The following is a 115343-nucleotide window of genomic DNA, read 5'->3' as shown; positions in this document are numbered from 1 at the left end:
CTTCTGATGGTTTTACATTATAGTGAAGATACTCCATTGCTTTGTAGCTAAAGAAGCCAGTTACATCATAAATATTACCAAACTCGTTACCTGGGTTTGCAGCTCCTGCATTTTGACTGAAAGCAAGTCCGATATCTAACTTAGACTTACCTTTTGCATATTTAAGAAGTAAAAGATCATGGAAACGCCCTTGCATTGCCCAGTCTAAACCTCCTAGGATTCTCTGATCATCATACGATAATGTTTGACGACCTATTTTTGTAGCCCATGATTCTCCCATTTTTAATGAGAACCATGCTTCGGCAATTTGTAAGTTATTATTGATGTCATCATCTAAGATCTGTCTTGTGTCTCCCCAGACTCTTACATCTTGTACGCTCAAGTGTGCTTTAAATTTATCGGCTGTATATCCAAATTTAAGTCTTGACCTTTGTTGTATTACCGCTGCTTCGTCAACTCCGTCAGGAACTAGACTATGAAAACCATGTCTGTATTCAAAACGTGGACGGATATCTGCATCAATACTTAGTTCTTGGGCTTTCCCTTTTAATGCCATTACCATAAATAGTAAAATGACAATACGTAATTTGTTTCTCATCTGTTAACTGTTTTTTTTTGCATAAGTACTTTAGCTGTCTTATGCTAAAATTTCAAAATCGTTTAATTAATTCTATTAGCTGTAGTATTGTTAATACGTATTTCTGACACAAATCTAAGTATTAATACTTAAGTATTGGGTGTTTTTTATGTAAAAATACGTAGGTAAAATTTAGAACCTTTTAACTTTACTTAGATGTTTTTGAATTATTCCTATATTTGATTAAAAATACGTATTATTTAAAATTTAGAAAGGTAAGAGTCGATGACAAAAATAGTTTTAGTAGATGATCATTTTATGGTTAGAGATGGTATTCGGGCAATTCTTGAGGATGAAAGCCAGTATAGCGTCATTGGTGAGGCTGTAAATGGGTTAGAGGCAATATCTCTTGCGCAATCTCTGAATCCAGATATTATTATTTGTGATATCAGAATGCCAGAAATGTCAGGTATAGAAACTGTTCAGAAAATGAAAGAAATGGGGTTAGAGGTAAAGACAATTATGTTGTCTATGCATGATTCTGATGAGTATATATTACAATCTATTAATGCTGGTGCTGATGGGTATCTTTTAAAAGGAGCTAGTAAAGAAGAATTTCTTAAAGCACTTTCTATGGTAAATAGAGGAGAGAAGTATTTTAGTGGAGATGTTTCTTCTATATTAGTTCGAAAGATACAAGGAGGTGTTGAGGTAGATCGTACCAAAGATCTAGGGACTGAGATAAATGTGGCACTAGATACTCCCAAACAAGTTCCTAGTAATCCTTTTGATTTGACCAAAAGAGAAAGTCAAATACTGCATCTTGCTATTTCGGGTATGACCAACAAGGATATTGCTACAGAGCTCAATATTAGTAAGAGAACGACCGAGGTTCATCGATTTAATCTTATGAAAAAAATGGGAGTTAAGAATGTTCTAGAGTTAAGTAATAAAGCTAGAAAATTTGGTATGATTTCCTAGCTCTATTCTATATAATTTTTTGAAAATTACTTTATATTAATTATTGGCAATTGTTTCGTATTGACCAGTGATTTTATTGAAACTTTTTGTTAGGTTGTTTGTAATACCAAATACTTCTTCTATAGAAAATGTTCCATTCATGACACCTCTTTTATTAGTGTTCAGTTTTTCCCATAGTGACATAACAGACCCTAATTCTTCTTCAATTTCTGTGCTATTGTAGCTGCTAATTAATAAGTTTCCGATAACGCTATCAAACTCGTTAATTACATCAGTCATAATTTTTTTGTACTCCGTAGAATTATTAGGAAACATAGTATTGGCTGTATAGTATAAACAGAGTCTTTGTGACAACATACGTTGTTTTCCTGATATATTAATAATGTTTACAAGATCTTGATTTTTGTTTTTAAAGAATTGATTATTGTAGTTAGAGCTTACTTCAATACTTAAAACCAGTTCATGACATGCTTTTAGTAAAGTGGTATTAAGTCTAATAATGTCTTTAGAGTTTATGTAATTAGGGGTCGATTCTATTAGTGGTTTAAATTGATTCCATAATTTCTTGACACCTTTAATAGAGAGCTTTACTGCCGTGCTTGATGCGTTTTCGGTTAATATTTCTAATTGTTTTTCAAAAATGAACTTACTCGAGCTTAATTCTCTTTTGATTTCATCGTTATTGACTCCTTTACTAAGTAGTAAATAGGCTTTAGACATTTTTTGCGATAGCATTCGCTGTTTTCCTGAAATATTTATTGCCTTGTTGTAGGTAATAGATCCGTATTTGGATTGAGAAATACTTTTCGAGGTTACTAGTAAAGATGCTAATAAAAGAATAATTGTAATTTTTGTTTTCATACAATTGAGGGGGTATTTGTTATAATTGATTATGTTGTATTTTTCAAAAATACTTATTTTTTAATTTAACTAAGTATTTTTTACTAAGTATTTGTTTTTGCAGAGATATTGCTCTCGGTTTTACTGTGTGGTAATTGTGTTAAATCTCTCTTATTTTTGTAATAAATTGAATTTCAGTAACTTGTTATTGATTTATTCTAGATCATTATCTCTTCTTTAATTTTTCTCATCAATTTTTGAAGAATATCTAATTTGAAAACCCATATATTTTAGAATAGATAATAATCAACTAAATACTTATTTTTTTAAAGGCAAAAGAATAGAAAGTAAGTAATAATACTTAATTTTGACCTGATTCTATTAGCGAAATCTTCTAAAAACAGCATTATGAAAAAAATAAGTTTTAAAATAATAACAGTACTTACCCTAATGGCTATGATGTCATGTGGAGGTGAGAAGAAAAAGAAAGGGGCATCTGAAGATGTAGATTCTAAAGAAGAAGCATCGGCCTTAACAATAGAAAAACCACAATTAACTTTTGGTTTTATTAAATTAACAGATATGGCTCCTTTAGCAATTGCTAAAGAAAAAGGTTTTTTTGAAGATGAAGGATTGTTCGTGTCTGTAGAGGCTCAATCAAATTGGAAAAATGTATTAGATCGTGTAATCGATGGTCAATTAGATGGTTCTCATATGTTAGCAGGTCAGCCAATTGCAGCAGGAGCTGGTTTTGGTAGACAGGCAGAATTAGTTACTTCATTTTCTATGGATTTAAATGGTAACGGTATTACTGTTTCTAATGATGTATGGTCAAAAATGAAACCTAATGTACCGGCAGGAGAAGATGGTAAGCCAATACATCCAATATCAGCAAAGGCATTAAAGCCAGTTATTGATTCTTACAAAAATGATGGTAAAGCTTTTAAGATGGGTATGGTATTTCCTGTATCTACACATAATTATGAAATTAGATATTGGTTAGCAGCAGCTGGAATTAATCCAGGAATGTATTCTAAAGAAAATATTCAAGGTCAGATAGATGCTGATGTGTTATTATCTGTAACACCACCACCACAAATGCCAGCAACTCTAGAAGCAGGTACTATTTACGGATATTGTGTTGGGGAACCTTGGAATCAGCAAGCTGTTTTTAAAGGTATAGGTGTACCAGTAGTTACAAATTATGATATCTGGAAAAATAATCCAGAGAAGGTATTTGTAATGACAAAGAAATTCGTAGAGCAATATCCTAATACGGCAGTTGCTGTAACAAAAGCCCTGATAAGAGCTGGAAAATGGTTAGATACTCCAGGAAATCGTCCTGAAGCAGTAAAAATATTATCTATGCCAGAATATGTAGGTGCTGATGAGGTTGTACTAGCAAACTCAATGACAGGAACGTTCGAGTTCGAAAAGGGAGATAAGAGAGAAATGCCTGATTTTAATGTATTCTACAGACACGATGCAACATATCCATTCTATTCTGATGGTATATGGTTTTTAACTCAAATGAGACGTTGGGGACAGATACCAGAAAGTAAGCCTGCTGAGTGGTATGCGAATACGATCAAAGATATCTACCGTCCTGATATTTGGACTAAAGCGGCGAATCTTCTTGTAGAAGAAGGACATTTGGCTGCTTCAGAATTACCTACAACAGATGGTTATAAACCTGCAACTACAGATTTTATAGATGGTAACAAGTATGATGCAAAAGATCCAATAGGATATATCAACAGTTTTACTATAGGTAACAAGGAAAAATAATAGTGTTTTTGAAAAGAGAGAGAGGTAGAAAGAGTTTTCTTTTTATTTCTCCTCTTTTAAAAATGAATTACAAAGTATCGGAAATTTAGAAAGTCTTTAACACAGATTGCTTTACAGGGCAGATAAACAAGTTAGGGAACCATAAAACAAATAAAATGAAAGATAAATCCATTAATATCCTAAATTTTATAGGACTGGGCTTTTTTGAGCCTGCTATACGATTGGCGAGTGGTGAAGAAACGAAGAAGAATTTAGTAGCATTATTCAAAAAAATTGTCTTACCTATTTTATCCGTGGGATTGTTTTTATTGTTATGGAGTGCAGGATCTTCACATTTGTACAATATAGAAAAAGAATTTAGGATAGAAAAAGCATTTAATGAGAGGGGAGAAGCTGCAGCGAGACTTGAAAGAAGCTGTATAGATTCAGGGAGTAAAGATTGTCAGATTACTACATTACCGTCTCCATCTCAGGTTTGGGTGGCATATAAATCACTACTTGCAGATCACGCGAGTATCAGTGCAAAGAAAGATGCCTTTGCCGAAAAAGTTGCCGCTACCAATGTCAAAAGAGCTGAGCAAGGATTAGATGCAATAACCTACACAGGAAGACCATCATTTGTAGATCAGATTTTTACCAGTCTTAAGACAGTATTTGCTGGGTTTTTATTGGCTCTTTTTATTGCTGTACCAATAGGGATTATGTTAGGGTTAAGCGAGTCTCTACGTTCATCTGTGAATTGGCTAATTCAGATACTTAAACCCGTTTCGCCAGTTGTTTGGTTATTATTAGTTTCTATGATTGTTAATACTTTAGGTAAAAACTCAGATGGTGATAGTTCATTTACAATATCGTTTATAAGTGTTGGACTATGTGCTATGTGGGCTACTTTGGTAAACACAAGTATGGGAGTGTCATCTGTAGATAAAGATTACATTAATGTAGCAAAAGTTTTGCAACTTAATATAGGGCAGAAGGTTTTTAAAATCATTTTACCATCATCTTTTCCTTTGATTTTTACAGGATTAAGAATTACACTATCTGTAGCTTGGATGGTACTTATTGCAATTGAATTATTAGCTCAGAGTCCAGGATTAGGTTCTTTTGTTTGGGAAGAGTTTCAGAATGGAGCAAATGATTCTAATTCTAAAATTATTGTTGCAATGTTTGTTATTGGTATTATTGGTTTCTTACTAGATCGTATAATGCTTACAATTCAGAAGTTTGTAACGTTTACTGAAGAAACATAAAAAAAAGGATATGGCATATATAGAATTAAGAAATGTATCCAAGTCTTTTGGGACAGGAAAAGATAAAACTGAAGTGCTTTCGAATATAAATCTAACTATTGAGGAAGGAGAATTTGTAGCAATTGTTGGTTTTACAGGAAGCGGAAAAACAACCTTGATCAATCTTATCTCTGGATTGTTAATGCCTGATGAGGGACAAGTATTGTTCAAAGGAGAGCCAGTTACGGGACCAAGTCATGAGCGAGGAGTTATTTTTCAGAATTATTCATTATTACCTTGGTTGAATGTTAGAAATAATGTGGGCATGGCCGTAAAGGAAGCATTCAAAAAAATGTCAAAAAAAGATAGAAACAAACGTGTAGAAGACTATGTAGAAATGGTTAATCTATCTCCGGCCATTGGTAAGCTGCCTAAAGAACTTTCTGGAGGTATGCGCCAGCGGGTTTCTGTAACCAGAGCATTGTCGATGAGTCCCGATGTAATTTTGATGGATGAGCCATTAAGTGCTCTAGATGCATTAACTCGAGGTAATTTGCAACAAGAGATTCTTAAAATCTGGAATAAAGATAAAAAAACAGCATTGCTAATTACGAATGATGTAGATGAAGGTATTCTTATGGCAGATAGGATTATACCTCTTAAACCAGGGCCAAAAGCCACACTGGGGCCAGAATATAAGATCAATTTAGAACGACCAAGAGACAAAACTGCTCTTAACAGCAATGATGAATATAAAAGGTTACGTAATAGTATTATAGAGTACCTTATACAAATAGGAGAGCAGAGATCTTCTAAAAAAGAAACTACATATACATTGCCAGAGATAAAGCCTCAAATTAAGTCAACACCATTTAGAAGATTAAGTTTTAGTTAAAAAGAAAAGATTATGGAGACATTAGAAAACTCAAAAGTACGTAGATCAGAAAATGGTTTGTTCGAGGATAAATACATGTTGGATATTACTCAACTTACAAAGATTTATCCAACACCCAAAGGAGATTATGTTGTGTTAGATGATCTGGATCTGAAGGTAAAGCACGAAGAATTTATATCAATTATTGGACATTCTGGTTGTGGTAAATCTACATTATTAACAATGATAGCTGGACTTAATCCAATATCCAGAGGTACAATTGTAGCCAATAATCAGACAATTAAAGGACCCGGACCAGATAGAGGTGTTATTTTTCAGTCCCCGAGTTTATTACCTTGGATGACAGCATATGATAATGTAATGTTAGGTGTAAAACAAGTATTTGGTCATGGTACAAAAAAGGATAGAGATGATATTGTAAAATATTACTTGTCTAAAGTAGGTCTCGAGGATGCAATGTATAAAAAAGCAAAAGACTTATCTCAAGGTATGCAACAGCGTGTAGGGATCGCAAGGGCTTTTGCATTGAAACCTAAGGTATTATTGTTGGATGAGCCATTCGGAATGTTGGATTCTTTAACTCGTGGAGAGCTTCAAGATGTTCTTATAGAAGTTTGGAATCAAGAAAAAATAACAGCAATAATGATTACTCATGACGTCGATGAATCCATATTTTTGGCAGATAGAGTGATCATGATGACAAGTGGACCTAGAGCCAAAGTGGGAGATATTTTAGAGATTGATTTTGAACGTCCACGTTTGCGAAAAGATGTGTTAGATCATCCAGATTATTATAAGTATCGAGAGCATTTAATCAACTTCTTAGAGCATTAATAATTAATTGATAAAAAAGTCCCAATTCACCAAATATTTTGAAAATATAAGTATATTTTTAGAAAGGATTATTGTAGTTTTGTCGCTGTAAATCAAAGTAATAATGCTTTTTCTGCAGTGTTTTTAACAAAAAATATAACTTTTGTTTAATAAAAAACAAAAGTTTTTCTAGCAGTTTAATAATTATTATCTATATTTATTATTGTCAATAGGGGCTTAATATTGATGAAAGTATTATTAAATTCTTCATTTTAATGTTTCTGAAATATGATCATATTTCAGAAAACATGATTTATTCCCCTGTTTTTTTTAGAAATTTTAGAAAACCACGATTAATTTTTGAATTATTCGTTTTTTATAAAGTATGAAATATGTTTTTTGAGAAAAAAGCGTTTTTACAACTTAGTGTTGAAACCTTAAAGATGTAGTGACTTTAAGTGTTTCTTGTGTTGCCGGTTGCATTTATTTGTAACCGGTTTTTTTGTTTAAAAAGATTAATAGCTCTCTTTTTGTGGGTATAATAAGAAAAAGGATTGTTGTTTTTTTTGTAATTAATTTTATGGATAACAGGTATTTGTGTTTTTTATTGGGTAAGAAAAAGGGGTGTTAATTACTAAATTCTAATTCTTTAAAACTAATTGATGAAAGTTATGAGGTATTCTGATAGTTAGATTCTATATCGCACAGCGAGTTCGATCTAAAAAAATGATATGAGATGTACAGATAGGCTTTTTTGCGAAATATCCATTTGTTGAATTCGCTATATATGACTTATATAATTGTGTTTTTTGTTGAGTTATGTTTTAATATTTAGCAATATTATAATAGTAGGTGTTTTTACGTAATTATACGGCTTTATTTGCATTTTTGTTAAGTGTTTATACTTAGTTTTGCGATAAATTTAAGTATTTATTGATTTAGGTACTTATTATATAAAAACTAAAACTAAGTAATTATGAACACTTCAGGTAAAGCTACTACTTTGAACCTGTTAAACTTTAAAAGTTTACCGATACGAACATTTTGGATCACCTCGATTGCATTTTTTATGTGCTTTTTTGCTTGGTTTGGTATTGTTCCTTTTATGCCAGATGTTGTAAAGGATTTGGGGCTTACTCCAGATCAAAAGTGGAATTCTATTATTGTGGCAGTTTCAGGAACTGTGTTTGCCAGATTGTTGATTGGTAAATTATGTGATAAATATGGGCCAAGAACTTGTTATACATGGTTGCTAATGTTGGGTTCAATTCCAGTAATATTATTGGGTTTTGTACAAACACCACTGCAGTTTATTATTTGCAGATTGTTCATAGGATTCATAGGAGCTTCTTTTGTAATTACACAATTTCATACTTCAATAATGTTTGCCCCTAATATTGTAGGAACTGCGAACGCAACTTCTGCCGGATGGGGAAACCTAGGAGGAGGAGCAAATAGGTTAGGAATGCCATTAATTGCTGCTGCAGTTGTAAGTTTTGGTGTTGCAGAAACTGATGCCTGGAGATATAGTATGATTGTTGCTGGAGTTATTTGCTTTTTAATGGGAATTGTTTATTCTCTTTTTACACAAGATACACCTAACGGAAATTTCTCTGAACTAAGAGAACGAGGAGAATTAGTAAAAACTAAAAAAGATGAAGTAAGTTTTGTCAATGCCATTAAAGATTACAGGGTTTGGATACTCTTTGTGATATATGCTGCATGTTTTGGTATGGAGCTTACTGTATATGGTACGATGGATGATTATTTACAAAACACATTTCAATTAGAGCGGTCCACTGCTGGTAATTTGGTATTATCATTTGCTTTGATGAATATTTTTGCCAGAACTCTAGGAGGTTTCTTTGGTGATAAGTTTGGAAAACTTAAAGGATTACGAGGAAGAGTTTTGTTCTTGGCTGTAATACTGGCTGTAGAAGGGATTATGTTGTCTTTATTTTCTGGTATGAGCGGATTGACTTTCGGAATTGTATTTTTGGTAGGTTTTAGTCTCTCTGTACAAATGGCAGAGGGAGCAACTTTTTCTGTAGTTCCTTTTATAAATAAAAAGGCGATAGGGTCAATTTCTGGTATCGTTGGAGCAGGAGGGAATGTAGGAGCTTTTGTTGCAGCTATGATATTAAAATCAAAATCCGCAGTTGCAGAAAAAACGGCTATTGCTACGAGTAATGGTTTAGGTCAAGATGCTATTGATGCTGCTCAAGCGGCAGCTTCATCAGAAGCAGTGTCTAGTGGGTATTTTATTATAGGAATTTTTGTAATATTTACTGCATTTGTTTCATTAGCTATTAAGTTTTCTACAGAGGATGAAAAAGAAGTGGCAAGAGAAATGAAAGCTGTTCCCGCATAATGTAAGTAATAAAGTTGCTAGTTAAAATTGTTAACTTTATAATGTTTCTTGTTTGCCGGTCACGCATCTAGTGTGGCCGGTTTTTTTATACGATGATTTTTTCTGGGAAAATTGAGCTTAGGAAGTATGCTTAAAAGAATAGCCAAAGGAACTACTATGTAGAGCCAAGATGGGATTGGAAAAGAATCTCCTTTTGCATAAGAGTGCAGTCCCGATAGGTAGTAATTGACACCGAAAAAAGTCATGATCAAACTTCCGATAGCAAAAAAGCTACAAACATTATAGATATACAGGAAATTTTTAGGGATAATTATCCTGATATGTAAAACAAAGGAATAAATGATGATACTGATAAGTGCCCAGGTTTCCTTTGGGTCCCATCCCCAGTATCTTCCCCAGGATTCGTTTGCCCATATTCCTCCTAAAAAAGTGCCAATAGTTAGCATGTATAAGCCAATAGTACTTGTTAGTTGATTTATATTGGTAATTTCGCGAATGGTCTCATCTATTCGATCGCTTTTCATAATTTTGTTTATGGTCATCATTAATAAAACGATTAGCGAAAGGAGAGATCCCAAGGCTAAGAAACCATAGCTTCCTGTTATTATTGCCACATGAATTAGCAGCCAATATGATTTTAGTACAGGGACAAGATTAGTGATTTCGGGACTCATTAGACTGCCATGGGCAATCCCTAACAAGCAAAAAGCCAGAATGCAAGATACGGCAGGGGTAAAAGAGCTTTTTTTTGCAAAAATCAAACCAGCGAGCATCCCAACCCAGGCAATAAAAACGGTTGCTTCATACCCATTACTCCATGGTGCATGACCTGATATATACCAACGAATAATGATCCCGAAAGCATGATAAAAGAAGACCATGGTAATAAGCATAATAAGTAACCGTATCCCTTGCGAAAGTTTATTTTTTCTATGAATTATGAGGTGCAGAAAGCTTAACACAAGAAGCGTGATGCCTAATAAAGTATATCCTATCATGCAAAGAAAAAATACGTTGTTTGTGTTAAACCAAATTTCCCAACGTACCTTCTCTTTAGATAATAATACATCTGCACCATTTTTTTCTTGAAAGTTTTTTAAAAGCTGAACAGTCTCATTTGCTTTATTCCAGTTTTTGGTTTCTTGTCCTTCTGTCAATTGTGCGAAGTAGGTAGGGATTATTTTTTCGTAAAATTTGCTATCTTCATTTGGTAGTTCTATTTCGGGGTTCATAGGAGCATACCACTTTTTGTCTGGATCTCCTTTTTTTGGAAAAATTCGTAAAAATTGCCCGTTAAAGATTGCCCAAACAATGTTAATTCGTTCATCAATCTTTATAATGTCTTTGTCAAAAGCGTTTCTTTTTCCCGGAGCAGTTTCATAGGCTTTATTCACAATCTCTTTTAAACGATAGTTTCCTTTAAAATCAAAAAACTGTGATGGTGATGAGTAGCCGTCATGAGTTATTTTTAGTAATCCTTTTAAGTCAGGAATTGCTTTTTTTTCGATTTTAATGCAATTGATTAATTGCCACGAGTCAGGTTTATATTGCATGCCCAAGAACACTTGGGTAGGAGTAAGGGTTTGTTTTTGGTTGTTCTTGTCATAATAGCGGTAGGAGTTTTTTCCATAAATTTTACGAAGTAACTCAAGAGATAGTGTATGGATTGGTTTCATTCTACCTTGAAAATCTTGCACTTGTAATGATGACATTAAATTGGCATGCTCAATATTGATTAATTGTCGATGTATTAGTTCATGAGTTTTGAGGCTGTGTAATTGTTGACTGATAATTGAAGTATGAACAAAAAACAGAAAAAAGAAGAAATATAAAGAAGGGTAGTTGTTTTTTTTCATTTTAATGTTTTCAATAGGATTGCGAAATGCGAATTTTTCCAGAATAGGCTTATAAACATGCCAAACCCTAAGGCGCCATATCCTATATAAGTAATTAAGGTTCCCCAATAATCTTTATTAACAGAGAGGATGGTGCCACTTTCATCGGGTAAATATGCGGATTGGAAAAAACGATACCCCCTATGATTTAATACATTATTCATGAAAATGGTATAATTGAATAATTTGTTTTTTTCCTGAACCTCAAAGTCGCTATAGAATGCAGAAGGGCTGTCGGAGCCTGGATAGCGTTCTAGTGTAAAATCCTTGAGAAAAAGAGAGAATGGTAATGGTATGGGTTTGGATCCATACCTGATTTTTAGATGTATTCCGTTTATGAAAACCGTACTATACGGATTCATATACCCTCTGCCGCCGAGCAAGGTAACTTCCTTAAAATCCTTCCCTGATTCTACCGATACAATAATTGCAGATTCTTCATTCTTTTTTTCAGAATCTTTTTTTGTAGAAGTAATTTTTCGAGTCTTGTTAAATACCACTTCATTAAATACCACAGGTAAATTGTTTATGGTACTTAGTGCTTTGAACTGCAAAGGAACCAAGCTGTCCTTTGGATAATAGCTTGATTTATTTAAAAGCATCGAAAAATAATTGGTGTCCTCAGGAAAGGTGGCTAACCAATCCCCTACACTTTTTTTGATGGTTATGTCTCCTTTCATATTATTTTGACTTTCGAATGCTATCGGAATGCCAAATATTACTTCTCTTTTTCCTTTTTCAATATAAAAATCTCTTCTTTGCTCGTTTTCGGCAATGACTACATGTAGATATGTTTTTCCGTTTGTATTGTCATCTTCTAAGGTATACTTTGCTCTAGGAATGTATTCCTTTAGTTTTATAGATACTTCTTTATTGTCAAAGTCAAATTTTTCGTGAATACTATTAAATCCCAATTCGCTTAATAGTAAAGGGGTACTACTATGGTTTTTGTTTATGGATCCATTACCTGCTTGCACTTGTAGGTAACTATCAATAGAAATCATTCGGTTACTATCCTCTCCTTCTTTGATTGTCATTAGTGCTTCGTATCCTCTATACTTGGTAACGCCAGCTCCCAGAATAATAATGATAAATCCTAAATGAAATAGAAATATCGGGGCTTTTTGCCAACTAAAAAGGTTATATTTGGCAATGTTTCCAATAAAATTGATTGCTAGTAGTAGGATTAAAATTTCAAACCATTTGGCACTATAAATAAGTGCTCGGGCAGTTTCTGTGCCATAATCATTTTCTATAAATGTAGCCAACGCCATTGCCAGCGCAAAAATGAGTAATAGTACTCCGCTTAGTCGATTTGAGAATAGTATTTTTAGAATGTGGTTCAAGTCTTTTTAATTTTATTGTAAGGAATGAGTCTTTATTCTGGCATTCCTAAGTCGACCCATTTTTTAAAGACCTCAATAGCACAGCTATCTATTTTTTTATTTTTTCTGTAAGGCATAGCAATATAGCCCTTGGCATGAGTAATAGAACCAATTAGTTGACCACTTTCTCCCATTTTCTTAAGACTAGGGTAGTCAAAAATCTTGTTCCTAGAAGCCTTCTTTTTGTACACATCGGGAGCATGACACAAAAAACATTCTGTTTCTACCATACTTGCAATTTGTTTAGTGTATGTGATTTCTTGAGGAATATCACATGTCTCTTCTTTTTTACAGCTACTTATTAAAAATGTAACCAAAGAAAGTACTACTACTATTTTTTTGTGTGTATTAGTTTTCATGACATTATTTAGTTTTGCTATATTTTTGCTTCATTTTTAACCACTCTTCCTCACTAAGAGGAAGGTGTTTTTTCTTACTAGAAAATGGATCTTTTCCTCCCTTTAAATACTCTTGTATTTGCTTCAAAGGGATAGTGTCTTTCATTTTTTCTGCAACTGAATAGATATGATTTCCATGAAAATCATGGCACTGCAAACATGTACTCCATTGTTCATTAGCGATTAGTGTAGCATGCGGTGTATCAATGGGATCATTTTTAACTTCGAGATCGTAGTGGCAGTTAACACAAAAAGTAGCTTCTTTTAGAACGATTCGAGTACCATTATGCTCTTTGTGACATGTTTCACATTCTGTAGCGTTAATATTTGCGATTGCATCTTTAAACTTTGGTTCTAGAAAACGATGGGTTGGGTGTCTGTCATTAGGTCTGTCATGACATTCTAAGCATTTTTTATTGTCGACATTTTCTGTGCCAAAATCAGCTTTTGTTTTTCGCAATCCGAATGTATAAGAAATATTAGATTGTAATTGTTGCAAAAGGTTTCCTTTGGCATCTGTATGGCAAGCGTTACATGATAATCCTTCATGACCTGTGTTTAATGGACCTAAGCTTAAAAAGTCTTCATTTTGCTTAAGTGGTAGTAAAACATAAATAAGTATACCTATTGCAATACCAATTAAAGAACCAATATATTGTCTTTTGCGAAGCGGGTTTTTGTTGAACATATACTGTTGTCTAATCGTTTAAAAAACTTATGCTGACATCTTCTGTAGTAGGGAAACTGATGCAAGTAAGGATATTTCCTTCTGCGACCTCCTCTTCTGATAGTAAGTGTCCATCAATCATTTTTACATCACCCGACACGCATTTAGCCTTACAATTACTGCACATTCCTGACCTACATAGGTATGGAAGCATAATATTGTTAGCCATTGCCGCTTGAAGTATTGTTTTGTCTCCAGGAACCTCTAGTGTATGTTTTTTATTATCGTGATATATAGTTACATTACTGAGTAAGTCTTTTGCATTACTAGATCTTACAAAGTTTGCACTAAAAGCCTCTAGTTTAATCTTATCTCTGGTAATCCCATTTTTAGCTAAAATTTCTTTGGCAGTATCCATAAAACCTTGTGGGCCGCACATCATATATTTACCGTCTGTATATTGTAATTGGTGTTTTTGTAAAATTTCGCTAATTAGATCTTCATTGAGTAAGTCTTGATGGTAATTGGGTAGATCTGTGGTTTTTTTCTCTAGAATATGTTCTATAGAAAGTTTTGATGGATATTTTGTTTCAAGATCTTCAAGTGCTTTTTTGAAAATAATAGATTCTTCATTTCTATTGGCATATATAAGAACAGCATCTGATAGTGGTTCTTTTTCTAGAACGGTTTGAATTATCGAAAATATAGGTGTTATACCGCTACCTCCTGCAAAAAAAACGTATTTGTTTTTTGTTTTCTTATCGGGGATCACAAAGAAACTTCCGGCGGGTTTGTCTATTTCTACTTTTTCACCTTTTTTCAGGTTGTCGCATATATAATTAGATACCAGACCTTCTTGCACTTTTTTAACCGTAATGCGAAGGAACTTATCGGTTACTGGACTGCTGCTAAACGAATATGCTCTTTTCTCTATTTTGCCTTTGATAGGTATTTTTACCGTAAGAAATTGTCCGGCTTTGTATTTTATTTTATTAAAGATTCCACCTTTATTAAAAACAACACTAACAGCGTCTTCGGTTTCATTTATTATTTCTTGGACTGTAAGGTTCATCGAATCTAAATTTTTACTCGTAGTAAAACACCACGCCTATGTGAAATACTACAATGAATGTTATAACAATTGATAATGCTACATGTGTAATCATCCATGATTGGAAAATCCAATTTTTTTGACTTTTAAGAATGTCAAGATTGATGGTTCCCAATATCATATTTATAAAAAATATATAAGAAAGTAGTGCTAAGTATCCATAACCAAATTCCATAGCGTGAGCATAAAAGAATAATGGAGATATTACACCTATCCACTTATGCCAGGTAGTGAACTGCATAGCGTATTTTTTTAATTTCTTGAAGACTCTTGTTACCGTAAGAATCCATTGAAAAAGAATAAAAACACCAACAACAACCCCCGACCATCGCTTATAATCTTCATCTAATTGGAGATCGTATAGCCATTGCCATTTTAGGTTTAGCGTATATTGAAGAATATACAGAATCAGCGTTATGAACCCAATGACCAAAAAGCTATACGATTTTTTCACTATATTTTTATTTTTTAAAATATGAGATAATAGTTAATTATCTAATTAGAAGCTACACTTTTAGAACCTAATAATAGCTCTAAACTTTTATATGAGGCAAGTTGTCGAACACTGTCAATAAACACCTCTGCTGTTGGTAAATAGAACCCTTTAGAAGGCCACTTGTCTCCGATTTGTGGTTTTGTACTATCTATTTTGAAACCAGCAATTTCTTCTAAATATGCATTATAAATTGCTTTTGTTCCATTTCTATATGCATTGATAACACCAATAGCCTCTTTTACGGATAAAGAGTCTGAAGGGTACTGCCATGTGGTTGCTCCCATTACATCACCTAGTTTCCAGTCGGTTTTTGTTGTGTTTTTGTGATCGTTGTGGCAATTAACACAAGGTGCTGCAACAGCAAGATCAGCAAACATAGAAGTGTATAGCTTCTGATCTTCTTCATAAAAATGTTGTGGCTTTTCGGTACTCTTAATTTTCTCGAATAATTCAGCTTGTTTTCCTTGAAATTTGTTCGAGGCATTGATTGGGAAATCAGACCCTAAGTATAATCCTAAAGGAACATCACTTTTTCTGATATCCGAAGAAATACCTCTAAGAAAAAGAGCAGGTAGTGGTCCAGCTTCAATTTCATCATCTTGCCAGTCTTCGTCAAATTTTAATCCTTGTTTTTTTCCTGCACCAACAATTCCTTTTGTGTATAATGTTCTTGTGATATCATTTTCTTCTGCGATTAACGTGAGTACTTCTGCAACGGCAAATGCTTTGTCAGAAGGAGCGCTAATAGATGTATCCTCAGGAACGCCTCCGCAAGATTGTATTATAAGGCTACTGATAGCTAAGGATAGAAAAAGGATTCCTTTTGTTTTTAGCGTTTTCATAGTTGTATGTTTTTAGTTGTGAACGTTATCATTGTTTTTGTTTCTTACTAGTAAGCTGCTCCTTTCATAACATCGGCCATTACCGTATAGGTGTCAGCCCAGGCAGTTTTTACTTCAGGAGTAAAGTCGTCGCCTAATCCAGTTTCAAGGGTTCCTAATAATGCTGCTCCTACGGTATCGTAATGAGAAGATTCTACTTTATATTCTACATGTCTTTTACCTAGATCCTGAAGTATAGGTACAAGTTTATCAAGATCACTTAAACCAGCAACGGCTGAAGCAAGCATTGTCATCAGTTTATTACCTTGCCCTTTCATTGCGTCAGTATTATCTGCCGGAAAAAGCGGTTTTAAAGCTGGATCTAGCTCAAAAAGCTTGTTGTAAAATATTTCTGCTGCGGTTTCTGCAATAGGGGCTACTTTGCTGAAAGAACTTTGTACTAATTCAATTGTCTTTTTTTCCATAATTACAATTTGTTTAGATGTGAACTAATATTAAGTATTAATACTTAATTTTTATCCAAATGTATTTTAAAAAAATCAAAATTCAAAAATGGAATTTTTTGCTAAAATGCTATTTTAGAGTGTTTTTCAATGCTTTTTGTTGTTTTGATTGTCATATATGTTGTTAATTAACATATTTAATGTGTTTTGTTTATTTTTAAATAATTAAATTGATTGAATCAATAAAAATAAGTATTTCTGCCTTTTTTTATTTGAAATGCTAGATTAGGTAAAGTTCAGAGAGCGGGGAGTGTTACTTAAGAGTTTCTGAAGAAAGTTGATGTGGTTATAAAATGTGTTTTAGGTCTTTTGTATTGATTATCATTTGTTTATGCTTATTTTTTTAAAGAATGTACAGGTCTTGTTGTGTAAATACAAGTAGATTAGCGTGCTTTTTTACAAATTTATTTTTTTAGATTGATTTTTTAAGAAATTGATAATTACGTATCATTTTGACTAGTAATCTATGTTCTAAATATGATTTTTAAGTATTAATACGTAATATTGCTGTTGTATTTAATTTCATTGAAAAAAAATGTTTTATGGCATTCAAATCATACAAAACTACATGTTCCTATTGTGGTGTCGGTTGCGGAATTATAGCAAAAAAGGATGCTAAAGGAGTGATAACTGTCGAGGGAGATCCAGAACATCCTGTTAATGAAGGTAAATTATGTTCTAAAGGAATGAATTTACATCATGTAGTGCAAGATAAAAGTGACCGCCTTCTGTATCCAGAAATGAGATGGAGTAAAGGCCATGAATTACAGCGTGTTTCTTGGGATCAAGCATTTGATCGAGCGGCTGTTGTTTTTGATTCTATTATAAAAAAATACGGACCAGATAGTGTTGGTTTTTATGTGTCTGGGCAGTGTCTTACAGAAGAGTATTATTTGGTTAATAAATTAGCAAAAGGTTTTATAGGAACCAATAATGTTGATACGAACTCTCGTTTATGTATGAGTTCTGCCGTAGTGGGTTATAAACAGGCTTTGGGAGAAGATAGTGTGCCAATTGCGTATGAAGATATTGAGTTAGCAGATTGTTTTATGATTGCAGGAGCTAACCCAGCATGGTGTCATCCTATTTTGTTTAGAAGAATTGAAGCTCACAAAGAGAAAAATCCAAATACAAAAATAATAGTTGTAGATCCGAGAAAAACACCTTCTTGTGATATTGCTGATTTGCATTTGCAGATAATTCCGGGGACAGATGTGGTGTTATATAATGCAATCGCTAAACGACTAATTGATAGAAAAAAAATTGACAAAAATTTTATAGCTAACCATACTGATAATTATGATGCCCTTAAGGCTTCTTTAGCTTCGGCATCACTGAGTGATGCTGCAAAAACATGTGGGGTTTCTGTAAATGATATTAAAAAAGCAGCTTCTTATATTTCTGATGCCAAAGGATTTATAACTTTATGGGCCATGGGGCTTAATCAAAGTTCTATTGGTGTAAATAAGAATAATGCATTGTTGAATCTGTCTTTACTAACGGGGCATATAGGAAAACCTGGTTCAGGTCCTTTTTCATTGACGGGTCAGCCAAATGCAATGGGTGGAAGAGAAGTAGGAGGTATGGCAAATTTGCTTGCTGCACATAGAGATCTCGGAAATGATGAGCATAGAAGGGAAGTAGCTAATTTTTGGGGTGGTAAAGAAATTTCTGGCAAACCAGGTTATACCGCAACAGAGATGTTTGATGCATTAGATAGTGGAAAACTAAAAGCTGTCTGGATTATTTGTACCAATCCTTTGGTTAGTTTGCCAAATTCTAATAAGGTTGAAAAAGCATTGAAAAATGCAAAATTTGTTGTTGTACAAGATATATCAAATAGGTCTGAGACATTAGAATATGCGGATTTGATTTTGCCTGCCGCTGGTTGGGCAGAAAAAGAAGGTACGATGACCAATAGTGAACGACGTATTACGTATCTTAATAAAGTAGTAAATCCTCCGGGAGAAGCATTACCTGATGCAGAAATTTTGTGGAGATTTGCACAAAGAATGGGGTACAATGGTTTTGATTATTCGAATGCAGAAGAAGTATATAAAGAACATTGTAATCTTACCAAAGGAACGAATATTGATATAACAGGTCTTTCGTATAATAGATTAAAGTCAGAAGGAAGTTTTCAGTGGCCGGTTCCTGAGTATAATCATAGTGGAACTCCGCGTTTATTTGAAGATAAAAAATTCTATACAGATACAGGAAATGCAAAATTTATAGTTCCAAAATTTACTAAGCCTACGTCAGAATTGGTTACAGAAAAACATCCGTTAATCCTTACAACAGGAAGAGTTCGTGATCAATGGCATACACGTACCAAAACAGGAAAAGTAAATAAGCTAGTTACTCATATTCCTCATCCGTATTTAGAGATAAACCAAGTAGATGCTTTTCTAAGGCAATTAAACGATGGAGATATAGCTGTAGTAGAGAGTAGACGTGGTAAGGTTCAGGTAAAAGTAAAGGTTTCGGATACTATAGGAAAAGGTGTTGTTTTTCTTCCGATGCATTGGGGTAAGGTTATGGGCAATGATTATGGAAGAGCCAATAATTTGACAACAGATATTATAGACCCGATTTCTAAAGAACCAGATTTTAAATTCTCAGCAGTTCAGGTTTATAAGTTTGTAAAGAAAAAGCAAAAAATATGTATAATTGGTGCAGGAACAGCTGCATATCGATTTATACAGACGTATAGAGAACATAATACAGAGGATGAAATTATTGTATTTTCTAAAGAGCCGTATCCATTTTATAATCGTGTATTGCTTCCTGAATATGTGAGTGAGGAATTGAAGTGGGAACAGTTACAGAAAATGCGTGAAGGTAGTATGGAGTCTCTTAATGTGACGCTGTCAACAAGTAACCCCATCACAGAAATTAATAGAGAAGAGAAATATATTAAAGATAGTAAAGGGCAAAAACATACGTATGATGTTATTTTGATGGCTACAGGCAGTAGGGCTTTTGTACCCAAAGAAGTGCCAATTCATTTGCCAGGACGATTTACTATGCGTGATAGAGGTGATGCAGATAAATTGAAAACGTATCTTAGCGAAACTGGTTTGCCAGATAATAAGCAGCATGTTACCATTGTTGGTGGTGGGTTACTAGGGCTTGAACTCGCAGCAGCATTAAGGAAAAAAGAAGTTAAAATAACAATCATCCAAAGGGGAAGTCGATTGATGGAGCGTCAGTTGGATATTGTTGCTAGTAGGTTATTGGCAGAAGATGTACGAGAAAAAGGAATTCAAATTCATTTTGATAATGAGGTCGATACTGTTTTTAATCAAGAGTCTGGGGATTTAGTTGTTAATTTGAAATCTGGTAAAACTTTCGTCTGTAATGCAGTAGTGTACTCAATAGGTACTATTCCTAATATTGATATTGCAAAAAAGATAGGGGTAGAATGTCGTCGAGGGATTCTAGTAAATCAATATTTGCAATCGAGTGATCCAAGTATTTTTGCTGTTGGAGAAATAGCAGAATTCGAAGGTAATTTATTCGGGATTACTGCAGCGGCAGAGCAGCAGTCTGATATTGTTGCTAAGTATTTACTGGGAGATTATAGTGCTATATACAAAGGGTCTGTATTTATGAATATTCTAAAATTTGAAGACCTGGATCTGTGTAGTATAGGTAATCTGGATATGCCCAAAAATGACCCGTCATATGAGGAGGTGGTATTTATGGATGTAGGAAAACGTTTTTACAAGCGGTGTATCGTAAAAGATGATCGACTTGTTGGTGCGATATTAATGGGAGACAAGAGTGAGTTTGCTGATTTTAAACGTCTCATTGAGGAAAGGATAGAGTTGTCTGAGAGAAGAGAAGAGTTGTTAAGGTCTTCTCAGCCAGATAAACCAGTAATAGGAAAGTTGATTTGTTCTTGCAGTCAAGTGGGAGAGGGTAATTTAGAAGAAGCAATCAAATCTGGATGTGAAGATTTTAGTGAGTTATGCATTAGTACAGGGGCAGGATTGGGATGCGGTAGCTGCAAACCAGAGGTAAAAGAGGTATTGAATAATGTTTTGCAAATGGCTTAGGTATGAAAAACGAACAAGTTTTACAAAGAATTGATATAAAAGGAGGTGTTCTATCCCCTGTTGAGTTACAGCGTATTATTGAGTATGCACAAAGTCTTAATTTAGAAAATTTTTATTTCGGATCAAGACAAGATATTATTTTTCCGGTAAATGATTGTGATGGAAACTTGATTACAAAAAATGAGTCTTTTGATGATTCTTTCTTTACTTCAAAACAGCAGCAAAATATTTGTTCTTCGTATGTGTCAATAGATATATTTAATGCTACTGTTTGGCTTCGAGGAACAACTTATTTGTACATACTCGAAGATTTTCGTTATCAACCAAATTTGAAAATAAATATTACCGATCCAAAACAACAGCTGGTTCCCTTGTTTTCTGGAGATCTTAATTTTATTGCATCTCCTAATGAGGATTATTGGTATTTGTTTCTTAAGCTTCCTGGTTGGGAAGAAGTGTATTATCCTGCATTAATTTATACATGGGATATTGCAAAAATTGCAGAGGCAATTGAAAATAATTATACAAAGGTTAATGATGTTGGGGAGCTTTTTCAGTTTCTTAATGAGAGTATAGATACTAATAATAGAGTAATAGAAAAACCATTACAAATTCCTTTTAACCCTTTTCCTTATTATGAAGGGATGAACAAAATGGGGATTAATCAGTATTGGTTAGGGTTATACTGGAGAAATAATAAGTATGATCTAAAGTTCTTAAAAGCTTTGTGCGAATTTAGTGTTGAGCATAGAATAGGTAAAATTTGCCTTACTCCCTGGAAATCATTTATTATAAAGGGGATTCCTAATGAGAGTAAATTACCGTTAGAAAAATTATTAGGTCAGTTTGGTATTAATGTTCGACATTCGGCACTAGAGCTAAATTGGCATTTACCAGTAGATAACGCAGATGCCTTGTCTCTAAAGAAATTTTTGGTAACAAATTTTGACCAAAATGATATAAGTACCTATGGGTTGACATTTGGTGTTTCTGATACTAGTGATGGTAAGAGGTATTTTACATCTATTGTTATAGAAAGGAATACTGCTCCGGATTCTGTTAAAGATTTTCATATTAATCCAACATTTAATGTACTGCATGCAAAGAATTTTAACCCTAATTCAAGGCAGTATTTAATGTATGCTCAAGATGTTGACCAAAAAGATCTTAATAGTATATTGTTAGAATTGACAAAAACGTACTTTCAGAAATTAGGAACTGAAGAGGTACATACACCTGGTGTTGCTCAGAAAAAAGAGGTTATAGAAATAGAGGTGTATCAGTGCAAAGATTGTAAGACTGTTTATGACCCTTCTATAGGTGATATTGTTGCGCAAATACCAGCTGGAGTTGATTTTGATGAAGTTTCTGATGAGTACTCTTGTCCTTTATGTGAGGCTCCAAAAACTGATTTCGAAAAAATAATTATGCAGGTAGTTTGATACTTTTTTTATATGGAGTAAAATACAAGTCTACGATATAGACCTAACAATGTGTTGGGTATAAAGAAACAGAAAAATTATTTGATCCTTTTGGTTTATTTTAATTACTGTTCTTAATGTCTTCGATGAGAGTTGATCGATAATTTGAGAAGTGTTTTCGATTTTATGAATGTTACTTGATTCATGTAGCGCAACTAACTTGGTTGTTGAAATTGAGAACACTCATAAAATGAAAAGTTTTCTTCAGTTTTAAGGTTTTATTTATGTTATTGTATGATTGGCTAATGTTATACGAAAATCTTAATACGCACTTCTTATTGCGGTTTTGTCTTAGTGGTTTTTCCTTAGTGGTTTGTCGTTATCACTTAATTAGTTTCTTTAATTCTATGGTGTGTCTTTGATTCTAACATTTAAAAGATTTTTCTTCAGTTTTTCTTAGTTCAATTAAGTATTTGTTGTTGTTTTTTTAGATGTTTTGGCTCTTTTTACGTTAGAAATAAAATAATTTTTCAGTTTTCAATTAACAAATAATCATTTTAATTAAAAATTTCCTATAAAAATATAATTATTGGGCATGACCCCTATTTTTGTAGGGGTCTGTTTTTAATTATTTACTATTTATATGTATTTTTGGTATGTTTTTAAGGGGTATTTGTTTATTATATTAAGTTATTTGTATATTGACCCCCTTGAAAAATAGGGGTACTTGGTTTTGGGAAGAGACTTTTTTGGGTTTTTAAAAATTGGGTACTTTGATATTATTATTAACAAAAAATTTATGCTTATGAAATTAGAAGAATTAATTATGGCTTCAATTGCAGAGTTTTTAGATGTTGAAGTGCATAGAGATACAGAAACATTGGATTTGTCATCTAAAATTGAAATTGTAAAAAAAAGAATAGCAGATAAAACCAAAAATAGCCCAAATCCTTCTGTGAATAGTGGTAATTTTAAAGAATATGAATATGAAATGTTTTTTAGAAGTAACCCTAATGATATGATTAAAATTGATGGTTGGATACCAATAGAAACTGAAAAAATAGGAAAGGCTGATAAAATAATGGAGTATATCGAAATTGGGTTACTTCGAAAAATAGAATTAAATCTCTGCTAATTTGCTATTAATAAAAGCATGGGGATTTTAGAAAGTATACTTTAATATTAATAAAGCACAAACTCAACATTTAATATATATTATCGTAATACATACGTTTTGGTAAGACCGTTCACAAAGTATTTTGTGTTCGGTTTTTTTGTTTTGGGAGATGGTGCTAGTGTGTTAATTGTTAATATTTATGTGTAAAAGTTCTATGAGTTCGTAACTATTAACATTGGTTTTGCTCTTATTTTTGTCGTAGAATTTTTATTGATAGATTATATGCTATCTCAAAAATTTGATTTCAAAAAAAGCTATATGACAGAGTATGTTCTTTTAACTGATAATCAGGATTATTTTGTAGAATATCTTATTGGTGAATTGGTGTTATCGAGTAGTATAAGTGAAGCTATGAAGTTTGATGATGAGCATTTAGCATTACGGTTTAAACAAATGCTGCATAGTTCATGCAAATTAATTACGAGTGTTAATACTTATATAGGATAGCAAATCTAATTTATGATTGTGAGTTTTTTATGTTTACTCTCCTTTAATTAGTCTAAAAATATAATCCAAATCACGATCTTTTCCGTCTATTAAGTCATTGATATTCATTAATATTTTTCTATCAGGAATAATCCCAGAGCCTCGGGGAATTGATTTTTCTTTTGTGTAAAAATTCATTTTTTCCATAGACATAATCATAGTGATTTTTGAATTTGGAAATTCGTAATATACAGGGAACCCTAGATTTGAGCAATAGTAACCTCCTCCGGTTTCTTCTCCTATTAAAATGATATCTGGGTCATTCTTTGCGTTTAGAGCAAAAGATGAAGCTGCAGAAAAGGTAGTGCCACTTGTCAATACATACACTTTTCCTTCGAACCTATTTTTGTTGGCTCTCATCATTGTTTCTAAGTCATCAAAAGTTAGTTTCCAGCCATCATAGATAGGGTGATTGTTAAACTTGTCTTTTAAGAATTCTTTTTCATTCAAAAATACTCGTTTTGCATATTCTCGTTGTGGGATTGATAATGAAGCTACAAAAGTACTTGTTATTTGCTTGAAGGTGTTTTTAGAAAGATAAGCATAAAGCTGTACTGCATTAGCTCTAAATCCTTTGTCATTACGTCTAATATCTATGATTAGATGTTGTGTCTTTTTCTTTCTAATTTCATTAAATATATTAATGAGTTTTGATTTGAACGTTTGGGTATCTAATTCAAAGCTATTAACAACTAGGACAGCAGTGTTAAGGTTTTTTTTGTAGTATACGAAGGGGTTTTTGTTATTAATAAATGAATTAAAAAAATCAAATCCTTTTTCTTTTTTGTGATATTTATAGAAATAACTGCTGCGTTTTGTGTTTCTTAGGTTTACTTCGGTAAAAGACTGAGCTAGGAGTTCTTTATTTTTTTTTGAGCCATTTGGCTCTATATATTCAATGGTAAATTTTTGGTTGATTCCATATTCATAAGCAAAATATTGGCCGAATCTAGATTCGATTCCACGATACTTTTTACTTATATTGTATCCATCACTTGGCACATATTTTTTTAAGTCCTCTAAGATTTTAGAGGTTCTTTTATTATTGATCTTAGTGATTTTTGAGCCTAAAGGAATATTAAATTCTTCGGTATCTGTATAAAACTCAGTATTTATTATTTTAAGAATAAGTGGAAAATAGTATTGGTCTGTTTTAAAACTAGTTGGAGCAAATACTTGAAGGTGTCCATCTTTTACCATCGATGTTATCTTCAACATTTTCTTATACAAATCTATATCAGAAAGTCCGTTGCCGAGTGATTCTTTTGTAGTATAAAAAGCCGTATTCAGAGAATCCTCACTACAGTATTCATATAGACTAGGGTGTGCCTCTTTAAGGATGTTTTCAAAAATAGAAAAGTCCTGATTAATATGGATTGAATCCATACTTTTCTGGGCAGAAGTAGTGTGCAAAATAAAACTAAATGATAGTACAATGAATTGTATCTTATTCATTAATTGATTTTAAACAAATAGAATTTGTATTGATTTGACGGATGCAATCTTTATTTTCCTAAGTGTAAAAGTAATAAAAATGATATTTCAATAGAAACTATTACGTCATTTAACAATATTAATTCTTGCTATTGAACAGAAAGAGGCAACAGTTGGTTTTGAAGAATAGGGTGTGTGTATGGATTAAGAGTTAATTTAATTTGCGCAATTGTTTCTTTATTTTTTTTATCGCTGACTCTATTGATTTTTCGGGTTCGATTACATTGTATGCTCCCCAAAACTCTGGATCAGAAAAACCAGAAGCTTCATCACTAAGAACAATAGAAGATTTTAGACGATCTTTTGGCCTAAGTGTTTCGTTAGTATTGTTCTTTTTCCAGTCAGTAATTGCCATCTCAACATTTAATTTGTAAAGAGAGTTGAATAATTTTTTCTTCCAGTTTATTTTTACACCGAGATCAATACGCCCATACCCATAGTACCATTTGCCATTTTTCTCTCTATAATCAATATTATATGAAGCTTCTGTCAGATGCACCTTAGCTTTTTGAGGTTTTTTTCTAACAAACATTTTACTAACCTCTTCTTTGTTTTCCATATTCAAACTAAATATAGCTTTGGTCATTGCCAAAGTTTTAGAATCAATATATAACTTGCCATAATATAACGGATCAATTATACTGGGGCGTTGTTTGAATTTTAAAACATAAATATACCGGTCATTAATAGTTGTAGCCTGATCAAAACTAAATTCATAAACCTCAGTCATATTCTCGGTAAAAAGAATTTCAGGATTCTTCATTACGTCAATATATAAGGTGCTTGTTGGGCCTCCTTGCAGTTTTAATGTAATCGTATCTAATTTCTTGTAATCAGCACTTTTTCTGGCTTTAAAGAGTTTAACAATGTCATTTTTTACAGATATATATGGGTTTTTGTAAACGTCAATAACTGCTTCAGAAAGAGATACATAACTTCTTCTTTTTTTGATGGTTTCTCTATAGAAAGCAGTCATAATCGTGTTATCGTTGATATAGTTATCCCCTTTTTTCTTCATTACTGCTTTTATCAGTTCATATGGGTCTTTTCTATCAATCATAACTTCTGATAATTCGGTTACAGATAAGCTTAAAGTGATCGTTAGTTTTTCATCCTTAAATTCTGAGAGCTTTACTGATGCATCTTTATATCCCAGATGAGAAATGCGTATTTCTCCATTGTCAACAGATTGGGGTACTTTTAATAAAAATTCTCCTTCATCGTTAGTTACTGTCGAGACATTAGTTCCTATCAATGAAATTGAAGCAGATTTTAAAGGCTTTAGAGATGCTTTGTCAATCACAATACCATTATATTCGGTATGATTTATAGAACTTTCTGCAATGTCATCTTGAATATATGTAAAGGCACTAATGGTTTCGGTATAGGTTAAAATATTTATTAAGATAAATAAGGTCAGAAAAGTATGTTTTTTATAAAATAAAATAGTTTTCATAGTTCTATTTTTTTGGTTGTCAATGCTCTAATGCTAATAGGTGTACTATCTAACAATATAAGCATTTTTTGTCATCTATTTTTGTAATGGTCCGTTAAATATTTGACCTAGAAAATGTATGGAGGGGTGTTTTCGTTTTTTTGATGTAGTAATGTATGTACTTGATTAGTGATGTTTTAAGTGATTTCCGAACCAATTTTGCAATTTGGTGTTTAGTGTTTCTGTGGTAAATGGTTTTGTAATACAATCATCAAGTCCTTTGGCTATATATCGTTCTGAATCACCGGCCAGTGCATTCGATGTTATAGCAATTATGGGAGGTATATTAGTGTATCTTTTGCGTATTACATTGCATGTTTCTATCCCATCTAATTTGGGTAGATTGATGTCCATTAGGATAAGGTCATATTTATTTTCTTCGAACATCTGTATTGCTTCTATACCGTCTCTTGCTACATCAGTAGTACATCCCAGATATTTTAATATCTGCTGAGAGACTACAATGTTAATTTCTGAGTCTTCGACCAACAAAATATGCAAATTGTAATTTGGTTTTTCTGAATTGATCTTGGTTTTCTCAACCAAACTTGAATCTGTACAGTGAGCAACAAAGGTAAACCAAAATGTGCTGCCGCTATTTGGTGCGCTTTTTACGCCTATTTCTCCCTGCATAAGATTGACCAACTTTTTGCAGATTGAGAGTCCTAACCCACTTCCTACACTATAATTAATTGAATTAGTGTTAAACTGTGTGTATCGATTGAAGAGTGCTTCTTGATCTTTTTTACTAATGCCTATTCCAGAATCAATGATTTCTACTTTGATTACTACTTTTTTATCCTCCTGTGATAGTCTGGTAGCATTCATATGGATATTTCCATTTTCTGTGAATTTGATAGCGTTACTAATTAGGTTAGATAGTATTTGCGAGAGTCTATTGCTATCAGCTAGAATATTTTCAGGTAATTGTTTACAATAATTTAGAGTAAGATCGATATTTTTTTCAGTAGCAGTGGGTAAAAACAAGTGAAGGTTCTGGTTCATCAAGTTTTTAAAATTGATATGACCCGAGGACAAATCGAGTTTACCTTCTTCCATTTTTGATAAATCTAGTATTTGATTTACTATATCTAATAGATTAAATGAAGATTGATGAATTGTTTTTACATATTCCTCTTGCAGTTTATCTAACCTGGTGTTTTTTGAAAGTAAATCAATCATCCCGATGATGCCGACCATAGGAGTTCGAATTTCATGACTCATATTAGCAAGAAAGTCTTGTTTTAGTTTCGAAGTAGCTAAAATTTGTTCGTTTTTATCTCTAAGCCTATCTAAGTTTAATCCCCCAAACATAGCAAATATTGAAAGAAAGAAGGGAGCAGTATCTATTATAAAGTGGATAGGATGCTGTTTTTGCACAAAAACAACAGATTTCCAAGACAGATCTAGACGAAGTCTTTCTATATCGATGTAAGTAGCAAGAATCGGAAAAAGTAATCCAAATGCAGCTCCATAAATAGCATATCTAGCTGCTTCAGATTTTAACCATGATAATCTTATCATATAATATAAATAGATTTGGTTGAATCTTTTTTGATACAATTAGACTTTAGGCTTCGATTAAAAATAGTTTTACATTGGCGAAGTCAAAAAGTCTAAAATGATAGTACTTTATTTTTCTAATTTTTTTCTTAGAAACTAATATTTAGTGGGGTTTTTGATATAAATATAAAGTTTTTTAATTTTTTTTGAAATGATGTAAACCAAAAATGAAAAAAAATCCGCGAAAGAAAACTAACGCGGACTTTTAACCTTACTTAATTTGATAAATTATATTTTAAAAACTATTTCAGTTAGTTTGTATCCTTCTACTTTGATTAGATATTTTTTAGGATCTACATAATCATGAAGATAATCGTCAACTTCACCTTTGTCAAGAAGTCTTCCAGACATACTATAAAGACTGTATCCTAGTCCTTTAGGAACCTCTCTAATAGATTTGAAAACTTTTTCATCTGTACTTTGTTGGCAAGTATTATCTGCCAAAAACTGATTTATAAACGTAAATCTTCCTCTTTTATCTCCTTCTAGGGTAACGGTAGCAGAATCATCGACGTCGATAATCCCAGTACCTGTTAAGTCTCCGAGAATTATTAAGCATGCATTTCTGACTTTTATACGAACTCCTTCTTCGAGATGTAAACTTTCTGTAATAAAGATGACTCCTTCTTCGGTATTCTCATCTAAACCATCAACAATGGTGTTTTCTGTAACCGACATTAGTTTATAAGAAATGTCAATTTTTGTGTTTGCTACTATTGTGCTTGTCACCAATAGCATCAACAAGGGTATAAATTTTTTCATATAGCTTTGGTTTTAGGGTTAAACCTCATTTTGATTTCCTAAAAAGTAGGTTTTTACTTACATTATGTGAAAAATAATCGCTGTAATTATCAAAACATACGACAATATACATTTTTTTATGCAAAAAACACTAATTTTTTATGGTGAATATTGATTATGTGTTACGGTTTTAGCTTAAAAATTTAAGGGAACAGCCGAAATTACTGGGATTTGGAAAATATTTTTTTTTTAACTTTTTATTAAAATTTATGAGAAATTACAATGATTGTTTTTTAAAATTTAATAAAAATGGCTTCCAAACAATAATAGTTGGTAGAAATATACTTGTAAGAATAGAATAGAAAATATTTATAATGAATTTTTACCAAAGAAGTTTTTTTGTCGTATAAATTGGTAGAGAGCATTATTTCTATTTACTGTTAATTTAGAGGAAAAGTGTCTTAAATCTTATTTTTTCGTTAAAAAAGAAGACTAAATGTGTTCTAATTTTACATTTTATATATTTTACATTTTTTTTAGTAACAGATTTTGGTCAATCATGTCTAATTACTTGATAATTTAACTCAACATAGAATGAAAATAAAATTTAATAGCATTTATGCTTTATCCATCTTACTGGTAACTTCGGTAAGTTGTAAAAAAGAAAGTAAGAAAATAGATGTTCCGGTAGAGTCAGAAGTAGTAACAGTTCCTGGGATTGTATTAGAAAATATGGATACTTTGGTTGATCCGAATACGGATTTCTATAATTATGTGAACGGTAATTGGATGAAAAACACCGAAATTCCGGGAGACCGAGTACGTTGGGGAGGTTTTGATGCACTAAGAAGGTCAACTGATGAAGATGTCCTTGCGATTCTAAAAAAGGCCAAAGAAAGTAAAAAATATAGTCCAGAAATGGACCAAGCAAAGGCATTGGCTATTTTTGAAACTAAATTAGATACAGTGGCAAGAAATAAAGCAGGCCTTAATCCTATCCTTCCTGCTTTTGAAGCAATTTCAAATATTAGTAATTTATCAGATTTACAAGAAGTCGTTGCTAAAAACCCTTCAGTACATGCACCTTTTGCGGGTATTGTAGTGTTTCCTGATCTCAATAATAGTGCAATGAATGCCGTGTATCTCGGCGAAAATCAATTGGGATTACCTGAAAGAGATTTTTATCTAGCTCAGGATACGAAGTCAAAAGAAATACGAGAAGAATATAAAAAACATATTGCCAGAATGTTTCAGATTTTGGGAGATAAAGAATCTGAAGCAATCGTTGCAGCAGATAAAATCCTTGAACTTGAGACTAAGTTGGCAGAACCGAGATTAGATAAAGTTGCAAGTAGAGATGTTCGTAATTTTAATAATCCACGATCTATGGAGGAGGCGGATGCAATGATAGCTTCTATTGATCTTAAAAAAATGATTAGTGATCTAGGTATTACCAAACCATTTGATACTATTTTGGTTACGCAGTTAAAGTATACCAAAGAATTAGATAAGTTTCTAAAAGAAACCCCTATTGAGGACCTGAAAACCTTAGTTCGTTGGGACACTTTTAATAGTTCTACAGGGGTTCTAACTACCGAGATAGAAAATGCAAATTGGGAGTTTTATAACAAATATTTAAAAGGACAGAAGCAACAACGCCCTGCAGAAGAAAAAGCATTAGCCACTGTAAATAATTCATTAGGAGAAGCTTTGGGTAAGTTATATGTTGATGAAAAGTTTCCGCCAGAAGCAAAAGAACAGGCAGAAAAAATGATTACCAATGTAATAGAAGCATTTAAGTTGCGTATCAAAAAATTAGATTGGATGAGTGATGAGACAAAAACTAAAGGGATTGAGAAATTAGAAAAAATCACCGTAAAAATTGGATATCCTGATAAATGGGAAGATTACTCTAAAATGGATGTTTCTTCGGATAAGTCATATTTTGATAATATGGCTGCAGTACGAAAATGGGCAGTAAATAAGAGTTATGATGATATAGGAGAACCAGTTGATAAGACAAAGTGGGGGATGTCACCACAGACAGTAAATGCTTATTTTAATCCTCTGAACAATGAAATAGTATTTCCGGCAGCTATATTACAACCACCTTATTATAATTATACTGCTGATGCAGCTGTTAATTATGGTGGTATAGGGGCTGTGATTGGGCACGAAATATCACATGCATTTGATGACTCTGGAGCTCGTTTTGATGCAGATGGTAATTTGTCTAATTGGTGGACAGAAGGGGATTTGGCAAAATTTACAGAAAGAGGAAATGCTCTTGCAGAACAATACAGTGCCATAGAGGTTCTGGATAGTGTCTTTATTAATGGTAAATTTACATTGGGTGAAAATATCGGAGATTTAGGAGGTGTTCTTGGTGCATATGATGGATTACAAATGCATTTTGCAGAGAATGGAAGGCCAGATGATATTGATGGATTTACAGCAGAACAACGTTTTTTCATTTCTTGGACCACCATATGGCGAACAAAGGTGTTAGAAGAAGAATTAAGAAACCGTATAAAAACAGATACACATTCTCCCGGAGAGATAAGAGCAATTCAGCCATTACTTAATGTACAGTCTTTTTACGAAGCATTTGATATCAAAGAAACAGATAGTATGTATTTAGAACCTGAGAAGAGAGTACAAATCTGGTAAATACTGATATACAAATCTAATAACATATTAGGTCATAAAAACTGCTTTTGGAGCATTTTTATGGCCTAATTTTCTTTTATTTCATTCATTAATAAGAAAGCTTTGTTTACATATTCACTTTCTAAAAATAATGTAAAATAATTAGACGTAGAAATAACCTCGAATACCGGAATCCCTTCATAAGCTAATAGCTTAAATATGTAAAAATATAATCCTACTGCTTTAGAGTTATCCTCAGGCAAGGCAATAGAAATAGATGAAAGGTTATCTGCAATAGAGATACAGGTCTCAGTTTTAAAATGTTTTTCTACAATACTTTTAAGTGAAGATGTAACAAGTATATTACTTTCCTGAAAATTACTTGAGTAGGTAAAGTAAGCTTTGGTTTCATTTTTTACACTATCCAATAGATTGCTTTGACTTGTTAATATGGTGTTTGAGTTTAGGAAAGTATATTCTGTAATACCAGAACGCACCACAATATCTCCAAGGCTCTTTAGGTTATCAATATGCTTTATACGTCTGGGGTGATATCGTCGTAAGGCCATTACAATAGAACCTGGTTTTACTGGTTTTTTCATTATTTGCTCCACCTTGGGTTGCATATCTAGTGCAAGAGAACTAAAATTTATGATATCTCTAAATAGTGCATCCTCAAGAAAAGGTTGGTGTCGCAATATATTATGCACACAGTCGGTGATCGTTTTCATTGTTATATATTTAACATTTTGTATAAATTTACATTTTTTTCCGTAAAATGTTTATTTTTTGTGAGTTATTAATTAATTATGCACGATTAAAAATACTAAAATACGTAATTGATGAAAGTTTTAAAGTTTGGTGGTACGTCGGTAGGATCTGTAGAAAACCTTAAAAGAGTAAAAGAAATTCTTATCTCTGACACAGAAAAAAAAGTGGTGGTTTGCTCAGCTATGTCTGGGGTTACTAATCAATTAGTACAGCTAATAGAATATGTTAAGTTAGCAGATTCTGAGTCTATTACAAGAAGTTTACATCAATTAGAGACTAAACATAGCGAAGTTATAGATGAGTTGATTACAGACGAAAATCTAAAAAATAGTCTGAAAAATGATTTGTCTTCTATGATTACTGATATGTTTGATATCGCTAATCAAAAATATTCAGAGCTTGTTGATGCGAGAATTATTACTTCAGGAGAAACACTGCTGACACATATTTTTTCGGGTTATTTAAATGCTATTGGTGTATCAAATGTTTTATTAGATGCAAAGGAGTTTATGTATGTAGGTTCTACAGAAAACCCAAATTTGAAAGAAGTGCGTAAAAGAATAGGAGAGGTGTTAGAGGATAATGAAACCGCCTCAATATACATAACTCAAGGATTTGTTTGCAGAAACCACTTAGGGCAAATTAGTACGCTTAAGCGAGGGGGAAGTGATTATACAGCTACTATAATTGGTGCATCAATTGATGCTACCGAGGTTCAAATCTGGACAGATATAGATGGATTACATAATAATGATCCTAGGCATGTTGATCAGACGCATCCAATTTCCCATTTAACATATAATGAGGCTGCAGAGTTGGCTTATTTCGGAGCTAAAATTCTTCATCCACAAACTGTTTCTCCAGTGGTTGGTAGAGATATCCCTATATTATTAAAAAACACCTTTGATCCGCAGGCATCAGGTACCGTTATTTCTAATAAGACTTATGAAAAAGGATTGAAAGCGATTTCGGCAAAAGATGGTATTACGGCAATTAAAATTAAGTCTAACAGGATGTTGATGGCTCATGGATACTTGAGAAGAATTTTTGAAGTTTTTGATACGCATCATACCTCAATTGATATGATTACAACCTCAGAGATTGCCATATCATTAACAATAGATGATGTTACCAATTTAGATAAAATCGTCAAAGAAATAGAAACATATGCAGAGGTAACAGTTGAAGAAGATCATAGTATTATATGCATCGTTGGTGAATCAGTAATTAATGATAAAAATTCATACAGGCTTTTCGAGATATTAAACTATATACCTGTTAGGATGGTTTCTTATGGTGGTAGTAATAATAATATTTCTATTCTTGTTGATACCAAAGATAAAATAGAAACACTACAGTTTTTAAATAAAAAATTATTTCAAAATAAGGAAGCAGCTGTTTCCTAAATAGTATTTATTTAGCTTTTTTTAGTAAAATTTCTAGCGAAAAGAAAAGTCTAAATACGTTTATTATAAAACATATCCTTTGTTCATTAAAAAAGGGTCTCAACTGTACGAATGTTGTGGCCCTTTTTTTATTCTTTTAGGTCAGCCATATATATTAGAAACCCTATTGAAACTTAATTTACTACAAATACAATAATATAAGTAAGTTCTTGTGTAGCCATAACAACGTTATGCAGAAACCCAGAAAATATTTGTAATTATGGTGTTTTCTAACCTTATCATTAAGTTATAATGTACAAAGCCAGTTAAACTAATTTGTACTATAGTTATAAAAATATTCTTTACTGCTCATACAAAAAAAATGTTTCATTTTATAGAACTACTAGGTAGTATGTTTGCATTTGGATCAAACATAAATTATGCTAACAAAAGTTTTTGGGAGTGCTGTTTTTGGGGTCGAAGCGACTACCATAACAGTTGAGGTAAATATTGATAAAGGAATAGGGTATCATCTAGTGGGGTTACCAGATAATGCGATCAAAGAAAGTAGTTATCGTATAGCAGCTGCATTGCAAAATAATGGATATAAATTACCAGGAAAAAAGATAACCATTAATATGGCACCGGCAGATTTGAGAAAAGAAGGTTCTGCATATGATCTTACGCTGGCATTGGGCATTTTGGCTGCAAGTTCTCAAATTAAAGCAGACAATATTTCTGAATATTTGATTATGGGAGAAATTTCATTAGATGGAAGTTTGCAGCCAATAAAGGGAGCACTGCCTATTGCAATTAAAGCACGTGAAGAAGGTTTTAAAGGGTTTATTTTGCCTAAGCAAAATGCAAAAGAAGCAGCAATTGTTGATAATCTCGAAGTATATGGGATTGATAATATTAAGGAAGTTATAGATTATTTTGATGATCAAGGAGTTTTAGAGCAAACTATCGTAGATACACGAGAAGAGTTCTTTGCGGCATTGGATAATCCAGAATTTGATTTTGCCGATGTAAAAGGACAAGAAAGTATAAAAAGGTGTATGGAAATTGCAGCTGCAGGAGGTCACAATATAATTCTGGTAGGACCTCCAGGGAGTGGTAAGACAATGATAAGTAAAAGATTGCCAAGCATACTGCCCCCGATGTCATTACAAGAAGCACTTGAGACGACCAAAATTCATAGTGTTGTTGGGCGTATAAAAGATAATATTGGCCTAATGGCAGAACGCCCATTTCGTAGCCCGCATCATACGATCTCAAATGTCGCTTTGGTAGGGGGTGGTAGTTACCCGCAGCCAGGTGAAATTTCGTTGTCACATAACGGAGTATTATTTCTTGATGAATTACCAGAGTTCAAAAGAGATGTATTAGAAGTAATGAGACAGCCATTAGAAGATAGAGAAGTAACGATTTCTAGAGCCAAATTTACAGTAACGTACCCTTCAAGCTTTATGCTAGTAGCTAGCATGAATCCTAGTCCGAGTGGATATTTTAATGATCCTGATGCTCCTGCAACTTCATCACCTGCAGAAATGCAACGTTACTTGAGTAAAATTTCGGGGCCTTTATTAGATAGGATTGATATTCATATAGAAGTTACCCCCGTTCCGTTTGAAAAACTTAGTGAAAAAGCAAAAGGAGAATCAAGTGTCGTTATTCGCAATAGAGTAACCGCTGCAAGGGATATACAAACACAACGCTTCTCTACGTTACCCAACATTCATTATAATGCACAGATGGGGGTAAAACAAATACGAGAATATTGTGAACTAGATAATAACTCAAAAACATTATTGAAAAACGCAATGGAAAAACTAAATCTTTCTGCAAGAGCTTATGATCGAATACTGAAGGTGTCTAGGACGATTGCGGATCTTGATGATGAAATTCATATCAACGGAGATCATATTTCAGAAGCTATTCAATACAGAAGTTTGGATCGTGATGGGTGGTTGGGGTAAATATTTTGATTCACTATTTATTTTTTCTTATTCAATTATATTTTCTTTATCTAAAGAAATCCATATTTTTAATTAAGTTATTAAATCATATAGTAGGATTCGACTATATTGATCTATTATTCATTTTAGAGGAGATTAATTAATTAAATTTTTGAAATTGAAAAAATGGTGGTCTAATATTGGTCCAGGTGCATTGGTAACGGCAGCATTTATTGGTCCAGGTACCGTAACCATGTGTACACTGGCGGGAGTGCGTTTTGGGTATACATTATTGTGGGCATTGGTATTATCGATTATAGCGTGTATAGTATTGCAGGAAATGGCAGCAAGACTAGGTATAATTACCCAAAAAGGAATAAGTGAGGTGATACGATCTCAATGTACCAATGAAATAATTAGAAAAATATTAATAGGAATTATTATTTCAGCAATTTTCATTGGCAATGTGGCTTATGAAGCTGGAAATATTAGTGGAGGTGTTATGGGGCTTTCTTCAATCATAGGGCCCTTAGAAATTAATATAGGTGTTATTCGGTTTAATTATGCAAGCCTGCTTATTGGGATACTAGCTTTTTTAATTCTATTTGTGGGTAATTATAAGTTTTTAGAACGTAGTTTGATTGTCCTTGTACTCTTTATGAGTATTTCTTTTGGTATTGTTGCAGCCGTTACCAAGCCCGATTTCGCTATGTTACTTCAAGGTTTTGTTCCTAAATTATCTACAGAAAAATTACTTATGGTAGTAGGATTAGTAGGCACAACGGTAGTGCCGTATAATTTATTTTTACATGCTTCAATAGTAAAAGAAAAATGGAAACACCCTTATGATTTACCTATGGTACGAAAAGACAGTATGTTGGCGATAGGAATAGGAGGGGTTATTTCTATGGCAATAATAATAGCAGGTGCTGCGGTAAACAATACCGAAATTAATACAGCGGTTGATCTTGCAAAAAGTTTAGAGCCTGTTTTTGGATCTGCTTCAAAATATGTGTTGTCAATTGGTCTTTTTGCGGCAGGGATTACCTCTGCAATTACAGCACCACTTGCCGCAGCTTATGTAATAAAAGGGTGCCTTGGTTGGGATGTTACGCTAAAAAGTAAAAAGTTTAGATCTGTTTGGATATTTGTTTTATGTGTTGGTGTATTATTTTCTTCTATAGGGATTAAGCCAATCAAAGTGATCCAGTTTGCACAAGTAGCAAACGGACTTTTGTTACCTGTAATTGCAGGGTTTCTTTTGTGGATCGTAAATAAAAAAAATGTTTTGGGAGTGTATACCAATTCAAGATTTCAGAATGTATTAGGTTTTTTAATTTTACTAATTACAATTTTTTTAGGTTTCAGAAGTATCTGGAATGTAATGAGTAGTTTGTAACATGTTTTTTTAATAAAGAGATATGAATAATGTGCTTTTTAACGCAGACGTAGGAGAAGAAACCGGGGTTGATGATCAGATTATGCCATATATTTCTTGGTGTAATATTGCTTGTGGTAGTCATGCAGGTAGTGAAAAGGAAATAGAGAAAACTATTCAATTAGCGATTAAGCATAATGTAAAAATTGGGGCACATCCTTCGTATCCTGATCGTTCTAATTTTGGAAGAAAAGTAATGTCCTTACCATATGAAGATCTAGTACAATCACTTACCGAACAGTTAAAGGTTGTTAATTACTACATTGAAAAAAATGGAGAAACATTGCATCATGTAAAACCACACGGAGCGCTCTATAATGAAGCCATATCGAATCAAGAAGTCGCTCAGGCAATTTACGAATCCATAAAAAATACGGGAAAGAAGCCTATTGTACTAACACTTAAAAACTCGAAGTTAGCAGATGTTTGTAAAAATGAATTTGAAGTGTGTTATGAAGCCTTTGCGGATCGCATGTATACCAATGATTTGTCATTGGTTTCTCGCGACAACGAACAAGCTGTATTAAAAAGTGCAGAAGAGGTTTTTGAACATGTATATAAGATGGTAGCAAAAAACAAGGTGAAAACAGTAGGAAAAGAGGAGTTGCCAATCGTTTTTGATACGATCTGCGTGCATGGTGATCATCCTAACTCTGTTGCAATTCTTACTCATTTGCATGCTAGACTTAAAGATTTAAATTATGATATTGGATAATGAGCAACAAATACAATGTAACATATAAAAAGTATTCAGAAAGATCTATTTTGATACAATGGCCAGCCGAAATAGATCAAGAGATCTTAGAGGATCTTCTTTTTTTTAAAAAAAAGATTAGTGAATTTTATGGAAACTTAGTTGTTGAGGTTATATCAGGATACAATTCATTATTGGTCTGTTATTCGACAATGTTAGATGACTTCCCTGAGCATTTTTCTATTCTCAAATCACTCTATGATTCTGCAAACACTTCGGTATCGAGAAAAAAAAGACTCTGGAAAATACCTGTGTGTTATTCAGAGGTATTTGCCACGGATATAATAGAATTTTCAAAAAATAAGTCAATACACATTGATGAGGTCATTGCTCTTCATACCAGTGCGGTTTATAGTGTATATTTTATAGGGTTTTTACCAGGTTTTTTATACTTAGGAGGACTTCATAAAAAATTACATGAACCACGAAAAAGTACACCATCATTAAATATTAAAAAAGGTGCTGTCGCCATAGGGGGTAAACAAACTGGTATATACCCAATTGATAGCCCAGGAGGGTGGCATGTCATAGGACGATGTCCAGTAGATTTGTTTGATGTGTCAGCTGCATTACCTTCAGTATTTTATGCTGGTGATAGCATTCAATTTTATGCGGTATCAATAAATGAGTATACTGAGATTAAAGAAAAAGCAAGTAAAGGAATATTAGAATTAACCCCTGATTTTTTATAATGGCTGAAGTCAAAATTCTTACATCTGGAGTACTCGCTACGCTACAAGATCAGGGTCGGTTTGGTTTTGGGCAATATGGTGTACCACAAAGCGGGGCTATGGATCAAGTGGCCTATAGATTAGCCAATCATTTGTTAGGAAATCAAAACAACGAAGCGTGCATAGAATGGGCATTTCGGGCGCCGGTTTTACAATTTTCTGAGGATACAGAGATCGTATTAACAGGTGCTATTGCAACTACTTTTATTAATGATAAAAAAGTGGGGGCATACCGCAAAATAAAAATATACAAAAATGACGTTTTACGAATAGATTTTTGTAAAACAGGGGTGTATGGCTATATCGGAGTTAAAGGGGGTTTTTTATCCCCAATGGTTCTCAAGAGTCGATCTTTTTATAAATCGATATCTCCGCAATGGGTGTTAAAGAAAAATGACGCGATACCCTATAGAAGTATGCATTTTTTTGAAAACCATTTCTCAACTATTTCTACTTCTTTTGATCTACAAAAAAACAAGAAATTGCCTGTATATAAAGGTGCAGAATTTAATTGGCTATCAGATACCCAAAAAAGTAGATTGTTAGACGACCAATTTACAATCTCCAATGCTATAAATAGAATGGCAATTCAGTTAGAGGAGCGACTGCCTAATTCTTTACCTTCTATGTTGACAGGACCTGTTTTACCAGGAACGGTTCAGATGACACCATCAGGCATGTTAATGGTTTTAATGAGGGATTGTCAGACAACAGGTGGCTATCCTAGGGTACTACAATTAAGTGAAGAAGCAATTAATATGATTGCACAAAAAAGAATGAAAGAAACCTTTGCTTTTGAGCTAGTAGAGTAAGTGAGGAAAAGCACTGATACTTGCTTTTGCGAAAGTAGTATAATCAAATAATAATGTTTAGGGGGAAAAACCCCTTTCTTGTGCAGGGGGAAAATCCCCTACGTTATTTTGCTAATAGAAAAACAATGTTTTAGAGGTAAGTATTTGTTTTTATTGGTGTTATGTTAAAAACCTATCTTGTTATAATTATTGTAAGTTCCTGTATTTATGCTAAACGCTCTTTTTTGGATATATTAGCACTTGTTAACGTAAATTATTTTAGTTATGGGAAAAAAACCAAAAAAATGTATTTCTGTAGAAGAAGCCAGGGAGCTGCAAAAAGGCTGGTGTGATACCAGAACACCAGAGATTGATAAGTGTATCGGATTTGAGGACACCAGAGAGTTTTGGTGGAGTGTTGAGGAATTACAGGAATACTTAAAATATGTAAAAAAAGAATCTAAAAAACAGGGGATTGATGATCCGGGAATTCGTATTTATTTAGGAGCTTATCCAGAATCCAAATGCAAAATGAAAAAAGGGTATTCTACTGTTTTTTTAGCGCCAACTGGAGCACCAGCTGGCGAGATGGGTAAAGGTGGTGATAGTGCTTCAAATAATTATTCCTTAGAAGCTTATAATGGGGGTTTCGGTGGTAGACCACCTAAAGTGTATTAATGGGGCTATTAGATTACTTATTTTATTTTTCTGAGATTTTAGCGGCAGTTTCAGGAGTTGTATACATAAAGTACCTAAAAGCAAAGGCTTCTAGGTACTTCGTGTTTTTTTTATGTGTAACTGTATTAGTTGAAACTTTTGGAATGTTATCCATGAGTTTTGATGAATGGTATTTTTTAGATTCTTATAGAGATTCTCGTTTTATTAGTAATAATTATTGGTTGTATAATTTTTACTATCTTTTCAATTACGCAGTCTATGCATTGTTTTTCAGGACTTATCTGATTGATCATAAAAAGAGAAATTACTTAGGCTTATTAGTTCTAATTTATTTAGTTACTTCCTTTATAAATCTAATGTTTTCAGGTGTTCTGTTTGAATCATATTCTTCCTTTAATACAATTTTTGGAACCTTCTTAATTTTAATAAGTGTATTTCTTTATTTTTATGAAATGCTAAAAAGTGATAAGATACTTAAGTTTTATAAAAATATAGAATTTTATGTCGCCACAGGAGCATTAATATTTCATTTGTGTACTACACCTTTATTTATATATAGTAAGTATTTTAAGGAAGAGAATGATGATTTTCTTAGTGTTTATTATTTTGTTTTACCTTTAGCAATCATTTTTATGTATAGTTGTTATACAATTGGTTTTATAGTATGCTTGAAAAAGAACAAATACTTTTAATAGTTTATTTTATCATTATTATTTTATTCTTTATAATATTTGGTATTGTATTTTTTATTGCGTTTCAGAAAAGAAAAAATAAACTCCTTCTAGATAAGTTTAAAGCCGAGCAACGATTCGAGGATGAGATATTCAAGTCTCGTATCGAGATACAGGAGCAAGCGCTCAAAAATGTAAGTTGGGAGCTGCATGACAATATAGGGCAATTGTTGTCTACCGCAGTGATGCAGATTAATATTATGGGGACCACCATAGATGATAAAACATCAGAATCTCTGCAAGATGTTCGCAAACTGGTAGGAGATAGCCTGCAAGAGATTCGTAGTCTTTCTAAAACCTTAAATCACGAGGTTATAGAAAATGTAGGTCTCGAGAAATCAATTATGGTAGAGCTTACCCGTTTCGAAAAACTCAATTTCTTGACTACAGAATTAATTATAGAGGGCGAAGAAGTGCATATAGACCCCAAAGATGAAATCATTATCTATAGGATTATTCAAGAATTTTTTTCGAATACTATTAAACATGCCGAAGCATCGAACCTTGTTGTAACTTTATCTTATAAAGAAGAAACGCTTGATATTCGAATACAAGATGACGGTGTAGGTTTTGATATGCAATCTGTTCAAGCCAATTCGGGATTACTGAATATGAAAAGTCGCGCAGCGCTGGTAAAAGCCGAATTAGATTATATATCTTCACCAGGAAAAGGAGTATTGCTCACCATGTCCTACCCATTAAAAAATGAAAATAAAAGTATAGACACTGTTTTGAAAACGACTAGTTGATCTCAGAGATGTTAATTCTTAACGAAGGACTCAGAACGTGTTAAAAAAGATAGGAACAAATGAAAAAAAAGACCATCATAATTGTTGATGACCACCTCTTATTTGCACAGTCATTAGAGAGTTTGATATCTAAGCTTGAAGAATATGAAGTTTTAGAAATTTTAAAAAACGGAAAAGAACTTACACGGTATTTTACACATAAACGCAGAAAACCAGATTTGATTCTTCTAGATGTAAAGATGCCCGTGATGGATGGGGTACAGACAATGCAATGGTTAATGGAGAATAGACCAGAACAAAAAGTATTGGCATTAACCATGGAAGATGATGAGCTAACAATCATAAAAATGATTAAAGCAGGAGCAAAAGGATATTTGCTCAAAGATATTCATCCAGAAAATTTTGAGTTCGCTGTAAAAATGGTGGTAGAGCAAGGCTTTTATTATACTGGAAAAATAGAAAAAGTGCTCCGAGACTCTGAAGAAATTCAGAAAGATTTAGGGCTCCAGGATAAATTAACGGATAAAGAAAAAGTGTTTATGAAACTTTGTTGTTCTGAGCATACCTATAAAGAAATAGCCGCAGAAATGGGACTGAGCCCTAAAACAATAGAGAATTATAGAGAATCTGTTTTTAGGAAATTAGAGGTCAAAACTAGGGTTGGTTTAGTAATCTATTGTATAAAAAATAATCTTTTCAATATATAAGTAAAAACATTGCGAATATTTCATATCTTCGTACCCGAAATATGCAAAGGTGTTTATAATTAGATAAATTCAGTGCAAATAATAAAATGAAAACATTTATAACAGTAATATTCAATGTCATTAGTAGTGTTGTGGTCATTTCATCACGATAGGGGATATTGATATATATAGCATACAGGACTCCCTTCAACAATTGAAGGGAGTTTTTTATTAACTGTTAATTTTTTAAAGCATAATTAATATTAAATAAAAAATTAACAAATAGTGATTGTAAATAATAAGTGTATAATGTATTGGAAATCAGTTGTTAATGGTTGTTGGTGGACTATTGGATATTGTAAGGGTATCAGATAATGGTTTATGATTTCGCCTTAACAAAATAATTTTACTCTAGTTTATTCATTGCGATGGATATACGGTAAAATTTTAACTAAAATTTTAAATAATTCGTAAAAAAACCACATTCAAAAAGGATGGACATTAATAAGTACAGTAAACAGGTTACACAGGACGATACACAACCAGCAGCGCAAGCAATGTTGCACGCGATTGGTTTGACAGATGAGGATTTTAACAAACCATTAGTTGGTATTGCTAGTACGGGCTATGAAGGGAATCCATGTAATATGCACCTAAATGATCTTGCCAAATTGGTGAAGAAAGGTACATTAGAAGAGGATGTGGTCGGTTTGATCTTTAATACTATTGGAGTTAGTGATGGTATTTCTATGGGAACGCCAGGAATGCGTTTTTCGTTACCATCTAGAGATGTGATCGCTGATTCGATGGAAACAGTGGTTCAAGCAATGTCATATGATGGTATGGTAACAGTAGTAGGATGTGATAAAAATATGCCAGGTGCCCTGATGGCAATGTTACGATTAAATCGTCCTTCTATATTAGTATACGGAGGAACAATTGCTTCAGGTGATCTTAATGGCAAGAAATTAGATGTAGTATCGGCTTTTGAGGCATGGGGAGAAAAAGTAGCAGGAAGTATTACTCAAAAAGAATATAAAAATGTAATAGAGAAAGCTTGCCCTGGTGCAGGTGCATGTGGTGGTATGTATACTGCTAATACAATGGCATCAGCAATAGAAGCTTTAGGGATGTCTTTACCTTATAACTCATCTAACCCAGCTATAAGTAAGAATAAAGAAGCAGAGAGTATTGCCGCGGGTCGTGCAATGCGTGTTCTTTTAGAAAAAGATATTAAACCATTAGATATTGTAACTAAAAAATCTTTAGAAAATGCGATTCGATTAGTTACTATATTAGGAGGGTCTACAAATGCTGTATTACACTTTTTGGCAATAGCAAGAGCTGCAAATGTAGAATTTACACTTGCCGATTTTCAAAGGATCAGCGACGAGACGCCATTTTTGGCAGATCTCAAACCAAGTGGAAAATACTTAATGGAAGATGTACACCGTGTAGGAGGTATTCCTGCGGTATTAAAATATTTATTGAAAAAAGGATTGCTACACGGAGACTGTTTGACAGTTACAGGAAAAACATTGGCAGAGAATTTATTAGAAGTTCCAGATCTTGATGAAGGTCAGGATGTAATAAAGCCATTAGAAAATCCGATTAAGGCAACAGGACATCTTAGAATTATGTTTGGTAACCTAGCAGAAGATGGATGTGTTGCTAAGATAACAGGAAAAGAAGGATTACGTTTTCAAGGAAAAGCCAAAGTGTTTGAAGGTGAATATGCCGCTAATGATGGTATTAGAGATGGTAAGGTAGAAAAAGGAGATGTAGTCGTCATTAGATATGAAGGGCCAAAGGGAGGTCCGGGAATGCCAGAAATGTTGAAACCCACCTCTGCGATTATGGGAGCAGGTCTTGGTAAAGATGTTGCGTTAATTACAGACGGAAGATTTTCTGGAGGGACACATGGTTTTGTAGTAGGTCATATTACTCCAGAAGCACAAGAAGGAGGAGTTATTGCATTGGTACAAGATGGAGATGTGATTACAATTGATGCCGAAACCAATTCTATTACCGTTGATATTGATGAGGCAGAAGTAGAGAAAAGAAAAGCACAATGGGTGCAACCAGAATTAAAATTCAGTAAAGGAGTTCTTTATAAGTATGCAAATACAGTATCCTCTGCATCACAAGGATGTGTAACAGACGAGTTTTAAAAGGTAGTTGTTCTTATATGAATGAGTTTCCTGATAGAAATCAGAATTCAAAAAAATAAAAATATTCAGAATCGCCAAATAAAGGTTTTGTCTGAATTCATAAAATAAAAGCGTATGCAAACACAAACGCAAACACAAAAAAAAGAAACGAAAGTGACAACAGGTAGAATGACAGGAGCAGAAGCAGTAATACACTGTCTGTTAGCAGAAGGAGTTGATCTAATTTATGGATATCCTGGAGGAGCAATTATGCCAGTATACGATGAATTATATAAGTTTCAGGATAAATTACATCATGTACTAACAAGACATGAGCAAGGAGCAACACATGCCGCTCAAGGATATGCAAGATCAAGTGGTAAAGTAGGTGTCGCTATTGCAACATCAGGACCTGGAGCCACAAATTTTGTTACCGGAATTGCAGATGCGCAAATAGACTCTACACCAATGGTATGTATTACAGGTCAAGTAGGATCTCATTTATTGGGTTCAGATGCCTTTCAGGAAACTGATATTATAGGGATATCAACGCCAATTACCAAGTGGAATCATCAAGTAACAAAATCAGAAGATATTCCTGAAGTACTGGCAAAAGCTTTTTATATAGCACGTTCTGGACGTCCGGGACCTGTTTTGATTGATATAACTAAGGATGCACAGTTCGGTGAATTAGATTTTGAATATAAAAAATGTAAAGGTGTACGTAGTTATAAGCCGGTTCCAGAAACAGATCCCAAAAGCTTAGTTGATGCAGCGGCTCTTATAAATAGTGCTAAAAAACCAATGATCGTTTTTGGTCAGGGTGTTATCTTAGGAGAAGCGGAAGAAGAATTAAAAAACTTTATCGAAAAATCAGGAATTCCTTCAGCTTGGACTATTCTTGGTCTTTCGGCATTACCAACAGCGCATCCACTTAATGTTGGGATGGTAGGTATGCATGGTAATTATGGGCCTAATAAGTTGACGAATGAATGTGATCTATTAATTGCTATTGGGATGCGATTTGATGACCGTGTTACGGGTAATCTCGAAACGTACGCCAAACAGGCCAAAGTAATCCATTTTGAAATTGATCCGGCAGAGATAAATAAAAATGTAAAAGCTGATGTAGCTGTAATGGGAAATGTAAAAAACACATTGAGCGACATTATTACTAAGATTGATACAAAAACATACGAACCTTGGTTAAAAGAATTTAAGGACTTTGATACGATTGAGTATGACAAAGTAATAAAAGAGGAACTATATCCATCAAAAGAAGGTCTTTCTATGGGAGAAGTTCTGAGAGGAATTAATCAGGAAACAAAAGGAGATGCTATTATTGTTTCTGATGTTGGACAACATCAGATGATCGCTTGCCGCTATGCAGAGTTTACACAATCAAAAAGTAATGTAACCTCGGGAGGTTTAGGGACAATGGGGTTTGCGTTGCCGGCAGCAATTGGTGCAAAAATGGGAGCTCCAGAACGCGAGGTTGTTGCTATTATAGGTGATGGAGGATATCAAATGACTATCCAAGAATTAGGAACCATATTTCAGACCAGGGTTCCTGTAAAGATTGTAGTTCTAAATAATGATTTCCTAGGTATGGTGCGCCAATGGCAACAATTATTTTTTGACAAAAGATATGCCTCTACAGAAATGGTAAACCCTGATTTTGTTACAATAGCAAAAGGATATCATATCGAAGCCAAACGAATTACCAAAAGAGAAGACTTACAAGGTGCAATTGCAGAGATGATTGCATCAAAAGAGCCCTACTTTCTAGAGGTATGTGTAGAAAAAGAAAATAATGTATTTCCAATGATCCCAACAGGGGCTTCAGTTTCGGATATACGATTAAGTTGAAAATAGGTGCGATAAGATTTTGGTTGTTGAATCAAAGTTTTAAAATACGTTGGAATTAAAATTTTAGTTCATGAAAAAAGAATGCTACACGATATCAGTGTATACAGAAAATAATGTAGGATTGTTGAATAGGATATCAGCAATTTTTTTGAAGCGACATATCAATTTGGACAGTATGACCGCTTCGGTATCAGAAATTAAAGATGTTTTTCGATTCACAATTGTTGTAAAAATAACAGAAGAGCAAGTAAAAAAATTAGTCGGACAAATAGAAAAACAAATAGAAGTAATAAAAGCATTCTATCACACCGACGATGAGACTATATACCAAGAGACTGCTCTTTTTAAAATATCCTCTAAATTGTTATTTGAAGATAGAAATATCCAAAATGTCATAAAAGATAGTAATGCCAATATAGTTACTGTAACACCAGAATTTTTTGTTTTAGAGAAAACAGGAAGACGTAAAGAAGTTGCAGCACTTTATGGACAGCTAGAACCTTTTGGTTTAATGCAATTTGTACGTTCTGGTAGAATAGCAGTAACAAAAGATCAAATGCATATTTCTAAAATATTAGAAAGCTTTTCAACCGAAACAGCATAATAGACGTGACTATTTTTCTGAAGATATTTCGGGAATACAGTACATAAAACAACTAAAAATCAAAATTAAATAGATTTCCCGTTAAAAGGAAGTAACCACAAATTAAGTAAGAAATGGCAAATTATTTTAATACGCTATCATTAAGAGATCAGTTAACGCAACTGGGAAAATGTAGATTTATGGATTCCTCTGAGTTTTCAGATGGGATTAATGCTCTAAAAGGAAAGAAAATAGTTATTGTTGGCTGTGGAGCTCAAGGACTTAATCAAGGATTGAATATGAGAGATTCAGGTCTTGATATTTCTTATACATTACGTGAAGCTGCAATCAAAGAAAAAAGACAATCGTTTTTAAACGCTTCTGATAATGGATTTACCGTAGGAACATATGAAGAGTTATTACCAAATGCTGATCTTGTAATTAATCTTACCCCAGATAAGCAACATACAAAAGTGGTAACCGCCGTTATGCCATTAATGAAAAAAGGAGCGACATTAGCATATTCTCATGGTTTTAATATTGTTGAAGAAGGAATGCAAATTCGTGAGGATCTTACTGTAATTATGGTTGCACCAAAATGTCCTGGTTCTGAGGTAAGAGAAGAGTATAAAAGAGGATTCGGAGTACCTACTCTGATTGCTGTGCATCCAGAAAATGATCCACAAGGCCTAGGTTTAGCTCAGGCAAAAGCATATGCAGTAGGAACAGGAGGGGATAGAGCAGGAGTGTTAGAGTCATCTTTTGTAGCAGAGGTAAAGTCTGATCTTATGGGAGAGCAAACAATTCTTTGTGGATTGTTGCAAACAGGGTCTATTCTTTGCTTTGACAAGATGATAGAAAAAGGAATTGATGCCGGATATGCTTCTAAATTGATTCAGTATGGATGGGAAACTATTACAGAAGGATTAAAATACGGAGGAATAACTAACATGATGGATAGGTTATCTAACCCGTCAAAGTTAAAGGCATTTGAACTTTCAGAAGAATTGAAAGATGTAATGCGTCCTTTATTTAATAAACACATGGATGACATCATTCAAGGAGAGTTCTCTAAGACAATGATGGAAGATTGGGCAAACGATGATAAAAACTTGTTATCATGGAGAGCTGCAACAGGAGAAACAGCATTTGAAAAAACTCCTGCTGGTGATGTTGAAATTTCTGAACAAGAATTTTATGATAATGGAGTGTTGATGGTTGCTATGGTAAGAGCTGGAGTAGAATTGGCTTTTGAAGCAATGACAGCCTCAGGGATTATCGAAGAATCAGCATATTATGAATCATTACATGAGACGCCATTAATTGCAAATACAATTGCACGTAAAAAATTATTCGAAATGAATCGTGTGATTTCTGATACAGCAGAATATGGTTGCTATTTATTTGATCATGCTTGTAAACCATTACTTGCCGATTTTATGAAAGGTATTGATACCGATGTAATAGGTGCAAAATATGATGAAGGTAAAAATAATGGTGTCGATAACGCTAAATTAATAGAAGTTAATGCAGCCCTTAGAAACCACCCTATAGAAGTTGTGGGAAGTAGATTAAGAGCATCAATGACAGCTATGAAACCAATAGTATAGTACAAATACATACTGTTTTAGATAAAAATAAAGGTTTTTACTCTTTATTAATGAATACCATTTATTCTTTGAGTTCAGAAAATTCAAGAAGAATAAATGGTATTCTTGTTTTATGCTGGTTTATATATACAAGGGGCGTTAAGTATTAAAAAAATATAAAATGAAGGATTTAGAAATTAGAGATATACCAGAGAATCACTCAAAAATAATCTCTAAGTCAGAAGAAATTGGTTTTACAATGCCATCTGATTTGTACATCGGTAGTTTGCTTAAAACATTGATATGCTCAAAACCTAAGGCAAATATTCTAGAACTAGGGACTGGGATTGGTTTATCTTTATCTTGGATGGTTGACGGATTAGACCAGGGGTCTACAATTACAACTATTGATAATAACCCCTCCTTAACTGCTATAGCAAAGGGTTTTTTTGGAAAAGATTCTAGAGTCAAGATACTTTGTGCAGATGCTTCTGAATGGATTAAATCATACACTGGGGAGAGTTTTGATTTGATTTTTGCAGATGCCTGGCCAGGAAAATATAGCGAAATAGATGAAGTTTTAGAACTAGTAAAAGTGGGTGGTTTTTATATTATTGATGATATGGATACTCAACCTAATTGGCCAGTAGGGCACCAGGATAATGTAAACCTGTTGGTCCAATATCTTGAGAAAAGAGAAGATTTTAACCTTACAAAAATGAATTGGTCTACTGGGTTGATAATTGCCGTAAAAACCAAATAAGTATACACTATGAGTGCTACACCAGTTTCGTATTTTCCAGAACTAAAAGATATACAAAAAGCAGCATCTGTGATTAAAGGGATTTCAATTGTTACACCCTTGATGAGCAGCTTGAGATATTCAGCTAAATATGATGCATCTGTTTTATTGAAACGAGAAGACTTGCAACAAGTTAGATCCTATAAAATAAGAGGTGCATATAATAAGATTAATTCTTTATCAAAGGAAGAATTAAAGAAAGGTGTTGTTTGTGCTAGTGCCGGTAATCATGCTCAGGGTGTTGCATTCGCATGTAAACATCTAAAAATTCAAGGGACAATTTATATGCCCTCAGTTACACCAAAACAAAAGATAGAGCAAACTCAGATGTTTGGTGGGGATTATGTCAAAATAGTATTAGAAGGTGATACATACGATGACTCTTCTAGGGCAGCAGTTGCATTGTCTGAATCAGAGGGAAAAACTTTTGTTCATGCTTTTGATGATCCTAAAACAATTGAGGGTCAAGGAACAATTGGATTAGAGATTGTTGAGCAATCATGTGACAGTCCTATAGATTATATCTTTGTAGCTATTGGCGGAGGTGGATTAGCCTCAGGTCTGTGTGGTGCGATAAAAGCATTGTCACCTACCACAAAAATTATTGGTGTAGAGCCAGAAGGAGCACCTTCTATGCTTACCTCTATAAAGAATAATAAGAATACAAAGATTTTTAATATTGATAAGTTTATAGATGGAGCAGCTGTTCAGAAGGTGGGAGATTTAAATTTTAATATTTGTAAAGATTATATTTCTGATGTATTGGCTGTACCCGAAGGGTTGGTCTGTCAAGAAATACTAGATTTATATAATAAGGATGCTATTGTAGTAGAGCCGGCGGGTGCACTTACGCTAGCGGCTTTAGAATTTTATAAAGACAAAATTAAAGGTAAAAATGTAGTATGTGTTGTGAGTGGTAGTAATAATGATATCACTCGAACAGCCGAAATTAAAGAAAGAGCTTTACTATATGCAGATTTAAAGCATTATTTTATTGTTCGTTTTCCTCAAAGGGCAGGAGCACTAAAACAATTTGTGGGAGAGATTTTGGGGCCTAATGATGATATCACTCATTTTGAATATTCTAAAAAATCAAGTAGAGAAAATGGACCAGCGGTTGTTGGTATAGAATTAAAGGATAAAAATGACTTAAAACCTTTAATATATAGAATGAAAGAACATAATTTTTTTGGAGACTACTTGAATGACAAACCGGATCTTTTTCAATTTTTGGTCTAAAAAATGAGATAAATTCAATAAAACACCTGTTTTTTTGTCATTGTGTAAAAACCTGTGAGCCAGTCTTTTATTGCTTAAAGCATAAATTTTGTTTAAAAAAAACGTCTAATTGTGTTTTTTATCGATATATTCGCACAGTTAAACGATAAATTAAACAAATATTATGAAAAAATTTTTACTTATTGCCGCAGTTGCTTTGTTAGGTATTAATGCTACCAATGCACAAGTTAGATTAGGTTTAGGAGTTGGTTATGCTTTACCTTCTGGAGATATTTCTGATATTGTAGATGGTGGTATTTCTGCTCATTTTGAATTAGGGTATGCCGTAACTGAAAGTATTGACGTTTCTATCTTGTATCAAGGTGATTTCCTAGTAGGCGCAGATGTAGACGGATTGTCTTACGGAAACGTTGCTGTTGGTAGTTATATGCTAAATGGTCGTTACTATTTTACAGAAGATGGTTTTAGACCTTATGGTAGTCTAGGTTTAGGTTTGGCAAGTATAGGAGCAATAGAAATTGGTGATACAGAAATTGATGGAGGTGCAAGTACTTCTAATTTTGCTATTCGCCCAGCATTAGGATTTAAGTACGGAGTACTTAATATGAATGTAGCTTATCTAAGTGCTGGTAAAGTAGGTGATGGGTCTGTAGGAGATATTACAATAAACTTAGGTCTTTTATTTTCTTTTGGAGGATAAACTATATACGCAAAGAAATAGGTCTTAAGAAAGCTTAATCCCTATTTTATAAAGCGTTAAGCAATAATAAAGAAGGACTTCTCAATTTTTGAGAAGTCTTTTTTCGTTTTAGATAAATTCGGGCAAGTTCAAAATAATATAGGTGCTAGATCTCACAAAGTTTTCTTATTTTTTTGAGTACTATGATAACATCTTTGATAACTTTGATATTTTTGGTTAATAATGTTTAATTGTTAGTGGATATATGCATCTATACAAAAGAGTAATAGTTCTTGTTTTTCTGTGTTTTTCTGAAGTACTTTTTTGTCAGCTCAGATTACCTTCTTTTTTTGGTGATAATATGGTATTACAGCAAAAGGATAAGGTTGCTATTTGGGGAAATGATGAGCCAAACACTTCGATTGTAGTTATAGGAAGTTGGGGAAAAGATGCTAGTACAAAAACGGATAATGAAGGGAAATGGAAGTTGAAAATTGAGACACCAGAAGCTGGAGGACCTTATTTTTTAACAATTACAGGAACCAAAAAAATACAATTCAAGAATGTTTTGATAGGTGAGGTGTGGTTTTGTTCAGGTCAATCTAATATGAATATGCCTGTACGAGGCTATTCTAATCAACCAATACAAAATAGTAATGAAGAAATTCTTAATTCTACTAATTCATCTATTCGCTTGTTTAATGTTGAACGTAATGCGAGCTTAACGCCTCTTACAGATGTTAACGGGTATTGGGCAGTATCAAAACCATCCGAAACCAGAAATTTTAGTGCCGTGGCTTATTTTTTTGCAAAAAAAATGAATGCGGTTTTAGATGTTCCTATAGGTATTATACATTCATCTTGGGGAGGCTCTAAAATCCAGGCTTGGATGGATGAAGAAACGGTTTCACAATTTGATTTTCTTACCATTCCTGATCATATTCCGGAAGAAATTAAGAAAAAGAGACAATCCCCTACATTAGTTTTTAACGGAATGATAGCCCCAATAATTGGGTATACAATGAAAGGGGTTCTTTGGTATCAGGGAGAGTCAAATAGATCAAAACCAAAGGAGTATAAAAAAATGTTTCCTGCTATGATAAATTCATGGCGACAGAATTGGAGTCAGGGAGATTTTCCGTTCTATTTTGTACAGATCGCCCCTTATGAATACAGAAAAAAAACAAATGCTGCTTTTCTTCGTGAAGCTCAAATGCATACCATGCTAGAAGTACCAAATACCGGTATGGTGGTTACCTTAGATATTGGTGATTGTAACTCAGTGCATCCAAAAGAGAAAAAAGCAATTGGTGATCGATTGGCATATTGGGCATTATCCAAGGATTATAGTATTTCGGGGATATCCTACAGTGGGCCTGTCTATGAAAAAATGGAAAATACAGAGGATGCTAAAATTAAACTGTTTTTTGATTATGCGAAGTATGGTTTATACGCTTTTGATAGGCAACTTACAGGTTTTGAGGTTGCCGGAGCAAATAAAGTATTTTATCCAGCAGAAGCTATCATTAATGAGGATAAAACAGTAAGTGTTTGGAGTGATGCTGTAGAGAAACCAGTTGCTGTAAGGTATGCATTTGGTAATTGTATTACAGGCACATTGTTTAATACAGCAGGATTACCTGCGTCTTCTTTTCGAACAGATGATTGGTGAAAAAATAGAAATGACTAGTAGTAACAATTAATTACTTCTTTTCTTCTATTCTAAAATCTGCAAAAAGAACGTTTTCATCTCGCAATTGATCCGATCTTTTCAGACTTCTATAAATTCCCCACTTTGGTCTTATAAAAATGGCTTCAGTAGCCCACATCCTAATATAGTTGTTAGAATAGTCGAGAATTTCTTTTTTTGTTTTTGTGTCAATAATTCGAATATGGTATTTACCTTTATTTCCATCAAGAAAAGTAATAGTCTCTTTTACTTCTACCCATTTGCCTCTAAATAGATTTAGTTTTACAGTAGCTAATTTTGATGTTTCTGTGCCAGAAAAATGACATAGTTCTAATTTGTCAGGATCTCCTCTTCTTGCCGTCAATGTGATAATAGGTTTTTTTATAATGCCGCCAACACATTTGAGTTGATGCAAATGTGTAAATCGCTTAGAGGCCTGAAAATTCTCATCTAGTTTGAACTTCCATGAATATTCGACAGTTTCTCCTAAGGTGGCTTTAAGAGAGTCAGGAGAGGCTTTGTAAGCTTTTATCTCGTTACGTTGTCTATCAAATTTTTTACAACGGTCATTATCATCATTAAGATGAATAACAAACTTGAATACATTTTTATTAAGTTCTTCATCGAACACTTCAGAGATATGGTCTCCGAAAATAGAATGATTATCACAACTTTTTCTTTTGATTCCTGGCGCTTCTATTGGTTTGTATCCAGGCGCAAGGGCTCCGGATATTAACTCATAAGTATCACCAGGTCCATCTGCGCTTAATATTACTTGTGCCTCTATATACGTACTAAAAAGAAGTAAGAAAACCAGTAATTGGGTATCTATTTTAATTAAAAAGTGGTCCTTCATTTTTATAAAAATCATTTCAAATTAAAAATATATATATTGTATAAACAGGCTTAAGAATTTACTAGTTGGTCAAATATGTGTTTTTAAATAAACGAACTCATACTGTTTTTGTGGTTAATGAGATTATCTGATGATTCTTCCGCTTGTATTACCTTCGATAATATGAAGAATTTCTTTCTCCGTAACTAGATTAGCATCTCCTTCTATAGTGTGTTTTACTGCACAAGAGGCATTTGCAAACTCCATTGCTTTAAGGTCATCGAAGTGTAATAATCCATGAATTAACCCCGCAGCATATGCATCTCCTGTACCGATCCTATCGACTATATGTGTTATTTCTAACTCTCTGGTTTCAAGAAGTTCTTTTCCGTTCCACATTCTTGATATGATTTTATGCCAATTAGCATTTAATGATTTTCGGGTTTTATCTGCTATTTTTTTAATGTTAGGGAATGTGTTTATTAGCAGTTTACTGGCATCAGTAAAGTCTTCATTGCTGTATGAATATGTCGTGCCCAATAATTCATTAATTTCATTAGGCCCTCCTATAAAGATATCAGAATATTCAATTAATTCTTTAAGCACATCCTTAGCGTCCCGTCCATAGTTCCAAAGATCTTTTCTATACGCTGGATCTGCAGATACCGGAATTCCTTTTTGCCTTGCTAATTTTAGACCTTCTTTAAGGGTTTGATATGCATTCTCTGTTAGGGCAGGAGTGATACCAGTCCAATGAAACCAGTTACAGTCCTCTAGTATGGCCTCCCAATCGACCATAGAAGGTTCTATATGACAAAAGGCAGAGTGCGCTCTATTGTAGGATATAGTACTCGATCGCATTACAGCACCAACTTCTAAAAAATATATTCCTAGAGGGTGATTTAAAGAAATAATATTTGACGTGCCCACTTCTAATTGTCTGAGGTAACTTTTTACGGCTCTACCTATAAAATCATCTGATACCGCAGTAACATATTTTGTTTTATTTCCAAATTGAGATAAAGAAATAGCCACATTGGCTTCTGTTCCACCAAAGTAATATTCTAGCTGATTGGATTGTCTTAATTTTTTATTTCCCAATGGAGTAACACGCATTAAGATTTCTCCAAAAGTTACTACTTTATTCATGTTATATACTTTAGTAATAGTATTGTTTAATCCAACTAGTTCAAAAAAAATATAATGAGTGCTATCTTATTAAGAATAAGATGTTATTTAAAAAAATCAATATATTTTTCGGTCTTTAAATACTTACATCATAAAGTTCTAATACACATTGTGGACTTAAAAAATTAGTGATGTTTACGATCGTCTAATATAAGGGTTTTAGATCAAAACGTGTTGTTTTTTTACTCCTGCGATAGCAGTTTTATGCATTCGATTTTTTTTAAGGCTAAAAAGTGTTATTTCCTAAAAAAAAGTTAAATCTAGATTGTGTTTTTGTTGATTGGGTTGTATTTAGAAAGCTAATAATTGAGTTCTTTATTAGGTGTTTTTTATTGTAGAAATCACCTAGTTTTATGAATGCAATTTTATAATATAAATTAGTGGATATATCTGATAATACGAAAAAATGGATAAAAAAAAATACCAGTTAAGTTTTTTATCAGAAGGATAAAATCTTAATTGGTATTTTACTATACAGTCTTCAATGACTTATAATGGGTAATTATTAGAAAATCAATAAATTATTTTCTAACCTCATTAACTATTGCTAATGCATTTTTTACATCTTGCTCAAGTTTTGCGTAATCTTTATTTGCTATAATTTCTTTAGAAATTAATTTGGATCCCATTCCTACACAAGTTACTCCTGCATCAAACCATGCAGATAAGTTTTCCTTAGTTGGTGCAACACCACCTGTAGGCATAATGCTTGTCCATTTACAAGGCCCTTTAATTCCTTTTACAAAATTAGGTCCATAGATGTCTCCAGGGAATAATTTAACGATTTCGCAGCCTAATTCTTCTGCTCTTGCTATTTCTGTTAATGTACCGCAACCAGGAGACCACAATACTTTTCTTCTATTACAAACGATAGCAATATCTTCTCTTAGTACAGGAGTAACGATAAAGTTAGCGCCTAATGCCATGTATAGAGACGCAGCAGCAGCGTCTGTTACTGATCCAACACCCATAATCATTCCTGGTAATTCTGCGATTGCATATTTGGTAAGTTCACCAAAAATTTCATGAGCAAAATCTCCACGAGCTGTGAACTCCATCAAACGAGCACCACCATCATAACAGGCTTTTAATACTTTTTTACTTAATTCTATGTCACTATGATAAAACAAAGGAATCATTCCTGTTTCTTTCATAGCTGTAGCAACTTCAATTCTTGAAAACTGTGCCATTGTATTGATTTGTTTTTTTAAAATTAAGATGCTAAACTATGCATGTCTAACATCTTAATTTTTTAAATACTATTATATTATTATCTGGCAACTCTACCAGATGCATCTCCACCCATTAATTTCTCTACTTCAGAAACAGTAACAAGGTTAGCATCTCCTTTGATAGTATGCTTTAAGCAAGAAGCAGCAACAGCAAAGTCTAATGCATTTTGATCATCTTCTGGGTATTTTAATAATCCGTAGATTAGTCCACCCATAAATGAATCACCACCACCAACTCTATCTACGATATCCGTAATTTGATATTGACGTGTTTCGTACATTTTCTTACCATCAAATAAAACTCCTGCCCATGTGTTATGAGAAGCAGAAATAGAACCTCTTAATGTGGTAATAACTTTTTTAGCTCTTGGAAATTTTTCCATCATTTGCTTACACACAGATAAAAAAGCTTCTGCCTTTACATCATGTCCTTGTGTAGTAATATCAAGACCTTCTGGTTTGATACCAAAATGTTTCTCAGCATCTTCTTCATTTCCTAAAATAACATCACAGTATGATGTCAATTCGGTCATAATTGCTTCACGATCTCCACCATACTTCCATAATTTAGCACGGTAGTTTAGGTCAGTAGAAATAGTAACACCCAGCTCACTTGCAGCTTTTACAGCTTCAAGACAAGCATCTGCTGCTCCTTGAGAGATTGCAGGAGTAATACCCGTCCAATGAAACCATTCAACATCTTGAAATACTTCTTTCCAATTGATCATACCAGGCTCAATTTCTGCAATTGCAGAATGCGCTCTGTCATAGACCACTTTACTACCTCTAGATACAGCACCAGTCTCTAAGAAATAAATTCCTAAGCGATCTCCACCATAAATTATTTTATCAACACCTACGCCTCTTTTGCGCATTTCCATCATGGCACATTCACCAATGTCATTTTTTGGCAATCTTGTAACAAAGTCTACTGGAACTCCGTAGTTAGCTAAAGAAACTGCAACATTGGATTCTCCACCACCATAGATAGCATCAAATGAATTTGCTTGAGAAAATCTTAAAAATCCCTGTGGAGCTAATCGCAACATGATTTCTCCAAAAGTTACTACTTTTTTCATTATTTATTTTATTATACTGTAATTTTTGATATGTATTCAGAATAAATATCTAAATGCCATATTGTTGTTCTGTTACAAAATGTAATGACGAACACAATATGACATTTAGAAATCTATTTGATAATATATACTTTGATATTAACTAAATGTAAACCACTATTAAGATATACTGATTAGTTGGTTGTTCATTTGTTAAAAGCCATTATTTAAATTCCTAAAGCTTGTCCTCCTCCAATTTGGATCGTTTCAGCTGTCATAAAAGCAGCATCATTACTCGCTAAGAAAGAAACAACAGAGGCTACATCTTCTGGTTGACCTAATCTTCCTAATAAGATGTTATTTTTCCATGAAGCAAAAACTTCTGGCTTCGTTGATTTAATTTGTGCATGGAAAGGAGTATCAATTGTACCAGGTGATACTGCATTTACTCTAATACCATATTCAGCTAAGTCTTTTGCTAATCCTCTAGTTATTGCGTGAACAGCTGCTTTAGAGGTTCCGTATATTCCGGCACCTGGTCCTCCTGCAGTCCATCCTGCATTAGACGTATAGTTAATAATAGAAGCGCTTTCTCCTTTTTTAAGGAATGGAATAGCAGCTCTTGAAGCGAAAAATGTTGAGTCAAGATTTAATGCCATTACAGATCTATAAAATTCTGTTGTCATTTCTTCAAATCTTGATCTTCCACCTAATCCACCAGCATTATTTACTAGTACATCAATTTTACCATATTTTTCTCCGATCGCATTGATGTTTGAAGTTACTGCCTCTTCGTTAGTAACATCAAAACCATAATACTCAGCTGTAATACCAGCATCAGTAAGTTCTTTTACTCTTTCGGCTCCTTTATCGTCCTCTATACCGTTTAAGATAACAGTATATCCATCTTGACCTAATCTTTTTGCAACTGCAAAACCAATACCACCAGTGGCTCCTGTTACTACGGCAACTTTTTTCTCTAAACTCATTTTTTTTATTTAATTATATTTATGTGATTAATTGTTTTTAAAATTATTTTCTTACTGGACCTATATTTTTAATCAATACAAAGATAGATAGTACACCTAAAACAACAGAAACGCATATTGCAACGAATGCAGGTGTATATGAACTTGTAGTTATTTGACCCACAAACCAGTTCATAATCATAGGTGAAACTGCGGCTACTGTACCAGCTAATCCTGCCAGAGTACCTACAGATGGTCCTCTAAACAAGTCACTAGAAATGGTTTGAATATTACCAATAGCAAATTGGAATCCGAATAACGCAAGTCCGGCTAAATATATAAATAGCATAAAGTTTTCTTCTGTAACTAGCGTAATAATTGATACAAATGCTATTAGAATTAAAAGACCTCCTACAGCGATAGTAGCTTTTCTTGAAGTATCTACAGAAAACCTTTTCATTAATGCTTTTGTAAACATTCCTCCTAATATACTACCTACAGCAGCCATTAGATAAGAAATCCAAATACTTTTTGTTTCTTCTATATTTGAACCAAATTTAGCTGCTAAATATATCGGCATCCATCCTACAAAAAACCACCAGATAGGTTCTATAAAAAATCTACAAAGTAAAACACCCCAAGATTCTTTATGACTTAATATTTGCCCTAAACTTAATCCCTTTTCTTTTACAGTATTTACCTCTTCAACTTTATCTATTCTATCATTTAGAATAAGTTCTCTTTCTTTATCTGTAATCCAAGGGTGGTTTTCTGGTTTTGCCTTGTTTATAAATAACCAAGGAATTACCCAAAGAATACCAATTGCTCCTAATATGATATAGGTTGTTTTCCAACCATATGCAGCATATAGTGCTATAATAATAAATGGTGCTATAACATTACCAATAGAGGCACCTGCATTAAAAATACCTTGTGCTATTGCACGTTCTTTAACAGGAAACCATTCTCCATTACTTTTTACAGCTCCTGGCCAGTTACCAGCCTCACCTAAACCAAGTAGAACTCTAAAAATAGAAAGACTTACAAGGCCTCTTGCAAATGCATGTAGTACAGAAGCTACAGACCATACAATAATTGAGACTGTAAATCCTAAACGTGTACCTATCTCGTCATAAAGTTTTCCGGATGCAAATTTACCCAATGCATATGCCGCCATAAAGAAGTTAAGCATAAAGGCATAATCAGAATTGTCCATGCCTAGATCTTTTCCCATCTCAGGCCATAATAAAGCGAATGCTGTTCTATCAATATAATTTATAACGGTAGCAAGAAAAATTAATACAATTATCCACCAACGTAATCCTTTTAACTTTTTCATGTGATTATTGGTTTTGGTGTGGGATATCTAAAAAATCTTCTCTAATAGGGCTATTTGCATCATAACCAATCGTTTGATGGGTTGTGTCTTCTGCAGCCTGCTGCCAAGGCTTTTCTTTTGTTTCTAAGACTTCACTCTTTATTTTTGAGTAACTCATTGTTTAATTAATTTAATTTTAGATTATAATTCCCAGTCCATTGATATTCTTTTTCTTCAATGGTGATTTTATGTGTTTTATTACTGTCATGTGATTGATTTGACAGCATTAAAGTATATTCTTGACTGCTTTTGAATATTATTTGAACAATTGTATATTCTTTGTTAGCGACTATTAATTGTATGTCTTTAATATCAGAGTGGGGCTTCTTAACAGATTCTAGTTTTGGATCAAAATCTCCATGTGGCTCTATAACATTAACAAAAGTATGATTACTTTTTCCTTTTTCTCTGATCATATAAGATGGATCATTTCTAAGATTAAAATTAGGGTCATTTGCTCCTAATTTTGAAAAAATCATCTTACTTCCAGAATTAATAAGGCTGGAAATAGAGTAGAAGGTGTTTTTATTTAACCAAGTAAGTGTTGCTATTGTATTATCACTGGTACCTTCAGCCAATTTCCACAGATGTTGATATCCGTTATTAGTACCTAATGCTTTTAATGGATTTTGTTGTACATACTCAAAGTTTGTTTCCATAACATGACCTTGATACATGAAGTTAAGGTCATATTGATGTGATTTATCTGATCTAAGATTATATACATCAACAATAAAAGGAGGTCTTTCAGACTTTTCATCTTTGACCATAGCAATAGTTCGTTGCATTTCAACGCCCTCATATCCATTATTTTCAATAGCACTTACCACCTGAACATTTTCATTTTCAAGATGCGAAAATACGAGTTTTGGACTAATTGTGCTAGATTTTTTTACATTCGCTCCAAATTGTGATTTTTCATCGATTGTAACGGTATTGTGAGCAATGGTTTGTTTTGCCCAAGTTTGGTTTTCGGGTAAATAACGTCCACCGACTTTAGACTCGACATTAAGAAATCGTGCGGCTCCATAATCCTGAAGAATTTCTTGTTTTCCATTGTACATGAATAGGGAGAGTCTATCAAAATGACCATGTCCCATTCCTTGTGATGCAAACTTGAAAATAGCATTTAATTTGCCATCCTTCTCATTGGGCATTCTAAATAATGCTAAACCACCATCTTGTCCTCCATTACCATCTTTAATAAGCATTGAGTTTTTAACGTACCCAGTATCTGTGTAGTTTTCTAGTCCTTTAATTACTTGAAGACCTGCACTAGAAATACTTACTTGTTGATGTTTTAATATAACAGGTAGAAGTGCACTATCTTTATAATATGCATATGCAATATTGCTAGCAAATACCATTTCGCCTGTTAGATAGTTCTTTTCTTTTAAGGCATCATTAAAAGGTAAGAAAGCTCCGTTTTCATCTGTAAGTTGTAAAACAGTGGTCACTGCTTTACCTAGTAATTGATTTCTATGCTCGAAGATTTTTAAATCAGGTTGATTGTTTTGAATCGCCTGCGCAAATACCATAAATGGCATCATTGCATATCTTTGATAATAAGGACCTTCAGAATAGTAACCATCAGGAGAGAAGAGCATATCGATTTGTTTCAAAAAACCAGTTTCTTTATCTTTGTTACTTCCATATAATGCACGGTCCACCATATCTTGGTCGTCTAATACATATCCTGTCATACCGACACCCGCAACAGCCCACGTTCCATGATTATGAATTCTATTAAAAGTATCTTTAGAATCTACACTAACAAATTCTACAACGTTCCTAAAAAGTTGATCTTCGATAATTTTTCTGTCTTCATCATTTACGGTATCGTAAATTAAGTCATATGCCTGAATTGTATTTACAAGCCATACGCTTTCATTAAGACCTTGCCAGAATAATTTTCCCGCAGGGTGATTTTCTTTACTTTTTGGGTGAAGTGGTAATTTTGGATACATTGCAGCATATTGCAATAGCATATCGATTACAAACTGAGCATATTTTTTGTCATTAGTAATTTGATAGCTAAGACCGGCCGAATACATTTCATGGTAGTTACGCTTATGCTTTTCGTGCGTATAGCCACCACCTGGGTCTTTTGGTAAAGGTACTTCTATTCCATTTGTTATAGCTTGATCAGCTGTTTCTTGAGATGCAACATAAGATGCTTGAAGAATTTTATCAGAACCGATTAAAGTTCTTATTTCTTTTGCATCTGCGGAAGATAATCCTAAGATTGGATATTTTGAAGTGGTTATTGTTTCTTCTGTTGGTTCCTGTTCTTGATTTCTTTTACAATTAAAAGAAGTAATACTAAGGACTAAGGCTAGGAGTAAACTACCTAGCCTTAATCTTATAGTATAGTTAGACTTATAAGTCATTTAACTATTTTTATATAATTGGTTTAATTGTTTTTTACCCTTGATCTTTCCAGAATGTTTCATCTGTAAGAGAAGAAGGTGTATAATTAACGGCACCGAATTCTGTTAATACTTTATCAGTTACAATGATCCAATCATAACGTGCAGATCTAGGAATGTCATCACCACCACTACCTGCAGTTAATCTTAAATGGAATTGCGCAAAGTTAGCAGCACTATCCATAAAACCGTTAAGCTCTACAGCAACTAATACCCATTCTCCTCCTGTATCATCAATAAGTTCTCCATTTGATTCTCTACGTTGTGCACTTGCAGTACCTAAGTATATTTTGGTTCTTGAGTCATCTCCGTCTAGTCTTACCCAGTAGTGTAATACAGGATTACCTCCGAATCTACCATCAGCATCATTCATTGCTGCAGATTCAGCTGCTTGCTCAGGAGTACTAAATCCATTACTTTCATAACCATATATGTATGCCAATGTACTTGTAGTAGCTGCAGGGTAATCTATTTTTAAATGTGTAGTTCCAAATGGTACAGTAGCTCCCGCAAAACGTGGTTGATTTGCTTCGTCTGAGTCAACCGATAAAACCACCTGTGCAGGATCGTTTTTCGCATCTCTTACAGTACTTACATCATCATCATCAAAATCGTAATATTCGTAATATCCACCATTAATATATCCAACATCTTCTATAACATTTGAATTTCCATCAGCGTCAACAAGAGAAATATCATATAAACCTGTAGGTGTTGTGTTTGGTATCACGAATTTTAGAGAAGTAGCTTCTACTTCAGTTATCGTAGCAATAACATCGGCTGCACCATCATTAACACCGTCACCTGCAACACCATCAGATAAGATTACCTGTGTCGTAAGGTTAAGATCAGAACCTGATAATAAAACCTCACTGTCGAGATGCATTATTCTTGGTCGTGAAGAAATCTCTGGTAACGGCACAATAATTACATAACCATTGGCAATAGTTTGTGATTGTTCACCAGCACTTGTAATATAATTAACAACAACATCAACTCCAGCTTCACCAATGTCCTTTGGGATATTAGGTGTGCTTACTACCACTGCAGAATTATCTTGAAATTCTATAGTTGCATCTACACCTCCAAAAGTAACAGAAGTAACTGTACTAAGGTTTGATCCTTCAATAGCTACTGTTTGGTTTACAATTGTTTCATCAGGAAGCGTAGCAGTGCTAAACTCAGGGTCAGGGAATGTTACAGTTAAGGTTTCTGCTGAAGTAGCTTCGAATACAACTGGTTCTTCACTATTATCATCTAAAAACAATTCATTCTGAAGTGTTATTTGTCCAGAGGGATTATCTGTGGTAACCTGTAAAACTATTTTGTTAGCTCCAATTCTAGAGTAAATGATACATTCAGTACCACCAATAAAGGCCTTATCAACAAATTGCAAGAATTCACCTTCTACCTCAATCAGTCCTAAAACATCAACCGATGTAGGAGAGAAAGAAGTAATTACAGGGGTTTCTGAATTAATATCTTCAATTGTTTGTTCAACTTCAATATCCGCATCACAAGAGGATATCGCAAACATTAGCACAAGTCCAAAAATAAGTGAACTGGCTAACACTTTTCCGAAATACGTTTTTGGGTTTTTCATAGTGTATAGTATTAGTATTATTTTTTTAATTTAAAATTTAATCCGATTTGCTTAGTGGCATCTGCATTTTTGATCAATGGCGACTTTGCACTCGGCTTGAAATTATTTTTGTCTTCCCACTTTGGGTTTTTATAATATATATCTTTTGATGTGGCACCATCAGAAATTTTCATAGTACCGACATCAAATAATAAGCAATTATTAATTGTATTTTTTGTTCCTGATAAATGTATAGGTTGTTTTATTTTTATACTGTTTTCAAAAACAGAGTTTTGGATGCTAACATTACTAATTCCTTTCGTTCTTAAAATTTTACCTTTTTCTTTGTTAGCTATATTGCTAAAGATACAATGGTTAACTATAAGTTTTCCTGCGTCAATTGATTCATTGCCACCTCTGTAATAATTAAGCGCCCAATCTTCAATGTTTTTAAATACAGTATTATCAATTACAAGTATTTTAGCATTGAATTTACCTAAATCATCTTTTTCTGAAGCGAGGTTAAGACCTCGAAAAGAATTTTCTAACCTTGAGTTCGAAATGCTAATAGTGTCTGCAATTGTTCCTTTATATGCTTTAAAAATACTACCACCATTCTGATTTTTAAAATCATGAATATAACAACTCTTTATAGAAAGAGAATAGGGGAGCGTTTCTCCTTTATCAGGAGATACTATCGCATATTTAATTGGAGTGGTATTATAACCTGTTAGCTCAAGATTATTCAATTTAAGAATATTTCCTTCTGTAACTCTAAAAATATAATTAGGTGTTTTTTCTAACCCACTTTTAATCTTTAAAATCGGTTTCTTAACAGAGTCGATACCTGTTATGGTAATATGCCCTGTTATTTTAATTCCTTTTTCAAGAGTGTATTCGCCTGCTTTTAATTTTAGAGTAGCACCAGAAGGGGCTTTTTTTATAGCCTCTCTTAATGTACTAATACCAGGTTCTACTTCTATAACTTGGTCACTTAAAATAACCTTAAGTGGTTCTACAATTGGTTTCCAAGTTTGTGGACCAACTTGCATAGTCAAAGCTTCTGGTAATGTTTTATTGGCAAGGTTATAAGCCCCAGCAATCAAAACATTTCGCTTACTTCCAGTAATATCTATGCTCGGAGCATTATCACTTACCTTAGTAGCTTTTAGCTTTGCACCATTAGATAAAGAAGGCACTAAAAGAGATTGATTAACTAAATCCCATTTCATATCAATTGGGCTAAAACCATTTTGATCAAACGTATTGTTTGTATCGATATAATTATTAGAAAAAGTAAACCCTTTTAGACTGTCAAATACTTCTGCTATTTTTCCTCCATTACTATTAGAAATAATATTATTTGCAAAAATAGTATTAATAGGTGCTAAGGAACGTTCATCGTCCTTGCCAGCACACAATTGTATAGGAGAAGAATCTATAATAGTATTATTCTGAATATCAACATTGTTTACTTGATGGTATCTATTCAAAGGACTGTTGGGTACCGCATTCATGACAACTATAGGACTTCTGAAGCCAGAACCTGCAAGACCAATCATCAGATTGTTTCTGATAATATGACCTGCATTAATTACACGTATACCACCAGTCTTAGGCTTTTGATTTCCAATAAAAACATTTCCTTCTACTAATGCTCTATTGCCATGTCTTAGCGTTAGAACTCCTTCACTTTCTAGAAATAAATTATTCCTAAAAATATTGTCACAGCTTTTATTAGAAATGATCTCTACTTCTCCGTTACATTTTTGAAACGTATTATTACGTACTAATGTTCGAGATGAGGATAAAGATGTCTGACTTGTACCTATTCTAATAGTTTCACCACCATTTGTTCCCAAAGGAGGCCTTCCTGCAAAATGATTATACTCAATAATATGGTTGTTATCAATATGGGATTCTCCCTTTAGCCATACCACAAGTACAGGACCGTTATTGGTTTTACCTTTGAAATAATTACGATCTACTTGATTGTTTTTTCCCCAAAGACCTATGTAATTGTACTTTTGTGTTTTTACAGTAGGGTTATAATTGGTAACTGCACATTCTGTAATACGTGAATGAATGGCGAATTCTTTGGAGTTTTTTCTAAAGCTTAATACTGCTTTTTCAGAAGTATATCCATTTTTAAACCATAATCCTTTTACTACTATAAATTGACCTGCCATTTTAAGGTGTGAATCCCCTGTGAATATTACTTCACCAGAAGTTTCTGCTTCAATGGTAATAGGTGAATCTTGCAAGCCTTGACCAATAACAACGAGTTGTGCGTTGTTCCATTCTCCATTTTTGAGAATTATATGGTCTCCCGGTTGCACTTTTTTTATAGCATCGTTGAATTCATCAATATTGGCCACCAAAGTTTCCTTGGCAGCACAATATTGTGAAGTCATCAATAGTATTAAAACTAGTAAACCAATATATGATTTGTTAGCCATCATTTTTTTTAATAACCGATATTTTGACCAATACTTGGGTTAAGATCTATTTCATATTGAGGGATAGGTAATAACAACTTAGTTGTATCTAAACCTCCTGTATATTGTAAATCATCACCTGCATTATACAATGGTTCTGTGCTGAAATGTGCACTAAGAACTATTAGCGTTCTTCCAGTTCTTAATAGATCAAAATAACGATGATTTTCAAAAGCAAATTCATGACGTCTTTCATTCTCAAGTGCTAATTTAAAATCAAATGCTGTAGATACATCTGTTGTTGTAAGTACAGGTAATCCTACTCCGTCACCACCACGATTACGTACCTTGTTCAATTCTGCTAAAGCATCATCAAGAGAACCGTTTTCTTCTATATAAGCTTCTGCTAACATAAGTAATACATCGGCATATCTAATTACAGGCCAATCAACTTCTCCATCTTCCGTAGCTACTAAGTTTTCAGAATTATATTTGATAATGTAGTTAAAAAGTACTTCATTTTCTTCAAGGTTAAAATAACTTTCGGCCAAAGAAACACCTTTTCTTGGATCAGCAGGATCATATGAATTTACCAAATCTACAGTTGGAATGTTTAATCCATCACCATCTCCAAATGTAACCGTTCCTAAACTTCCTCTTGGAGAAAAGTTTGTTGGAAAAGGAGAACCTACACCATTATTACCACCTGAATATCGTACGGCAAATAAAATCTCACTATTAATTTCAGTTTCTGGAGTAAAAAGGCTTGCATAATCATCTACTAATGCGAATTCTCCACTATCACGGATTTCTTCAAGTACTGTTATGGCCTCAGCATAATTTGCACCAGTAGTTAAATAAACTTTACCAAGTAGTCCTTTAGCAGCCCAATTTGTTGCTCTACCTAAGTCATCTTCACCATATGCACTTGGTAATAAAGAAGAAGCATTTACAAGATCATTGATAATGAATTCATATGCTTCTGCTTCAGTTGATCTTGATAATTCAAAACCTTCTTCACCAATTAATATTTCATCTACTAAAACAATACCACCATATAGTCTTACTAGGTTGAAATGCATTAAACCTCTAAAAAATAGCGCTTCTCCTTCTAATTGATTTTTGAATTCTTCATCTTCTACAACATCAAGATTTGCCAGAACACGGTTTGCTAATGCAATTGTTTTGTAGCAAGCTCTATAGTAAGATTCATTAATCGGGTTTGTAGTGTTTAATGTAAATCTATCTAATGTAAATCTATCTACATCATTATTTGCAGATCTATCTGGATCGAGATAGGTGTTGTCTGTACGTAATTCTGTAACGTTAAACTCTAGATTCATAACATTTTGATAACTAGAGTAGGTGCTGATCATAGCAAGTTCTAAATCTTCAGCACTTGTATAAAAGTCTTCACTAACACGAAAAGACTCTGGTTCAACATCTAGGTCGCAAGAGAAGATAAGTAGCGAAAATGCTACCAAGCACGTCATGCGAGTTAATAATCTGGTTTGATATTTAAAAATATTTTTCATTTTTTATATTTTTTCTAATGGTTATCGTAATAAAATATACTTTGTTCGATTAAGTACGAATTGTATATACTATACGGTTACTATACTTTTCTATTTAGAAATTTATATCTAACCCTATTGCCAATTGCTGTTGTATAGGAGTCACACCTCTTTGGTATCCAGTAACAAGAACATTGCCTTGATCAGTAATTCCCTCAGGGTTTAATCCTAAATAACTATCGTCTACGCTATACCATAAATTCTGTCCAGATACATAGATTCTCATTTTGGTTAAACCGATTTTTTCCATAGAAAGTTTTGGTAGCGTGTATCCTAAGATAACTTCACGTAATGAGATATAAGAAGCATCTTGAACAGCATAATCAGTTCCGATCCATGCCACACCTTCTGAGTTTGATCCTGGTTGAGAAGCATTTACTGTAGAGTTAAAATATTGATCTATTGTATAATCTCTTAAGTATCTTTTAGTTTCAGTATAATGAGCTTCTCCCCAAACTACGTCTGCACCTTGAGATCCTTGAAAAGAAAAGTTTAAATCAAGATTTCCGTAAGTAAAGGTATTTGTGAATCCCCAGATATAATCTGGAAAAGGGTTTCCTATTACTGTTCGGTCATCAGCTGTGATTTCTCCGTCACCATTGATATCAACTCTTTTTAGACCACCTACAGCATCATCTGAAGCCGTTGGGCTATTGAGAAGTTCTTCTTGATTGTTGAAAATACCATCTGTTTTGTATCCATAAAACTGGATATATGGATCTCCTACTCTTGTGATGTATTGATCATCACGTTCCCCATCACTAATTACTCTTTCTGCTCCTCCAAATGATATTAATTTGTTTTCGTTAAAAGCAATATTAGCACTGGCTTGCCAGTTAAATTTACCACTTCCGACATTAGTAGATAAATCAAATTCCCAACCAGAATTTTGAATCTTACCTATATTATTAAATATTTCGTCAAATCCAGTAACATTAGAAATTGCTTGTTGTAGTAACAGCTTTTCTGATATTTTATAGTAGTAATCAACGGTAAGGTTAACAGCACTATTAAAAAATCCTAAATCAACACCATTGTTAAATTCTGTGTTAGTTTCCCAACTAATATCAGGGTTTCCTTGAACTTCAGATTCGGTTGTGTCTGGGTTTAATTCTCCAAATCCAGAAACTAAAGTTCCGCTACCGCTACCAAGACTATAATTATTGGCTTGTATAAGTGTAAAGGCCGGATAATCTTCAGTAGCAATTGCGTTACTACCACTAATACCCCAACTAGACCTTAGTTTGAATCTATTAACTGTAGATCCAACACTATTCTGCCAGAAATCTTCATTCGCTACATTCCATCCTAATGATACTGATGGGAACAATCCATAATAGTTGTTAGAACCAAATCTAGAGAACCCATCGACACGAGTTACAAGAGAAAGTAGGTACCTGTCTTTAAATGAATAGTTTAAACGACCTAAATAAGAAGATAAGATTGTACTAAATTTCAAGGTCTCTAATTCATCTAGATTTACTGTCGTTCCTCCATTTAATGTTGTAATATTTTCATCAGCGAAGTTTGTAAGTTCAATGTTAGAAAATGTGTACTTATCATTTTCATAAGTGATACCGACTAAAGCACTTACTTCGTGTCCATTAAAGTCTTTTGAAAAGTTTAATGTATTTTCATTAATATACTTTACACGAAGACGATCTGCAGAAATACCCGTGTTTATACCATCTCTATCTCCATCTCTACCAAAAAATTCTTCTTCTTTTCTATACTGAGTATAATTTCCTAAAGAAGAATTGAAGGTTAAATTATTTGTTATTTTCCATTGTGCAGATATGTTAGTAATAAGTCTGTAATCAAAACGATTTCTTTCACTTGATGCTTGTCTCGATATAGGGTTGAAGTTACCTGAACCCCAAAGAGAATTTAGTAATCCAGTATTTTGAACTTCACCAGTAGTTGAGTTAGGGTCAACATAATCAAAGTTTAGTCCAAGATTCTGAAAATCAGGACTATGTGCAAAACTTCCTATTTCTTTTCCCGTTAGACCTGCAGTATACGCGTTATGTCTTACAGGGATCCAAGTTTCGTATCGTCCAACATCTGTAAAGTTGATAGCCGATCGCCTTACTTTAGTATATGATGGGTTTACATTTAATTTTAATGTAAGTTTATCACTAAGTTTTGTTCTAAACTTTGAAGATAAATTGATTCTTTCTAAATCGTTGTCTTTTCTTAATCCTTCATCATAAAGGTAACTACCCGAAATGTAATAGTTTGTCTTGTCGGTACCACCAGATACGTTTAACTGATAACTATCAATACGTGCAGGTTTCCTAAGAGCTTCATCTTGCCAATCTGTTGGACCACCAATATTTTCGGTGATAATTCTTTTAGCAATTTGTGTGTTGTCGTAATAAACAGTAGAAGCTTCTCTATCTTCTGCTAAGGCATTAATGTTTTCGGTAATCTGATCTCTAGAGCGATCTAAATCTGCATATTCAAGAGAATTTAATAAATCAAGTTTTCTAAAGGCCTTTTTGTAACCTGATAGTGATTTAAATTCGTAAGATACTTTCTTAGCTTTACCTTCTTTTGTAGTAACAATTATAACTCCGTTTGCACCACGAGAACCATATATTGCCGTAGAACTCGCATCTTTAAGAACCTCAATAGATTTTATAGTACTTGGGTTAATAAATTGTAATCCGTCTTCAAAAGGAAAACCATCCACTACAATCAGCGGCTGAGAACTTAAACTAATAGAACCAATACCACGAACAAGGATTTGAGGATCATCTCCTACATTTCCTGAAATGTTTTTAATTTGAACACCGGCAATTTTACCTTTTATCCCGCTTGAAACATCAGAATAAGGTAATTCGTCTAAGTTTTTGTTTTCTAATTTTGAAATTGATCCAGTAAGGTGTGATTTTCTTTGAGTACCATACCCAATTACCACAACCTGTTCTAGTTCTGACGTTTCCTGTTCTATTTGAACATCAATAGTTGGTTGGTCAGCAACTATTACTGTAACAGTTTTCATTCCTGAATACGAAAAGGAAAGAATGTCTCCTTTTTTTACTTTTAGTTGATATTGACCATCAAAATCTGTAGAAGTACCTGTTTGTGTTCCCGTTATAATAATGTTAACACCGGGTATGGGTAAACCATCTTCGGCAGAAGTAACGACACCTTCCACTTGATAGCTACTCTGAGCTAATAAGGCGAAAGGACATAAAACAATCATTAGGATTGTAAAAATCTTTTTGAAATACATACGTAGTTATTTTGTTTAATAATACTTTGGTTTTAATTTAATCCTTTAAATATTGGATCATTTGTTGTTATACAAGGCAAGCCTTGAATTCATAATTACTCGATTACAACAAATTACTAAAAATAAGTAAAAAGAAAATGCTTTTCTTTTTATTTATTTTACATGTTTTTGGTGGTAGTGAGTAATTGTAGTGCGATTCTTACTATAGTTTTATAGTAAATTTAAAAAAAGAAATTTCCTTTTTTTCTTTTTTATTTCTTTATTGACCTTTAATTTTTCTGTTTTCTATTCTTACTTTAATTTTTAGATAATGTTTTTATTTTGTTCATAACAATATTTGTGAAGTTCTTTAAAATGATCTTCAAGGTGTGCCACTGCTTTTTCGGCGTCTTTATCTTTAATTGAATCTACGATTGCTTGATGTTCCTTAATAAGTAAATAGTTTTCTTCATTATTACATACTTTATTACTTACGAAATGACTGATGATTTCGGGCGTAATGACCAGCATTAAAGAGTTAATAACACTGTTATTACTTGCTTCTGCTAATTTTAAGTGAAACATCATATCTTCTTCAACAGCATCTAATCCTTTTATTGCTTTTTCACTGTATGCCTCATGGGCTTTTTGAATTTGAATTACCTGAGCTTCTGTTCTTCTTATAGAAGCGAGTCTTAAAGCATTTGTTTCTAATATAATTCTTGTTTCTACTAAGGATTTAAAATCTGGTTTTTGAAGTTGTAGAATGTCAGACATCATCCCATTAAGAGCTGTTACTCCTATATTAGAAACTCTAGTACCACTTTGTGGGTATTTTTTTACCAAACCATAAAATTCCAATTTTTGAATAGCTTGACGTAATTGATTACGGGTAACTCCAAATTTTTCGGCAAGACTTCTCTCAGCAGGTAACCTATCGTTAGGCTCCAACTGTTTAGAAACAATCAATTCTCTGATTTTGGAAATAATTGTTTCTTCTGTACTTTCTTTAGCCAATGCTACTTTTTCTAACTTTTCTATCTTGTTTATTTTTAGAGTAAAAAGTAATTGGTTGACCAATTTGGTTAACCAATTTGATGTGATCAAAAATATAATATCTTTTTTGTTTTACAAAATTTTAATGTTAAAATTCTTAACAATATATAAAGAACTATTAAGTTTTTTGATAAAATATTGTATTTCTTGTAATATTTCTGAAATTAATCAGTATTTGTAAATAATTGAATATTGTGCTTTTTTTGTGTATTTGTCTGTTTTTTAGCTATTTGTGTTTTGTTTTGTTGTTTTTGCTAATGTGATTCTGTTTTTTGTAATGAATTCTAAGTTTATGTCTTTATATTTTGTCAATATCTATGTTTTGTAGGTATAATATCCCGAATTGTATTTTTATAGTTTTTTTTAGTCAGTTGACTTATATGGTTTAAATAGTTTTTTTGTTGGGTTGTTCTTTTATAAATATAGGTCTTTTATTTTTTTGATAAAAAATATGCTAATGTTGTTTTTTGGTCAATGTTATTTTATTAATATTTTAAAATCTAAAAATTATCGGAAATAGGTGTTCGAATTTATGAAGAAAGTTTTGTAGTTGTTTTGTTGGTGTTTTTTTTCTGATCTATATTTTTTAAGATTAAGTTCTTATAAGTCGTTACTCTCTTAGTAAGGAGTAGGGTGAGGTTATTTTGTGGTCTTGTGAAATTTATTTTTTCATGTTTCGGATAGTTGATAAATAAGTTGGATTATTGTTGTTCGTTTTCTGAAATGACACTACCAGTTGTGTTTGATTCATGTTTGTTATTGTGAATGTTATGTCTGAAGAGCTTTGTTTTTGTTAAAATGATAATTTTTAACTTTTTTATTTATTTATATGGTTAGATTAAACTTTTTTCTGTAATATTGCATCATCTAGTTAACGAAAGGGGCAAAAGCCGACGATTTAGAGTTACTATTATGAAAACGGAAAATATTATTTTAAGAGAAGTTAAAGTTCAAACTAAGAACTTGCTATTTGTGTTTTTAACAATTTCAAGACGTTTTCGCCGCCCCTTGTGGGTTTAAAATTCTTCTGAAGAAGGTGCGTCCTTCTTCCCTATAAAAAACCTTTCTTATTGAATTATTAAACTTAAGTTCAAACGTATGTTATTGTTTGAATGTTGTTTTGATAAATTCAATTCAAGAAGCGATTACCTTAAATTTTTTACATTATAACTTTTTGATAGACGTAATTCGTTTATGAAACAGATAGAGATTAATATAGCCAATCAGGATCATTTTATATATGCGCAGGAGATATGTGAAGTGATATCAGCATCTGCAAAAGTAAGGGGTACTGGTATTGCTAAACGTTCCCCAGAATATGTGCAGAAAAAAATGGAGAATGGAAATGCAATCATTGCATTGTCTAACGGGCAATTTGCAGGCTTCTGTTATATAGAGGTTTGGGGGCATGAAAAGTATGTTGCTCATTCTGGATTAATTGTACATCCTGATTTTAGAAATCAAGGATTGGCTAAAGAAATTAAAGAGTTTACTTTTAATTATTCGTTAAAAAAATACCCTACTTCAAAAGTTTTTGGAATAACTACAGGGTTGGCAGTAATGAAAATTAATTCTGATTTAGGGTATAAACCAGTTACTTTTTCTGAGCTTACAGATGATCCTAAGTTTTGGGCAGGTTGTAAGACGTGCACTAATTATGATATTCTTACTTCTAAAGAGCATAAAATGTGTTTATGTACTGGGATGTTATATGACCCAGAGAAGAAGAGAAAGAAAAAGGAGCGATGGTTTGATAAAAAAATATTGAAAAGATTAAAAAATATCAAGCAAACAATGCTTGAAAATAATAAAGTAGTGTTGTTATGGAAAAAGTAGTCGTAGCATATAGTGGAGGATTAGATACTTCGTATTGTGTGAAATATCTTATTCATGAAAAGAATTTAGAAGTACATACCATATTGGTTAATACTGGGGGATTTTCTGAAAAAGAATTAGAGGATACTAAAAAGAGAGCTTATGAATTAGGGAGTTCTTCTCATGTAAATAAAACTATACTTAATGAGTTTTATCAAAAAGCAATTAAATATTTGATTTTTGGTAATGTTTTGAAGAATAATACATACCCACTTTCTGTCAGTGCAGAACGAATATTTCAAGCAATTGAAGTAATTAATTATGCAAAAGAGGTTGGCGCTAAGTATATTGCTCACGGCAGTACTGGCGCAGGAAATGATCAAATCCGGTTTGATGTTATTTTTCAGGCTCTTGCTCCAGAAATCGAGATAATTACTCCGATTAGGGATCTCAAGTTATCACGTCAGGAGGAGGTTTCTTTTTTAGAAAAACACGGAGTCCATTATAGTTGGGAAAAAGCACAGTATTCAATAAATAAAGGTATTTGGGGAACCAGTGTGGGAGGAAAAGAGACATTAACATCTCATAGTTCTTTGCCTGAATCGGCGTATCCAAGTCAATTGAGAAAAGAAGAACCAGAAACGGTTACCTTAAATTTTGAGAAAGGTGAGCTTGTGGCCTTAAATGGAGATAAAGATACACCCGTAAGGAATATTCAGAAATTAGAAGAACTTGCAAATGCGTATGCAATAGGCAGGGATATTCATGTAGGAGATACTATCATTGGTATAAAAGGAAGAGTTGGGTTTGAAGCAGCGGCACCAATGGTTATTATAAAAGCGCATCATTTGTTAGAAAAACATGTATTGACCAAATGGCAACAATACTGGAAGGAGCAATTAGCTAATTGGTATGGCATGCTTTTACATGAAGGTAATTATCTAGATCCTGTAATGAGAAATATAGAAGTATTTCTTGAAGATTCTCAGAAATCGGTTACTGGAGATGTAATTGTTACATTACGTCCATATCATTTTACATTAGAGGGAATTAATTCTGATTTTGATATGATGAAATCTGATTTTGGGCAATATGGAGAAATGAACAACTCTTGGACCTCAGAAGATGCCAAAGGATTTATAAAAATTTATGGCAATGCCAATAAGATATATCACAATGTAAACCCAAGTGAATCATGATTAAGGTTGGAATTATAGGAGGTTCTGGATATACAGCTGGAGAATTACTGAGACTTCTTGTGCATCATCCAGAAGTAACACTGGATTTTGTTTACAGCACTACAAATGCGGGTAGACCTATTTATGAACAGCATGCAGATTTGATAGGTGAGATAGCGCTTGACTTTACAGATACAATTAATACTAATATTGATGTATTGTTTTTGTGTTTAGGTCATGGTAGATCCAGATCTTTTTTAGAAAAGAATACTTTTTCTGAACATACTAAAGTGATTGATTTAGGAAATGATTTTAGATTAAACAATGATCAGCATTTCTTAGGAAGGGATTTTATCTACGGATTACCTGAGCTACAAAAAGACACCATTAAAAATGCTAAGAATATAGCAAACCCAGGGTGTTTCGCTACAGCAATTCAGTTAGCACTTTTGCCGTTGGCATCTTCAGGAAAACTAAAAGAAGCGGTACATGTAAATGCAACTACAGGTAGTACTGGAGCTGGGGTAATGCCAGGAGGAACAACACATTTTAGTTGGAGGGATAATAACTTCTCTAGTTATAAGGTGTTTACTCATCAACATTTAGATGAAATAAAGGAAAGTGTAATACAGCTACAAAGTAATTTTGAAGCACCAATTTTCTTTATACCTAATAGAGGTAACTTTAGTAAAGGTATATATGCAACATTATATACACAGTTTGATGGTACTGAAGCAGCCGCAAAAGAGCTTTATAAGACTTTTTACAAGAATGCAGAATTTACAGTAGTTTCTGATAAAGAAATTCATTTAAAGCAAGTAGTCAATACTAATAAATGTATTTTACATGTTAGTAAAAAAGATGGAATGTTATTAGTGACATCTATAATTGATAATTTGATAAAAGGAGCATCAGGACAAGCTATTCATAATATGAATCTCATGTTTGGGCTAGATGAAAAAACCGGTTTAGGACTTAAAGCTAGTGCATTTTAAAAGAATTTTTAAGTGTAGTTTTCGTATAAGCGAAATTTTAAAAATAAAGATATCGTTATGAGTAAAATAACAATTATAGGAGGAGGGAACTTAGGGAAATCTATTATATCTGGATTAGCCAGTAGTAACTTGTTTGAAGCAAAGTCTATTACTGTTGTAGATAAGTCCAAATACAACCTCCAAATTGTAGAGAAAGAGTTAGGAGTTTCGACATCTCAAGATATCTTATCCTCTATAAAAGAAGTGAAATGGGTTATTCTATGTGTACAGCCTAGACAGCTTGATGGAGTTTTACATGAAATAAAAGATGTGCTGACGACGGATCAAATATTAATTTCTACGGTTACAGGTACATCAATAGAGGAGATTAATGAAGTGGTTCCTAATAATAAAGTTATTCGGGTTATGCCTAATACAGGAGCTGCAAAAAAGTTGTCTATGACCTGTATCTCTGCAAATGATAATGTAAAAGACGAACTAGAAATAGTTGTAAAAATGTTTGATACCATAGGAGAAACTTTAGTGATAGAAGAACGATTAATGCAAGCGGCTACAGTTTTGGGTGCAAGCGGAATTGCCTTCTTTTTGAGATTTTTGCGAGCCATGATTCAAGGAGGAATACAAATGGGTTTTCATCCTCATGAAGCACAAATTATAGCTGTTCAAACGGCAATTGGAGCAGCCACCTTAGTTGCAGAAAATGGGACCCATCCAGAACGTGAGATAGATAAGGTAACAACACCGCAAGGATGTACAATCGAAGGATTAAATGAAATGGAGCATCAAGGTTTGAGTTCATCTGTAATAAAAGGTATTATGGCCTCTTATGAAAAAATTAATACAATAAAATAATTAATGATTTTAATTGTCTTTTGATAGTTTTTACGACAATTTAGAACCATTAACAAATAAAGAAATATAATGAAACTATTTGATGTATATCCGCTATATGATGTCGAGCCAGTAAAAGCATTTGATGCAACTGTAATTGATAAAGATGGTGTGGAGTATTTGGATCTGTACGGAGGGCATGCCGTAATTTCTATTGGGCATTCGCATCCGCATTACGTGAATCGTCTCAAAAAGCAGATAGATGCCATTGGCTTTTATTCTAATGCTGTTCATAATAGTTTACAATCACAGTTAGCATCAAAATTAGGAGAACTATCCGGATATAACGATTATCAGTTATTTTTATGTAATTCGGGTGCAGAGGCAAATGAAAATGCACTTAAACTTGCTTCATTTATTACAGGTAAATCCAGAGTAATTGCTTTCGAAAATGGTTTTCATGGAAGAACTTCTGCGGCTGTTGCGGTTACAGATAACGAGAAGATTAATGCACCAATAAATAAACAACAACATGTAACGTTTTTGCCACTTAATCAACTAACATTAGTAGAAACTGAGCTAGAAAAAGGAGATGTATGTTGCGTAATTGTAGAACCGATTCAAGGTGTAGGTGGATTAGATGAAGGAACCACAGCGTTTTTTAAAGGAATTGAAAAATTATGCAAGGAAAACAACGTAATCCTTATTTTAGATGAAGTCCAATCAGGATTTGGTCGAAGCGGCAAGTTCTTTGCACATCAACATCACGATATTACACCAGATATCATATCCATAGCAAAAGGTATGGGGAACGGTTTTCCGGTTGGAGGCGTGATGATAGCTCCTAATATTAAACCAGAATATGGTATGTTAGGAACTACTTTTGGAGGAAATCATCTGGCATGCGCAGCGTCACTCGCGGTACTTGAAGTTATAGAAACAGAAGACTTAATTGATAATGCTAGATTGACAGGAGAATATTTTAAGTCTTGTGTAGCAAATCTTCCAGGGGTACAAAATGTAAAAGGACGAGGGTTGATGCTAGGATTAGAATTTGATTTTGAAGTAGGAGCACTTAGAAAAAAATTAATCTATAATGAACATATTTTTACCGGAGGAGCAAAGAATAAGAAATTATTAAGAATATTACCTCCTTTAACTGTAGGGAAAAACGAAATTGACCAATTTATAGATGCATTAAAAAAAGTATTAGAAGAGGAGAAAGAAGTGCATGAAATATGAATTTGTTTCCTATGGAGATGTGTTTTATCGTCAGGGAGTAGTTATACGGATTGAGCAGTTTTTTAAGAATATGGATACTGCAGAAGAATTAATAAAAGATGATGTTGAGAAGAGTAGTTTGCATTTAGTATGTCGTGATGAGAATAAAGTTTTAGGAACAGGAAGGTTAACATATGACGAAACTATAGGGATAATTTCTCAAATGGCTATTGATAGCAAATTTCAGAAAAAAGGAATAGGCAGTCAAATATTGAGGCATTTGATACTAGAGTGTAAGAAAAATAAGATGGATCGTATACAATTGAGTGCACGAGAAACAGCTATTAATTTTTACAAAAAATATAAGTTTAAAACAATAGGAAAAAAATATCCGTCAAAAAAAACTGGAATTATACACCAGCAGATGGAACTTAGTTTATTAGAATGAATAGTACATTAAGCATAGCGCAAAGAAATTCGGTATTACAAAAGATGATGGTTCTTGTTGATGAACAACGAGCGACTATTATCGAAGCCAACAAAATGGATTTAGAAGGGTATTCTGGAAATGATTTGGCTATGTATGACCGTCTAAAAGTTGATTCAAAGAAGATAGAAGGTATGATAGCTGCCCTGAAGCAATTGGCAGATCAGAAGGATCCAGTAGGTGTAGAGCGTTTTAGATTTACACATGATAATGGGATGCAGGTATTTAATAAAACAGCTTCTTTTGGTACAATTCTTATTATTTATGAATCAAGGCCGGATGTTACCATAGAAGCCGCAGGAATAGCTTTTAAATCAGGGAATAAAATCCTTCTTAAAGGAGGGAAAGAATCACTCAATTCTAATTTAGCTATTGTAAAACTTTGGCATCAAGCGCTCTTAGAAAATGATATAACCTCTGATTGGGTTGAGTATATGAACTATAACAGACAAGAAACTCAGGCATTTTTAGAAACACCTACCCAGAGAGTAGATCTTATTGTACCTAGAGGTGGAGAGCGATTAATTGAATTTGTAAAAAAGCATGCAACATGTCCTGTTATAGTAAGCGGAAGAGGAAATAATTTTGTTTATGTACATAAGGACGCTAATACCGAAATAGCATTACGTGTAATTGTTAATGGTAAAACAGATAAGATTTCGGCATGCAATGCAGTGGATAAAGTGTTGATAGATAAAGATATTCCTAATAAAGAAGATTTTATTAAAAAAATAATTTCAGAATTAAGAGATCATAAGGTAACTATTCTTGGTGATTCGACATTAACTAAATATGAAGAAGTAGATCCCATATCAGGAGATGCAGTTTGGTATGAAGAATTTTTAGATTACAAAATTGTTATAGGAGAAATAGATAGTTGTAAAGAAGCAGTTTCAAGGATTAATAAATATAGCGGAGGGCACTCTGCATCAATAATAACTAAAGATCAAAAAGAAGCAGATGATTTTATGGCTTCTGTTGACTGTGCAGCGGTGTATCATAATGCTTCTACACGGTTTACCGATGGGTTTGAGTTAGGTTTAGGAGGCGAACTTGCAATTAGTACAGATAAATTACACCAGCGGGGTCCAATAGGATTACAGCATTTGGTAACTAATAAATGGTATATACACGGTGATGGGCAAATCAGATAAAAAGAGAATTGTACTTAAGATCGGATCGAATGTACTTACGACAGGTACAAATCATATATCAAGAGGCAAAATCGAAGATATTGCCAGACAAATAGTGGATTTGCAAGATAGTTATGAGTTTGTAATAGTCAGTTCGGGAGCGATTGCCGTAGCAAAACAGTTTGTGAATTTAGAAAGTAATGGTAAAGAAATTAATGTGAAACAGGCGTTGGCCTCAATTGGCCAGCCACATCTAATGAGAATATTTCTAGAAGGCTTTAGAGATCTAGGTTTATTAACATCGCAATGCTTGTTGTCTTATTCTGATTTTGAAAGAGAGCAATCAAAGAAAAACATAGTCAATACAATTAATGTGTTGATACATAATAATTATATACCGATTATTAATGAAAATGATACAGTAGCAACTGATGAGATTAAGTTTGGAGATAATGATAAATTGGCCGCACTGACCTCTGTATTGTTAAAGGCAGATATATTAATTATTGCAACGAATACCGATGGTATTTGTACCAAAGAATCGGTAGAGAATAATACGTTTACAACTATTAAAGAAGTTGAAGACATAGAAACGCTTGAGAAAGAAATTGTTTCATCAATTTCTTCTCATGGCACAGGTGGGATGACATCAAAAGTAGAGTCAGCCAAAATTGCAAAAAAAGGAAATATTGAGACTTGGATTGTAAATGGTCTAAAAGATAATTTTATAATCAATGCGCTAAGTAATAAAACGGCATTTACTAAAATTATAAAGGAGCAGGTTATAAAATAATAAGTTTTAAAAATAATATAAGAAAAGAATACTAGATTATTCGAAAAATGAATATAAATAAGTGTGTTATAAAGGTTTCAAATCTATACATGTAGCGATACTTTATTTTGTGTGTTCTTAATAATAGAAAAAATGAAGAATTACTTTTCCATACAAGACATTGATTCATTGCCTGATTGGGTTAATGAAGCAATAGAAATGAAGAAAAATCCACTTTCTGATAAGACTTTGGGGGTTGATAAAACTATTGGGTTATTATTTTTTAATCCTAGTCTACGTACTAGGTTGAGTACCCAAAAAGCTGCCCTAAATCTGGGGATGAATGTGATTGTAATGAACTTTTCAGGAGAAGGTTGGTCATTAGAGTATGAAGATGGCACAGTTATGGATCAAGGTACTTCTGAACATGTAAAAGAAGCAGCACAAGTAGTGTCACAGTATTGCGACATTATTGCTATAAGAGCCTTTGCAAAGCTTGAAAACAGAGAAGATGATTATAGTGAGAAAGTGTTATCAAGTTTTATAAAGTATGCAACAGTTCCTATAGTTAATATGGAAAGTGCTACAGGACATCCGTTGCAAGCATTAACAGATGCAATTACTATTACCGAAAATAAAAAAAATAAAAAGCCAAAGGTTGTATTATCATGGGCACCACATCCAAAAGCCCTACCACAGGCGGTTGCGAATTCATTTGTTGAGATGATGCAGCACATGGATGCTCATTTTGTAATTACCCACCCAGTGGGGTTTGAGTTAGCCGTTCAATTTACTAAAGAGGTGCCCATTGATTACAACCAGGAAAATGCACTAAAAGATGCTGATTTTGTTTACGTTAAAAACTGGAGTTCCTATAATGATTATGGGAAAAGTTCGCAAGATCCCTCATGGAAAATTACAGAAGAGAAAATGAAACTTACAAATGATGCAAAATTTATGCATTGTTTGCCAGTAAGAAGAAACGTAGTTATTGATGATGCCGTCATCGAAAGTGAAAACTCAATTGTTATTGAGCAAGCGAACAATAGGACATATGCGGCTCAATTAGTAGTAAAGAAAATTTTAGAAAACCAATAATAATTAACCTAGAATAGCACCGCTATTAGTGTGTGTTTTGGGCGTTTTGTGATGAATAAAGAAAAAATACTGGTAGCCAAAATAGGAGGAAATATCATTGAGAATGAAAAAGCCTTATCTTCATTTTTAGAAGACTTCTCTAAGGTAGATGGACCAAAAATATTGGTTCATGGCGGAGGAAAATCTGCTACTAAACTAGCTTCTAGTTTAGGTGTGAAAACAGAAATGATTGATGGTCGACGAATTACTTCTGCAGAAAATCTTGATATTGTAGTAATGACATATGCAGGTCTATTAAATAAAACGGTAGTTTCTGGGTTACAAAAAAATGACTGTAATGCTTTAGGGCTAACAGGAGCAGATGCAAATGTTATTTTGGCAAAGAAAAGACCTGTACAATTTGTTGATTATGGATATGTGGGAGATGTTATTCAGGTTAATGGTCAGATGATTAAACAGTTATTGCAATTAGGTATTGTTCCTGTTTTTTGTGCTGTAACACATGATAAAAAAGGACAATTATTGAATACAAATGCAGATACGATTGCTTCTGAGATAGCTTCGGCTATGGGAGCGTTTTATGAAGTCTCTTTGTTTTATTGTTTTGAGTTAAAAGGAGTCTTAGAAAATATAGAAGATAAAGATTCTGTAATAGAACATATTAACTTAGAAAAATATACGAGATTAAGAGATGAACAAATAATAGCCGATGGGATGTTACCCAAGCTTCAGAATTGTTTTGATGCCTTGCAAAAAAATGTGAGTACAGTACATATTGCAAATGCAGATTTTATAAAAGATAAAACGACTAAACATACAACCTTGAGTTTATAAGCGATGATAGAAAAATTAACAGATCATGCAATTGAGCTTTTAACAAAGTTAATAGAAACACAATCCTTTTCTTCAGAAGAGGAGCATACCGCTCAGTTAATTCAAGATTGGTTTATCCAAAGGGCTATTCCTTTCGAGAGAGAGAATAATAATATTTGGGCGTATAACAAGCACTTTGATGAGAGTAAACCGACGATTTTATTAAATTCTCATCATGATACAGTAAAACCAAATGGTAATTATACGAATGATCCATTGCATGCATTTGTAGAGGATGGTAAATTATACGGTTTAGGAAGTAATGATGCAGGAGGATGTTTGGTTTCATTGATAGCAACGTTTACTTATTTTTATAATAGAGAGAATCTTAATTACAATTTTTTAATAGCAGCTTCTGCAGAAGAGGAGAGTAGTGGTCCTTTAGGATTAAAAAGTATATTAAAATATTTTAAGAATGTAGAATTTGCAGTTGTAGGAGAGCCTACTTTGATGCAGTTAGCGATTGCAGAAAAAGGATTATTGGTACTAGATGTTGCTGTAAAGGGAACCGCTAGTCATGCTGCACATCCTAATCAGGACAATGCTATTTACAATGCATTGCCAGTGATAAAATGGTTCGAATCCTTTACATTCGAAAAAACATCAGATGTATTAGGAGATGTAAAAATGACAGTTACTCAGGTTAATGCTGGTAAGCAGCATAATGTAGTGCCTTCTCATTGTAATTTTGTTGTTGATATTCGAGTAAATGATGCTTATAGAAATGAAGAGATTCTAAAAATAGTTCAAGAAGCAATGCCTGAGAATGTTGAGGTAACACCAAGGTCATTGCATCTTGGGTCTTCTTCGATACCAAAGGATCATCCAATAGTACAATCAGGGGTTCGTTTGGGGAGAATAACCTATGGATCTCCGACATTGTCTGATCAATCTGTATTGAGTTGTCCATCATTAAAATTAGGTCCAGGAGACTCTACTAGGTCACATTCTGCAGATGAATTCATTTTTGTAAATGAAATTGGAGAAGGAATAGAACTTTACATAAAAATTTTGGAAGGAATCATTTAAAATTAAAAAATGTAACACTAAGAGTGTCGAGGTGTACTTATACAATAAGATTATAAAATAATAGTAAATGAAACTTTGGGACAAAGGATTACCGACAGATCAAAAGATTGATATATTTACCGTAGGCAATGATAGACAGCTTGATTTGGTAATTGCCAAATATGATATAAAGGCAACCTTGGCGCATGCTAAGATGTTACACAAGATTGGTTTGATTTCTGACACGGATATTTCTGCAATAGAAGCCGAATTAGATGTATTAGCAAAACAAGTGTCTGAGGGGGTATTTATAATAGAAGATCAGTTTGAAGATGTACATTCTAAAATAGAGTTTGAGTTGACTCAAAAGATTGGGGATGCTGGCAAAAGAATACATACAGCCCGATCTCGAAATGATCAGGTTTTGGTAGCAATGCATTTATATCTCAAGGATGAGTTGCTGCAAATAAAGGATCAGGTCAAAGAATTGTCTCAAAATTTATTGACTTCTGCAGAAAAATATAAAGATGTGCTATTACCAGGATATACACATTTGCAAATTGCTATGCCATCTTCTTTTGGATTGTGGTTTTCTGCTTACGCAGAAAGTTTTGTAGATGATCTATATTTTGTAAATGCAGCAGTAAAGGTGGTAGATCAGAACCCCTTAGGTAGTGCAGCAGGTTATGGAAGTTCATTCCCTATCGATAGAGAATTTACAACCAAAGAGCTAGGATTCGAAACTCTTAAGTATAATGTAGTGGCTGCACAAATGAGTAGAGGAAAATCAGAAAAATCAACTGCTTTTGCAATGAGTAGCGTGGCAGGAACACTTTCTAAACTTGCTATGGATGTTTGCGTATACATGAGTCAAAACTTTGATTTTATGAGTATCCCATCTGAGTTTACTACAGGTTCTAGTATTATGCCACATAAGAAAAATCCAGACGTCTTTGAGTTAATACGCGGAAAATGTAATAAAATACAAGCATTGCCATATGAGTTAAGCTTATTGACGAATAATTTGCCAAGTGGCTACCATAGAGATTTACAATTACTTAAAGAAGGTATTGTACCCGCAATTCAGGATCTTAAGGCATCATTAGAGATGGCTATCTATGCGCTAAAAAGTGTAACGGTAAATAAGCAGATTCTAGATGATGATAAGTATGATTATTTATTTAGTGTTGATACGTTGAATGAATTAGTTATGAAAGGAATGTCTTTTAGAGATGCATATGTGAAAATTGGATTGGATATTGAAAATGGTAATTACAAACCAGAAAAAAACACAAAACATAGTCATATTGGAAGTATCAATAATCTGTGTTTAAAAGATATAGAAGAGAAGCTGAAACATATTTAATTGAGTGTAAGTTGAGTTAGTTTAATTTTTTTAGTTTCAGCCTAGACCCTCAGAGGAGTTGTTAACCACTGAGGGTTGTTTTTTTTTATATAGTTTATCTTTTAACCTACTTTATTCAGTATAAAATCTATTACAACCCAAAACTACTGCAAACACTAGTGCTTCGCTACATTTTTTTGTAGTCACCATAGCGGTGCTATGCAGAAAACAAGAAAATGTCAGTGTGTATTACAGTTTTAAGTCTCGTTACGAAGTTCTACTTCATAAAGCGGGTTTAACCTGAGTTTGATTAATAAGCAGTAGATTCTTAAAAAGTTATTTTATAAATCAAAATTTTATTTTGTTGAAACCTTGATTTTAGGTTGGACAAAAATATAAGGTCAAGTTTCTTTTAACGTTTATATTAGTTTTCTAAGGTGAAAAGTATTGTGTGCACCATCAAAAAAGTAATACTATCTTCCATTTGCCATTTTAAGAAGTTTCTTGTTGCTCTGTGATCTAGGTTAACGTGCTTATTACAAGTATGATGTTTTTGTTTTTTGCACTTTTGGTAATTGCTATCTTTTTAGTGGTGGTCTGTCCATATTAATTTGTGGATTACCTATTTATTGTTTTCCAATATATACTCTGTCTAATGTTATAGACCAGAGAATGTTGTCGGTTAGTTTTTTTACTTGTTTTAGAACTTCTTGTAGCCTTTCCTTTTGTTGAGAAATGTGAAAATTATAATTGCTATAACTGACTAATAAAAAAATCATTATTACAGAATTAATTATTTAATCGAAAGTTTACTAATTTTAAGACTAGTATGACCCAAAGTCGAATCATTATATAAGTCAATTAAAAAAAGATGAGAGCGCTTAAAAAAGTAATAAAACATGTCAGACAAATAGGTCGAAAAGAAACATCTTTTTTAACCATTAGAAAAATAGTCCTCAATAATTATTCAGGGCTTTTCTTAATAATATGGATTCTTCTTATTTCATCATGTTCTACTCCAGAAAACCCTGATGTGGGAACACCTGAACAAACTACTCCTACTGTGCAAGAACCAGTACTAAATATAGATGACTCTGATTTGAAGGATTTACCTGTAGATATGGGGGGCTCGCATATTGCGTATCCTTTGAACTCAACAAATGCTGTATTTGGTCATTTTGTATATACTCCTAGTGAATATACCCAAGACGGACCTGAGTATCCATTGTTAGTATTTTTGCATGGTTGGGATCCAACAGGGTATACGGGCACCGATGTATCAGAATTAAATGAACTTCTCGTAGGCACCACACCTCCCGGTCTTATACGAATCCAAAGATGGAATCCTTCATTTCCTTTTATAGTGGCTTCTCCGAGACTTAAGTCTTATGGATACTGGAGGCATCAGGATATTCATGATTTTATAAAATACATGATTGATGAATATCAGGTTAACACTAAAAGAATATATCTAACAGGATTAAGTTTAGGAGGCGGTGGGGCTTGGTATTATGTGGGAGAAAGAGGAGAAGATAATTATGTAGCTGCCATCATCCCAATTAGCGCAAGAGGTGAAGAACGTATCGTGTCCAATCTTACCAAAATACCAATCTGGGCTTTTCATGGAGACTCTGATACCACCGTGCCACCTTATGATAATTATGGATCTGTACCATTAGTTGCGGCTATAAATGCTAAAAGTCCAAAAACTTGGGCAAAGGTTACGGTTTTTAATAACACAGGACATGATGCCTGGAGTAGGGTCTATTCGAACCGATTTACAACGATGACGCGCAACAATCCTTTTAATGTATCTATTTATGATTGGTTATTACAATACAAGAAAGAATAGTCAGAGTAGTATCGTTAAACCCACTTTATTCATTATAAAATCTATTACAACCCAAAACTACGGCAAACACTAGCGCTTCGCTACATTTTTTGTAGTCACCATAGCAGTGCTATCCAGAAAAGAAGAGAATGCCAGTGTGTATTGCAGTTTTGAGTCTCATTACGAAGTTCTACTCCATAAAGTGGGGTAAATGTAGTGTGACTAATTGTTGATAAGAAAGCTAAAAACTACGTAGTGAAGTTGGATACTAGCTTTTTTTATTGGAAAAATTTAATATGAATTGGAGATCAGTGACAAAGCGCTAGAATTTAACCACCTGTTTTTACATAATATATTGACCTAGAGCCTAAGCAATCAACGCTTCATATAATTCTTAAGGATCGAATACGTTATTGTTTTTCAAAACAATAACCATGGCACTAAGACAATATCCCTTTTATATCACTCAATACATTAATATTATGTCTTAAGTTAGCGTAGAGAATAAAAAGAATAATAATTGCCACAGTAAATCCAAGTAAAGTGCCATTAGAGCTATTGGATATTTTTTTTGAGGTTTTTAGATAAGATTTAGAAAGCTTTTTTGTGTATTTACCAACAAGGGCAAAAGCAGGAGCAAAAATAAGTACAATGATAAGCATATCAATCAAAACAAGAAGGTAGCCCTGTTGATCAATGTGCTTTTTAACATATCGAATGATATATTCATTAATAAGAGCTGCACACAATACCGCAACCGCATAAATAGCATACTGTGTAAATTTTCGTTTATTCATTTTGGGGTTATATTTGTTGATTACCTCGTAAAAATAAAAAAACTTAAAAATAACCTTAAATCTATTTTTAAGTTTTTTTAATTAAAAACAAACGAATTATCCTAGAAAAAGAAAGTAACTTTTTTAAAACGTGTTTTATCAGTACAGTATTATAGTACAACTAAGAAAGTGATAGTATTTATTCTTCTTTAGGATTCTCGAACAATTTTTGATGGATCGTATTACAAGTTCAATATGCATGTATTACAAAGGAATATTGCCATGTTTTCGATCTGGTCTATCTACTTTTTTATTTTTGAGCATACTGAACCCTTTGATTAGTTTCCTACGTGTATTTTTGGGTAAAATTACCTCATCTATAAAACCACGTTGTGCTGCTCGATACGGGTTTGCAAATTTTTCTGCATATTCGGTTTCTTTTTCTGCAAGTTTTGCCACTGGATCATCAGCCGCTTTGATTTCTTTTTTGAATATGATTTCGCTTGCGCCTTTGGCGCCCATAACAGCAATCTCTGCGGTTGGCCATGCAAAATTAAGATCTGCTCCTATATGCTTTGAGTTCATTACGTCATAAGCACCTCCGTAGGCTTTACGAGTTATGACAGTAACTTTGGGTACTGTAGCTTCGCTAAGGGCATATAATAATTTGGCGCCGTGCACAATAATGCCATTCCATTCCTGATCAGTACCAGGTAAAAAACCAGGTACATCAACAAGTACTAATAATGGGATATTAAAGCAATCGCAAAAACGAGTGAATCTAGCAGCCTTTTTAGAACTGTTTACATCTAGTACTCCTGCAAGAAATTGAGGTTGATTGGCTATAATCCCTATACTTTGTCCAGCGATTCTTGCAAAACCAACAATAATGTTTTCTGCATAATTTTTATGAATTTCGTAGAAAGATCCCGTATCTATAATTCCATTAATGACTTGATGCATGTCATACGGCTTATTTGGATTTTCTGGGACTATATTGGTGAGAACATCTCGTACTTCATTAGCGAGTGTATATTGTAGGTTTTTTGGAGTCTCTTTATTGTTTTGAGGCAGATAACTAAGAAGTGTTTTTATATCTTCTAGGCATGCGACATCATTTTCAGATGTTATATGTGCCACTCCCGATTTTGTGGAGTGCGTACTGGCTCCACCTAGTTCTTCAGAAGTTACTTCTTCATTAGTTACTGTTTTAACAACATTAGGGCCTGTTACAAACATATAACTTGTATCTTCTACCATGATGGTAAAATCCGTCATTGCGGGGGAGTATACAGCCCCTCCTGCACAAGGACCCATGATGGCAGAAATTTGAGGAATTACCCCAGATGTTTGTACATTTTTGTAGAAAATATCAGCATATCCACCAAGAGATCGAACACCTTCTTGTATTCTCGCTCCTCCCGAATCATTAAGACCGATAATGGGAGCTCCCATTTTTACTGCCATATCCATGATTTTACAAATTTTTTCGGCATGAGTTTCTGATAGAGCTCCACCAAAAACAGTAAAATCTTGTGCAAAAATATAAAGTAGCCGCCCTTGTATAGTACCATATCCAGTGATAACACCATCACCATAATATAGTTCTTTATCCATCCCAAAATCGGTGGTACGATGCGTGACTAAAATACCTATTTCTTCAAAAGATCCCTGATCTACTAAATATTCTATGCGCTCCCGAGCAGTAAGTTTTTTCTTTTGATGCTGTTTTTTGATACGCTCTTTTCCGCCTCCTAATTTTGCTAAAGCTACTTTATCTTCTAACGTCTTTATTTTTGAATCCATAATTAAAGTGTTGGTATTCTCAAAGTTTTTTGATCTTCCTGATATTGTTTTAATGCTATTAATGCCGCAATTTTAGCTTCATTTTCATTTGTTGAGGTTATAATTGCAGCTGTATAATAATTTTTGACAAAATGGGTGTCAAAAGTTCCTTCTTTGAAGGAGTCATGTTGAATAACAAATTTCCCAAATGGTAGCGTAGTTTGAACTCCTTTTATGATATAATCATTAATTGCTTTTTGCATAATTAATAACGCTTCTTCTCTTGTCTCACCATAGGTGATTAATTTTGAAAGCATTGGATCATAATAGATTGGGATATCCATTCCTTCTTCAAAACCGTTATCAACACGTATTCCTTTTCCTTTAGGAAGGATATAGGTTTCTAATGTTCCTACACTTGGTAAAAAATCATTTTGAGGATCTTCTGCATATACCCGAAGCTCTATAGCATGACCCTTTATAGAAAGATCTTTTTGCTGAATGGGTAGTTTTTCTCCTTTTGCTATTTTTATTTGTAACTCTACTAAGTCCATCCCTGTTATTAGTTCTGTGACAGGGTGTTCTACCTGAAGTCGAGTATTCATTTCTAGGAAATAAAAGTTGTTATTTTCATCAAGAAGAAATTCAACAGTTCCTGCACCAAGATACTCACAAGATTTGGCCACTTTGATGGCAGCTTCTCCCATTTCAGAACGTAATTCTGGAGTCAGAATTACGGATGGTGCCTCTTCGACTACTTTTTGATGTCTTCGTTGTATACTACATTCTCTTTCAAAAAGGTGGATAATATTGCCATGACTATCTGCAAGTACTTGAATCTCTATGTGCCGGGGTGATGCTACATATTTCTCGATAAATACAGAACCATCTCCAAAAGCAGAGGTCGCTTCACTAATTGCGCGATTCATTTGAGATTCAAGATCATCTTCTTTCTCTACGATGCGCATTCCTTTTCCACCACCCCCTGCAGAAGCTTTAATTAAGATGGGAAACCCAATTTCTGAAGCTATTTTTTTTGCCTTTTTAATATCTGTAATTGCTTCATCAACCCCAGGGACCATAGGAATGTTATACATTTTAACTGCTTCTTTGGCAGCTAGTTTACTTCCCATGATTTTTATAGCGTTGGATTTTGGTCCAATAAATATGATACCATTTTTTTCAACTTCTTCGGCAAAGTCGGCATTCTCACTTAAAAAACCATACCCAGGATGTATTGCGTCAACATGAAGTTGTTTTGCAATTTTGATAATTTTAGAACCTAATAAATAAGATTCGTTTGATGGCCCTTCACCTATACATACCGCTTCATTAGCAAGTTTTACATGTGGTGAACTGCGATCAACAGTAGAGTAGATCGCGACCGTTTTTATGCCCATTTTATGAGCAGTAGTTAGTATCCTAACTGCAATTTCACCTCTATTGGCAATTAATATTTTTTTCATGTAGTTACTCTTTTTAATTAGTAAGAATTCATGAATATTATTCGAATTCGATTAATAATTGTCCTTTTTCTACTGCTTCACTTTGGGCAGCCCTAATAGACTTAATAATTCCGTTTCTTGGAGACAAAATCACATTCTCCATTTTCATCGCTTCCAGAATGAGTAATGGGTCATTTTCTTTGACTTCCTGACCAATTTCTACCTGTATATCCAAAAGTAAACCAGGCATTGGTGCATTGATAGCTTCTATTTTTTTGGATGCTCCTACAGAAAAACCCATAGCAGCGATTCGTATGTCTAATTCATTAGCAATACTTACATGATAGGAGGTGTTATTTACTTTTACTTCATATTTTTTTGTATCCAGATCTGATGCTATAATTTTGGTAGTATATGATTTATCATTTACAAGTATATGACTGGTCATATCTGAATTAGTAATCACATCAATTTTCGAAATCTCTTCTGGTGTGATTTCAAATTCATGATCGGTATTAGCGTTTACCTTAACTTTGTATATACTGCTCATACATATTCGTATTTGGTTTAGTATGATAAATATAGGTATTATATTTACTAGAATTTAATACTTATTTAATTCTAATGGCATTTATAGAGGGGTATGGTATAGGGTTGGGGATGATTATTTTTATAGGTCCTGTATTCTTTTTGTTGTTAAAAAGTAGCTTACAATATGGTTACAAAGCGGGTGTAGCCATTGCTTTGGGGATTATTTTTAGTGATATAATTTGTGTGGTATTATGTTACTATGGTCTTTTTTCATTTGTCAATAGTACAGAAAATCAGTTTTTCATGGGACTCATAGGTAGTCTTATTATCTTTATTTTAGGAATTAGTTATTTACTCAAAAAGACGAGCAAAAACCATCCTTTCTCTATTCGTTCTAAAGGAGTGTTGCCTTTTTTCTTAAAAGGATTTAGCATCAACTTCTTTAACCCTTTTGTTTTTGCAGTTTGGATAGGGGTATATAATTACGGGCAAAATAATTTTAATACAAATTCTTCTTTATTGACTTTTATAATTGCTGTTTTGGCGGGTATTTTTACAACTGACTTGTTAAAAGTATTTTTATCTAAAAAGGTAAAGAAGTTTGCAAATACAAAGAGATTAGAGGTGTTTTTTAAAGTTACTGGGATTGTACTCATTATATTTTCGGTGAGGATATTATATTCTATATGGTAGTTTAACCGGGTTTATGCATTTAAAAATCTATGGTATCTCAAAGCCTCACAGCGAAGTTTCAATGTATAAAACGGGTTTAAAGAATTGTTTTTTTTTGAAAGTAATTTTTATTTTAGGATTCTATAATTCAATGTTTTATGATTTTTGGTTCTCAAAATGAGGTACTTATGGATTTTAGTTATATTTGAATAACAACAACTATAAATACAAATCAATATGGAATTTAATTTTATTATTGCCGCTGTTGCGGCGCTTATCCCAATGGTTTTGGGTTTTATTTGGTATAATCCAAAAGTTTTTGGTACTGCATGGATGAATGCCTGTGGGTTTAAGAAAGAAGATCTAGAGGGGGGTAGTATGATGAAAATATTTATTTTGTCATACATATTTAGTTTTTTCCTGGCAACGATGGTTAATACTTTAGTGATTCATCAATTTGGGTTTTTCTCTACGTTAATGAGTGAGCCGGATTTGGCTAAAGAGGGTACAGAACTATATCAATATGCTCAGGATTTTATGAACAAATATGGAACAAATTTTAGAACGTTTAAACATGGAGCTTTGCATGGAGCTTTGGCAGGAATCTTTTTTGTTCTTCCTGTTCTGGGGACCAATGCTTTATTTGAGAAAAAAGGTTTTAAATATATAGCTGTTAATGTGGGTTACTGGACGGTTTGTCTGGCGTTAATGGGAGGAGTGATTTGTCAATTTGCGTAGGATAAGTAATACCAGAAACAAGTAATTTTTAATTTAGTATTAGTTTTGGATATATAAAGGGTGTTCATTAATCAATAATGAATGCCTTTTTTTATGGCTAAAGTCAATTTCCTAAAATCCTTTTAAATAAATTTTTGAGTAGAGGAGCAGCTTCTCCAGGATTTCGTTCACTTTCTTTTGCAATGAGTTTTCCTTTTGAGTCATATGATAATTCATAGCTAAACACAAATCTGTTAGCTTCAGTTCCTATGCCTAACTGACCAAATCGTAAATCATTAAATAGTAGTTTGTTGTCTTTGTTTTCGATGGTGTACCATCCATCGGATAATTGTATCAGCCTTGGGATAAGAGGATCACTTTTCATTTCTTTTAATAAGTGATGATTCTTAGGGAACTCTAAAAATTGTATGGTATCGCTTTTGTCAAATAAAGAATAATGACCTATTAGGAACGAGTGCTGTGTTTCAACATTGGCACTCCATAGAATACTATTAAGTGGAGTGGGTTTTGTTTGAATTTCTTTATAATTAATTCCTTGGTTTTCTAAACTTGACTGAAATTTTTGATATGTATACCATTTTAGCCCCAATGTTATGATTAAGTATCCACTACTTATATAGATGCCTAACATGTTAGTTCTTTCCCTTTTGGGGTGAGTTCTTTTATAAAATAAGGCAATTAGTAAGCATGTTAAAAAAGGGAATGTATAGACAGGGTCAACAACAAAAATGTTTTTAAAAGAAACTTTATAGTTTAATGGCCAGAATAACTGAGTACCCCAAGTAGTAAAGGCGTCTAATAGAGGATGCGTAAAGAGTCCCCAAAACATAAGTTTTGACCAATCTTTCCAGGTAGCCTCTTTTAATGTATATATTTTGGAAATTAACCATCCGAAAATGGGGGCAGCCAAGAGACTGAAAAGTATAGAGTGAGAGAAACCACGATGTAGTTCATTTGCAGTAATAGTATCTACAAAAAGTTTTGAAACGACATCAAGGTCAGGAATTGTTCCGGCTATCGCTCCCCAGAGCATTGCTTTGTTACCCACTTTTTTTCCTAAAATAGCTTCTCCTACGGATGCACCTAGAACGATTTGAGTCAAAGAATCCATTAGTTAACCTGCAGCTTAAAAGGATTTCTAATTTCATATTCATTTGGCGAAATTAGTTCTATTATGGGTTTTAAAAGTGTATTCGAAATAGAATTTCCGTGGCGCACATATAGTTTCATTTCTACAGGTTTTGCACCTACAGAACTTTTTATGATTTCTGCTGTTCGTCCTAGTCTTAGTTCGTTAACTCTTTTTGAAATTGCAAGCTCAACATAATCGTATAGCATTTTTTGATAAATGGCATGTGACTTATTGTATTCATAATCAATACCAATATGATTGGCATCGATAGCCTCATTAAGAACAAAGGATGTTGTAAACCCAACAAGCTTATTATCCAGAAAATACCCCTTAAAAATAAATGCTTGACCTAGTGCAATTTTCAGATCTCTAAATGTTGAAGCATTTAGTTTACCAATTTTAAAATCAGCTTTTTCGATTACTGATAAATATAGTTTGTTAATTTCGGTATCAAAAGTGCTTATATCCTGTGCGGTAAAGTTTGTTGTCGTTATGGGGCTAGCTTTTTTAAAAACATTTTTGACTCTAGTTCGAAACTTTGTTTTTAGACTGGCCATATAGTCATCAAATGTATGCCATTCTTCTTTTATTTTTAGGACCATATTTACGTCGATTTTAAACTCCCTAAAGTCATGTTGTTTACAATTGTCACTATGAACAAATGATTCTGGCCAAAATTCTTTCAATAGTATAAACGAAGGTTTATCAGAACTTTCATTTTTTCTTATTTCTCTTAAGGCAATTGATAAACTTTCGAAAGCTATTTTTGAAGAAACTCGATTAGGATTGTATATAAAACCATGTTCACCGCAAGAGAATAAATTACCACAAATTAATACTCTGACATCTAGGTTTTTTATAAACTTATTTTTGATTGTATCACTAATTCGACAGGGGAACTCCTGAATTTTTAATTGACTTGACTCGAATTTGATAAGTTGAACGGCTGCAAAACCTACAGGAGTATTGCGGTCATAAAAAAGAATATACTTAAAACGAATTGTGTCGGAAAGCGTATTTTCTAAAGTCTTGAGGTATTTTAATGATAGAAAAATATTATTTTTTTCATGAATAAGTCTCCAATCAATTTCAGGAATATCATTTGTATGATCATAGTATACGTAGCGAAGTAATCTGATTTTATTCTTATTTTTTATTTTTTCTAGCATTTTATTGAATAGTAATTTTGGATAAAACTGTGATCAGATCCATTTCAAAATTACGGTTATTTTTTTATAGACCTTATTAATTCTATGTCAAAACTAAAAAAACTAAAAATATAAGTTTTTTGGAACTATACTCTTTTTGAGAGACTAAATCATTATTTATGTAGTGTTTTAACGTTGTTTTTATGTTGTTAAGCCATAAATTTACTTTTTTTATTTAAATTTAAAATAAGTTTGTTTTATTTGAGTGTAATTGGGAAATTAAAATGAATACATTGGTGAATTGCGTGTTGTTAATTGATGACGACAAGGCTACAAATTTTTATAATGAAAGGGTTGTTAGCAAGCATAATTCTTTCTGCAAGGTAAATATTGTTCAAAGCGGTATCGCTGCATTAGATTATTTTAATTTGGTAAGGAAAAGTGAAGCAATAAAACCAGACCTTATCTTTTTAGACATTAACATGCCGGCAATGAATGGTTGGGAATTTTTGACAGAGTTTTCTAAGCTGGATCAAAAATTAACCAATGGTATTAAAATAATTTTACTATCTACATCTTCAAACCCAGATGATGTAAGAGCATCTTCAAAAAACCACTCGGTAGATGATTTTATTCATAAACCATTATCAAAGGACCAGTTAGACAACGTATTAGAAAATCATTTTTCTTAAATACAGCAGTGCTTTTTTTGTCTCATGAGTAATCTTTAGATTAAACAAAATAAAGTAAAAATGTATTTCATACCTGTTTTTATGCATTTAATCGTAAAATATTCATTTGTTTACAAGTTTTTGTTTGATTATTACGTAATTTGACTTTTTTTGTTTAAAACCTAAAAAATCGTGTAAATCATGATTTCTCAAATACTATTGATTAGTGATAGTTTTGTCATTTTTTTTAACAAAAAAGTCTTAGGTAGACAGTGTACTTTTGGTAATGTAAGTACTATCGATATGGTTATAGATGTATTACCATATGATATAAAAGAGAAGAATATACTTGATAGTATGTGTTTGTATACTATGTCTACCATGCACGTAAATGAGTTTTTGCATAGATTTACTGGTTTTCATAACGATATTAACGAAGGAATAGCAATAGATACGTTAATTACTTCAAGGAATATCTTTAAAATGGAAAAATCGAAACAAAATGCCAATGTTTCTGATTTTTTTAATAACTCAAATTCGACATATTTATTAGATAATATATTACAAACCCCCCTATAATTAATTATTTAAATGAAAAAAGTAAAAAAAATTCTTTTAGTAGATGATAGTACAGCTACTAATTTTTTTAATAAAACAATGGTTCAGAAAACGGATCTTGTAGAAGAGGTGGTACTTGCCAAAAATGGTAAAGAGGCACTTGATTGTTTGTATGATACCACGATTCCAGATATAATTTTTCTTGATATTAATATGCCGGTCATGAATGGCTGGGAATTTCTTACTGAGTTTGAGAAATTAGATATAAGATTTAAGAAATCTACTATTATTTTAATGATAGGAGCAGAACTTGCACCCGAGGATATGGAAAGGGTTAAAAGGATCCCTCAGATAAAAGAGTGCAGAGGCAAAACATTAAATAAAGAAATTGTAACTGAGATCGTTAACAAGTATTTTGAGAATGTGAATTCTGTAGAATATACAAATTAAAAAACGATCTTCGAATTTTTGATTTTGTCAGAAATATAATCATGTAACAAAGTCTTATACCATGACTAATGGGTATATTTGTTCTATGTACACCACACATTAAATCATTTTAGAAACAATGTTTCAAATTAGATTGATAAAGAAGAGGTTATTTGTAACCTCAGTATTTTACTTTTACTTAATTGCTCATGTTTTTTCGCAATCAGGTGCTTATATTCATGGAACTGTTTCGGACCAATTTGGTAATTTACCAGGGGCAGAAGTAAGAATTGAGGGAACCGAAAAATTAACCACTACAGATGTTAATGGTTCATATTCTTTTGATATAGATGAAGGAGAATATGTGATTACTTCTAATTTTGTAATGTATACTTCTCAATCCAAAACAGTTGTAGTAAAAGCAGGAGATACGCTAAAGGTAGATTTTGTTTTAAGTACAGGGTTTTCTATAGATCAACCGGTTACATTAGGGTCCAGGTCAAAACCAAAATCAGCTCTCAAAAGTACTGCAGCTGTAGATATTATTTCTCCGCAACATCTTACAAATTCATCTCAAATTGAGTTAAGTCAAATACTTCATTATTTGGTACCTTCTTTTTATTCTGCACGCCAAACAATAGCAGACGGAACAGATCATATAGATCCTGCTACCCTAAGAGGGTTAGGTCCGGATCAGGTATTAGTTTTGATCAACGGCAAGAGGAGGCATACGAGTTCTTTACTAAACGTCAATGGCACTGTAGGGAGGGGGTCTGTAGGAACAGATTTTAATGCAATTCCTGTAGCGTCTATAGAAAGGATAGAAATATTGCGAGATGGGGCTACATCACAATATGGTTCTGATGCAATTGCAGGAGTAATTAATATTGTACTTAAAAAACAAGTCGAGTTTATACAGATAGAAAACAGGGCAGGTATAACAACTCAAGGAGATGGATTTACTATGTACTCAGGCACGAATTTTGGGCTTAATATAGGAGATGAAGGATATATTAATGTGACTGCTGAATATAGAACAAGAGAGTCTATTAATAGGGCAGGAGCGTATACTGGCACGGTATATTCTGATGAATCATCAGAAGACCAAGAGTTAATTGAGTCCAATAATTTTTATGAACAAACAGGGTATTCTCAGAATAGAGTAATGGAAATAGGCAGATCAGAGACTCATAATTTAGCGCTATCCTTTAATAGTGCAATAAAAATATCAGAGTACTCAACATTCTATTTACATGGAGGAAGAAACTATAGAGAAGGAACTTCTAAGGGGTTTTACAGATTTCCGAAGAATGAGGATAGAGTCGTTTTAGAGTTATTTCCTGACGGTTTTTCTCCAGAAATATTGACAGATATTCAAGACGACGCTGTTACAGGAGGTGTAAAGGGAATAAAAAACAATTGGAATATTGATTTTAGCCATTCTATAGGAGTAAATAGGTTAGATTATACGGTAAATAATTCGAATAATGCCTCTTTGGGAGAGGTGTCACCAAGAACTTTTTATGCAGGAGGGTTTGGGTATCAACAAAATACTACAAATCTTGATGTATCTAGAAATTTTGACTGGTATAGTGGTGTTAATATTGCTTTTGGTACTGAATTAAGGGTAGAAAATTATCAAATTATTGCGGGAGAAGAAGCTTCTTATATGGATGGTGGCAGCACGTATATAAATGATTTGGGCGTTGAAACCTCTCGCGCAATTGGATCACAAGTTTTTCCTGGTTTTCAGCCCGATAATGAACTAAGTAGATTTAGAACAAATAGTTCTGGGTACATTGATATAGAAGCAAACCTTACGGATAAATTACTTCTTAGAGGTGCAGCTCGATATGAAGCTTATAATGATTATGGAGGACAGGGAGTTTATAAATTATCTGGAAGATATAGAGTCAATGATAAAATTACAATTCGATCGGGGTTTTCGACAGGGTTTAGAGCCCCATCTCTTCATCAGGTTTTCTTTCAGAATATAAGTACACAATTTATAGACGGAGAAAGTGTAGAGGTTGGGACGTTTAATAACGAAAGTGCAGTAACGACAGAAGCTTTTAATATAGCAAATCTAAAACCAGAATTGTCCAGCCATTTTAGTACAGGGGTAAGTGGGAAGTTCAACGATAATTTTACCTTTAATTTTGATTACTATTTAATTAAAATAGAGGATAGAATTGTACTTTCAGGAAGATTCGAAGAAGGATATGAAGATGTGTTAGCTCCTTATAATGTGGGGGCAGCTCAATTTTTTACCAATGCTATAGATTCCGAAAGTTCTGGAATTGATGTTGAGCTATTCTTTAAAAAAAATATTTATGAAGGAGAATTTATAGCTTCACTGGGTGCAAATGCAAACAAAACAAGTGTTGTAGGTGCAATAAAAGTTCCTAGTAATCTTCTTGGTCAAGAAGAGGTAATCTTTAATAGAGAAGAAATTGCGAGAGTAGAAAATGCACAGCCCAACTATAAGGTCAATTCTTCACTTTCTTATGAGTATAATAAGCTAAAAGTGCAAATGGTCAATACACTTTTTGGAGAAGTTAAATTTGTTCACCCTGATGACAGTGATCCTAGTGATTGGTTACTAAATGAGTTTACAGGACTTGTAGAAACCAGAGATCAGACATTTTCACCGAAATTGGTCACAGATATGATACTATCTTATAATATAAATGATTACGTTAAATGCTCTTTAGGAGGAAATAATATTTTTGACGTATATCCAGACAAACATACGCATTCTGCAAATACTGTAGAAGGTAATTTTGTGTATAGTAGAAGGGTACAGCAGTTTAATGTACTAGGCGCTAATTATTTCTTTAGAGTTTCATTGAACTTATGATTTCATGGTTGTGTCACATATCACCATATTTTAAGAATCGGTTTAGAAGTTTACTTTTAGTTTCATTATCCATTGTGTTTTGGACGCAAGGATATACTCAGAATGCCACCACAGAAAAGATCAAGGGACTACAAAGATCGATAGTCATTTTTAACTTAGCTCAACAAGTTAATTGGCCTAATATGGGTACGACTCAAAGTTTTAAAATAGGAGTTTTGGGTGCCGATCCAGTAGTATCGAATCTAAGAGCAATGGCAGAAAAACGCAAAATACAAGGTAAATCTGTTGAAGTATTGCGTTTTGATTATGTCAAGGATGTAAAAAACATACAGCTATTATATGTAAACAAGAAATTCAATTTTGATATGCATTATATACTTAGCAAGATAGCTACAAAGAATATATTGCTAGTAAGTGAAGATTATAATTTTAATACCTCTATGGTTAATATTATAAATGTTGGTAATTCATTCGAATATGAGGTTAATCTACGGAGAATTGAAAAAGAAGGTTTTACAACTTTACCTACATTAAGATCCAATGCTATTACTTCTTCAGAAAAATGGAAACAATTGTACCAAAAAACAGAAAAAATATTAGAAAAAGTAAAAGAAGACAAAACAATAAGTGAACACAAAATAGAAGATCAAAAAAGAAAAATATTTGATCAGGAATTGGCAATCGATGCCAAGGAAGAAGAAATTCTTGGGTATGATAATAAAATCAATACACTCTATACAATCAACGAAATACAACAAAAGAAGTATGAAGAAAAAGTTGAAATAGAAAAAGCCCTTGAGAATAGTATTCAGGAACAAATAGAATTACTAAAAGATCAGGATAAAAAAATATCAGAAAGTAATTTAGAGATTAAAACTAGAGATTTAATTTTAAAAAATCAATCAATTAAAATTCTGGAGCAGAAAGAAGTTTTGGCTCAAAAAACCTCTGAAATTAATGCCCAGAAAAAGATAAATATACTACTTGGCATTTTGGTGTTTTTTATTTTATTAACTAGTATTCTTATTTACAAAGGTTTTTTAAACAAGAAAAAATTAAGCAAGGAGTTAGAAAAAAAGAATCAGGCTATCCAAGAACAATCCTTGGCTTTAGAGTCAAAAAATAAAGAGTTGGAGCACTTTGCGTACATCGCAAGTCATGATCTTCAGGAACCTCTTAATACAATTTCTAGTTTTATTGGTTTAATTTCTGAGAATTATGGAGAAACCTTTGATGATTTAGGAAGAGAAAGCATGAAATTTATAACTGATGCTAGTGCTCGAATGAGAAAATTAATTAATGCTTTACTAGAGTATTCTCGTTTAGGAAGAGAAAAAGAATATAGTAGAACCAATTGTAACACGGTCATCAAAGAATTAATTGAAGATCTAAACAATGTAATCAAAAAAACAGGAGCAACCATTAACGTAAACCCATTACCTATTGTAAATGGATCTGAAATAGAACTTCGCTTGTTATTTCAAAATTTAATAAGCAATGGTATTAAGTTTAGAGATATCGATACTATCCCCGAAATTCAGGTTTCGTGTGCTAAAAACTATATTGAAGGTAGCACGACACAAGGTTTTTGGGAATTTTCTGTACAAGATAATGGGATCGGTATACCTCAAAAACATCAAGATCGAATATTTGCTATTTTTCAACGACTTCATTCTCGAGAAGAATATGAAGGTACTGGTATCGGATTAGCACATTGTAAGAAAATCGTAGAATCTCATGGCGGAACTATATGGTTAGAGTCAGAAGAGGGCAAAGGAACTACTTTTTATTTTACCATTCCTATTTAGATTTGTTTGATTACTTCCCTAATGCATTAAATTAGGTCTTTCTTTTTTAACCCACCTTAGTCAGTACCCTTTTTATTTCTGAGAGTACTGCTTAGTATCAACCATCAATATTTTTGAGTTAAGAAGCACATATGTTAGGATGTCACATTGCTCTTGTAAAGATGTGTTTAACCCCAACGTTTCTAATATTTTCATTGCGAAATAGATTTCTCAATATCTTATCTCATGTTTAGTTTTTAGAGTATTCAAAAAATTTAATGGATGCCAAATTTTGACACTTGATTTAAGTTTTTAAAATACCAAGAATTATGTTCCTTTCCCTCTGATATAACATCATATTTTATTGTTATTGAAACTTTAAAGAAAAAGTAACAGTACTATTCAAGGAAGTAAAACCACTGAAAACCGTGAGTTTTTATATTGCATTTTAGGGTAATTTTGGGCCAATAAATAAATTTCATACTGTAGTATTAAGTTATTTAAGAATTGGGATATATATATCAAATTTTTGATTAGATGTTGCATGATATATTAGGAAGAGGTGGTTTTAATTTAAAGGATTTGGGGTTTTTGGATAGTATTTCAAAGAGGGATAATTTTTTCGGGTATGTAATAGAGAAATGTCATTTTTTGGTTCTAAAACCACTATTGTGCATTTTTTTATGTAGCCTACCCACAATTACATTTTCTCAGGATCTTGGTCAAATAGGCAAGGCAAAATTATTTAAACTAACAGGAGGTGTGGCAGCGAATGCAATTTTTTATGAAGGACAATCAAATAGAGAACCATTTACTTATTTTCTTACGGGTAATGTGAATCTAAACATTAGCGCTGTCTATAATATTCCTTTTTCATTTTCGTATTCTAATCAGAAATTTCAGAATAGTAATCCATTTTCATTTAATAGGTTAAGTATTCATCCATCATATAAGTGGGTAACAACACATATAGGAGATGTAAACATGACATTTTCGCCATACACGCTTGCGGGACATCAATTTACAGGTGTGGGTGTAGATCTTACGCCAGAGGGGCCGGTTAAGATTAGTGCTATGTACGGGCGATTGTTAAAGGAGTCAGAGTATGTGGCTGATAATCAGCAAAACCAACCTGCATATAGGAGAACCGGATATGGTTTGAAAGCAACATATACATCAGAAAAATTCTCAATAGGAACTATCTTCTTTAAAGCTTCTGATGATAAAAATTCCTTAGAAACCTCAGTTCCTTTAGAACTCGAATTACAACCCAAAGAAAATGCTGTGGTTAGTCTTGATGGGAGTGTAAAACTTTTTGATAAAGGAGAGATTAAGGTAGAAGTAGCTTCATCAACCATTACAGAAGATATAACTGTTATAGGACAAGAAGAAAATGCTCCTGTTTTTTCGGTTTTACTAGATAATAATGCTTCAACTAAGCATTATAAAGCATATAATGCTAATTTCTCATATCCTTTGGGACAAGGAACTGTAGGTGTAGGATACGAATATATAGATCCCGATTACAGAACATTGGGGGCTTATTTTTTTAATAATGACCTTGAAAATATTACACTTAATGCAACTCAAAATTTATTCGAAAATAAAGTAAATCTTTCTTTTAATGGGGGGATACAAAGAGATGATCTTGATAATTCTAAAGGAACACAATTGCAGCGAATAGTAAGTGCTGTTAATATTACATATAGTGCTTCAGAAAAACTAAATCTTACTGGAGGATATTCTAATTTTCAATCATATACCAATATTAAGAATCAGTTCGATTATATTAATGAAGTTTCAGAAATCGATAACCTTGATACATTAGATTTTCAGCAGATTTCACAGAATGCTAATCTTAATGCCAATTATATTCTAAAGGATACCGAAACCAAAAAGCGAAATCTAAATATCGCACTTTCTTATCAAAATGCAATAAACAAACAAGGAGGGATTACCGTTGATAATGGAAATTCGAATTTCTATAATGGCAGTATGACCTATACATTAGGATATCCTATTAATAACCTTAATGTTTCAGCAGCGGTGAATGCTACCTACAATACCATTGGTATTGATAATAGTATAACATTTGGACCTATACTGTCTCTGAATAAACAATTTTTTGATAAAACGTTGCGTACCACTGGATCCGTAAGCTATAACGAGAGTAGAAATAACGGAGAGAAACAGGGAGAAGTGACCAATATTCGGTTAGGAAGTACCTATGTGTATAAGAAAAAACACAATTTTAATATGAATGTGTTATCTCAATTTAGAAATGCAACTACAGAGAGTCAAGATCTCACAGTAACTTTTGGATATAATTATATTCTCGACAAATTTAAACCAAAATTTAATCTGCCTAAAAGAGATAAAAAGAAAAAAGAAAAAGAAGAAAAAGTCCAAGAAAAGAAAGAAAAACCTACCAAAGGAGATGAAATAATTCAGTTCAAGTATAGAGATTCTCTTTATTCTGGAACTTTAGCAGAGATTAATAGTCAATTAGAAAACCTACAAAATCATCCACATTTTAATCATATTCCTGGCTACAAAAAAGGAGAATTAACAATGCTACGAAGTATTGTTGCAGATGAAAAAAATGAAAATAAATATAAACCTAAGGCAATTGATTACCTCAAGGAATTATATAGCTATGAAGACTTTTTGGCAGGATATCATGAGCTAATTTATAAAATGCTACAGGAACTAAGAAGAGATATGCAGCGCCTAGATTATGCATTCGAGAAAGCATTTGTAAAAGCCAAAGTCGCGGTAGACAATCATGTATTGCACAATAAGTCCGCAGAGGATATTAAGAAAGTACATCCAGAATTGAAAACAAGATACCTAGAGAAACAAAAAAATTCAGAGACAGCATTAGCTCGATTGATTGGTCATCGATGGACGCTTCCGATTATACAAAGTTATAATAGTATAGAGAAGGTAAAAAATCCGGATAAATTTCTTAAAGAGTTTATGGAGAACGAGAAAGAAAATATCTTTCGAATGAAGGACAAAGGAGAAGATGATCAAAAAATTGAATATTATATGATCTCTCAGATTATTGATTTTTACTTAAAAAAGTCCCTTAATTATACAGACCCAGATAAATTTCATTTAAAATACATAGAAAAGCACTAACCTATGAAAAAGCTTATACTTATACTATTGGTTGCGCTATCCTGCGCTAGTCAGGCTGTGGCGCAACGATTTCCTATTACAGTTGTTCCTCAGGTCAATTCACCGGCGCCTGTAAATTTTTATAATTATGCAGACGGTACTACTATTAATAGTCCACTTCGAGTACAATTACTACTTAGTGATATTACGATCATTAATGAGCAAATTAGACTTAAAATATATTTTGAGGGGAATGGGATTGCTTTCGAAAGTAGAGATGTTGTTGTTGGAGCGCCTTCATTATTTATCGAAGGAGGAATTCCGTTAACATTAACTAATGTAGACTTAGCACCTTATTTTGAGTTTCAGAATATACAAGGGATTAATTCGAGTAATTACGCTAGTACAATCCCCGAAGGAAGTTATCAGTTTTGTTTTGAAGTATTTGATTTTTCTACAGGTAATCGGTTATCATCAAAGACCTGTGCAAATACCTATATTTTTAAGAATGATCCCCCAATACTTAATCTGCCTTTTGATGGGAGTAATATAGAGCCTACAGATGTTGAAAATATTGTTTTTCAATGGACGCCCCGTCATATTAACGTTAGTAATGTCGAATATGAACTAAGTATAGTAGAAATCTGGGATGATTTTGTAGATCCACAAACGGCGTTTTTATCATTACCACCAGTTTTTCAGACTACCACCAGAGGAACCTCTTTTGTATATGGTCCCACGCAACCTTTATTATTGCCAGAAAAAAGGTATGCATGGCAAGTGCGTGCTAAAGCCTTGCAGGGAGCAGAAGAGATTGGGCTTTTTAGAAATGAGGGAAAAAGTGAAGTGTTTTGGTTTTCTAGAACCTCTTCTTGTGTTCTACTTCCGAATGTATATGCTGAACCCAAAGGAATTTCCAAGATCAATGTATTCTGGGACGAAGACCCTACCACATATACAGAATATACTATAGCCTATAGGGAGGCTAATAATCCTGATGCAAATTGGTTTACCGAAATTACTAATAGTGGTTGGACCACTATCTGGGATCTCAAGCCAGGTACGACGTATGAATATAAGGTAAAAGCCAAGTGTAAATATCAGTATGGAGCATTCTCAGAAGTACAAGAAGTAACTACCGAAGTAACACAAGATGAGGAAGCAGATTATAATTGTGGCATCACACCCGATGCGATTGCTATTTCCAATCGTAATCCCCATCCAGGCTTATCTGTAGGAGATCGCATCCGAGCAGGAAGCTTTATTATTACACTCACTGAGATTACCAGTCAGTCAGATGGAAGAATTACAGGAACCGGATACGTAGGAATACCATATCTAAAGAGAGCCAGATTCGGAGTCACGTATTCTAATGTTTTAATCAATACAGACAAACAATTAGCCGAAGGAGAGATTGTTACCATGTATGATGAGAAATTTGGAGAAGGAGAAGAAATGACAGTTGATGTAGATATCGATGTGGTGGATATAATATACGGAAGTGATGGAGAATCCTCGATTGCAGAAGTTGATTTTGTAATAGAAAGTATAGAAGTTAATGAAAATGGAGCCTTTGTAATTACTGGTACGAATGGAGAAGAAGCTATTGTTCCTGGAGGTAATAATGTAATCATAAAAGATGAAGATGACAAAGTGTGGGAAATAGGAAGCGATGGCTCGATTACCCAAGGACAGGTAGCAGAAGGAGGAGCAGTTACTGAGGATACTACTATAGGATTAGAAAATGGTGAGATTGCAGAAATTTCTGCCACAGGAGTACGTGTAAATTTTGAAGCATCTGGATTTTATAGTTACGATGTTTTACCGGATACAGTAAAAAATCAGCTAGGAGCAGAATATATAACTCTTACGATGCCAGATGATGGTATATATAATGTGCCATTTAAGGCAGTGTCAGATACCAATGGAGAGGATACTATAACAGCCGAGGCTGCTTTTTCTGATGCCAGTTTATCTACAGATGATATTATCTTCAAAACAAAAAATGGTGCTGAGGTCCCAGCAACATGGAATGGTAATACAGCTACTCTTAAACTCACCAAAAAATCGGATTATCTCATAGAGCAAATAGTTGCCTCGGTAAAACTAAAGGGTGAAGATAAATATGCAGTTGCAGGAGCATTCAACCTAGTGCATATGGGGAGTTCTGAGCTTTCAAATATTAATTTGGTTATTGTACCTATTAACGATGTTAGTATTGAGGCAAATCTCAAAGGAAATATTAATGAAGTCTATAGAAAATCTGGAGTCAATTTTAATATCAGTCTAGCTAGTAGGTTACAGGTTCCAGAAAGTGTTTGGGATGTAGAAACCGCAGATCAAACCCTTAATGCAGGAGATAGTGGTCTGCTAAGTACATATTCGGCAGAAGAAAAAGCGATAATAGCATATTTTAAGACACAACGTACCTATAGCGACAACAATTATTACCTCTTCCTTACAGATCTAAAAGCTACAGATAGTAATAACGGTGAAGATATTGATGGCTTTATGCCACTCAAAAAACAATATGGATTTGTTTTTCAGAAATCTACGAATCAGGCAAGAACTATTGCTCATGAGATTGGTCATGGTGTATTTGGGTTAGAGCATCCATTTAAAAAATATGGAACACCAAAAGGAAGTACTGATTTCTTGATGGATTATAACGGAGGAACTACGCTCAACCATATGGATTGGAAAAAAATTCATGCTCCGGGATTACAGTTGTATTGGTTTCAAGATGATGAAGAAGGAGCAAGTGTGGTAATCGGTTCATATTTTAGGGATTATAAATTTGGAGAAAACAGAAGCAACACCTCAGCATATGATGATTCATTTACTTTTTTGACACCATCAGCAGAAGCAATAGTGTTACCTAATAATGTAGAGAATGTCGAGTTTTATTATGGGTATTATGGAGAGTCGATTCAAGGAGAAATACAAGAATTTATCAAATTTACACCCGGAACTCTAAAGAGTTTTAAAATAGGAGATCTAGCCTATAACGCTAAGGTGCAGTTTAGCGGTGATACAGCTACATTATTAGGGTATTATGCAGAAACAGCAAATGGACCCGTGGCCTATGAAAACAATAATGGGGATTTTGATTTTTACAGTGTAGAATGCATCTTTTTAACAAATCATGAAGATAGTTATCAACTTATGAAGACTACCCGATTTGATACAGGAACCGTAAATTTTTATGAAGGAGGTACTAGTGAATTAAAAGATGTGGTGCACTTTCCGGTTCCTAGTTTTAACGGAAGTGTACTTTCTAAAAAACTAGATGGGTATGCGCAGTTAGGGTCTGATACACATATTGTTACTAATGATATCATAAAATGGTCTAAGACAGGGCATGTATTAGGTAATTTCAATGATATTTTTATTAGAACCAAGATTGCAGAATTAAGAGCGGCTTTTCCTACATATATAGACTATGTGACTACGGATCATTATGGTAAGTGGTCCAAAACAAGTTTGATAAACGGTGAGTATTGGGAATGGTCAGAGCGGAGATTTCTAAATTGGCTGTCCGATAAATACTTGGATTGTAAAGATCAGTGGGTTGGCAATGAACGTATTGTTCTGTGCAAACTAAAAGATAAGTATGTAGAGAGTGACTTACCAAATACTCAAATAGACTTCCTTAAAGAATTTATTCTATTTATTGAACAGGGAATTCAAGAAGAAGCCATTCAGACAGAGGAGATTATAGCATCAATTAAAGAGGATATTGATTATGTCGACACTGTAGATATAGAGAATCTTATTCGAGCTATTAACTTTGCCACCACAGCAGATATATATAGCCTTAGCGGAGAAGATGTTGTAAGGATCTTATCCAGAATGGCATATGAGGGAATTTTTGAGGGGTCTGATGAGTCTAATAATAGAGAGACGGCTATAATTAGATTAATCGAAGATGCTAACCCTTCAGAGGCGGCTACCATAATTTTAGGGTTAGAAGATGTTAATTACTATAAGAAATCTTTTACAGGACAAGGTGGTCATACGAATTATAAGGAGGAAATTCTTTATTATCAAATTTTTACTAAAGTAGATGATAAACTTCTAGGGTTTCTTTCGGGAGATAATGAACGTGCACGTTTAATCGTCGGTTTTTCAAAACTGTTTATGAAGGCTACAGAATTGCATGAGGATAGAAAAACATCATTTGAAAATAATTTATATCGAAGATCCTTTGTTTTAGAATATCAGAATATAGCAGTAAGAGCAGTTAATACCTCTGCTTTGATAATGACACAAGGGGCAATTAATAATTGGGACTGGTTTAAAGAGAAAACGACCTATTTTTCTATAGACACTGATTATGATAGTGCTACAGGAAAGTTTCAGGCAACTCAAAATGAAACACAAGGTTTGGTTCCTCATTTCTTAGTAAGAGAAAAAGGAGAGTTTATGTCAGATCCATTACGTCCTTTTGATTTGGTGTATTTTCATAATAAATCGAATCTAGATGTATTACAAGGTTTTGGTAAAACCGAATCTCAGATCAATTTACCTGTACCTGCAATTTTACTAATGTACGCAGATATTTCTGCGTCAAATCAAACAACCGCAGCGAGTATTATTACAGCTGTTGATGTATTAAGTTTGGCAACGGGACCAGGAGCTTTACTAACTGCAGGGTCTAAAATACACAAAGCTGCTGTTGCTTTTGATATGGCGGTAGATTTATTAAGTATTGCAACCACAGCAACTAGTGATACTGATTTTGCTTCAGAAAATGGAGAACTATATCAGAACTTAAGCAATTTTACGATTGTACAATCTTTTCTAAGTTTTAGTGCGCAGTCGTTATTAAGGTCACCTAATAATTTACCTGTCAGGGATTATTCATTAGATGATATAGACAATGCAGTTCCTAATTCTCCAATGCCTGATCCTATTGGGTTGGTAAGAGAAACTGATGAGCTTCCTGATGAGTTAGTATTAGCCATTGCCAATGATCCAAAAGCCAATACTGCGATGGGGTATGTGACAGGTAAAGTAGATACATCTCCAAATATAACACCTGAATTAAAAGTACAAGTAGAAAGAGTCAGAACTCGTTTTGAGAGAGCTACGGAGCTACTTCGGACCTTCCCTATAATTAGTAAGGTCCCAGGGAATATCGAAGTGCTTGCACAGGTGAGTAGAAGATTCGAGTATGAAGGAAATACTGGTTTTGAAGGATTAACCAGATTAATGGTTGATGGTAGTCCCGCCAGTAAGCAAAAACTAATTGATGGTCTTAAAGTGGTTGATAATTTGTTTCCTTCTTCTATTCCGGTTCAGTTTAGTGGGATCAAGAATGGGGAGGTTATCGTTAGGTTAGATCCTGGTCTAACAGGAGGTAATAGTACTGAAATAGGAAGATATATTGATGGAAATTTTCAAAAAAAGAATTTCATAGACGAGGCAGATGTGCCTAACTATGAAGTAGTAACTGATTATAGAGGAGAGGGTGTACTTCTTAAGAATGGAAATACGTATGGCTTTAGAAATACCGGAACTACGGATAATGGAGCACGACACCTGCGAGTGAATACCATTTTAGAAAATATTAAAATAAACAGACCAAACTGTAAATAATGGAAACAATAATGAAAACATATAGTAAAAGAGTAATGATCCTGATTGTTTTGATTTTTGGGTTTCAAGGAATCGAAGCTCAAGGTGACCAATGTTTATGGGATACCATCAAAAATGAATTGATAGCAGGTTCTGATGATGTGGTGAAGCATTTTGAGGACAATATGGAAAATGCCTATGATGCTTGGCGAATCTTGTATAAGGCGGATCAAAGTGCAAATAGATTAGATGTGGATAATCTAAAAGAAGTATCAGAATATGCTAAGCGTTCAGAAAAGGGATCTAATGACATTATTACTGAGATAGAAATATCCGGTGGATATACGAGTTGGAGAACAATTGCTTTGGGAGCTGATACCAATAAAAAATTATATTTAGAAGCTCGATTAATTAATGAAAAGTATTATGAAGAGGACTGGACTGATGAATTATTTGTGAGCAAAATGCATGATTTTGTAAAGGATTCACATTTGTCCGATGCAATAAAAAGTGAAATTCTTAAAATAAATGAAGTGCGTTCTCTTTCTAATATTGTATTAAGAGGTGGAGAGGATATATTTGTTTTAGGAAGTTCTTCGAATTCGTCCATAATAGAGTACCTACAAACATTAATTGTCAATAGAGCTGCTTCCAAAATTGTTGATGATAAAAGTTTTAAAGCAGCATTGAGTGAGGTTGAGAAGGTAATGAAGCTACCAAGTGTTACGGCTACAGAAATCACGAGTGGAAGTGGAGGTTTGGGAAGAATTTTTACAGGTAATTATGAAGGGAATTCTGCCATTTTTAAGTTTGATAGTGCAACTGATTATGATGTAGTTGAAGAAATGGAGTTAGTGCTTAAAGGGTTGGAACCTTATGGTGGAGCTAAGTTATATGGAAGGGTTAGAGTACAAGATGATAATGGAGTATGGCGCGAGGCGGTAGCAATGGAAAAAATAGAGGGGAAAGATTTATTTAGCCTTAACAGCTCAATGTCCCGAAATGAACCATTGTCTATCCAGGTAACAGATGTTCATCTTAAGGCAATTGATGATATTGAGAAAAAGTTAACCGATAATGGTGATTTTTTACATGAGACCAATCTAGGAGATTTTATGTTAACTAACGATCCTGACCGACCAATTGTAATGCTAGATATGTTTGTGTCCAAAGAAAGTAGACCTTCGCGGGGCCTCTTAGATACAAGAAATGAGCATGTTAGAAATACTATTTCAAAATTGGTCGAAAATTCTAAACAGTAGCTCTGTTTTAATTAACGGGCCTTGATTAAGTTGTGCGTAAATCTGCTCCAATAATTAATAGATCTAAAACGATATGCCTGGTTTAGTTGAGTTTAAACTAGTCTCAAAATAGACTTTTGTTAAACTCTATAAACCAATCCAAATACTTTGTGGGCTTAATGATTAAGAGGAAAGATCGCGTGTTTGGTTATTTAACTTTCTGGGAATTAGAATAAAAATCACTGAAAACGGTGATTTTTTTTTGGATGAAAAGTCATAAAATTGCACTGTATTAAAGAATTAAGTAATTAGGAATCAAGTTGTACAGAGAAGTTACTCTATGATTAGAAACTCATAAAGGGAATATTTTACGTTTTTTGTTCTGTTGATTTCGCCCCAAGCCTATGAATAAATCGATACATGTCTTAATGTTTCTATGTTTTTATGTATGCACAACAAGTGTGTTGTCAAAAAATATTCCTTTCATAGAATCCGAAATAGAAAAAGAAATAACAAGTGACAAGGTAACTTCTGCCAAAGATAGTAGCATCGATAATGTTTCTCATTCAATAACCAAAGAAGTTAGTTCTAGTATAGCAGTAAAGGCATTTCGTAATTTTAAGTCTTTAGAACGATTTGATACACCGATAAGCGATAAACAACCCGAAAAATTTCATCAGAAGACTGGTTTCAATTTTAATACAGCCGATTCTATTGAGAACAATAAGTGGCTCGAAATGGCCAAAGATGTTTTTAGTAAAATAGAGGAAACCAAAAATTATATAGATGAGTTAAAGGACGAAAGTTTAGGCGAATTACCCGTCGCAATCAACCCTATAGAAATTAGTAATGTTAAATATACAGTAGGAATCGCTAAAGCGGTTTTCAAACCGCAGTATACAGAACTTACTATTTTTCTCAAAATAGAAACGGCCCGTGGGGTTCTTATTCTAGGAGCCGATGATATCAAACTATCTCATGAAGGGGGAATTGTTGGCGATGCAAAACTTAATCTTATTTCTCAGTTTACCGTTAATTTTAATAATGGGTCAGTTCTTTTGACTCTTAACGGAGGGTTCGAAAAAACAGGAACGTATGCTACCATCGATTGTTCGGGGTTCAAAGAATTAGGAATAGATGCCAATATTCAATTCAGTAATGGATTGATATACCCAGTAGATGAAGATGGTAAAGAAACTCTTGGGTATGTAGAAAGCAGTTTTAAAGTAGTGGCTAGTGACTGGAATGATATGCTTATTAATATTTCTTTACCAGAATTTGGGATCAAAGGAGTAGAAGGAACAACCTTCAGACTAAATACAGCAATATTTGATTTTAGTGATTTACGTAATGATCCGCAAACACCATCAGACTATCTTACTACATATTATAATGAAGCTCCCGAGCTTTGGAGGGGGGTGTATATTCAATCCCTTGAAGTTGTATTGCCAAAAGCTTTTGCCAAAAGAGGATCTGAGAATCGAGTTACTTTTGGGGCCACCGATATGATTATTGATAGTCAAGGAGTAAGTGGTAAGTTTACAGGAGAAAATATACTAACGATAGACGAAGGCTCTGCCTCAAAATGGCAATTTTCACTAGAATATTTTAAGTTAGAAATAGAAACAAACAGCCTTAAAGCTGGAGAGTTTAGCGGAGAATTTCTTCTTCCTGTTTCATCAGTAGATCGATTAAAGTATAATGCAATTATACAACCTGATGAATATAGTTTTAGAGTTGCGAGCACAGACGAAATTGATTTTGATTTATGGAATGCTAAGGTTACCCTGACCAAGGATTCCTATATAGAAATGAAAATAAAGGACGATAAATTCAGACCTAAAGCTAATCTTCATGGTTCTGTAGGAATAGAGTCAGGATTAGGTAAAGATTCTGGATCTGGTGACAATACGGTAGATTTTAAAGGCATTGTGTTTGAGAATATGCTCTTACAAACAGAATCACCTAAACTCTCGGTCACATATTTTGGATATCGTGGATCGATGAGTATTGCAGGTTTCCCGATTTCTCTTAATGAACTTGGTCTTAGAACACCATCTGATGGTAAAGCAGAGTTAGTTTTTGATTTTAATATCAACCTTACATCAGAGAGTGATGGAGGTAATGGAGGAGGAGCTAAGTTGGCGATCAAAGCTATTCAGGTAGATCATAATGGTCGAGATAAGTGGGAGTATGATGGTATAGACTTAGAGCGCGTCTTCGTACAGATGGAGGTTGCCGGTATGGAGCTCAAAGGGGCCGTATTTATATTTGATGATGACCCCACTTACGGAAAAGGTTTTGCAGGAGCTGTAGGTGCTAAGTTTAGTACTGGGATGAAACTAGAGGTAGAGGCAAAAGCACTTTTTGGGCGAACAGACGAGTTTAGATATTGGTTTGCAGATGCGCAAGTTACCTTACCACAAGGAATTCCTATTTTTACAGGATTTGCCATTAATTCATTTGGAGGTGGTTTTTTTAATCGTATGAAAATGGCCGGAGTAACCTATCAGGAAGATGCAGCCTATATGGAAATTGGAGCTTCCGTTTCTGGTGTAATCTATGAACCTTCAAAAGAAAATGGTTTTGGGTTCAAGGCATCTGTTGGGATTATTACGCAAAGCTCAGAAAGTCTGTTTCATGGCTCTTTAGAGTTCGGGATTTCTTTCCTAACCTCTGGAGGATTACAAGAAATTTATTTTAAAGGAGAGGGAGAGTTAATAGCAAGTCTACCTGGGAATTTTTATGAAATGTTAGGCGAAAAATTAGGACATCTGGCTAGTGGAACAAGTTTACCAGCATATGCACCAACAGGAGCCATGTCAGCCAACGTTATGATCAAGTTTGATTTTGTCAATGATGTCTTTCATGCAACATCAGAATTATATATCAATTTCGGAATCCTCAAAGGAGTAGGGCCCAACGGACGAGCGGGATGGTTAGATTTTTACGTGGGTCCAGATACCTGGCATATTCTTATAGGAACACCAGAAGATCCAACAGGGGTTATTATGGATATAGGAATCCTGAAAATGACAACCAAAAGTTATTTCATGCTTGGTGATGATATCCCAGGCAGTCCACCACCACCACCAATTGTTGCAGAACTATTGGGGGTAGATGTATCTGAGTTAGATTATACCCGAGATCTTAATATGCTCGAATCAGGAAGAGGATTTGCCTTTGGTTCTCATTTTGAGATGTCCTCAGACCTCAAATTCTTAATGTATTACGCAAGTTTCCGTTCGGGTATTGGTTTTGATATTATGGTCAAGGATTACGGAGAAGCCCATTGTAAAGGGTCATCAGGTCCTGTGGGATTAGATGGCTGGTATGCTAATGGGCAAGCCTATGGCTATTTTCAAGGAAAAATGGGCGTTAAGTTTAGGCTATTTGGTAAGAAAAAGAAAGTTACTATTTTTAGTGGAGGAGCAGCTGTATTACTACAAGCAAGGTTACCAAATCCAGTATGGCTGAGAGGGTATCTTAAAGGAAGGTATAGTGTTTTAGGTGGCCTTATTAAAGGAAGTTTTAGATTTAAAATAGAGTTGGGTGATTACTGCGAAATCGTTGATGGTTCGCCAATAGACGGAATCGTAGTGATTGGGGATATGACCCCAAAAGATGGTACTACCGAGGTAGATGTGTTTGGGGTACCACAAGTATCCTTTAATTTACAAATAAACAAAGTATTTGAAATACCTGATGATACAGGAGACCATAGGTATAAAGTTCTTGTGGATAAATTTGAAGTCCTAGATAATGGAACACCTATCATAGGAGAAGTTAAATGGAATTCTTATAATAGTCTGGCATCATTTTATTCTCATGAAATATTACCCCCGAATACAGACCTGAAGGCATATGTTCAATTACATTTTGAAGAATATATTAACGGAAAATGGGAGGTAATAATGGATAATGGTAGGCCCGCCCTAGAAACTAAAGAGGTAAGTTTTACCACAGGTCTGGCTCCGGATAATATACCATTGACTAATATCGACTTTATGTATCCTGTTTTGGATCAGAAAAATTTCTTTATTAATGAATACGGAACCGGATATATTACTTTAAAAAGAGGACAAAAGTACCTCTTCGATAATGCTCCTGGGTTTTCTAAAAGTATGATTATGGGATCAGAAACAGGAGGAATAATGTCTAAAACCTTTGG

At 33.4% G+C, this 115343-nt stretch carries 87 protein-coding genes (2 of these 87 cut by a window edge); 52 read left to right on the top strand and 35 right to left on the bottom strand.

Going from position 1 to position 115343, the window contains the following annotated elements:
- Nucleotides 1–598: the start of an alginate export family protein gene (locus tag DZ60_RS0100885; RefSeq protein WP_025739667.1), read on the bottom strand. 713 nt of this gene lie to the left of the window's left edge; only the first 598 of its 1311 coding nucleotides appear in the window; the start codon lies at nt 596–598; its stop codon lies beyond the left edge, outside the window.
- A 264-nt stretch (nt 599–862) separates the two neighbouring features.
- Between DZ60_RS0100885 and DZ60_RS0100880 the strand changes: the two genes are divergently transcribed.
- The gene (locus DZ60_RS0100880; RefSeq protein ID WP_025739666.1) at nt 863–1558 is read left to right on the top strand and encodes a response regulator; all 696 of its coding nucleotides are present in this window, start codon (nt 863–865) and stop codon (nt 1556–1558) included.
- A gap of 36 nt (nt 1559–1594) precedes the next feature.
- Here DZ60_RS0100880 and DZ60_RS0100875 read toward each other — a convergent pair whose 3' ends face one another.
- The gene (locus tag DZ60_RS0100875) at nt 1595–2419 is read right to left on the bottom strand and encodes a type IV pili methyl-accepting chemotaxis transducer N-terminal domain-containing protein (protein ID WP_025739665.1); all 825 of its coding nucleotides are present in this window, start codon (nt 2417–2419) and stop codon (nt 1595–1597) included.
- Nucleotides 2420–2806: 387 nt separating this feature from the next.
- Here DZ60_RS0100875 and DZ60_RS0100870 point away from each other — a divergent pair, with 387 nt between their 5' ends.
- From DZ60_RS0100870 to DZ60_RS0100850, 5 genes are all read left to right on the top strand, one after another.
- Nucleotides 2807–4186 carry a CmpA/NrtA family ABC transporter substrate-binding protein gene (locus DZ60_RS0100870; protein ID WP_025739664.1) on the top strand — a complete coding sequence of 460 codons (1380 nt, stop codon included), beginning with the start codon at nt 2807–2809 and terminating at the stop codon, nt 4184–4186.
- 155 nt (nt 4187–4341) lie between these two features.
- Nucleotides 4342–5436, top strand: a complete 1095-nt coding sequence (locus DZ60_RS0100865) for an ABC transporter permease (RefSeq protein WP_025739663.1) — start codon at nt 4342–4344, stop codon at nt 5434–5436.
- Between the two features lie 10 nt (nt 5437–5446).
- Entirely contained in the window at nt 5447–6310 is an 864-nt protein-coding gene (locus tag DZ60_RS0100860; RefSeq protein ID WP_025739661.1) for an ABC transporter ATP-binding protein, read from the top strand.
- A gap of 12 nt (nt 6311–6322) precedes the next feature.
- Nucleotides 6323–7144, top strand: coding sequence for an ABC transporter ATP-binding protein (locus DZ60_RS0100855; protein ID WP_025739659.1), 822 nt, complete (start codon nt 6323–6325; stop codon nt 7142–7144).
- A gap of 955 nt (nt 7145–8099) precedes the next feature.
- Complete coding sequence (locus tag DZ60_RS0100850; RefSeq protein WP_025739657.1) at nt 8100–9494, top strand: MFS transporter; 1395 nt, start codon at nt 8100–8102, stop codon at nt 9492–9494.
- 59 nt (nt 9495–9553) lie between these two features.
- On the opposite strand, the gene DZ60_RS0100845 is transcribed toward DZ60_RS0100850, so the two are convergent.
- Genes DZ60_RS0100845 through DZ60_RS0100810 form a run of 8 tightly spaced genes read right to left on the bottom strand, consistent with a single transcriptional unit; the run spans nt 9554 to nt 16752 of the window.
- Nucleotides 9554–11350 carry a cytochrome c biogenesis protein gene (locus tag DZ60_RS0100845; RefSeq protein ID WP_025739655.1) on the bottom strand — a complete coding sequence of 599 codons (1797 nt, stop codon included), beginning with the start codon at nt 11348–11350 and terminating at the stop codon, nt 9554–9556.
- A complete protein-coding gene (locus tag DZ60_RS0100840; protein WP_241448695.1) occupies nt 11347–12735 on the bottom strand; it encodes a cytochrome c biogenesis protein ResB in 1389 nt (462 codons plus the stop codon). The genes DZ60_RS0100845 and DZ60_RS0100840 overlap by 4 nt, the downstream gene beginning before the upstream one ends.
- A 32-nt stretch (nt 12736–12767) precedes the next feature.
- Nucleotides 12768–13133 carry a hypothetical protein gene (locus DZ60_RS0100835; RefSeq protein WP_025739650.1) on the bottom strand — a complete coding sequence of 122 codons (366 nt, stop codon included), beginning with the start codon at nt 13131–13133 and terminating at the stop codon, nt 12768–12770.
- Between the two features lie 4 nt (nt 13134–13137).
- Entirely contained in the window at nt 13138–13860 is a 723-nt protein-coding gene (locus tag DZ60_RS0100830) for a cytochrome c3 family protein (protein ID WP_025739648.1), read from the bottom strand.
- Nucleotides 13861–13870: 10 nt separating this feature from the next.
- Nucleotides 13871–14911: a ferredoxin--NADP reductase gene (locus DZ60_RS0100825; protein ID WP_025739646.1), complete on the bottom strand. Its 1041-nt coding sequence runs from the start codon at nt 14909–14911 to the stop codon at nt 13871–13873.
- A 13-nt stretch (nt 14912–14924) separates the two neighbouring features.
- On the bottom strand, nt 14925–15404 hold the full coding sequence (locus DZ60_RS0100820; RefSeq protein WP_025739644.1) for a hypothetical protein: 480 nt from the start codon (nt 15402–15404) through the stop codon (nt 14925–14927).
- A 41-nt stretch (nt 15405–15445) separates the two neighbouring features.
- On the bottom strand, nt 15446–16288 hold the full coding sequence (locus DZ60_RS0100815) for a c-type heme family protein (RefSeq protein ID WP_025739642.1): 843 nt from the start codon (nt 16286–16288) through the stop codon (nt 15446–15448).
- 47 nt (nt 16289–16335) lie between these two features.
- On the bottom strand, nt 16336–16752 hold the full coding sequence (locus DZ60_RS0100810) for a globin family protein (protein ID WP_025739640.1): 417 nt from the start codon (nt 16750–16752) through the stop codon (nt 16336–16338).
- 581 nt (nt 16753–17333) lie between these two features.
- Between DZ60_RS0100810 and DZ60_RS0100805 the strand changes: the two genes are divergently transcribed.
- The 4 genes from DZ60_RS0100805 (at nt 17334) to DZ60_RS0100790 (ending at nt 23897) form a co-directional block, all read left to right on the top strand.
- Entirely contained in the window at nt 17334–20852 is a 3519-nt protein-coding gene (locus DZ60_RS0100805; protein WP_025739638.1) for a nitrate reductase, read from the top strand.
- 2 nt (nt 20853–20854) lie between these two features.
- Nucleotides 20855–22294, top strand: coding sequence for a rubredoxin (locus DZ60_RS0100800; protein ID WP_025739636.1), 1440 nt, complete (start codon nt 20855–20857; stop codon nt 22292–22294).
- A 784-nt stretch (nt 22295–23078) separates the two neighbouring features.
- Nucleotides 23079–23408 (top strand): hypothetical protein, encoded by a 330-nt coding sequence (locus tag DZ60_RS0100795; RefSeq protein ID WP_152537332.1) that lies wholly within the window; start codon nt 23079–23081, stop codon nt 23406–23408.
- A 300-nt stretch (nt 23409–23708) separates the two neighbouring features.
- Nucleotides 23709–23897: a hypothetical protein gene (locus tag DZ60_RS0100790; RefSeq protein ID WP_025739633.1), complete on the top strand. Its 189-nt coding sequence runs from the start codon at nt 23709–23711 to the stop codon at nt 23895–23897.
- 33 nt (nt 23898–23930) lie between these two features.
- Here DZ60_RS0100790 and DZ60_RS0100785 read toward each other — a convergent pair whose 3' ends face one another.
- The 4 genes from DZ60_RS0100785 to DZ60_RS0100770 form a co-directional block, all read right to left on the bottom strand.
- Nucleotides 23931–25391, bottom strand: a complete 1461-nt coding sequence (locus DZ60_RS0100785; protein WP_025739632.1) for a S41 family peptidase — start codon at nt 25389–25391, stop codon at nt 23931–23933.
- A gap of 190 nt (nt 25392–25581) precedes the next feature.
- Nucleotides 25582–26886 (bottom strand): carboxypeptidase-like regulatory domain-containing protein, encoded by a 1305-nt coding sequence (locus tag DZ60_RS0100780; protein ID WP_025739630.1) that lies wholly within the window; start codon nt 26884–26886, stop codon nt 25582–25584.
- 165 nt (nt 26887–27051) lie between these two features.
- Nucleotides 27052–28449: an ATP-binding protein gene (locus DZ60_RS22185; RefSeq protein WP_025739628.1), complete on the bottom strand. Its 1398-nt coding sequence runs from the start codon at nt 28447–28449 to the stop codon at nt 27052–27054.
- 267 nt (nt 28450–28716) lie between these two features.
- A complete protein-coding gene (locus DZ60_RS0100770) occupies nt 28717–29250 on the bottom strand; it encodes a hypothetical protein (RefSeq protein WP_025739627.1) in 534 nt (177 codons plus the stop codon).
- 573 nt (nt 29251–29823) lie between these two features.
- Here DZ60_RS0100770 and DZ60_RS0100765 point away from each other — a divergent pair.
- Entirely contained in the window at nt 29824–31899 is a 2076-nt protein-coding gene (locus tag DZ60_RS0100765; RefSeq protein WP_025739625.1) for a M13 family metallopeptidase, read from the top strand.
- Between the two features lie 65 nt (nt 31900–31964).
- Here the strand turns inward: DZ60_RS0100765 and DZ60_RS0100760 are convergent, their stop codons facing one another.
- Entirely contained in the window at nt 31965–32609 is a 645-nt protein-coding gene (locus tag DZ60_RS0100760; RefSeq protein ID WP_025739623.1) for a hypothetical protein, read from the bottom strand.
- Between the two features lie 111 nt (nt 32610–32720).
- Here DZ60_RS0100760 and DZ60_RS0100755 point away from each other — a divergent pair, with 111 nt between their 5' ends.
- The 7 genes from DZ60_RS0100755 to DZ60_RS23890 all read left to right on the top strand — a co-directional run bounded on the left by DZ60_RS0100755 (nt 32721) and on the right by DZ60_RS23890 (nt 40384).
- Nucleotides 32721–34055, top strand: a complete 1335-nt coding sequence (locus DZ60_RS0100755) for an aspartate kinase (RefSeq protein ID WP_025739620.1) — start codon at nt 32721–32723, stop codon at nt 34053–34055.
- A 419-nt stretch (nt 34056–34474) separates the two neighbouring features.
- Nucleotides 34475–36013 (top strand): YifB family Mg chelatase-like AAA ATPase, encoded by a 1539-nt coding sequence (locus DZ60_RS0100750; protein ID WP_025739618.1) that lies wholly within the window; start codon nt 34475–34477, stop codon nt 36011–36013.
- Nucleotides 36014–36170: 157 nt separating this feature from the next.
- Nucleotides 36171–37391: an Nramp family divalent metal transporter gene (locus DZ60_RS0100745; protein WP_025739616.1), complete on the top strand. Its 1221-nt coding sequence runs from the start codon at nt 36171–36173 to the stop codon at nt 37389–37391.
- Between the two features lie 22 nt (nt 37392–37413).
- Complete coding sequence (locus tag DZ60_RS0100740; protein ID WP_025739615.1) at nt 37414–38145, top strand: phosphatidylinositol-specific phospholipase C domain-containing protein; 732 nt, start codon at nt 37414–37416, stop codon at nt 38143–38145.
- Nucleotides 38145–38876, top strand: a complete 732-nt coding sequence (gene pxpB, locus DZ60_RS0100735; RefSeq protein ID WP_025739613.1) for a 5-oxoprolinase subunit PxpB — start codon at nt 38145–38147, stop codon at nt 38874–38876. Before DZ60_RS0100740 ends, pxpB begins: the two co-directional genes overlap by 1 nt.
- The gene (locus DZ60_RS0100730; RefSeq protein WP_025739612.1) at nt 38876–39727 is read left to right on the top strand and encodes a 5-oxoprolinase subunit C family protein; all 852 of its coding nucleotides are present in this window, start codon (nt 38876–38878) and stop codon (nt 39725–39727) included. The genes pxpB and DZ60_RS0100730 overlap by 1 nt, the downstream gene beginning before the upstream one ends.
- A gap of 264 nt (nt 39728–39991) precedes the next feature.
- Nucleotides 39992–40384, top strand: coding sequence for a hypothetical protein (locus DZ60_RS23890; RefSeq protein ID WP_025739610.1), 393 nt, complete (start codon nt 39992–39994; stop codon nt 40382–40384).
- Nucleotides 40385–40406: 22 nt separating this feature from the next.
- Here DZ60_RS23890 and DZ60_RS25635 read toward each other — a convergent pair whose 3' ends face one another.
- Entirely contained in the window at nt 40407–40538 is a 132-nt protein-coding gene (locus DZ60_RS25635) for a hypothetical protein (protein ID WP_262482362.1), read from the bottom strand.
- A gap of 510 nt (nt 40539–41048) precedes the next feature.
- Between DZ60_RS25635 and DZ60_RS0100715 the strand changes: the two genes are divergently transcribed.
- The 10 genes from DZ60_RS0100715 (at nt 41049) to DZ60_RS0100670 (ending at nt 53133) form a co-directional block, all read left to right on the top strand.
- Nucleotides 41049–41864 (top strand): sensor histidine kinase, encoded by an 816-nt coding sequence (locus DZ60_RS0100715; RefSeq protein WP_025739606.1) that lies wholly within the window; start codon nt 41049–41051, stop codon nt 41862–41864.
- Between the two features lie 59 nt (nt 41865–41923).
- Nucleotides 41924–42571: a response regulator transcription factor gene (locus DZ60_RS0100710; RefSeq protein WP_025739605.1), complete on the top strand. Its 648-nt coding sequence runs from the start codon at nt 41924–41926 to the stop codon at nt 42569–42571.
- Between the two features lie 473 nt (nt 42572–43044).
- The gene (gene ilvD / locus DZ60_RS0100705) at nt 43045–44721 is read left to right on the top strand and encodes a dihydroxy-acid dehydratase (RefSeq protein WP_025739603.1); all 1677 of its coding nucleotides are present in this window, start codon (nt 43045–43047) and stop codon (nt 44719–44721) included.
- A gap of 114 nt (nt 44722–44835) precedes the next feature.
- Complete coding sequence (gene ilvB / locus DZ60_RS0100700; RefSeq protein ID WP_025739601.1) at nt 44836–46569, top strand: biosynthetic-type acetolactate synthase large subunit; 1734 nt, start codon at nt 44836–44838, stop codon at nt 46567–46569.
- 70 nt (nt 46570–46639) lie between these two features.
- Nucleotides 46640–47173: an acetolactate synthase small subunit gene (gene ilvN, locus DZ60_RS0100695; protein ID WP_025739600.1), complete on the top strand. Its 534-nt coding sequence runs from the start codon at nt 46640–46642 to the stop codon at nt 47171–47173.
- Between the two features lie 113 nt (nt 47174–47286).
- Entirely contained in the window at nt 47287–48762 is a 1476-nt protein-coding gene (ilvC, locus tag DZ60_RS0100690; RefSeq protein ID WP_025739598.1) for a ketol-acid reductoisomerase, read from the top strand.
- A gap of 160 nt (nt 48763–48922) precedes the next feature.
- Nucleotides 48923–49504 carry an O-methyltransferase gene (locus tag DZ60_RS0100685; protein ID WP_025739596.1) on the top strand — a complete coding sequence of 194 codons (582 nt, stop codon included), beginning with the start codon at nt 48923–48925 and terminating at the stop codon, nt 49502–49504.
- A 9-nt stretch (nt 49505–49513) separates the two neighbouring features.
- Complete coding sequence (gene ilvA, locus DZ60_RS0100680; RefSeq protein ID WP_025739594.1) at nt 49514–50782, top strand: threonine ammonia-lyase IlvA; 1269 nt, start codon at nt 49514–49516, stop codon at nt 50780–50782.
- A 163-nt stretch (nt 50783–50945) separates the two neighbouring features.
- Entirely contained in the window at nt 50946–51482 is a 537-nt protein-coding gene (locus tag DZ60_RS0100675) for a hypothetical protein (RefSeq protein ID WP_025739593.1), read from the top strand.
- Nucleotides 51483–51726: 244 nt separating this feature from the next.
- Nucleotides 51727–53133, top strand: coding sequence for a sialate O-acetylesterase (locus tag DZ60_RS0100670; RefSeq protein ID WP_025739592.1), 1407 nt, complete (start codon nt 51727–51729; stop codon nt 53131–53133).
- A 31-nt stretch (nt 53134–53164) separates the two neighbouring features.
- Here DZ60_RS0100670 and DZ60_RS0100665 read toward each other — a convergent pair whose 3' ends face one another.
- The 13 genes from DZ60_RS0100665 to DZ60_RS0100605 form a co-directional block, all read right to left on the bottom strand.
- Nucleotides 53165–54007, bottom strand: coding sequence for a hypothetical protein (locus DZ60_RS0100665; RefSeq protein WP_025739591.1), 843 nt, complete (start codon nt 54005–54007; stop codon nt 53165–53167).
- Nucleotides 54008–54130: 123 nt separating this feature from the next.
- Nucleotides 54131–55135: a sugar kinase gene (locus DZ60_RS0100660; protein ID WP_025739590.1), complete on the bottom strand. Its 1005-nt coding sequence runs from the start codon at nt 55133–55135 to the stop codon at nt 54131–54133.
- A 560-nt stretch (nt 55136–55695) separates the two neighbouring features.
- Nucleotides 55696–56364 (bottom strand): bifunctional 4-hydroxy-2-oxoglutarate aldolase/2-dehydro-3-deoxy-phosphogluconate aldolase, encoded by a 669-nt coding sequence (locus DZ60_RS0100655; protein ID WP_025739588.1) that lies wholly within the window; start codon nt 56362–56364, stop codon nt 55696–55698.
- Between the two features lie 80 nt (nt 56365–56444).
- Entirely contained in the window at nt 56445–57485 is a 1041-nt protein-coding gene (locus DZ60_RS0100650; protein ID WP_025739586.1) for a sugar kinase, read from the bottom strand.
- A 206-nt stretch (nt 57486–57691) separates the two neighbouring features.
- Complete coding sequence (locus DZ60_RS0100645) at nt 57692–58453, bottom strand: SDR family NAD(P)-dependent oxidoreductase (RefSeq protein WP_025739584.1); 762 nt, start codon at nt 58451–58453, stop codon at nt 57692–57694.
- 43 nt (nt 58454–58496) lie between these two features.
- The gene (locus DZ60_RS0100640; RefSeq protein ID WP_025739582.1) at nt 58497–59771 is read right to left on the bottom strand and encodes an MFS transporter; all 1275 of its coding nucleotides are present in this window, start codon (nt 59769–59771) and stop codon (nt 58497–58499) included.
- Between the two features lie 4 nt (nt 59772–59775).
- On the bottom strand, nt 59776–59928 hold the full coding sequence (locus DZ60_RS25030) for a hypothetical protein (RefSeq protein WP_161634356.1): 153 nt from the start codon (nt 59926–59928) through the stop codon (nt 59776–59778).
- A gap of 7 nt (nt 59929–59935) precedes the next feature.
- Complete coding sequence (locus DZ60_RS0100630) at nt 59936–62200, bottom strand: heparinase II/III domain-containing protein (RefSeq protein ID WP_025739580.1); 2265 nt, start codon at nt 62198–62200, stop codon at nt 59936–59938.
- Nucleotides 62201–62234: 34 nt separating this feature from the next.
- Nucleotides 62235–63842 (bottom strand): IPT/TIG domain-containing protein, encoded by a 1608-nt coding sequence (locus DZ60_RS0100625; protein ID WP_025739578.1) that lies wholly within the window; start codon nt 63840–63842, stop codon nt 62235–62237.
- Nucleotides 63843–63859: 17 nt separating this feature from the next.
- Nucleotides 63860–66283, bottom strand: coding sequence for a chondroitinase-B domain-containing protein (locus DZ60_RS0100620; protein WP_025739576.1), 2424 nt, complete (start codon nt 66281–66283; stop codon nt 63860–63862).
- 5 nt (nt 66284–66288) lie between these two features.
- Complete coding sequence (locus DZ60_RS0100615; RefSeq protein WP_025739575.1) at nt 66289–67794, bottom strand: RagB/SusD family nutrient uptake outer membrane protein; 1506 nt, start codon at nt 67792–67794, stop codon at nt 66289–66291.
- A 94-nt stretch (nt 67795–67888) separates the two neighbouring features.
- Nucleotides 67889–71074: a SusC/RagA family TonB-linked outer membrane protein gene (locus DZ60_RS0100610; RefSeq protein ID WP_081740337.1), complete on the bottom strand. Its 3186-nt coding sequence runs from the start codon at nt 71072–71074 to the stop codon at nt 67889–67891.
- A 303-nt stretch (nt 71075–71377) separates the two neighbouring features.
- Nucleotides 71378–72160: a FadR/GntR family transcriptional regulator gene (locus tag DZ60_RS0100605; protein ID WP_025739572.1), complete on the bottom strand. Its 783-nt coding sequence runs from the start codon at nt 72158–72160 to the stop codon at nt 71378–71380.
- Nucleotides 72161–73303: 1143 nt separating this feature from the next.
- Here DZ60_RS0100605 and DZ60_RS0100600 point away from each other — a divergent pair.
- The 13 genes from DZ60_RS0100600 to DZ60_RS23885 all read left to right on the top strand — a co-directional run bounded on the left by DZ60_RS0100600 (nt 73304) and on the right by DZ60_RS23885 (nt 86717).
- On the top strand, nt 73304–73945 hold the full coding sequence (locus tag DZ60_RS0100600) for a GNAT family N-acetyltransferase (RefSeq protein ID WP_025739571.1): 642 nt from the start codon (nt 73304–73306) through the stop codon (nt 73943–73945).
- Complete coding sequence (locus DZ60_RS0100595; RefSeq protein ID WP_025739569.1) at nt 73933–75123, top strand: argininosuccinate synthase; 1191 nt, start codon at nt 73933–73935, stop codon at nt 75121–75123. Before DZ60_RS0100600 ends, DZ60_RS0100595 begins: the two co-directional genes overlap by 13 nt.
- Nucleotides 75120–76097, top strand: coding sequence for an N-acetyl-gamma-glutamyl-phosphate reductase (gene argC, locus DZ60_RS0100590; RefSeq protein WP_025739567.1), 978 nt, complete (start codon nt 75120–75122; stop codon nt 76095–76097). The genes DZ60_RS0100595 and argC overlap by 4 nt, the downstream gene beginning before the upstream one ends.
- A 57-nt stretch (nt 76098–76154) precedes the next feature.
- Entirely contained in the window at nt 76155–76949 is a 795-nt protein-coding gene (gene proC / locus DZ60_RS0100585) for a pyrroline-5-carboxylate reductase (RefSeq protein WP_025739564.1), read from the top strand.
- A gap of 69 nt (nt 76950–77018) precedes the next feature.
- Complete coding sequence (locus DZ60_RS0100580; RefSeq protein WP_025739563.1) at nt 77019–78170, top strand: aspartate aminotransferase family protein; 1152 nt, start codon at nt 77019–77021, stop codon at nt 78168–78170.
- Complete coding sequence (locus tag DZ60_RS0100575; protein ID WP_025739561.1) at nt 78160–78597, top strand: GNAT family N-acetyltransferase; 438 nt, start codon at nt 78160–78162, stop codon at nt 78595–78597. Before DZ60_RS0100580 ends, DZ60_RS0100575 begins: the two co-directional genes overlap by 11 nt.
- Nucleotides 78594–79790: a glutamate-5-semialdehyde dehydrogenase gene (locus tag DZ60_RS0100570; RefSeq protein ID WP_025739559.1), complete on the top strand. Its 1197-nt coding sequence runs from the start codon at nt 78594–78596 to the stop codon at nt 79788–79790. Before DZ60_RS0100575 ends, DZ60_RS0100570 begins: the two co-directional genes overlap by 4 nt.
- Nucleotides 79774–80562 carry a glutamate 5-kinase gene (gene proB / locus DZ60_RS0100565; protein ID WP_025739557.1) on the top strand — a complete coding sequence of 263 codons (789 nt, stop codon included), beginning with the start codon at nt 79774–79776 and terminating at the stop codon, nt 80560–80562. Before DZ60_RS0100570 ends, proB begins: the two co-directional genes overlap by 17 nt.
- 132 nt (nt 80563–80694) lie before the next feature.
- Nucleotides 80695–81639: an N-acetylornithine carbamoyltransferase gene (locus DZ60_RS0100560; protein ID WP_025739555.1), complete on the top strand. Its 945-nt coding sequence runs from the start codon at nt 80695–80697 to the stop codon at nt 81637–81639.
- 51 nt (nt 81640–81690) lie between these two features.
- On the top strand, nt 81691–82473 hold the full coding sequence (argB, locus tag DZ60_RS0100555; protein WP_025739554.1) for an acetylglutamate kinase: 783 nt from the start codon (nt 81691–81693) through the stop codon (nt 82471–82473).
- A 3-nt stretch (nt 82474–82476) separates the two neighbouring features.
- A complete protein-coding gene (locus tag DZ60_RS0100550) occupies nt 82477–83541 on the top strand; it encodes a M20 family metallo-hydrolase (protein WP_025739553.1) in 1065 nt (354 codons plus the stop codon).
- Between the two features lie 67 nt (nt 83542–83608).
- Complete coding sequence (gene argH / locus DZ60_RS0100545) at nt 83609–84886, top strand: argininosuccinate lyase (RefSeq protein ID WP_025739552.1); 1278 nt, start codon at nt 83609–83611, stop codon at nt 84884–84886.
- A gap of 850 nt (nt 84887–85736) precedes the next feature.
- Nucleotides 85737–86717, top strand: coding sequence for a carboxylesterase family protein (locus DZ60_RS23885; RefSeq protein WP_025739551.1), 981 nt, complete (start codon nt 85737–85739; stop codon nt 86715–86717).
- A gap of 419 nt (nt 86718–87136) precedes the next feature.
- On the opposite strand, the gene DZ60_RS0100535 is transcribed toward DZ60_RS23885, so the two are convergent.
- The 4 genes from DZ60_RS0100535 to DZ60_RS0100520 all read right to left on the bottom strand — a co-directional run bounded on the left by DZ60_RS0100535 (nt 87137) and on the right by DZ60_RS0100520 (nt 91252).
- A complete protein-coding gene (locus DZ60_RS0100535; RefSeq protein ID WP_025739549.1) occupies nt 87137–87493 on the bottom strand; it encodes a hypothetical protein in 357 nt (118 codons plus the stop codon).
- 243 nt (nt 87494–87736) lie between these two features.
- Nucleotides 87737–89278, bottom strand: a complete 1542-nt coding sequence (locus DZ60_RS0100530; RefSeq protein WP_025739547.1) for an acyl-CoA carboxylase subunit beta — start codon at nt 89276–89278, stop codon at nt 87737–87739.
- A 2-nt stretch (nt 89279–89280) separates the two neighbouring features.
- Nucleotides 89281–90723 carry an acetyl-CoA carboxylase biotin carboxylase subunit gene (gene accC, locus DZ60_RS0100525; RefSeq protein ID WP_025739545.1) on the bottom strand — a complete coding sequence of 481 codons (1443 nt, stop codon included), beginning with the start codon at nt 90721–90723 and terminating at the stop codon, nt 89281–89283.
- 37 nt (nt 90724–90760) lie between these two features.
- Nucleotides 90761–91252, bottom strand: coding sequence for an acetyl-CoA carboxylase biotin carboxyl carrier protein subunit (locus DZ60_RS0100520; protein WP_025739543.1), 492 nt, complete (start codon nt 91250–91252; stop codon nt 90761–90763).
- A gap of 74 nt (nt 91253–91326) precedes the next feature.
- On the opposite strand from DZ60_RS0100520, the gene DZ60_RS0100515 reads away from it, so the two are divergent.
- Together DZ60_RS0100515 and DZ60_RS0100510 are read left to right on the top strand one after the other, a co-directional pair.
- Entirely contained in the window at nt 91327–91926 is a 600-nt protein-coding gene (locus tag DZ60_RS0100515; protein WP_025739541.1) for a LysE family translocator, read from the top strand.
- A gap of 216 nt (nt 91927–92142) precedes the next feature.
- Entirely contained in the window at nt 92143–92643 is a 501-nt protein-coding gene (locus tag DZ60_RS0100510) for a DUF1761 domain-containing protein (protein ID WP_025739539.1), read from the top strand.
- 103 nt (nt 92644–92746) lie between these two features.
- On the opposite strand, the gene DZ60_RS0100505 is transcribed toward DZ60_RS0100510, so the two are convergent.
- Complete coding sequence (locus tag DZ60_RS0100505) at nt 92747–93754, bottom strand: metal-dependent hydrolase (RefSeq protein ID WP_025739537.1); 1008 nt, start codon at nt 93752–93754, stop codon at nt 92747–92749.
- Entirely contained in the window at nt 93754–94944 is a 1191-nt protein-coding gene (locus DZ60_RS0100500; protein WP_025739535.1) for a hypothetical protein, read from the bottom strand. The genes DZ60_RS0100505 and DZ60_RS0100500 overlap by 1 nt, the downstream gene beginning before the upstream one ends.
- Nucleotides 94945–95207: 263 nt before the next feature.
- Between DZ60_RS0100500 and DZ60_RS0100495 the strand changes: the two genes are divergently transcribed.
- From DZ60_RS0100495 to DZ60_RS0100455, 9 genes are all read left to right on the top strand, one after another.
- Complete coding sequence (locus tag DZ60_RS0100495; protein ID WP_025739534.1) at nt 95208–95615, top strand: response regulator; 408 nt, start codon at nt 95208–95210, stop codon at nt 95613–95615.
- 180 nt (nt 95616–95795) lie between these two features.
- Nucleotides 95796–96173: a hypothetical protein gene (locus DZ60_RS0100490; protein WP_025739533.1), complete on the top strand. Its 378-nt coding sequence runs from the start codon at nt 95796–95798 to the stop codon at nt 96171–96173.
- 12 nt (nt 96174–96185) lie between these two features.
- Nucleotides 96186–96602 (top strand): response regulator, encoded by a 417-nt coding sequence (locus DZ60_RS0100485; protein ID WP_025739531.1) that lies wholly within the window; start codon nt 96186–96188, stop codon nt 96600–96602.
- A 118-nt stretch (nt 96603–96720) separates the two neighbouring features.
- Complete coding sequence (locus DZ60_RS0100480; protein ID WP_025739529.1) at nt 96721–99441, top strand: TonB-dependent receptor; 2721 nt, start codon at nt 96721–96723, stop codon at nt 99439–99441.
- Nucleotides 99438–101249: a YfiR/HmsC family protein gene (locus DZ60_RS23880; protein ID WP_081740336.1), complete on the top strand. Its 1812-nt coding sequence runs from the start codon at nt 99438–99440 to the stop codon at nt 101247–101249. The genes DZ60_RS0100480 and DZ60_RS23880 overlap by 4 nt, the downstream gene beginning before the upstream one ends.
- A gap of 516 nt (nt 101250–101765) precedes the next feature.
- Nucleotides 101766–104372 carry a TonB-dependent receptor gene (locus tag DZ60_RS22165; protein ID WP_025739525.1) on the top strand — a complete coding sequence of 869 codons (2607 nt, stop codon included), beginning with the start codon at nt 101766–101768 and terminating at the stop codon, nt 104370–104372.
- Nucleotides 104373–104375: 3 nt separating this feature from the next.
- Nucleotides 104376–109952 carry a fibronectin type III domain-containing protein gene (locus DZ60_RS0100465; protein WP_025739523.1) on the top strand — a complete coding sequence of 1859 codons (5577 nt, stop codon included), beginning with the start codon at nt 104376–104378 and terminating at the stop codon, nt 109950–109952.
- Nucleotides 109952–111193: a hypothetical protein gene (locus tag DZ60_RS0100460; RefSeq protein ID WP_025739521.1), complete on the top strand. Its 1242-nt coding sequence runs from the start codon at nt 109952–109954 to the stop codon at nt 111191–111193. Before DZ60_RS0100465 ends, DZ60_RS0100460 begins: the two co-directional genes overlap by 1 nt.
- 383 nt (nt 111194–111576) lie before the next feature.
- Nucleotides 111577–115343, top strand: the 5' portion of a protein-coding gene (locus DZ60_RS0100455) for a hypothetical protein (RefSeq protein WP_152537331.1). The gene runs 871 nt beyond the window's last position; the window shows 3767 of its 4638 coding nt (coding positions 1–3767); its start codon is at nt 111577–111579; its stop codon lies beyond the right edge, outside the window.

Source organism: Aquimarina pacifica, from assembly GCF_000520955.1.
Taxonomy (GTDB): Bacteria; Bacteroidota; Bacteroidia; order Flavobacteriales; family Flavobacteriaceae; genus Aquimarina; species Aquimarina pacifica.
Note: the sequence above shows the minus strand (reverse complement) of the source record. Positions and strands in the feature narration are given on the sequence as shown.

Bases quoted from the DNA above. Each gene is read 5' to 3' on its own strand.
- accC (WP_025739545.1), bottom strand. From the start codon at position 90,723: ATGAAAAAAATATTAATTGCCAATAGAGGTGAAATTGCAGTTAGGATA.
- DZ60_RS0100685 (WP_025739596.1), top strand. From the start codon at position 48,923: ATGAAGGATTTAGAAATTAGAGATATACCAGAGAATCACTCAAAAATA.
- DZ60_RS0100615 (WP_025739575.1), bottom strand. From the start codon at position 67,794: ATGAAAAATATTTTTAAATATCAAACCAGATTATTAACTCGCATGACG.
- DZ60_RS23890 (WP_025739610.1), top strand. From the start codon at position 39,992: ATGGGAAAAAAACCAAAAAAATGTATTTCTGTAGAAGAAGCCAGGGAG.
- ilvD (WP_025739603.1), top strand. From the start codon at position 43,045: ATGGACATTAATAAGTACAGTAAACAGGTTACACAGGACGATACACAA.
- DZ60_RS0100770 (WP_025739627.1), bottom strand. From the start codon at position 29,250: ATGAAAAAATTTATACCCTTGTTGATGCTATTGGTGACAAGCACAATA.
- DZ60_RS0100535 (WP_025739549.1), bottom strand. From the start codon at position 87,493: ATGAATAAACGAAAATTTACACAGTATGCTATTTATGCGGTTGCGGTA.
- proB (WP_025739557.1), top strand. From the start codon at position 79,774: ATGGGCAAATCAGATAAAAAGAGAATTGTACTTAAGATCGGATCGAAT.
- DZ60_RS0100485 (WP_025739531.1), top strand. From the start codon at position 96,186: ATGAAAAAAGTAAAAAAAATTCTTTTAGTAGATGATAGTACAGCTACT.
- DZ60_RS0100595 (WP_025739569.1), top strand. From the start codon at position 73,933: ATGGAAAAAGTAGTCGTAGCATATAGTGGAGGATTAGATACTTCGTAT.
- DZ60_RS0100875 (WP_025739665.1), bottom strand. From the start codon at position 2,419: ATGAAAACAAAAATTACAATTATTCTTTTATTAGCATCTTTACTAGTA.
- DZ60_RS0100710 (WP_025739605.1), top strand. From the start codon at position 41,924: ATGAAAAAAAAGACCATCATAATTGTTGATGACCACCTCTTATTTGCA.
- ilvA (WP_025739594.1), top strand. From the start codon at position 49,514: ATGAGTGCTACACCAGTTTCGTATTTTCCAGAACTAAAAGATATACAA.
- DZ60_RS0100665 (WP_025739591.1), bottom strand. From the start codon at position 54,007: ATGAAGGACCACTTTTTAATTAAAATAGATACCCAATTACTGGTTTTC.
- DZ60_RS0100500 (WP_025739535.1), bottom strand. From the start codon at position 94,944: ATGCTAGAAAAAATAAAAAATAAGAATAAAATCAGATTACTTCGCTAC.
- DZ60_RS0100655 (WP_025739588.1), bottom strand. From the start codon at position 56,364: ATGGCACAGTTTTCAAGAATTGAAGTTGCTACAGCTATGAAAGAAACA.
- DZ60_RS0100575 (WP_025739561.1), top strand. From the start codon at position 78,160: ATGAAATATGAATTTGTTTCCTATGGAGATGTGTTTTATCGTCAGGGA.
- DZ60_RS0100780 (WP_025739630.1), bottom strand. From the start codon at position 26,886: ATGAAAACTATTTTATTTTATAAAAAACATACTTTTCTGACCTTATTT.
- DZ60_RS0100835 (WP_025739650.1), bottom strand. From the start codon at position 13,133: ATGAAAACTAATACACACAAAAAAATAGTAGTAGTACTTTCTTTGGTT.
- DZ60_RS0100610 (WP_081740337.1), bottom strand. From the start codon at position 71,074: ATGTATTTCAAAAAGATTTTTACAATCCTAATGATTGTTTTATGTCCT.
- DZ60_RS0100515 (WP_025739541.1), top strand. From the start codon at position 91,327: ATGGCATTTATAGAGGGGTATGGTATAGGGTTGGGGATGATTATTTTT.
- DZ60_RS0100830 (WP_025739648.1), bottom strand. From the start codon at position 13,860: ATGTTCAACAAAAACCCGCTTCGCAAAAGACAATATATTGGTTCTTTA.
- proC (WP_025739564.1), top strand. From the start codon at position 76,155: ATGAGTAAAATAACAATTATAGGAGGAGGGAACTTAGGGAAATCTATT.
- ilvN (WP_025739600.1), top strand. From the start codon at position 46,640: ATGAAAAAAGAATGCTACACGATATCAGTGTATACAGAAAATAATGTA.
- DZ60_RS0100790 (WP_025739633.1), top strand. From the start codon at position 23,709: ATGACAGAGTATGTTCTTTTAACTGATAATCAGGATTATTTTGTAGAA.
- DZ60_RS0100520 (WP_025739543.1), bottom strand. From the start codon at position 91,252: ATGAGCAGTATATACAAAGTTAAGGTAAACGCTAATACCGATCATGAA.
- DZ60_RS0100480 (WP_025739529.1), top strand. From the start codon at position 96,721: ATGTTTCAAATTAGATTGATAAAGAAGAGGTTATTTGTAACCTCAGTA.
- DZ60_RS0100530 (WP_025739547.1), bottom strand. From the start codon at position 89,278: ATGGATTCAAAAATAAAGACGTTAGAAGATAAAGTAGCTTTAGCAAAA.
- DZ60_RS0100715 (WP_025739606.1), top strand. From the start codon at position 41,049: ATGCTTGAAAAAGAACAAATACTTTTAATAGTTTATTTTATCATTATT.
- ilvC (WP_025739598.1), top strand. From the start codon at position 47,287: ATGGCAAATTATTTTAATACGCTATCATTAAGAGATCAGTTAACGCAA.
- argH (WP_025739552.1), top strand. From the start codon at position 83,609: ATGAAACTTTGGGACAAAGGATTACCGACAGATCAAAAGATTGATATA.
- DZ60_RS0100865 (WP_025739663.1), top strand. From the start codon at position 4,342: ATGAAAGATAAATCCATTAATATCCTAAATTTTATAGGACTGGGCTTT.
- DZ60_RS0100810 (WP_025739640.1), bottom strand. From the start codon at position 16,752: ATGGAAAAAAAGACAATTGAATTAGTACAAAGTTCTTTCAGCAAAGTA.
- DZ60_RS0100880 (WP_025739666.1), top strand. From the start codon at position 863: ATGACAAAAATAGTTTTAGTAGATGATCATTTTATGGTTAGAGATGGT.
- DZ60_RS0100855 (WP_025739659.1), top strand. From the start codon at position 6,323: ATGGAGACATTAGAAAACTCAAAAGTACGTAGATCAGAAAATGGTTTG.
- DZ60_RS0100730 (WP_025739612.1), top strand. From the start codon at position 38,876: ATGGCTGAAGTCAAAATTCTTACATCTGGAGTACTCGCTACGCTACAA.
- DZ60_RS0100465 (WP_025739523.1), top strand. From the start codon at position 104,376: ATGAAAAAGCTTATACTTATACTATTGGTTGCGCTATCCTGCGCTAGT.
- DZ60_RS0100765 (WP_025739625.1), top strand. From the start codon at position 29,824: ATGAAAATAAAATTTAATAGCATTTATGCTTTATCCATCTTACTGGTA.
- DZ60_RS0100825 (WP_025739646.1), bottom strand. From the start codon at position 14,911: ATGAACCTTACAGTCCAAGAAATAATAAATGAAACCGAAGACGCTGTT.
- DZ60_RS25030 (WP_161634356.1), bottom strand. From the start codon at position 59,928: ATGAGTTACTCAAAAATAAAGAGTGAAGTCTTAGAAACAAAAGAAAAG.
- DZ60_RS0100670 (WP_025739592.1), top strand. From the start codon at position 51,727: ATGCATCTATACAAAAGAGTAATAGTTCTTGTTTTTCTGTGTTTTTCT.
- DZ60_RS0100580 (WP_025739563.1), top strand. From the start codon at position 77,019: ATGAAACTATTTGATGTATATCCGCTATATGATGTCGAGCCAGTAAAA.
- DZ60_RS0100675 (WP_025739593.1), top strand. From the start codon at position 50,946: ATGAAAAAATTTTTACTTATTGCCGCAGTTGCTTTGTTAGGTATTAAT.
- DZ60_RS0100845 (WP_025739655.1), bottom strand. From the start codon at position 11,350: ATGAAAAAAAACAACTACCCTTCTTTATATTTCTTCTTTTTTCTGTTT.
- pxpB (WP_025739613.1), top strand. From the start codon at position 38,145: ATGAGCAACAAATACAATGTAACATATAAAAAGTATTCAGAAAGATCT.
- DZ60_RS23880 (WP_081740336.1), top strand. From the start codon at position 99,438: ATGATTTCATGGTTGTGTCACATATCACCATATTTTAAGAATCGGTTT.
- DZ60_RS0100740 (WP_025739615.1), top strand. From the start codon at position 37,414: ATGAATAATGTGCTTTTTAACGCAGACGTAGGAGAAGAAACCGGGGTT.
- DZ60_RS0100495 (WP_025739534.1), top strand. From the start codon at position 95,208: ATGAATACATTGGTGAATTGCGTGTTGTTAATTGATGACGACAAGGCT.
- DZ60_RS0100600 (WP_025739571.1), top strand. From the start codon at position 73,304: ATGAAACAGATAGAGATTAATATAGCCAATCAGGATCATTTTATATAT.
- DZ60_RS0100850 (WP_025739657.1), top strand. From the start codon at position 8,100: ATGAACACTTCAGGTAAAGCTACTACTTTGAACCTGTTAAACTTTAAA.
- DZ60_RS0100805 (WP_025739638.1), top strand. From the start codon at position 17,334: ATGGCATTCAAATCATACAAAACTACATGTTCCTATTGTGGTGTCGGT.
- DZ60_RS0100795 (WP_152537332.1), top strand. From the start codon at position 23,079: ATGAAATTAGAAGAATTAATTATGGCTTCAATTGCAGAGTTTTTAGAT.
- argC (WP_025739567.1), top strand. From the start codon at position 75,120: ATGATTAAGGTTGGAATTATAGGAGGTTCTGGATATACAGCTGGAGAA.
- DZ60_RS22165 (WP_025739525.1), top strand. From the start codon at position 101,766: ATGTTGCATGATATATTAGGAAGAGGTGGTTTTAATTTAAAGGATTTG.
- DZ60_RS0100620 (WP_025739576.1), bottom strand. From the start codon at position 66,283: ATGATGGCTAACAAATCATATATTGGTTTACTAGTTTTAATACTATTG.
- DZ60_RS0100630 (WP_025739580.1), bottom strand. From the start codon at position 62,200: ATGACTTATAAGTCTAACTATACTATAAGATTAAGGCTAGGTAGTTTA.
- DZ60_RS0100640 (WP_025739582.1), bottom strand. From the start codon at position 59,771: ATGAAAAAGTTAAAAGGATTACGTTGGTGGATAATTGTATTAATTTTT.
- DZ60_RS22185 (WP_025739628.1), bottom strand. From the start codon at position 28,449: ATGATAAGATTATCATGGTTAAAATCTGAAGCAGCTAGATATGCTATT.
- DZ60_RS0100760 (WP_025739623.1), bottom strand. From the start codon at position 32,609: ATGAAAACGATCACCGACTGTGTGCATAATATATTGCGACACCAACCT.
- DZ60_RS23885 (WP_025739551.1), top strand. From the start codon at position 85,737: ATGAGAGCGCTTAAAAAAGTAATAAAACATGTCAGACAAATAGGTCGA.
- DZ60_RS0100800 (WP_025739636.1), top strand. From the start codon at position 20,855: ATGAAAAACGAACAAGTTTTACAAAGAATTGATATAAAAGGAGGTGTT.
- DZ60_RS0100510 (WP_025739539.1), top strand. From the start codon at position 92,143: ATGGAATTTAATTTTATTATTGCCGCTGTTGCGGCGCTTATCCCAATG.
- DZ60_RS0100750 (WP_025739618.1), top strand. From the start codon at position 34,475: ATGCTAACAAAAGTTTTTGGGAGTGCTGTTTTTGGGGTCGAAGCGACT.
- DZ60_RS0100460 (WP_025739521.1), top strand. From the start codon at position 109,952: ATGGAAACAATAATGAAAACATATAGTAAAAGAGTAATGATCCTGATT.
- DZ60_RS0100785 (WP_025739632.1), bottom strand. From the start codon at position 25,391: ATGAATAAGATACAATTCATTGTACTATCATTTAGTTTTATTTTGCAC.
- DZ60_RS0100870 (WP_025739664.1), top strand. From the start codon at position 2,807: ATGAAAAAAATAAGTTTTAAAATAATAACAGTACTTACCCTAATGGCT.
- DZ60_RS0100650 (WP_025739586.1), bottom strand. From the start codon at position 57,485: ATGAAAAAAGTAGTAACTTTTGGAGAAATCATGTTGCGATTAGCTCCA.
- DZ60_RS0100755 (WP_025739620.1), top strand. From the start codon at position 32,721: ATGAAAGTTTTAAAGTTTGGTGGTACGTCGGTAGGATCTGTAGAAAAC.
- DZ60_RS0100860 (WP_025739661.1), top strand. From the start codon at position 5,447: ATGGCATATATAGAATTAAGAAATGTATCCAAGTCTTTTGGGACAGGA.
- DZ60_RS0100570 (WP_025739559.1), top strand. From the start codon at position 78,594: ATGAATAGTACATTAAGCATAGCGCAAAGAAATTCGGTATTACAAAAG.
- DZ60_RS0100645 (WP_025739584.1), bottom strand. From the start codon at position 58,453: ATGAGTTTAGAGAAAAAAGTTGCCGTAGTAACAGGAGCCACTGGTGGT.
- DZ60_RS0100505 (WP_025739537.1), bottom strand. From the start codon at position 93,754: ATGGATTCTTTGACTCAAATCGTTCTAGGTGCATCCGTAGGAGAAGCT.
- argB (WP_025739554.1), top strand. From the start codon at position 81,691: ATGAATAAAGAAAAAATACTGGTAGCCAAAATAGGAGGAAATATCATT.
- DZ60_RS0100490 (WP_025739533.1), top strand. From the start codon at position 95,796: ATGATTTCTCAAATACTATTGATTAGTGATAGTTTTGTCATTTTTTTT.
- DZ60_RS0100815 (WP_025739642.1), bottom strand. From the start codon at position 16,288: ATGAAAACGCTAAAAACAAAAGGAATCCTTTTTCTATCCTTAGCTATC.
- DZ60_RS25635 (WP_262482362.1), bottom strand. From the start codon at position 40,538: ATGGATAACATTCCAAAAGTTTCAACTAATACAGTTACACATAAAAAA.
- DZ60_RS0100550 (WP_025739553.1), top strand. From the start codon at position 82,477: ATGATAGAAAAATTAACAGATCATGCAATTGAGCTTTTAACAAAGTTA.
- DZ60_RS0100660 (WP_025739590.1), bottom strand. From the start codon at position 55,135: ATGAATAAAGTAGTAACTTTTGGAGAAATCTTAATGCGTGTTACTCCA.
- ilvB (WP_025739601.1), top strand. From the start codon at position 44,836: ATGCAAACACAAACGCAAACACAAAAAAAAGAAACGAAAGTGACAACA.
- DZ60_RS0100560 (WP_025739555.1), top strand. From the start codon at position 80,695: ATGAAGAATTACTTTTCCATACAAGACATTGATTCATTGCCTGATTGG.
- DZ60_RS0100625 (WP_025739578.1), bottom strand. From the start codon at position 63,842: ATGAAAAACCCAAAAACGTATTTCGGAAAAGTGTTAGCCAGTTCACTT.